General features: G+C 33.1%; 96 protein-coding genes and 3 tRNA genes (2 of these 99 cut by a window edge). 48 read left to right on the top strand and 51 right to left on the bottom strand.

The features are described 5' to 3' along the window. The 4 genes from E9099_RS07560 to E9099_RS07545 form a co-directional block, all read left to right on the top strand. Positions 1-557 carry the final stretch of an efflux RND transporter permease subunit gene (locus E9099_RS07560; RefSeq protein WP_136583061.1) on the top strand. The gene continues 2695 nt to the left of window position 1, outside the view, so only the last 557 of its 3252 coding nucleotides appear in the window; its start codon lies beyond the left edge, outside the window; it ends in the stop codon at positions 555-557. Next, entirely contained in the window at positions 550-1998 is a 1449-nt protein-coding gene (locus tag E9099_RS07555; protein ID WP_136583060.1) for a TolC family protein, read from the top strand. The genes E9099_RS07560 and E9099_RS07555 overlap by 8 nt, the downstream gene beginning before the upstream one ends. Before the next feature lie 72 nt (positions 1999-2070). Beyond that, the gene (locus E9099_RS07550) at positions 2071-2979 is read left to right on the top strand and encodes an ABC transporter ATP-binding protein (RefSeq protein ID WP_136583059.1); all 909 of its coding nucleotides are present in this window, start codon (positions 2071-2073) and stop codon (positions 2977-2979) included. A gap of 44 nt (positions 2980-3023) precedes the next feature. Beyond that, positions 3024-4448 (top strand): SH3 domain-containing protein, encoded by a 1425-nt coding sequence (locus E9099_RS07545; RefSeq protein WP_136583058.1) that lies wholly within the window; start codon positions 3024-3026, stop codon positions 4446-4448. Between the two features lie 27 nt (positions 4449-4475). On the opposite strand, the gene E9099_RS07540 is transcribed toward E9099_RS07545, so the two are convergent. From E9099_RS07540 to E9099_RS19680, 3 genes are read right to left on the bottom strand one after another with little or no spacing between them, the layout of a single operon-like run. Next, positions 4476-4994, bottom strand: coding sequence for a hypothetical protein (locus E9099_RS07540; RefSeq protein ID WP_136583057.1), 519 nt, complete (start codon positions 4992-4994; stop codon positions 4476-4478). Positions 4995-5016: 22 nt separating this feature from the next. Beyond that, positions 5017-7812 carry a hypothetical protein gene (locus E9099_RS07535; RefSeq protein WP_136583056.1) on the bottom strand — a complete coding sequence of 932 codons (2796 nt, stop codon included), beginning with the start codon at positions 7810-7812 and terminating at the stop codon, positions 5017-5019. A 27-nt stretch (positions 7813-7839) separates the two neighbouring features. Further along, positions 7840-9561 carry a WYL domain-containing protein gene (locus E9099_RS19680; RefSeq protein WP_136583055.1) on the bottom strand — a complete coding sequence of 574 codons (1722 nt, stop codon included), beginning with the start codon at positions 9559-9561 and terminating at the stop codon, positions 7840-7842. Positions 9562-9653: 92 nt separating this feature from the next. Between E9099_RS19680 and E9099_RS19170 the strand changes: the two genes are divergently transcribed. The 13 genes from E9099_RS19170 to E9099_RS07470 all read left to right on the top strand — a co-directional run bounded on the left by E9099_RS19170 (position 9654) and on the right by E9099_RS07470 (position 22954). After that, positions 9654-9830 (top strand): hypothetical protein, encoded by a 177-nt coding sequence (locus E9099_RS19170; protein ID WP_168800726.1) that lies wholly within the window; start codon positions 9654-9656, stop codon positions 9828-9830. Between the two features lie 1110 nt (positions 9831-10940). After that, on the top strand, positions 10941-11630 hold the full coding sequence (locus E9099_RS07525) for a hypothetical protein (RefSeq protein ID WP_136583054.1): 690 nt from the start codon (positions 10941-10943) through the stop codon (positions 11628-11630). Next, the gene (locus E9099_RS07520) at positions 11615-13006 is read left to right on the top strand and encodes an RtcB family protein (protein WP_136583053.1); all 1392 of its coding nucleotides are present in this window, start codon (positions 11615-11617) and stop codon (positions 13004-13006) included. Before E9099_RS07525 ends, E9099_RS07520 begins: the two co-directional genes overlap by 16 nt. A 103-nt stretch (positions 13007-13109) precedes the next feature. Then, positions 13110-13664 carry a hypothetical protein gene (locus tag E9099_RS07515; protein ID WP_136583052.1) on the top strand — a complete coding sequence of 185 codons (555 nt, stop codon included), beginning with the start codon at positions 13110-13112 and terminating at the stop codon, positions 13662-13664. Between the two features lie 108 nt (positions 13665-13772). Continuing rightward, entirely contained in the window at positions 13773-14714 is a 942-nt protein-coding gene (locus tag E9099_RS07510) for a C45 family autoproteolytic acyltransferase/hydolase (RefSeq protein ID WP_136583051.1), read from the top strand. A gap of 4 nt (positions 14715-14718) precedes the next feature. Next, entirely contained in the window at positions 14719-15414 is a 696-nt protein-coding gene (prfH, locus tag E9099_RS07505; RefSeq protein WP_136583050.1) for a peptide chain release factor H, read from the top strand. Positions 15415-15418: 4 nt separating this feature from the next. After that, positions 15419-15970, top strand: coding sequence for a hypothetical protein (locus E9099_RS07500; RefSeq protein WP_136583049.1), 552 nt, complete (start codon positions 15419-15421; stop codon positions 15968-15970). 150 nt (positions 15971-16120) lie between these two features. Then, a tRNA-Tyr gene (locus tag E9099_RS07495) sits at positions 16121-16205 on the top strand. A 677-nt stretch (positions 16206-16882) separates the two neighbouring features. Continuing rightward, on the top strand, positions 16883-17983 hold the full coding sequence (locus tag E9099_RS07490; protein ID WP_136583048.1) for a slipin family protein: 1101 nt from the start codon (positions 16883-16885) through the stop codon (positions 17981-17983). Between the two features lie 312 nt (positions 17984-18295). After that, complete coding sequence (locus E9099_RS07485; RefSeq protein WP_136583047.1) at positions 18296-19699, top strand: RtcB family protein; 1404 nt, start codon at positions 18296-18298, stop codon at positions 19697-19699. 66 nt (positions 19700-19765) lie between these two features. Beyond that, a complete protein-coding gene (locus tag E9099_RS07480; RefSeq protein ID WP_136583046.1) occupies positions 19766-21142 on the top strand; it encodes a CCA tRNA nucleotidyltransferase in 1377 nt (458 codons plus the stop codon). 7 nt (positions 21143-21149) lie between these two features. Beyond that, positions 21150-21896 carry a DNA polymerase beta superfamily protein gene (locus tag E9099_RS07475; RefSeq protein ID WP_136583045.1) on the top strand — a complete coding sequence of 249 codons (747 nt, stop codon included), beginning with the start codon at positions 21150-21152 and terminating at the stop codon, positions 21894-21896. Beyond that, positions 21893-22954 carry a DNA polymerase beta superfamily protein gene (locus tag E9099_RS07470; RefSeq protein WP_136583044.1) on the top strand — a complete coding sequence of 354 codons (1062 nt, stop codon included), beginning with the start codon at positions 21893-21895 and terminating at the stop codon, positions 22952-22954. The genes E9099_RS07475 and E9099_RS07470 overlap by 4 nt, the downstream gene beginning before the upstream one ends. A gap of 24 nt (positions 22955-22978) precedes the next feature. Here the strand turns inward: E9099_RS07470 and E9099_RS07465 are convergent, their stop codons facing one another. From E9099_RS07465 to pdxA, 12 genes are all read right to left on the bottom strand, one after another. Continuing rightward, positions 22979-23440, bottom strand: a complete 462-nt coding sequence (locus E9099_RS07465) for a 3-oxoacyl-ACP synthase (RefSeq protein WP_136583043.1) — start codon at positions 23438-23440, stop codon at positions 22979-22981. Beyond that, a complete protein-coding gene (mtgA, locus tag E9099_RS07460; protein ID WP_136583042.1) occupies positions 23433-24116 on the bottom strand; it encodes a monofunctional biosynthetic peptidoglycan transglycosylase in 684 nt (227 codons plus the stop codon). Before mtgA ends, E9099_RS07465 begins: the two co-directional genes overlap by 8 nt. A 4-nt stretch (positions 24117-24120) precedes the next feature. After that, positions 24121-25233 (bottom strand): NAD(P)/FAD-dependent oxidoreductase, encoded by a 1113-nt coding sequence (locus E9099_RS07455; RefSeq protein WP_136583041.1) that lies wholly within the window; start codon positions 25231-25233, stop codon positions 24121-24123. A 22-nt stretch (positions 25234-25255) separates the two neighbouring features. Beyond that, a complete protein-coding gene (locus E9099_RS07450; protein WP_136583040.1) occupies positions 25256-26608 on the bottom strand; it encodes a hypothetical protein in 1353 nt (450 codons plus the stop codon). Between the two features lie 6 nt (positions 26609-26614). After that, a complete protein-coding gene (locus E9099_RS07445) occupies positions 26615-28555 on the bottom strand; it encodes a hypothetical protein (RefSeq protein ID WP_136583039.1) in 1941 nt (646 codons plus the stop codon). A 25-nt stretch (positions 28556-28580) separates the two neighbouring features. After that, the gene (locus tag E9099_RS07440; RefSeq protein WP_136583038.1) at positions 28581-29258 is read right to left on the bottom strand and encodes a hypothetical protein; all 678 of its coding nucleotides are present in this window, start codon (positions 29256-29258) and stop codon (positions 28581-28583) included. 90 nt (positions 29259-29348) lie between these two features. Continuing rightward, a complete protein-coding gene (gene accC / locus E9099_RS07435) occupies positions 29349-30701 on the bottom strand; it encodes an acetyl-CoA carboxylase biotin carboxylase subunit (RefSeq protein WP_136583037.1) in 1353 nt (450 codons plus the stop codon). Between the two features lie 85 nt (positions 30702-30786). Beyond that, entirely contained in the window at positions 30787-31266 is a 480-nt protein-coding gene (gene accB / locus E9099_RS07430) for an acetyl-CoA carboxylase biotin carboxyl carrier protein (RefSeq protein ID WP_136583036.1), read from the bottom strand. Between the two features lie 32 nt (positions 31267-31298). Continuing rightward, the gene (locus tag E9099_RS07425; RefSeq protein WP_136583035.1) at positions 31299-32294 is read right to left on the bottom strand and encodes a beta-ketoacyl-ACP synthase III; all 996 of its coding nucleotides are present in this window, start codon (positions 32292-32294) and stop codon (positions 31299-31301) included. Positions 32295-32468: 174 nt separating this feature from the next. Beyond that, positions 32469-32669 (bottom strand): 50S ribosomal protein L32, encoded by a 201-nt coding sequence (rpmF, locus tag E9099_RS07420; RefSeq protein WP_027879374.1) that lies wholly within the window; start codon positions 32667-32669, stop codon positions 32469-32471. Positions 32670-32678: 9 nt separating this feature from the next. Next, positions 32679-33218, bottom strand: a complete 540-nt coding sequence (locus E9099_RS07415) for a YceD family protein (protein ID WP_136583034.1) — start codon at positions 33216-33218, stop codon at positions 32679-32681. Between the two features lie 72 nt (positions 33219-33290). Then, complete coding sequence (pdxA, locus tag E9099_RS07410; protein ID WP_136583033.1) at positions 33291-34337, bottom strand: 4-hydroxythreonine-4-phosphate dehydrogenase PdxA; 1047 nt, start codon at positions 34335-34337, stop codon at positions 33291-33293. A 66-nt stretch (positions 34338-34403) separates the two neighbouring features. Between pdxA and E9099_RS07405 the strand changes: the two genes are divergently transcribed. Then, complete coding sequence (locus E9099_RS07405; RefSeq protein WP_136583032.1) at positions 34404-34994, top strand: riboflavin synthase; 591 nt, start codon at positions 34404-34406, stop codon at positions 34992-34994. Here E9099_RS07405 and E9099_RS07400 read toward each other — a convergent pair. Continuing rightward, complete coding sequence (locus E9099_RS07400; RefSeq protein ID WP_136583031.1) at positions 34983-35210, bottom strand: PID-CTERM protein-sorting domain-containing protein; 228 nt, start codon at positions 35208-35210, stop codon at positions 34983-34985. The two genes, E9099_RS07405 and E9099_RS07400, sit on opposite strands and share 12 nt — an antisense overlap. A 213-nt stretch (positions 35211-35423) precedes the next feature. After that, the gene (locus E9099_RS07395) at positions 35424-36968 is read right to left on the bottom strand and encodes a hypothetical protein (protein WP_136583030.1); all 1545 of its coding nucleotides are present in this window, start codon (positions 36966-36968) and stop codon (positions 35424-35426) included. A 149-nt stretch (positions 36969-37117) separates the two neighbouring features. Here E9099_RS07395 and E9099_RS07390 point away from each other — a divergent pair, with 149 nt between their 5' ends. From E9099_RS07390 to leuB, 4 genes are read left to right on the top strand one after another with little or no spacing between them, the layout of a single operon-like run. Further along, positions 37118-38293: a 2-isopropylmalate synthase gene (locus E9099_RS07390; protein WP_136583029.1), complete on the top strand. Its 1176-nt coding sequence runs from the start codon at positions 37118-37120 to the stop codon at positions 38291-38293. Between the two features lies 1 nt (position 38294). Continuing rightward, a complete protein-coding gene (gene leuC / locus E9099_RS07385; protein WP_136583028.1) occupies positions 38295-39677 on the top strand; it encodes a 3-isopropylmalate dehydratase large subunit in 1383 nt (460 codons plus the stop codon). 1 nt (position 39678) lies between these two features. After that, positions 39679-40269: a 3-isopropylmalate dehydratase small subunit gene (leuD, locus tag E9099_RS07380; protein ID WP_136583027.1), complete on the top strand. Its 591-nt coding sequence runs from the start codon at positions 39679-39681 to the stop codon at positions 40267-40269. Between the two features lie 11 nt (positions 40270-40280). Then, positions 40281-41399, top strand: a complete 1119-nt coding sequence (gene leuB, locus E9099_RS07375) for a 3-isopropylmalate dehydrogenase (protein WP_136583026.1) — start codon at positions 40281-40283, stop codon at positions 41397-41399. Between the two features lie 118 nt (positions 41400-41517). On the opposite strand, the gene E9099_RS07370 is transcribed toward leuB, so the two are convergent. Genes E9099_RS07370 through E9099_RS07360 form a run of 3 tightly spaced genes read right to left on the bottom strand, consistent with a single transcriptional unit; the run spans position 41518 to position 44145 of the window. Beyond that, entirely contained in the window at positions 41518-42801 is a 1284-nt protein-coding gene (locus tag E9099_RS07370) for an ammonium transporter (RefSeq protein ID WP_136583025.1), read from the bottom strand. Positions 42802-42807: 6 nt separating this feature from the next. Beyond that, entirely contained in the window at positions 42808-43146 is a 339-nt protein-coding gene (locus E9099_RS07365) for a P-II family nitrogen regulator (protein WP_101015721.1), read from the bottom strand. 12 nt (positions 43147-43158) lie between these two features. After that, positions 43159-44145, bottom strand: a complete 987-nt coding sequence (locus tag E9099_RS07360) for an outer membrane beta-barrel protein (RefSeq protein WP_136583024.1) — start codon at positions 44143-44145, stop codon at positions 43159-43161. Between the two features lie 441 nt (positions 44146-44586). Here E9099_RS07360 and gltB point away from each other — a divergent pair, with 441 nt between their 5' ends. Both gltB and E9099_RS07350 read left to right on the top strand, forming a co-directional pair. Then, entirely contained in the window at positions 44587-49083 is a 4497-nt protein-coding gene (gltB, locus tag E9099_RS07355; RefSeq protein ID WP_136583023.1) for a glutamate synthase large subunit, read from the top strand. 3 nt (positions 49084-49086) lie between these two features. After that, positions 49087-50553 (top strand): glutamate synthase subunit beta, encoded by a 1467-nt coding sequence (locus E9099_RS07350; protein WP_136583022.1) that lies wholly within the window; start codon positions 49087-49089, stop codon positions 50551-50553. 200 nt (positions 50554-50753) lie between these two features. On the opposite strand, the gene argH is transcribed toward E9099_RS07350, so the two are convergent. The 18 genes from argH to mce all read right to left on the bottom strand — a co-directional run bounded on the left by argH (position 50754) and on the right by mce (position 71964). Then, entirely contained in the window at positions 50754-52028 is a 1275-nt protein-coding gene (argH, locus tag E9099_RS07345) for an argininosuccinate lyase (RefSeq protein ID WP_136583021.1), read from the bottom strand. A gap of 100 nt (positions 52029-52128) precedes the next feature. Continuing rightward, positions 52129-53190 (bottom strand): M20 family metallo-hydrolase, encoded by a 1062-nt coding sequence (locus E9099_RS07340; RefSeq protein ID WP_136583020.1) that lies wholly within the window; start codon positions 53188-53190, stop codon positions 52129-52131. Next, positions 53187-53963, bottom strand: coding sequence for an acetylglutamate kinase (gene argB / locus E9099_RS07335; protein ID WP_205961029.1), 777 nt, complete (start codon positions 53961-53963; stop codon positions 53187-53189). The genes E9099_RS07340 and argB overlap by 4 nt, the downstream gene beginning before the upstream one ends. 559 nt (positions 53964-54522) lie before the next feature. Then, a complete protein-coding gene (locus E9099_RS07330; protein ID WP_136583019.1) occupies positions 54523-55458 on the bottom strand; it encodes an N-acetylornithine carbamoyltransferase in 936 nt (311 codons plus the stop codon). A 235-nt stretch (positions 55459-55693) separates the two neighbouring features. After that, positions 55694-56824: an aspartate aminotransferase family protein gene (locus E9099_RS07325; RefSeq protein WP_136583018.1), complete on the bottom strand. Its 1131-nt coding sequence runs from the start codon at positions 56822-56824 to the stop codon at positions 55694-55696. Further along, positions 56821-57621, bottom strand: a complete 801-nt coding sequence (gene proC, locus E9099_RS07320; protein WP_136583017.1) for a pyrroline-5-carboxylate reductase — start codon at positions 57619-57621, stop codon at positions 56821-56823. The genes E9099_RS07325 and proC overlap by 4 nt, the downstream gene beginning before the upstream one ends. A 160-nt stretch (positions 57622-57781) precedes the next feature. Continuing rightward, positions 57782-58765 (bottom strand): N-acetyl-gamma-glutamyl-phosphate reductase, encoded by a 984-nt coding sequence (gene argC, locus E9099_RS07315; protein ID WP_136583016.1) that lies wholly within the window; start codon positions 58763-58765, stop codon positions 57782-57784. 85 nt (positions 58766-58850) lie between these two features. Next, complete coding sequence (locus tag E9099_RS07310; protein WP_136585154.1) at positions 58851-60047, bottom strand: argininosuccinate synthase; 1197 nt, start codon at positions 60045-60047, stop codon at positions 58851-58853. 28 nt (positions 60048-60075) lie between these two features. Beyond that, positions 60076-60711 (bottom strand): GNAT family N-acetyltransferase, encoded by a 636-nt coding sequence (locus tag E9099_RS07305; RefSeq protein WP_136583015.1) that lies wholly within the window; start codon positions 60709-60711, stop codon positions 60076-60078. Between the two features lie 431 nt (positions 60712-61142). Next, positions 61143-62735 carry an NADP-dependent glyceraldehyde-3-phosphate dehydrogenase gene (locus E9099_RS07300; RefSeq protein ID WP_136583014.1) on the bottom strand — a complete coding sequence of 531 codons (1593 nt, stop codon included), beginning with the start codon at positions 62733-62735 and terminating at the stop codon, positions 61143-61145. Between the two features lie 166 nt (positions 62736-62901). Next, on the bottom strand, positions 62902-64170 hold the full coding sequence (gene ilvA / locus E9099_RS07295) for a threonine ammonia-lyase IlvA (protein WP_136583013.1): 1269 nt from the start codon (positions 64168-64170) through the stop codon (positions 62902-62904). A gap of 97 nt (positions 64171-64267) precedes the next feature. Beyond that, a complete protein-coding gene (gene ilvC / locus E9099_RS07290; protein WP_136583012.1) occupies positions 64268-65770 on the bottom strand; it encodes a ketol-acid reductoisomerase in 1503 nt (500 codons plus the stop codon). A 20-nt stretch (positions 65771-65790) separates the two neighbouring features. Further along, the gene (gene ilvN / locus E9099_RS07285) at positions 65791-66321 is read right to left on the bottom strand and encodes an acetolactate synthase small subunit (RefSeq protein ID WP_136583011.1); all 531 of its coding nucleotides are present in this window, start codon (positions 66319-66321) and stop codon (positions 65791-65793) included. Between the two features lies 1 nt (position 66322). Next, complete coding sequence (gene ilvB / locus E9099_RS07280; protein ID WP_136583010.1) at positions 66323-68056, bottom strand: biosynthetic-type acetolactate synthase large subunit; 1734 nt, start codon at positions 68054-68056, stop codon at positions 66323-66325. Between the two features lie 94 nt (positions 68057-68150). Then, entirely contained in the window at positions 68151-69827 is a 1677-nt protein-coding gene (gene ilvD / locus E9099_RS07275) for a dihydroxy-acid dehydratase (protein ID WP_136583009.1), read from the bottom strand. 223 nt (positions 69828-70050) lie between these two features. Next, a complete protein-coding gene (locus E9099_RS07270; RefSeq protein WP_136583008.1) occupies positions 70051-71271 on the bottom strand; it encodes an aspartyl protease family protein in 1221 nt (406 codons plus the stop codon). Between the two features lie 158 nt (positions 71272-71429). Next, a tRNA-Ile gene (locus tag E9099_RS07265) sits at positions 71430-71506 on the bottom strand. Positions 71507-71562: 56 nt separating this feature from the next. After that, entirely contained in the window at positions 71563-71964 is a 402-nt protein-coding gene (mce, locus tag E9099_RS07260) for a methylmalonyl-CoA epimerase (protein ID WP_136583007.1), read from the bottom strand. Between the two features lie 83 nt (positions 71965-72047). On the opposite strand from mce, the gene rbfA reads away from it, so the two are divergent. Both rbfA and E9099_RS07250 read left to right on the top strand, forming a co-directional pair. Next, positions 72048-72443: a 30S ribosome-binding factor RbfA gene (rbfA, locus tag E9099_RS07255; RefSeq protein WP_101015739.1), complete on the top strand. Its 396-nt coding sequence runs from the start codon at positions 72048-72050 to the stop codon at positions 72441-72443. Then, positions 72444-73649, top strand: a complete 1206-nt coding sequence (locus E9099_RS07250; RefSeq protein ID WP_136583006.1) for an ABC transporter permease — start codon at positions 72444-72446, stop codon at positions 73647-73649. It begins immediately after the preceding gene. 134 nt (positions 73650-73783) lie between these two features. On the opposite strand, the gene E9099_RS07245 is transcribed toward E9099_RS07250, so the two are convergent. Further along, positions 73784-74287 (bottom strand): CHAP domain-containing protein, encoded by a 504-nt coding sequence (locus tag E9099_RS07245; protein WP_240788970.1) that lies wholly within the window; start codon positions 74285-74287, stop codon positions 73784-73786. 252 nt (positions 74288-74539) lie between these two features. Continuing rightward, entirely contained in the window at positions 74540-75535 is a 996-nt protein-coding gene (dusB, locus tag E9099_RS07240) for a tRNA dihydrouridine synthase DusB (RefSeq protein WP_101020838.1), read from the bottom strand. A 134-nt stretch (positions 75536-75669) separates the two neighbouring features. On the opposite strand from dusB, the gene E9099_RS07235 reads away from it, so the two are divergent. From E9099_RS07235 to E9099_RS07220, 4 genes are all read left to right on the top strand, one after another. Continuing rightward, a complete protein-coding gene (locus tag E9099_RS07235) occupies positions 75670-76203 on the top strand; it encodes a hypothetical protein (RefSeq protein WP_136583004.1) in 534 nt (177 codons plus the stop codon). Positions 76204-76223: 20 nt separating this feature from the next. Continuing rightward, a complete protein-coding gene (locus E9099_RS07230) occupies positions 76224-76973 on the top strand; it encodes a prolipoprotein diacylglyceryl transferase (RefSeq protein ID WP_136583003.1) in 750 nt (249 codons plus the stop codon). A gap of 96 nt (positions 76974-77069) precedes the next feature. Further along, positions 77070-78461: a radical SAM protein gene (locus E9099_RS07225; RefSeq protein WP_136583002.1), complete on the top strand. Its 1392-nt coding sequence runs from the start codon at positions 77070-77072 to the stop codon at positions 78459-78461. A 2-nt stretch (positions 78462-78463) separates the two neighbouring features. Beyond that, the gene (locus E9099_RS07220) at positions 78464-78682 is read left to right on the top strand and encodes a hypothetical protein (RefSeq protein ID WP_136583001.1); all 219 of its coding nucleotides are present in this window, start codon (positions 78464-78466) and stop codon (positions 78680-78682) included. On the opposite strand, the gene E9099_RS07215 is transcribed toward E9099_RS07220, so the two are convergent. Together E9099_RS07215 and E9099_RS07210 are read right to left on the bottom strand one after the other, a co-directional pair. Then, positions 78656-79054, bottom strand: coding sequence for a DUF4345 domain-containing protein (locus E9099_RS07215; protein WP_136583000.1), 399 nt, complete (start codon positions 79052-79054; stop codon positions 78656-78658). The two genes, E9099_RS07220 and E9099_RS07215, sit on opposite strands and share 27 nt — an antisense overlap. Before the next feature lie 158 nt (positions 79055-79212). Further along, positions 79213-81612: a TonB-dependent receptor domain-containing protein gene (locus tag E9099_RS07210; protein ID WP_136582999.1), complete on the bottom strand. Its 2400-nt coding sequence runs from the start codon at positions 81610-81612 to the stop codon at positions 79213-79215. A 158-nt stretch (positions 81613-81770) separates the two neighbouring features. Between E9099_RS07210 and lepA the strand changes: the two genes are divergently transcribed. Both lepA and E9099_RS07200 read left to right on the top strand, forming a co-directional pair. Continuing rightward, positions 81771-83567, top strand: a complete 1797-nt coding sequence (gene lepA / locus E9099_RS07205) for a translation elongation factor 4 (protein WP_136582998.1) — start codon at positions 81771-81773, stop codon at positions 83565-83567. 189 nt (positions 83568-83756) lie between these two features. Beyond that, the gene (locus E9099_RS07200) at positions 83757-86606 is read left to right on the top strand and encodes a T9SS type A sorting domain-containing protein (RefSeq protein WP_136582997.1); all 2850 of its coding nucleotides are present in this window, start codon (positions 83757-83759) and stop codon (positions 86604-86606) included. Between the two features lie 117 nt (positions 86607-86723). On the opposite strand, the gene E9099_RS07195 is transcribed toward E9099_RS07200, so the two are convergent. From E9099_RS07195 to E9099_RS07180, 4 genes are all read right to left on the bottom strand, one after another. After that, a complete protein-coding gene (locus tag E9099_RS07195; protein WP_136582996.1) occupies positions 86724-87491 on the bottom strand; it encodes a LytR/AlgR family response regulator transcription factor in 768 nt (255 codons plus the stop codon). Position 87492: 1 nt separating this feature from the next. Then, positions 87493-88503, bottom strand: a complete 1011-nt coding sequence (locus E9099_RS07190; protein ID WP_136582995.1) for a sensor histidine kinase — start codon at positions 88501-88503, stop codon at positions 87493-87495. 21 nt (positions 88504-88524) lie between these two features. Then, the gene (locus tag E9099_RS07185; protein ID WP_136582994.1) at positions 88525-90894 is read right to left on the bottom strand and encodes an outer membrane beta-barrel protein; all 2370 of its coding nucleotides are present in this window, start codon (positions 90892-90894) and stop codon (positions 88525-88527) included. A gap of 103 nt (positions 90895-90997) precedes the next feature. After that, positions 90998-92842, bottom strand: coding sequence for a cation:proton antiporter (locus tag E9099_RS07180; protein WP_136582993.1), 1845 nt, complete (start codon positions 92840-92842; stop codon positions 90998-91000). A gap of 170 nt (positions 92843-93012) precedes the next feature. Here E9099_RS07180 and E9099_RS07175 point away from each other — a divergent pair, with 170 nt between their 5' ends. The 9 genes from E9099_RS07175 to E9099_RS07135 all read left to right on the top strand — a co-directional run bounded on the left by E9099_RS07175 (position 93013) and on the right by E9099_RS07135 (position 104262). Next, entirely contained in the window at positions 93013-93861 is an 849-nt protein-coding gene (locus E9099_RS07175; protein ID WP_136585153.1) for a universal stress protein, read from the top strand. Beyond that, complete coding sequence (locus E9099_RS07170; protein ID WP_136582992.1) at positions 93858-96044, top strand: SulP family inorganic anion transporter; 2187 nt, start codon at positions 93858-93860, stop codon at positions 96042-96044. Before E9099_RS07175 ends, E9099_RS07170 begins: the two co-directional genes overlap by 4 nt. A gap of 72 nt (positions 96045-96116) precedes the next feature. Beyond that, complete coding sequence (locus E9099_RS07165; RefSeq protein WP_136582991.1) at positions 96117-96977, top strand: MBL fold metallo-hydrolase; 861 nt, start codon at positions 96117-96119, stop codon at positions 96975-96977. 23 nt (positions 96978-97000) lie between these two features. Beyond that, positions 97001-98617 (top strand): S8 family peptidase, encoded by a 1617-nt coding sequence (locus E9099_RS07160; protein ID WP_136582990.1) that lies wholly within the window; start codon positions 97001-97003, stop codon positions 98615-98617. A 65-nt stretch (positions 98618-98682) separates the two neighbouring features. Next, complete coding sequence (locus E9099_RS07155) at positions 98683-100506, top strand: M1 family metallopeptidase (protein WP_136582989.1); 1824 nt, start codon at positions 98683-98685, stop codon at positions 100504-100506. 105 nt (positions 100507-100611) lie between these two features. Continuing rightward, a complete protein-coding gene (locus tag E9099_RS07150; protein WP_136582988.1) occupies positions 100612-101121 on the top strand; it encodes a hypothetical protein in 510 nt (169 codons plus the stop codon). A 146-nt stretch (positions 101122-101267) separates the two neighbouring features. Continuing rightward, positions 101268-101633, top strand: a complete 366-nt coding sequence (rnpA, locus tag E9099_RS07145) for a ribonuclease P protein component (RefSeq protein WP_136582987.1) — start codon at positions 101268-101270, stop codon at positions 101631-101633. Between the two features lie 48 nt (positions 101634-101681). Further along, positions 101682-103316, top strand: coding sequence for a S41 family peptidase (locus E9099_RS07140; protein WP_136582986.1), 1635 nt, complete (start codon positions 101682-101684; stop codon positions 103314-103316). 58 nt (positions 103317-103374) lie between these two features. After that, positions 103375-104262: an OmpA family protein gene (locus E9099_RS07135; protein ID WP_136582985.1), complete on the top strand. Its 888-nt coding sequence runs from the start codon at positions 103375-103377 to the stop codon at positions 104260-104262. A 291-nt stretch (positions 104263-104553) separates the two neighbouring features. Here the strand turns inward: E9099_RS07135 and E9099_RS07130 are convergent, their stop codons facing one another. Genes E9099_RS07130 through rpiB form a run of 3 tightly spaced genes read right to left on the bottom strand, consistent with a single transcriptional unit; the run spans position 104554 to position 106377 of the window. Continuing rightward, complete coding sequence (locus E9099_RS07130; RefSeq protein WP_136582984.1) at positions 104554-105000, bottom strand: GNAT family N-acetyltransferase; 447 nt, start codon at positions 104998-105000, stop codon at positions 104554-104556. 22 nt (positions 105001-105022) lie between these two features. Continuing rightward, entirely contained in the window at positions 105023-105940 is a 918-nt protein-coding gene (locus E9099_RS07125) for a cation diffusion facilitator family transporter (protein WP_136582983.1), read from the bottom strand. A gap of 2 nt (positions 105941-105942) precedes the next feature. Then, complete coding sequence (rpiB, locus tag E9099_RS07120; RefSeq protein WP_136582982.1) at positions 105943-106377, bottom strand: ribose 5-phosphate isomerase B; 435 nt, start codon at positions 106375-106377, stop codon at positions 105943-105945. 701 nt (positions 106378-107078) lie between these two features. Here rpiB and E9099_RS07115 point away from each other — a divergent pair. The 6 genes from E9099_RS07115 (at position 107079) to E9099_RS07090 (ending at position 112217) form a co-directional block, all read left to right on the top strand. Then, positions 107079-109322, top strand: coding sequence for a ribonuclease R family protein (locus E9099_RS07115; protein WP_136582981.1), 2244 nt, complete (start codon positions 107079-107081; stop codon positions 109320-109322). 145 nt (positions 109323-109467) lie between these two features. Continuing rightward, positions 109468-109776 (top strand): YbjQ family protein, encoded by a 309-nt coding sequence (locus E9099_RS07110; protein ID WP_101015766.1) that lies wholly within the window; start codon positions 109468-109470, stop codon positions 109774-109776. Between the two features lie 61 nt (positions 109777-109837). Further along, positions 109838-110515: a head GIN domain-containing protein gene (locus E9099_RS07105; RefSeq protein WP_136582980.1), complete on the top strand. Its 678-nt coding sequence runs from the start codon at positions 109838-109840 to the stop codon at positions 110513-110515. 127 nt (positions 110516-110642) lie between these two features. Further along, a complete protein-coding gene (locus tag E9099_RS07100) occupies positions 110643-111320 on the top strand; it encodes a LysE family translocator (RefSeq protein ID WP_136582979.1) in 678 nt (225 codons plus the stop codon). A 21-nt stretch (positions 111321-111341) separates the two neighbouring features. Next, positions 111342-111857 (top strand): GldL-related protein, encoded by a 516-nt coding sequence (locus E9099_RS07095; RefSeq protein ID WP_136582978.1) that lies wholly within the window; start codon positions 111342-111344, stop codon positions 111855-111857. A gap of 9 nt (positions 111858-111866) precedes the next feature. Next, entirely contained in the window at positions 111867-112217 is a 351-nt protein-coding gene (locus tag E9099_RS07090) for a ribose-5-phosphate isomerase (RefSeq protein WP_136582977.1), read from the top strand. Between the two features lie 620 nt (positions 112218-112837). Here the strand turns inward: E9099_RS07090 and E9099_RS07085 are convergent. Both E9099_RS07085 and folB read right to left on the bottom strand, forming a co-directional pair. Continuing rightward, positions 112838-112908, bottom strand: a tRNA-Cys gene (locus E9099_RS07085). A gap of 50 nt (positions 112909-112958) precedes the next feature. Next, complete coding sequence (gene folB, locus E9099_RS07080; protein ID WP_136582976.1) at positions 112959-113321, bottom strand: dihydroneopterin aldolase; 363 nt, start codon at positions 113319-113321, stop codon at positions 112959-112961. Positions 113322-113477: 156 nt separating this feature from the next. On the opposite strand from folB, the gene E9099_RS07075 reads away from it, so the two are divergent. Next, on the top strand, positions 113478-115343 hold the 5' portion of the coding sequence (locus E9099_RS07075; protein ID WP_136582975.1) for a glutamine--tRNA ligase/YqeY domain fusion protein. Its footprint extends 144 nt past the window's final position; 1866 of the gene's 2010 nt are visible here — the first part of the coding sequence; its start codon is at positions 113478-113480; its stop codon lies beyond the right edge, outside the window.

Below are 115343 nucleotides of genomic sequence, written 5' to 3'. Positions count from 1 at the left end.
TAATTCTATCCCTACCTGTTGGTGTTTTTGGATCGTTTTTCCTATTAAAATCTATGGGATTAGCCAACGATGTATACGCCCAAATTGGTGTTATCATGCTGGTCGGGTTACTTGGTAAAAACGCAGTATTGATTGTAGAATTTGCAGTACAAAAACAACGGGAAGGTGCAACCATACTCGAAGCAGCAATTGAAGGTTCTCGAGCAAGATTTAGACCTATTTTAATGACGTCCTTTGCTTTTATCGCAGGATTAATTCCGTTAATTATAGCAACAGGAGCAGGTGCAATTGCTAATAGAACCATTGGTAGTTCTGCATTAGGAGGAATGCTTATTGGTACACTTGGCGGTGTGTTAATCATTCCTGGTTTATATTACATTTTCGCAAAAATGGCTGAAGGAAAAAGTCTTATTAAAGACGAGTCTCATGAACCATTATCTGAAGAGTTTATAAGAAATCATGAATCCGCTGGTCAACAAACAAAAGAGAATACTGAACAAATAAGTAAACTGAAAAGTCTATTTAAAAAACTAAGTAAAAGAAACAAAGATGAATAATATAAAAAAACATATTAAGATTACAAAGCACTATGCAGTTGGTGTTTTAACATTAGTTTCCTTGTATTCTTGTGTCCCAACTAGAAACGTTAGAGAAGAAAACAAAACGGTTCCTGAGCAGTACGAAAGCCAAACAGCAGACACCACTAACACTGCTAACATAGAATGGAAAAACTTTTTTTCGGATGCTAATTTAGTCGCTTTAATAGACACTGCATTAGTTAACAATCAAGAGTTAAACATGATGCTGCAACAAGTAGATATGGCAAAAAACGAGATACAAGCCAAAAAAGGTGAGTATCTTCCATTTGTTAGTGCTTTTGCTGGCGCTGAAGTTGAGAAAGTAGGAGAATATACTAGAAATGGTGCAGTAGAAAAACATCTAGACATTCGTGAAGGTGAAGAATTTCCAGAACCATTAACTAATTTTTCAGCAGGACTTACAGCTTCTTGGGAACTTGATGTTTGGAAAAAACTGCGAAACGGAAAAAAAGCAGCAGTTTTAGAATATTTAGCTTCAGTTGAAGGTAAGAATTTTATGGTAACACAATTGGTAACCGAAATCGCCAGTTCATATTACGAGCTGATGGCACTAGACAATCAATTGGGAATTATCGAACAAAATTTAGAAATTCAACAACAAGCTTTAAAAATGGTAAAACTTCAAAAAGAAGCCGCCAGATCAACATTGTTAGCCGTAAGACGTTTTGAAGCCGATGTTTATAAAAACCAGAGCAACAAGTTTCTAATTCAACAAAAAATAGTGGAGACAGAAAATTTGATTAATTTCTTAGTTGGTCGTTATCCACAAACCATAACTAGAAGTTCTAACAATTTTATAACCACCACAGTGGATGCTATGTCTTCTGGAATCCCTGCTCAGTTACTAGCTAATCGTCCAGATATTAGACAAGCAGAATACGAGTTGTCTGCTTCAAAATTAAATGTAAGTGTTGCAAAAGCTAATTTTTATCCTTCAATTGGTCTTAAAGCCGGTGTTGGATTAGAAGCTTTTAAGCCTAAATACTTAACAAGCACTCCAGAATCTTTATTATACAATTTAGTTGGAGATGTGGTAGGCCCTTTAATTAATAGAAATGCGATTAAAGCAGAGTATAAAAATGCTAATGACAGACAACTGCAAGCTGTTTTTGAATACGAAAAAACCATTTTAAATGCGTTTATGGAAGTTCAAAATCAACTGTCTAATGTAGATAATCTTAAAAAAAGTTATCAGCTTAAAGAAGACCAAGTACAAGCACTTACAGAATCTATAGAGTTATCTCTTAGATTGTTTAGATCTGCAAGAGCAGAATACACAGAAGTGTTGCTAACACAACGCGAAGCATTAGATTCTAAAATAGAAATTATAGAAACTAAACGCGACCAATTACTAGCTAACGTAAAACTATATCAAGCTTTAGGTGGTGGTTGGAATTAACCCAAACTCTTTTTTTTCAAAATTTAAAAACCGCTCTAATTATTGAGCGGTTTTTTTAGTTATTTTTGTTTTATGCTTGAAGTTAAAAACCTTACCTTTTCTTATAATAAAACACCTGTTTTAAAAGATATTTATTTCACTGCTAATCAGGGTGAAAATGTTGCCATTATTGGCGAAAGTGGCTCAGGAAAAAGCACTTTATTAAATCTTATTTTTGGTGAATCCGACTTAAATCAAGGCCAGATTTTTTGGAAATACGAAGAAATTTTAGGACCAAAATATAATTTAGTTGTTGGTTACGAATTTATGAAATACGTCTCCCAAGAATTTGATTTAATGCCTTTTATAACCGTCGAAGAGAATATAGGCAAACATCTTTCAAACTTTTTTCCAGAAGAAAAAAAAGAACGCACCGCAGAGCTTCTAGAAGTCGTAGAGCTTACAGAGCTTGCTAAATCTAAAGTAAAAACATTAAGTGGTGGACAAAAACAACGTGTCGCATTAGCACGTGCTTTGGCAAAACAGCCAGAAATTATTTTATTGGACGAACCATTTAGTCATATTGACAATTTCCAAAAACAATCGCTTAGACGCAATGTGTATAGATACCTAAAAGACAAAAACATCACCTGTATTGTTGCAACACACGACAGAGAAGATGTTTTAGGTTTTGCAGACAGAATGATTGTTTTGTATGACAATCAAATTGTTGTTAATGATAGCCCAGAAAATTTATTCAAAAATCCTGAAGCACCATTAATAGCCTCGTTTTTTGGTGAGTTTAACATCATTAACGACTCGATAATTTATGCTCATCAATTAAAAATGGTAACACATTCTGAGCTTAAAGCGACTGTAATACACTCCTATTTTAAAGGACACTATTATTTAATTGAAGCTTTATTAAATGATGACATTGTGTTTTTTGAACACCATTCCAAAATCGAAAAGTCAAACACAGTCTTTTTAAACATCAATTAATACTGTCCAAAACAATCACAAACAACACCTACCCAAATATAATTATGAGAATTATTCTTCCTTTGATGCTTATTTTATCTTCAATGTCATTCTCCCAAATCAAATATCAAGTTAAAGCAAGCAATGGCTTAATCATTAGATCACAACCAACTACAAAATCAGAAAAAGTAGGCAAATTAAACTACAAAGACACTGTAATTATTAAACTAAATAACATCAAAAATGCTGACACCATTCCAGACAATAATTACAAAATAGCCGGACATTGGATAAAACTAGATACAGGTTATGTTTTTGACGGTTTTTTAAAAGAAATAAATAGTGGTGGTGACCATAAACTTAAAAATAAATTTTACGGCGACATTAAATCCGTTAGGAACTACAATGTTAGATATCATTATAAAAAATCAAAGGATAGCTTATATAAAGGAAAAACAGATTATGGTCGTAAATCTGTTTTTGACAAACGCGGGAATTGTATTGAAAAATACTCAAGTTATAACAGTAAAGACACCATGACTTTAAACTACCAATATAAGTATGACAAAAACAATAACTTAATATTGGAAAACAATTTTATTGGCGACAAAATCTATTCTACAGAAACCTATACTTACAATAAAAAGGGACAAAAAACAGAAAAAGAAAAGGTAGTTAAAGGTAAACCCTATTACAAATGGATATATACTTATGACAAAAAAGGAAACCAAATAGAAGAGGAAGATTATTATTATGATAGGATGAGAAGCAGACGTTGGGTTTCAACTTATGATGATAATAACAATAAAATAAGCACTAATTATTATAATTATCACCAAGAGCATGATGCAACCTATGATTATACATACGACAATGCTAATAAGCTTTTAAAAGCTACTAAAAAGACGATAAGCACTAACACCGTAGTACCGAATGAAGAATTTATTTTTGAAAAATTCTCAGACTATAATAAAACAACACATAACGACTATAATAAAGACGGGATACTAAAAGAACAAAACATAAAAACTTACAATAATAACGGAATCCTTCTAACCTCCGAAATAGTAGAAAAAAAACATACAAAAAGTGAACTTGAAGCCTTCCTTTCTGGCACTGTACAAAACGACAATAGATCGATAACCACATACAATTTAAACGGTGACTATATCAAGAACGAAACCTTTGTTTTTAAAGATGGTAAAGAACTCTTGACAAATTATAACATCTACAAACCTAATTATATGGAACGTATTTATATTGACCACAACGATAACTCTATTGATAAAACTACTTTTTTTTATGACTACAAAGGCAATAAAATAAAAGAAATAAGCTATTACAGTGATGGCGAAAGAATCTATTCTACTACAACTTATAAATACCTATTTGACGGACGAAACAATTGGATTGAGAAAAGAGAATATGATGATAATATATTAAAAAGAGTATATGTAAGAGAAATCACTTACTGGTCTAAACATCATTAATTGATTTAAAATTCAGAATTAAACTAATTATTTTGTTTTAAAGCGCATTACAATTAGCTCTCCCTCCTTAAAATCAATTAAAATTCGTTTTGAGGGTATTCCATATTCAGCAAGAACAGATGAATAGTCATCTAGATTTAAGTATATCTCTTTTATATTATCATTATCAAAATCTTGAACAACAAATTGTGGATATGGTTGATCTAACATTTCTAAATTTTTAACTTCTTTTGGAAGATAAGGAAAATCAATTTCCAATTTTGGATAATCTATCCACTTACTTTTGGACGAAAGCCAAATTCTCATATGATAATAAGAATGAGCCCCACCATTACTTATAAACTCTATAACATCAGTATATTTATCGTTGTCAATATCCCACAAATCAGCATAGTGATAAGTTAAAATAGTCATTTCTAAGTCCGAATCATACTTGTAAATCGCATATTCTTCATCCGGTATTTTCACAACAGAAATAGAATCTATTTGACTAAAAGCATTTAAATAACTTAATCCAGACAACACTATAAAGATGATTTTTCTCATTGAGTACAAAAATTAGGTTTAATTAAAATCTTTTTTTACTTACTAATTCATCCATTTTATAAACCTCTTTTTTTTCTAACTCATGGTTATCAGAAGCATACGTACTGTAATGCAACCAATCGCCATCTTTTTTATCGTTTACATAATACCCTGTTTCCATTGGGATACCGTATTCATTAAGCCTTTGGTATAGCCCATTTTTTACTAAAACCTCACCTTCTTGGGTATAGTGTTGAATTAATTGTGGCAATCCAAAGGCACCATTATATTCTGTTAATACCATTTTATCTATACTCGCATCATACAGCCAGGTTTGATAAATATCGTAATTATCATAAAAAACATACTTGTTACTCTTTAATACAGTGTCTTCGATTAATTCGACAATAAATAATTCTGAAATATCACCAGAACCTGGTTTATAATCATATCGTTCAAATTTATTATCATAATCCTCATAACGCTGAACACCAAAAGGCTTACTGTTTTTAAATTGCGAATGTTGTTGGAAATACCCCCAATGACTACGTTTTTTTACAATGTTGTAATCTTTATATTTTTTATCTTTTAAATCAATATCTACTTTGTAGGGTAGTCCATTTTTTTCTTCAACAGTATACAATAATGAACCTTTTTTAGTTTTACCCTTACTGGTATAAAAACGACTATCTTCTATAACCGGTTTTTTATCTTTATAGACTATTTCACTTTCCAATTGCCCATTAGGATAATAAAATGATGCTTTCCCTTCTTTATAATAATAATGCTCTCTATGGTCCATCATTTTACCATTTATATAATAAAGCGTTAAGGCTCCTGTTTGTTTTCCTTTATCATAATTCTCTTTTCTAAGTAAGTTTCCATTTGGATAATAATAAGACCATTCGCCCTGCTTTTTCGCATCTAAAACAGCACCTTTTTCCACCAAAGTTTTACCTTTCTCTGTTATAATATACTTTTTTGTCTCCCCTTCTAATCGTCCCTCATTATAATTAAATTCTTGAATTACTTTAACGGGCAGCTTCTCTTTATTAACAACCTGCCAAACACCGGTTAACTTTCCGTTTTCTATTTTCCCATAACATCGACTTAAATAATATAATGCTAAGGGCTCAAATTTACTATTAAAAGATGCTGATAACCTAAAATCATCTTTAGACAAACAATAATAGCCATCTTCAATAATTTTAGATTTGTATAACACATTATTTTCAGCATTTAATTTAATATCACGACTATTTCTATACATATAATCAATACCTTCAAATGTTATTTTGTTATGCTCTGTGAGCGCTGTATTAGATATATAATTATTAAAATGCTTACTGTTTTTATCAGAACTCATATAATCGCTATACGTCGATGATTTTCCTTCTGTAAAAGCCAAAAAATTATTATTATCCCCTATTTGTGTGTTGTTTAAATGAATTTTTCCCACGGTTCCAGACTCGTGATTAAAAAAATAGGAAGAATCTACAGATGTGTTTCTTATTATGCTTGTGTCATAGATATATATTTTAGGATCAACTACCGTAAAAAAATAAGATCTCACTTTATTATCTTCTATATCAGAGTTGGATATATTTACATAACTTGAATTTACATTTCGCATAAATCCATTTTTAAAATAGTTAGATTTTACAGTAACATTATCAAAGGATAAAGAATGATCAATATCCTCACCATAACTCGTGCTATATATAGAATTAAGGGTATTATTATGTATTAAACTATTTGTTATACTGACACTACTATTATCAGTATCATCGTATCTATCCATATACACTAACCCTCCCATGTCTTTACTATTAACAAAGTAACTATTTTGTATAGTAACATTAGATCCATTAATACAATATATGCCATCATTGGAAATTTGATTAAAACGGCTATTATTAAAAAAAACACCATTAGATTCTTTAACCACAGTTGCTGCATTATTAAATGCATTTACTTTAAAATTATTAAAATGAATGGCTTTACTATTTGTTATCCTAACAACGGTATAACTTCCAAAACCTTCACCCCGTTGGACCACGTTAGAGGTATCGCCTTCAATAATTATATTATCAAAAAACAAGTTTTTACAATTGGATATGCTTAGTTGTTCATCATTATACAACCTTTTAATAGTTGTAAATGTTTTAGCGCCCTTAATAATTAAATTATCATAACCATGAAAAACCAAAAAAGGCGTCTCCTTACCTACAGCATACCCTTGCTTATCGGCTACTTTGTTTTCTAAAGATTGAATATATTCATGATATGAATTAAAAATAACTTCTAGATTTTTTTCAGTTTTAAAATAAGTTTCAAAATCTAGTGCTTTCGCAGTGATAGATATGACCCTATTGGAAGCTAAGGCTTTTAAAAATTCTTTTTCATTGGCAACAAAAACAGTATCTCTACTAATCTCAGGATACTCAAATGTATTTTTAAAACTAATGTTTTCATCTAAAATGTAACCTATTTTTTTACTGCCTGTTGCATCAAAAAAACTAATTTGAAGCCATTGCTTAACAGTTTCTGGTTGCGAATAATCATATTTCCCTGAGTATGAAATCAAATTAAATGTATCATTCCTGTTTATTTCTCCAATTTTTTTACCTAACAAAGGCGCTGCATAAACTGTTGCCGCTTTAGGTCCATAATAATACGAATCATTACGTGTTTTATTTAATTCACCTGGCTTAGAAACCTCATCCATACTGACCTCATCAATAAAAACCTCGTTAAGAGTCTTTTCTTTTTCGTCTTTACAAGAAGACATGAGCACGAGAAAAAGCATGTAATATAAAACGTTAATTTGTATCTTCATTTAAATGATAATTTTAGTCAAAAGTAATTATAAATCCTCACGTTCCGCATATTCCAATCCATTAGGTAACTCAATAGACGAAAATTCTAAATGTAAAACACGTCTCCTGCTCTGTATTTTAGATTCTGAAGAGGCATGTAGCAATAATGGCTTTATCAATTGGACACCTCCAGAATTAACTTCACTTACAAAAGGAATCGAATTATTAGAAATCAGTTTAATCTCCTCATCAGTCAACCGCTTATTATGCGATCCAGGAATCACCTTTAAAGCGCCATTTTTTATAGTTGTATCATCCAAATGTATACGCATTGCAAATGTGTTTTTTGAAACAGCTTCCGGAGGGCAAACACTAATCACTCCTTTTTTATTAGTCCATGACTTAAACCCCTCAATTTCTACTTTTTCAGAAACATTTATAGGTACATCTTGATGCCAGTTAACATACCAATTGTCTTTTGGTGATTTATCAAAATAAATAGCTTTAGTTAAAAACATCGTTTTATCAATAGATTGAATTAACCTTTTAAAGCTTTTATTAAATAAAATCGCTTTTAATTCTGGCATCTTAAGCAACACCTCTCTCATCCCAAAACCAGCAACATTATTTTCTTTTATATAAATATCAAATTTGGCTTTCAGTTTTCTAATATCTCTTTTTGTGTACACATGATTTAAAATTCCAAAACCTTTTTGCTCTAATCGTTTTCCAATAGTCCTTAAATTTTTATCACTAATTTCTGTTTCATAAGCATCTACTGCATCATACAAACGCTCTTTTATATTTCGTTTTAAACGCTCTGGTGTTATTACTTTTAAACCTTCTCCAAAACCTAAAATTTCTTTCTCCAATTCAAAATTAAGCTGAACATCTAAAGCGATAGTCACACCATAGTTATCACGACTAATTTCTTTTTGAGAATGATGAAAAGGTTTAGTCAATACATAAGGGGCTTGTTTATGATTTACATATAACAACACCTGCTCAGGCTCCAAATTTGGACTAACCGAAACACCAATAGTATCTTTATAATACGTCTCTGAGTTAAAACTACTATCTAAAACAAAGGGGTTGTCGCTTGTGTTTATAGTAATTATACGATCTAGCGCCAAATTCATTATCCCTTCATTTTTTTGTCGTCTCCCTATAATAAACCAACGGTTTCTAAACTCTTTTAATAAGTATGGATAAAAAACAAACGTGTTTTCTTTACGGGCTTTAAAAGACTGATACGTGATTTCTATAGTTTGTTTTTTAAGAATAAACTGATACAATTTATCCAAAAACTGAAGCCCTTTAAGGTTTTCATTTTTTTCAAAATCTATCAACGATTTCTCATGCGTTTTTTGAGTATACACATGGTTTTCTAATTTTTGAACCATACTTCCTAATTCGCTAAAATGCGAAAAACCTTGGAATTGTTTTAAAAACGACACGGCTTCAGATAATTTACTTAAATCTTGATTAGAAATTGGGCTATTTGTAATACTATAATCCTCAATATCATATTTATAATACTTTCTATTGTAAACCACAATTGGAGCATTATAGCCTAATTTATCACTACGCATCATCTGTAAGTCTAATTGCACTGTACGTTTACTAACATCGACATCTTTACCTTCATATTCAAATAGCGCATCAGAAACAGCTTCAATTAAATCGCTAAGCGTCCATTGCCTAAAGTTATTTTGAAGGCATTTATCTATGGTTTTGTAGCGGATTAATGCGTTTTTATTTACAGCCATGTTATTAAAATTTGAAACTAATTTATACTAAAAAAAGGAGTGCGCAAAAAGATTGAGTATTAAGGACTAATATTTGATAGAAATTAGAAACAATGGAAGCTTTAAAATTAAAAATATTTGATGTTTTAACTGAAAAAATAACCGTTTCGGAATTTGAAAATTGGTTATATTCTTCGGAATATATAAACCAAAAAATCAAAGGTGATTCTTTGTTTTTTAATGTTGTTAACATTAATTACAGAGAAGATAAATCAATAAAAGAGTTATAAGAAATAGCTTCTGAAATTTTTTCAGAAGAAGAATTATTAGTTTTTAGATTATTACGCAATTGTTTAAAAATAGCAAACTCCGAGACTACAGAATATTTTAAAACATATGTTTTAAATATTATTATTGATTTTGACTTTGACAATGATTTAGATGCCTTTTGGGAATTTTATGACATTTATTATTCCTTTGATGGTTATGATTATTGTGAATTTGAAAATATCGATCTTCATAAGACTAATAATAAAACGAAAAAGCTTGCGATTTCAGTAATTGATAAAGTTGCAAACTTTAAAAACATTGAGGATATAGTAAATGTTTTTAAACAGAAAAAAGAAGAAGTTTTAGATAAAAAAACAGTTTTAAAACCAAAATTAAAAAGCCAAAAAACTACGGAAATACATCAAAAAACAACCTTTAAACAAAAATTCCTTGCTTTTTTCAAAAAAATATAATACTTCGTATTATGCAAGCAAATTTTCAAAAAAAATAAAAATAAATTTTGTAAAGTCGAAAAATAATCTAAATATTTGCACTCAGGAAATAGCAATTCCAAACAAATACTAAAAATCAATTATTAACAAAACACGAGGCTATGTATATATTCATATCAAATCAAAATCGTCCAAAAGGTATTCTGCCTTTTATCGTGCTTCGTGAGTATTTTAGTTAATACATCTTTTCAAATTATAAATGAAAAACCCGAAGCAATTTAAAAACTGTTTCGGGTTTTTTATTTCCAGTCCAACCAGTTAACATTTAATTTTATTACTAAAGAAAATAATGTTTTTTTCTTTATGTAAAGAAGAAAAATAAAACATAACCTTAGTTATGGTTTCTTTTTATCCTGAAAGAGAAAGGAAAAAAGGGTGTTTTATAGTGATTAAATTAAGTATTAACTAGTCTAAAGCAAGCCTGCTAAAACATTATCCAAAACAGTAGTAAACACAACCAGAATTACATTTTGCTCGTAGTCGACACGTATCAGAATGTATTTCAAAAAAAACAAATTTAAAAATGAAACACACGTATTCAATTTAAGCACAGATTCCAAATTGGGAGTAATTACAGGAATCATTTAAAACAGACAAAACCAATGAGAAAAATGTCTAATGAAACCAGTAAACATAAAAACAACGCGACAAAAAGAAGTGCGTCGTTTAAGGAAAAGACAAAGTAAAATTAGGACACTAAATCGCGACTTAGGCTATATAGAATTAGATAAACCTATACGTCACGGTTGGTACAAAGAAATTATTATAACAGAAAAAGCAGATAGATACAAAAACAAAGCTGCAATTCTGGAAATTTATGATAAAACCGAAAGGTATTATTGGGGGAGAACAAAAGAAAAAGCTGAGAAAAAATGGCTTGATCAAACCTCAAAACATCTTATTTACAATGACTTTCCAACAATAAGCAAAAAGCAGTTTAATAAATTAAGTTTTAAAGCACAGTGCCTATGTACTGCGTTTCAATTTCGAAACAATTTTAAAAAACTAAAGATTAGATTTTATATACGTCTTCCAAAAGGCGCCTATAGAATTAAACACGCAAGAGCTTATATAACGCATAGAAAACGTATAGACCCTTTACTAGACAGTGAATGGGATCTAATCGCACAACAATTAGAAAAACCGGAATATTATACTATTGCCAAATCCTACTATAAATATAGAGATAACTGGCATTTATCAGAGTATAAACAGAAAAAATTACAAACAAAGAAACATCTAAAAGCGCTAAAAAAGCACAACCTTAAAGATGTTATAAACGACACCATATTATGGGAAAGAAATTAAGCGGAAAAGACTTAATCAAATTAGGCTTTCCAAAAAACAATAGTATTAACGTGACTTTAGGTCAAATTAATCGCTATCAAAAACGCGTAAAGAAAGAACGCATATTAGAAGACGCAAAAAAAGTATTATTACATCCAGAAAATTATAAAGGTGATGGCATTTGGGGAAAAATAGCAGAAAGCCTGCTAGACCCAGTAAACGTAACAAAGCAAAAATTAAACACACATCGTGTGCCCTTTCAAATTTATGGAGAGCATGAGATTGACGACCAAGCAAAATACCAATTGTACGATGCTTTAAAACTACCTATTGCAGTTGCCGGCGCTTTAATGCCCGATGCTCATGTGGGTTATGGCTTACCAATTGGTGGTGTTTTAGCAACAAAAAATGCCGTTATTCCTTATGGAGTAGGTGTAGATATTGGCTGCAGAATGTGTTTAACTATTTATCCAGTAAAAACCTCTTATTTAAAAGGCAAACAACATCAATTGGAGACTATTTTATCCGAACACACAAAGTTTGGAATGTACGAAACGCATAATACAAAACACGATGATCCTATTTTTGAACGTGACGAATTTAAAACCATTCCGTTAGTAAAACGTTTAAAAGACAAAGCCTTTAAGCAATTAGGAACCTCTGGCGGAGGGAATCATTTTGTAGAGTTTGGAGAGGTAAGTATTACAGATGTTAATAACGAATGGGATTTACCTTTAGGAGAATACCTAGGTGTTTTATCACATAGTGGTTCTCGTGGTTTAGGTGCCAACATTGCTAAACACTATACGTATTTAGCAACAAAGCAATGTCCTTTACCAAAACATGTGCAACATTTAGCCTGGCTAGACTTAAATACACACGACGGACAAGAATACTGGTTAGCTATGAATTTAGCTGGAGATTATGCACAAGCATGCCATGACAACATTCATAAACGAATAGCCAAATTATTGGGAGAAAGACCGATTGCCAAAATAGCCAATCATCACAATTTTGCTTGGAAAGAAAACGTGAACGGAGAAGAATGTATAGTCCACAGAAAAGGAGCAACACCAGCTAAAAAGGGAGCGCTAGGTATTATTCCTGGATCTATGACAGCACCAGGGTTTATAGTACGAGGCCTAGGTAATAAAGACAGCTTACAATCGGCATCGCATGGTGCGGGCAGACTATTATCTAGACGACAATGTAAAATGACATTAACACAAAGTGCCGTAAAAAAAGAATTACAAAAACACGACGTCTCTTTAATTGGCGGTGGTATTGACGAAGCTCCAATGGCTTATAAAAACATTGAAACCGTCATGCAAAACCAATTAGAACTAGTGGAAGTCGTTGGCAAGTTTACGCCTAAAATTGTAAGAATGGCAAGGTAATAAACGTTGGGCGTTACCTAAAAAGGTCGGGCTCTCGGCAGTCGCTCTCTGCGAGGAGCTTCAACAAATGCCTCCATCCCTAACGCAAAAAAAACAGAAAACAATGGGACAAAATCATAACATAAAAAGATACGGAGAACAATGGCCAAGCTATAGAATAAATCAAGGTTTGGACATTTTAAATAAATTAAAAACATGGGTTATAATTTCTGGAGGTTGGGCATGGCATTTTATGTCACCAGAAGATCATACAGAATATAAACATGCACACGACCATAAGGATATAGACATTTTTGTAAACCCTAAAAATGTAGCAGAAGTAATGGTAATATTAGCTAAAGATGGTTTCGAAAAAGTCTGGACAAGATACGACCACATGCCAAGTAATGAAAATTTTAGACGCTACGAGAAGTTAGATTGGTTAGATAATGGGAAGCAAGTCAGAGTGACAATAGATTTTTTCGAATCTAGTACTGTTGAAACTATTACGGTAAACGGTTGGACATTAGTCGAACCTAAAACCTTATTAAGCTACTACTCTAATATTCATTCTAGCGATAAATGTTGGGCAGTCAAAGCAGCACTGCAATTAATTGAAAAAGGAAAAAATCCTGTAGGCAGTGCTTTATTATCTAAAAATCCTTTAGAAAAAGTATAGTAAAAATATTAGGGTGTTCCTCTAAAAAGAAACAGACAAGCATGCGCTTTGGTATGACTTAGCGCGTCCGTTTTAAGTTAGAGCATTACTCTCAAAAAAATTGATATAATGGAACGAATAAAAATAAATTTAGATCTAGCCCCTTCAGAAAGATGGAAAAACCTAAAAAAATTTAAAGAACAAATCAACAGTCTTTATAAATACTATTTAGAAGATTTAAGCGACACAGGTATTTTTGAAACCTATATAGAAACATATAAAACAAACTTTATAACCTCATCTTATAGAGATGAAATTAAATCTATTGAGGAATTTTGTGACTTTACAGAAAATCAAATATTAATAACAAACCTCTATTATGATGCTTTGAAGTTTGTATTCGGTTGTACAGCATTTTGTGTTACAAACGCTAAAGAAAGACTACACGCTAGAAATTTAGATTGGTGGACAGAAAATAACATTTTAGGCAAGTATACTAAGATTTTTGATTTTGAAGAAAACGGAAAAACAGTGTATTCTCTTGTTGGTTGGCCAGGTTTTGTAGGCGCGCTTTCAGGCGTAAAAAAAGGCGCATTCTCTATTACGCTAAATGCCGTTTTAAGTAATGAATCGCCACAATTTGCAATTCCAATCACATTTTTAATTAGAGATGTTCTAGAAAAAGCAAAAACATTTAGCCAAGCCGTTAAAATACTATCCGAAACAACAATCGCATCAGACTGTCTATTAATGGTAGTAGGAGCAAATGACAATGAAAATGTGGTAATAGAAAGAACACCAACAACATTTTCGATTCGTAAACCTCTAGATAATAGTTTAATTGTGACTAACGAGTATTTATCATTAACAGATAACAAACTAACACAAGACACCTTGCAATTAACAGCATTTGGGAGACATATTAGAGTCAAACAGTTATTAGACAAAGAGACTCCAAAGGCTACGCAAGACTATTTTAACATCCTATCGGACAGCAAAGTAAAAATGGACATTACAGTACAACAAATGGTACTAAATCCTAAGAGTGGAGAAATCCATTTAAAAATTTAAAAAAATGAAAACTAAAATAATACAAATAACCTCAGGTCGGGGACCAGCAGAATGCTGTTGGGTTGTGGCTCAAGTTCTAAAACATTTTTTAGAAGCTGTAAAGCAGAATGGTATTGATTCTAAAATATTACAAAGAGAAAAAGGCATTGAAAACATGACATTACAATCTGTCACTGTTCAATTAAAAGCAAAAACTCTAGATCAATTTTTAAATCAATGGATTGGCACAATACAGTGGGTAGGTGTTTCAAAGTTTAGACCACAACACAAACGTAAAAATTGGTTTGTCGCTTTAAATGAAATAGAACAGAAGCAACACTTTGAAATTAATGAAAACGATATTTCATATCAAGCCACAAGAAGTTCTGGACCAGGAGGACAACATGTAAACAAAGTGAGCTCGGCTATTAGAGCTATTCACGAACCAACTAAAACACAAGTATTAGTTATGGACAGTCGCTCGCAACATCAAAACAAAAAAATAGCAAAAATACGTTTACAAGAAAAAGTTGCAGAAATACAATTGCAAATGCTAAAATCGAACATTAAAAATCAATGGGAGAACCACTTAAACATAGTACGCGGTAATCCAATACAAGTTTTTAAAGGATCCGATTTTAAAAAAAACACAATTATAAAAACGTATAAAAAACAACGTAATACACTAAAAAGTGAATTGCGAGAACAATTAAACAACTAAAACAATGGACACAAACTTGTTAAACAACTACGTGCTTAAAGCTATAGACGCTTATCCATATGAGTTAGAAGAAACCGTAGAAAATTTAAATTATGCCTTGTCTTACGAAAGCAATAACGCTTATGCCTTATACTTAATGGCGCGTTTGCAAGCAGAGCAATTTGGAGACTACGAAAAAGCCAAGCACTATTATGCGGAAGCGTTAGCTAATAAAATGGATTTTCAGAAAGCATACCCAAGATACATACAAGTATTACTGAATAACGAAGACTTAGAGGAAGCCAAAAAACTAATTGATTTTGCCTTAACCATAAAAGGCATTGACAAAGGTGCTATTTGGGAGAAACAAGCTCAGATTTTTGAAATAAAACAAGAGTACAAAGCAGCAATTAAAACACTAAAAAAAGCAAAACTATTTGGATTTAACAATGACTTTATAAGCTATATAGATTCTGAGATTTTAAGAAATAAAAACAAACTAAAATCTAAGCAGAAGCCATCCAAACTTAAAGCGAAGAAAAAAAAGTGTAGAAAAAAGAAGAAAAAAACAAATTAAATCAAACTACGCAAAAACATTGCGCAATAGACTATAATATTTGCAGTGTAATTAAAAGGAAGTCTTTTGGAATCAGACTTTAAAAGAAGTTGCTCCACCAGACAAGGACGCTGGTGGAGCTTATTAAAAGTTCTTTAAAATATTAAAATTGGAAGTATTGAGCAATTGGTTGGCTCGCGAGACTGTAACTCTCGTTTCTTAATTGAACATGTAGGTTCGAGTCCTACTACTTCCACATCAAGCAGGTCTTGTTACGTGTTTCAGTATAACACTATTGTATAAATCCTTGCGGTTTCGCATCAGGTTTTTATATCCAACTTGACTTGAAGGCTTTCGGTTATTTAGCCAAATAAATAATCTCCTCTATGTACGCAGGTTCGAATCCTGCCTTCATTAAGTTGAAGTAGCTAAGTCCGGTTAAGCAATAGAAACAATCGCAGGTTCGAATCCTGCCAAGATCAAAATGATCTTGTGGTCGAGCGGTCAAAGACAATGGACTCACACTCCATTATTTCACGAAGAAGGTCACTTATAAAAATCGACCACTAAGTGTGTCTCACTTAAAAAGGCAAAAAACAAAGTAAAGGCGAACTCGCTAAAACAACGTGTTGTTGCAGCAGTCCGGAAAACACCTTGAAATACACATGTATTTTTAGATGCCTTAGGTATTCTTTTAAAGACTCATTAGTTAAAAAAAGGTTTGAAAATTATTCAAATTACAATTAACTAATCTTCAATAAAACGCTGCTTAAATCACTTCAAATCAATTGTGCTTCCGTAGTTAAAAGGATGGTTTGCTTTTGCTTTGTTTTAATAAAGGATAGTCATTTCAGCTTGACTGAAATTCTATTATAAATGATTAATAGTTCTGCAATAAAAACAAAAACAACAGAACATTAAAAACAAAATAAGATGAAAAGAGTAAGAATTCATGCAGGAAAAGTAGGTTTAGTATTTAAAAACGGTGATTACAAACGTATTATCACCCAAGGATCACATTGGTTAAAGTTTAATGAACATGTAATAGTTTATAGCTTAGACCTGGCCTTTAATACACCAACAGCATTGGAGATTTTACTTAAAGATCAAACATTAGCAGCTATGTTGCACGTCATTAATGTAGAAGACAATCAAATGGTATTAGTGTATAGTAATAATAACTTTAAAAACGTATTAACAGCAGGACGACACACCTTTTGGAAAGACTTAATCCACTATAAATTTATCACTGTAGATTTAAGCGATATTATTATTCCAGAAACAATAAACAAAGCCTTATACACCAACAATGCTTTGCGTCCATACATTCGTACGTTTGAGGTTGCTGCACATGAAAAAGCAGTTTTAATTATTGATGACACGTTTGACAAAATTTTAGATCATGGTACATACCATTACTGGAGAAACAATCAAACTATTAAAATAGCGAAAGCAGATTTACGTCAATTACAATTAGAAGTTGCAGGTCAAGAGTTATTAACCAAAGACAAAGCCACAGTGCGCATTAATTTTTACGCGCAGTACAAAGTTACAGATATCGAAACGGCTTTATTGCATAACAAAGATTACGAAAAACAATTGTACAGCAACTTGCAATTAGCATTAAGGTCTTTTATCGGAGCCTACACTTTAGACGAGTTGTTAGACCAAAAAGACAACATCGCAAAATCAGTATTAGAAGATGTCCAAACACAAGCACAAAAGTTAGGTGTAACCGTTTTACATGCAGGTTTAAGAGATGTAATTTTACCAGGAGACATGAAAGAAATCATGAACCAAGTCTTAATCGCTCAGAAAAAAGCGCAAGCCAATGTGGTCACAAGACGAGAAGAAACCGCGTCTACACGTAGCTTGTTAAACACTGCAAAATTAATGGAAGACAACAGCATGTTGTTTAAATTAAAAGAAATGGAGTATGTAGAGAAAATTGCTGATAAAATTGGAGAAATTACAGTGGCTGGAAACGGTAACGTAATCGAGCAATTAAAAGATATTTTTTCAGTGAATAAGTAAGCTTATGGCGTATCCCAAACCAAAAAAAAGGTTTGGGTCGCGCTTTCCGCTATATCTTTTTAAAACGTCATTGCGAGGACAAAGTACGTGGCAATCTGCCAAATTCTAGTTCTTAACAATGTTAAGTTTTATATGGTTTTAAAAAGGATGCCGCATCAATCCCTTACGCGATACATATTTACTAACAGTAGCTATTATTCTGAACTTGACTCATAATCAAATAAATACAGTTTTAGAAAACAAAAAACAACTACGCAAAAACATCGCGTATTACACTATCATATTTGTAGTGTCATTAAGAAATTAGAAAACATGAACACAAAAATAACAGGAAACCACTTATTAGAATTAGGTTTCAGACAAGGAAAATGGATGAAAGACGCCATCAAACATATTAACGAAAACAACTTAGAAGACATCGAAATGATGACGTATTTAGAGCAATTTAAATCGCCAGACCCTATCGCATTACATAAAAGTCCAATAGATTTTTCTATAAACATTAAAGCAGAAAACGAAGAAGAAAAAGACAATGTTGCCAAAGTGGTAAACTCCATGCAAACCTTAATGAAAACACCAACATTAGTCGATGGTGCCATCATGCCAGATGCTTGTCCTGCAGGTCCAGACGGAACCATTCCCGTTGGTGGTGTTGCAGTTGCAAAAAACGCGATTCACCCAGGCATGCATAGCGCAGATATTTGCTGCTCTGTCATGTTAACAGATTTTGGTAAAGCAGATCCAAAAGACGTTTTAGATGCCGCACATGCAAATACACATTTTGGTCCAGGTGGAAGAGATAGAGATTCGCAATTTAGATTCCCTAAAGCATTATTAGAAGCTTTTGAAGCTAACTATTTCTTAAACGATGGAAATATGTTGCAAATAGCAAGATCACATTTAGGAACGCAAGGCGATGGTAACCATTTTTTATTTGTTGGTAAATCTAAAAAAACAGGAAACACCATGATGATTACGCACCATGGATCAAGAGGTCCAGGCGCAAGATTATATACAAAAGGTATGAAGGTTGCCGAACGTTTTAGAAAAGAATTATCGCCAGAAACAATGAAACAAAATGCATGGATTCCTTTCGAAACAGAAGAAGGACAGCGTTATTGGGAAGCTTTACAAGTAATAAGAGACTGGACCAAATTAAATCATGAAGTGATTCATAATGCTGTAGCAGAAACGTTAGCTATTACTATTGAAAACAGGTATTGGAACGAGCATAATTTCGTTTTTAAATCGGGTGATTTGTTTTACCACGCCAAAGGTGCAACCCCTTTAGATGCCAAGTTTATGCCTGATATTACAGGACCAAGGTTAATCCCTTTAAACATGGGAGAACCTGTTTTAATTGTTGAAGGTAACACCACAGCAACCAATTTAGGATTTGCACCTCATGGAGCCGGTAGAAATGTAAGTAGAACGCAGCATAGAAAAAGTAAAACAGGAACCACCATGCAAATCTTTAAAGAAGAAACTAAAGGTTTAGATATTAGATTTTTCTCAAAGGAAATTGATATCACCGAGTTGCCAAGTGCCTATAAAAATGCACAAGCCGTAAGAACACAAATGGACGAATTTAATCTTGGTAAAGTCATTGACGAAGTGATGCCTTACGGTTGTATTATGGCTGGAGATTTTCAGAAAAATGCACCGTGGAAAATTAAGAGAGATAAGAAAAGAGCTAGAAATAAAAGCAAACCTTAAAAAGGAAAAAGCGGACCGACTTAGGTTGGTCCGCTTTTTTATATTACAAAAAAGTACATTTATATAATGGAAAATAGAATATTAAAAATGCAATCAGAAGTATTTAAAGATAAAATATTTCAATCATTACTTCAAACAATAGAGGCACAAAAAGGAGTAGCCATGTTAATTGGAGGCGCTGTTATTGATAGTATTCAAGGATCACCTTTAAAAGATATAGATATCGAAGTATACGGTTTGTCTTATACGCAATTAGTGTTTTTAGTTAAAGATTTAGACCTGCCATGTAATTTAGTTGGGAAATCTTTTGGAGTTATCAAAACAACAATCCACAATATAGAAATAGACATTTCTGTTCCTAGAAGAGAAAATAAAATTGGCATTGGACATAAAGGATTTGAAATTGAATTAGATGAAAAAATGACACCCAAGCAAGCAGGCAAAAGAAGAGATCTTACGATAAATAGCATGTACCAAAACTTACATAATGGTCAAATAATTGACCCTTATAACGGATTAAAAGATTTAAAAGCAGGCATTATTCAAGCTACCGATAAAGACACATTTATAGAAGATCCATTACGAGTCCTACGTATTATGCAATTGTTACCAAGAAAAGGGAAACAAGTCGCAAAAGAGACAATGGCTTTGTGTCAATCTATGATAAACACTTTTACCGAGTTACCTAAAGAGCGTGTTTTTGTAGAATGGGAAAAACTATTATTAAAAGCAAACAAACCCTCTGTGGGCTTAGCGTTTTTAAAAGATTCCGGTTGGTTAATTCATTTTCCAGAATTAAAGAACCTTATCAATTGCCCACAAAACCCCGTTTGGCATCCAGAAGGAGACGTATGGATTCATACAAATATGGTTTTAGACAATGCAGCAAAATTAAGACCTTTAATTCCTGAGGATTGGAAACTTGCGTATATGTTTGGTGCTTTATTACATGATGTTGGAAAACCATCAACGACAACATCTGACCTAAAAGCTTATGGTCATGATACAGCAGGAATTAATATTTCTGAACAGTTTTTAAAACGAATGACTGACGATAAAAAATTAATTGAAAAAGTAACAACTATTGTTGGTCTACACATGAGGCCTGCTCAATTATTTAGTTCCAAAGCAAAAGAACCTGCTTGGAAACGATTACATAATAAATGCCGATTAGATATTTTAGGATGGCAAAGCAAAGCAGACTCTGCAGGTAGAACAGGTAAAGATGTTATCTTAGATGCACATGATGCTTCTGAAAAATGTTTTGAGCTATTTGATAAATTTGGAGAAACTAGAATCCAACCTTTAGTCTTAGGACGTGACTTAATTACACTAGGTATACAGCCTTCAGAAAAGTTTAAAACAATTTTAGAAGCCTGTTATGAAAAACAATTAAATGGATATAATAAAGAAGACATTATTAAATCTATAAGATCAAATTAACGACATTATGAAAACGAAAATATTAGAAAAACTTTCTGAAATAGAGAAAGAAAAAGATATAGAAATACTATTTGCAGCGGAGTCCGGAAGTAGAGCTTGGGGTTTTGAATCGCCAGATTCAGATTATGACATAAGGTTTGTATATAAACATAAAAAAGAGTGGTATCTAAATCTTTGGGAACAAAAAGATACCATTCAATTTATGACAGAAGACGACTTAGATGGCTCTGGTTGGGAATTTAAAAAAGCATTAAAGCTGTTAGCAAAGTCTAATGCGTCTTTTTTAGGATGGTTATATTCACCTATAATCTACAAAGCTAATGATGGTTTTCTAGAAGACATTAAAACCTTAGCGAAAGATAATTTTAATCCAGTAGCAGGTTTTTATCACTACCACAGCATGAGTAAAGGTTTCGAAGAGACTTTAGACACTGATAAAATGACGCTTAAAAGCTTTTTCTATGCCATTAGAACAGCATTATGTGCTAATTGGATTTACAAAAATGGAACAATTCCACCAGTATTATTTACAGAATTGTATTCAATAATTGATAAAAAACACCACACTATTTTGAATGATTTAATTCATTTAAAAAGCAAGCATATTGAAAAGAGTACAGAACCTGTTAACAACACTTTAATTAAATTAGTTAGAGCTATTGTGGCAGAAAATAACAGCATAAAAAATGAATTAGCAAACAAAAAATCTAATCCTGAAGAGTTTAATGCATTCTTCTTAAAAACAATACAATGACCATTGAACAACTAAAAAAGTCAGGATCGATAATATTTGAAAGTATTAGTGGTAGTAGAGCTTACGGCTTAGACACTGCCACTTCTGATACTGATATACGAGGTGTATTTATACTACCAAAGGAGCACTATTACTCATTAAATTATATTAGTCAAATCAATAACGAGACTAATGACATAACTTATTACGAGTTAAATAAGTTTTTAGAATTACTCTCCAAAAACAATCCAAATATAATGGAATTATTAAATATGCCTGACCAATGCATACTTTACAAACACCCCATATTTGACACTATTAAAAAAGAACATTTTCTATCAAAACTTTGTAAAAACACATTTGCTAATTATGCTTTTACGCAAATAAAAAAAGCAAGAGGTTTAAATAAGAAAATTGTAAATCCAGTAGCAAAAGAACGAAAATCTGTGGAAGACTTTTGTTATGTTAGAGACGGTAAGCAGTCTGTTTTATTTAATAATTTTGTTAGCAAAAACACTTTAGATTTAAATTCATTTGGCCTAGCAAAGCTTCCTCACATGAAAGATTGCTACAATCTTTTTTATAACAAAAGTTTAAACTATAAAGGTATTGCTAGAGCAAATGCAAACGAGGTGTGTTTGAGTCCTGTTCCAAAGTCAGAACTCCCTATTGCAGTTTTATATTTTAATGTCAATGGGTATTCGACCTATTGTAAAAAGTATAAAGAGTATTGGGATTGGGTAGACAAAAGAAATGAAGAACGCTACAAAAGCAACATCTCTCATAGTAAGAATTATGATGCTAAAAACATGATGCATACGTTTAGGTTACTGCATATGGCACAAGAAATTGGCTTAGACAACAAAATTAATGTTAGACGATCTAATAGAGATTATTTGTTATCAATTAAAAATGCCGAATTTGAATATGACGAATTGGTTGAAAATGCCGAATCCATCAAAGAGAATCTAGATTTAATCTATGAAAAATCTAGCTTAATGGAAAAACCCAATTTCAACTTAGTTAATTCATTAGCATTTCAAATAAGAGACTCTTTTTATAATAACAAAGCAGAGTAACCTTGATTACCCTGCTTTGCTATTTTACAATACTTCAGTAATCACAAACTGTTGCTCTCTAAACACAATGGCATCCCCAATTGTTTTACCTAATATTAATTGTGCTATTGGCGTATTGGCAGCAATAGCATAAAATTTAGAATTATCAACCTCCAATTCTCCAACGCTAATCGCAATATAATAATTAGCCCTTGTTGTATATACAACACTTCCTAAACCAATGGTTTTAGACGTTTTTTCTATACTTATTTTAGCTAATAGCTGATTCACTTTCTGGATCTCAGCCAATTGTTTCCCTGCTTTCTCACGCTCTAGCTGTACCATGGCACGTCCCGTTTCATGCTTATCTCCGGCACTACTTTTTGTTTCAGAGGTTAAAGACTCTTGCAGTTCGTTTATCGTTTTATTAATTGTATCTAGTCTATTTTTAGTAAACCGAACACACTTACTATGCAATACTTGCTTTATATTATCGTCTTTATTCATCCTCCGTTTTATAATTTAAAGTACCGTGAAAATTCATCTGTTTCATTATCCAAATTTTTCTAGACGCTATATAGTTAGTCACAGGGTTTGCTTTATACTTTCTAGGATTAGGCAATATTGCGGCAATTGCAGATGCTTCTAATTTAGATAATTTGGACGCTGGTTTTTTAAACCAAAATTGTGCTGCCGATTCTGCGCCATACACACCATTGCCCATTTCTATACTATTTAAATAAACCTCAATAATGCGTTCTTTAGACCAAATAGATTCGATTAAAAAGGTAAAATAAACCTCTAACCCTTTGCGCAACCAACTCCGTTGTGGCCATAAAAATACATTCTTTGCGGTTTGTTGACTTATAGTACTACCACCCTTTATGCGCTTACCTTTTTTGTTGTCTTCATACGCTTTTTCAATTGCTTTTAAGTCGAAACCATTATGTTTTAAAAAACTCTGATCTTCACTACAAATGACTGCTAATTGTAAATTTTTACTAATATTTTCAACTGGCTCCCAATCATGTTTTAATATTTTAGGACTGTCTTTTTCAAAATATCTTATAACCATCAAAGGAGTAATAGGCACAGGAACCCATTTATATACGACTACCAATGCGACTGTAACAATTACAAACCACAGCATAATTTTGGCAAAAAACCGGACCACTCTCGACATGCTTCTATGTTATAAGATTTGCTAATTCCTCTCCTATCAAACTACCAATAGCAACCCCCATTCCGCCTAACCGTACACCACAAAACACATGATTACTAATTTGTTTTAAAACCGGTTTTTTTTGAGCACCAACGCCCATAATTCCGCTCCAGCGGTGCTCAACCTCAAACGGTATATTTGGCAAAATAGTCGTTTTTAAAAGCGTTTCTAATGTGTTTTGTACTAATGCCGTTTGACTCAACTCAGTGGTTTCTTCCGCTCTAAAATCAAGGTTTCGACCACCACCAAATAAGATTCGGTTATCGATGTTTCGGAAATAATAATACCCTTCATCTAAATGAAAGGTCCCTTTAATATGCAATCCTTTTATCGGTTTAGTAATTAACACTTGCGCCCTTGCCGGTTTTACTTCAGGAATATCTAAAGCAGAAGCAAAGCCATTGGTTGCAATTAATAATTTAGAAGTCGAAAAACTAAACTGACTAGTCTCCACTTTTACAGCATTAGCATCTTCCGAAAAATTAGTAACAGAAACGTTATTTAGTATTTTAATGCCATTTGAGAGCGCTTTTAGCAATAAACCCTCCATCATAAGTCCCGTATCTATTTGTCCCTCAAATTGATTAAAACAATACTGATTTTTAATGTTTTTAAAACCAAACGTATTTTCTTTTAAACTAAACACGTCAGCTTTAAAAATAGGTTTCAATAATGCATTAACAGCGTCTTTTTGCTCTAAACAAGCTTCAAATAAACTTGTGTTATCATTAAACAACTCATAACCGCCCCATTGTTGATAAGCTATCTTTTTATCACCCAAAGTAGTCCTTAATTTTTGCAAACCAGCCCTACGTTTTTTTACTAAGTTTAAAACATCTTCTTCTGAATGCATTTTAAGGTCATCAATAATTTCACTTAAACTCCCAAAACAGGCAAAGCCTGCATTTTTAGTACTTGCCCCTTGCGGTAAGGTTCCTTTTTCTAAAATTAAAATACTCGCTTTTGGAAACCGCTTCTTTAATTGTAACGCGCAATTTAAGCCTACAATGCCACTACCAACAATAGTATAATCTACATTGGTAAGCCATGATTTTATTTCCCAGTAACTTAATGTCATTTTAGTAAGGTACTAAATTTGTTTATTCTTTTGCATTAATAAAAAACTGAGCCAGCGCATTGATCTCTTTATTCTTTAATTGAACGAGACCGTCTATTGCAATGGTTTCATCCAAACTACGCGTTCCATTAACCTCTAAGGTTAAAAGCTTTTCTAAGTATGTATTTAACATAGGGACATAGTTTTGCTCTTGTAATTTTTTAAAATCAATATTTAAAGCCAATACATTTACATTTTCAAGATCTTCAGCCGTAACATCAGCCTTTAAATTTGTACTTGCAAATAGACCATTTTCAGTAGAATCTACTTTTAATTGATATAACGGAAATACCTCTTTATTTAGCCTTCCGTTACTAATTATTGCTTTGTTTTCTAAATACTTATATAGTTTTGAACCATCAGAAGTTACTTGAACATTAATTTCTGGCACTTCTTTTTCTACCGCTGTAAGCGTTTCTACTTTTTCAAAATCGTCATTATATTCATAGGAAATTATAGAGTCTATTTGCATCGTTGATTTTGCAACCTCTAATGCTAAATGTCCTTTATAATATGCATTTAAACTATCTGTATCTATAGTAAAATTATTGTGGTTTAGAGAAATATACTTAAGAGTGGATAATACGTTTAAATCAAGTGTTATACTAGCATCCTTTGAAAAACGAGTGCCTTTAAACGTTTTAGGCACATCTAAAAAGACGGGTAATACCACATTACCGTTTACCACAACTTGACCTGATTCAAAGTCCAAATCGATGGTATTATTTTTAGTCAAGTAATTAATATGGGAATTAGCCCCTTTTATCGCGGACCATTTAGGATCAGAGCTATCTAATGTTTTTCCATCATTCAATAAATCTACAAATACTTGATTAACATCTTCTTTATTAGGATTGTACACTACAACACATTGCTTATCATTAAAAGCAATCTGTATTTTTTCATCCTTGTTGAGACCTACTGTAAATCTTGATTTTACTTCAAACGCTGTAATATGAAATTTACTTTCAATATAATTTTTAAAATCTAAAGTGTCAGAAATTTTCAAGGATGTAAAAAGCGTCTTCTTAGAATATTCTTTAATTGTATATAAAAAAATGTTTGCAGGTATGGATACCCCTTTGCCATTGTCTTTTTCCTCTGTAACCGAATCTTTTTTAGTTTCTTTTTTTAAATAGAACGACGGATTTACAACCGCATTAAGCGCTATAGTCTGTAATATACCGTCGACTCTAACTTTTACAATATGATCTGCATTTTTGTGTATAACATCATGATAAGATACATAATCACGATACATCAAAAAACCTTTAAAAATTAAGAGCAGCACACTAATACTAATGGCTGCTCTTTTAATTATTTTCTTAATTCTCATCAATTATTACTTTGCCAATTTTTCAATAATGTTAAAAATGTATTTTAACGCATTGTCTTCTGTTGCTGGCACACCAATTACCATTTCTGTATTTACTGTATTCCCTTTTATTTTAGATGCTGTAACGTAAGCATCTTCAGAAGTGTTTAAAAACCATTCTAGTTTTCCACTTCTATCAAGTCCCATTTCTTCAATAGGCAACTGTGCTGCTAATTGCTCCGCACTTACAAATAAGGAGTAATTATTACTTAACATCCTTTTTTTATGATCAGAAGATACTTTAGCATCAAATGTTCCTGTTGCAATTTTTCTCATTTCAACTTTAGACGTTCCCAAAAACACAATATTATCTTTAATCATAAAGTGAATAGAAAAAGGACTTCGTGGTGCTTTAAACGTATAAAAACCATTATCAAAAGTTACCATTTCTTTTTTTGTAGTATAGCTAATCACTTTATTAAGAAGACTTGGATCCTCTGTTGATGCCATTAATAAAAAGTCAGGTAATGTTTCTGTTTTTGTTTTCTCTATTTCTACATACTCATAATCATCATTATACTCGTAACTCGTATAAGACACTTCTTGTTTAGAAATCCCTGATAATAAAAATAACATGTCGCCTTGAAGCACTTCAGAGACCGCTTCCTCATCTAGTAACAGTGAGAATAAATCTAATGCTAAAACAGCTTCTTCACCATAATAAGGCATGTTTTTGTATATAGATTTCATTAATTTAGGATACTCATCAAGCATCCCTTTTGTATCCATAGCAGAACTCATGTACCCTATCATTCTGTCCTCATTGACATAATTTAAAAACTTTTTATTAAGTTTTCTTGAGGTCATTTTTTTATAGCTTTTAGCCATATCGTCAGACATAATGTATGTTGAACTTAACATCATTTTATCATTTTCAAGAAACAATTTAGCATTCAAACCATTGTTTGCATACATTGCTCCCAAATCAAACCCTCCTAATTCATTAAAATACATTCTTGAAAATAAATTAGTATACAATTGACCAAAATCATTAATCCATAATGTCGCTTCCGCTTTGTCATCTAGACTTTTTAAATAAGATTTGTTTTTTAAGATACTACGATCAGCAGTTTGAGTTGCTATTTGCTTTGCTTTTAATAAAGACCAACTTTTAGACAAAGCTCTTTTAATTGTGTAATTATCGCTATAGGCGTCATAATAATTATAAGTACTATTGTTTTCGTTATAATCTTCTTCATAATCCTCAGTAGATTCAATAACAGTCTCTTCAATTTCTACTTCTTCATAAACCTCTTCTGTGTCGTCTACAATTGTTTCTTCTGCTTCACCTTCCATAATTTCTGTAGACTCCACAACAGTTTCTTCTACTTCGTAAGCGTCTCCAGCAGACTCTACGACTTCTGTAGCATAGCCCACTTCACTTTGCTCATAACCATCATTTTCTGATTGAAGGCCATGACGTTGCATCACCGTTTCGTCTTGAAAATACATATCATTGACCGTTCCTTCTACTACTATAAAAACAGAATCACTCCAAACAACACCTTCATTTTTATCCTTAAAAGTTCTTAATCCATTTTCATTAATAAATTCATTTCTACCTTCATCGTTAATGAAACTTTCAAACTTATTAACATCCTTTAGAGGCATAATAAAAGCATTATAAGTAATACTATCATTAGTCTGTAAAAAATAATGAGCCGAATTATTCAAATCGAAACCAAAATCTTCGATCGAGTTATTCTCTCTCCCTGATCTAGACAATTCTTTTAAAATTTCATTACCTATAAAAGAACTATTCATCTCTTCTATAGACATTAATTGTAATAAATTACTACCTTTAATAGTTGCAACTATAGAGGCATCACTTGGGATTTTTGACGATGTGTTTTGTGCAACTGCAAATACAGATACGCATAACATCATTGAACATACTAATTTTTTCATGGATTGATTAATTATTAATTAAGGGTTATTTTTTTAATTGAATTTGAGTACTAAAATTTCCTTTTCCATTAATAACATCTAATGCACTAACACGTTGCATCACTGCTTTTTTTGATTTAGAAACTTTAGCCTGTGGGTTGTTTTGAGAATTTACTTCTTTATCGAATCTATAAATTACGGTGTAAGAGGCATCATCAAACACCTTTTTATTCTCTGTTTTTAGTTTACTATATTCTTTTTTAACATCTGCAGAATAAACATATTTTCTTTTAAACGCACCTTTAGTATCATCAAAGAAATAAGATGAAATTACAGTTTTATTTTTTTGATTATTAGAAACCTGATTTGTAATTTTATTGATATTCTCCATTTTATTAAAATCGCATTTTACTGAAAACACAAAATTATCATAATCGGCTGTTTTCCTGATATTAGTAATACCTTCAGCCTTTTTTAATTCTGAAACAACATCTTCTAATCCTTTTTGAATATCTGCTCGAGAAGGCACTTTATACCCATTTATAGAATCTAGCAACATTATAGAGGCTAGTTTAGATTTACTTTGACTTAGATTAAACGTGTACGTCATTGTACCTGTACCATCGCTTTTAAGATCAATCTCTTCAATAATTTCAAAACACGAGGTTATTGTTATACAAATTATAAATAAAAGACAGTATTTAAACAGGTTACGTATTTTCATAATAGCTTTTTTTTGAACATCAAATATACAGAGGTTTTCTTTTATATATAAAAAAACTCCGAAAGAGATTTCGGAGTTTTAAATTATGTTTTATTCTTCTATTTGTTTTTCTATAATAAAATCTTCCATAAATTTAGTGGTATAGTTACCAGCTATATAATCTGGATGATCCATCAATTGTCGATGAAACGGAATTGTTGTTTTGATACCTTCGATAACAAACTCATCTAAAGCACGCTTCATTTTACTAATAGCCTCTTCACGTGTTTGCGCAGTTGTAATTAACTTAGCAATCATTGAATCGTAATTTGGAGGAATACTATAGCCTGCATAAACATGTGTATCTAATCTTACACCATGACCACCTGGAGCATGTAACGTTGTTATTCTTCCTGGTGACGGGCGAAAATCATTAAACGGATCTTCTGCGTTTATACGACATTCTATCGAGTGCAATTGTGGTAAATAATTTTTACCAGAAATTGGCACACCTGCAGCAACTAATATTTGCTCACGGATTAAGTCAAAATCAATCACTTGTTCAGTAATTGGGTGCTCTACTTGGATACGTGTATTCATTTCCATAAAGTAGAAATTTCTATGCTTATCTACTAAAAACTCAACTGTTCCTGCACCTTCGTATTTAATGTATTCTGCTGCTTTTACAGCTGCTTCACCCATTTTTTTACGTAATGCTGTTGTCATAAAAGGAGAAGGCACTTCTTCTGTTAACTTTTGATGACGACGTTGTATAGAACAATCTCTTTCTGATAAATGGCAGGCTTTTCCTGTACTATCTCCAACAATTTGGATTTCGATGTGACGTGGCTCTTCAATAAGTTTTTCCATGTACATGTCATCATTTCCAAAAGCAGCTTTAGATTCTGCACGAGCAGACTCCCAAGCGTTTTGCAAATCTTCTTCCTTCCAAACCGCACGCATTCCTTTACCACCACCACCGGCAGATGCTTTAAGCATTACTGGATAACCGGTTTCTTTAGCAACAATGATACAATCTTCAAAGGTTTCAATTATACCTTCACTTCCTGGAACAACAGGTACACCTGCAGCAATCATTGTTGCCTTAGCGTTAGCCTTATCTCCCATTCTGTTAATCATATCTTCTGAAGCACCAATAAATTTAATTTGGTGTTCTTCACAGATTTTGGAAAACTTAGCATTTTCAGATAAAAATCCATAACCTGGGTGTATCGCGTCAGCATTTGTAATTTCTGCTGCTGCAATAATATTAGACATTTTTAAATAGGACTCACTACTAGCTGCTGGTCCAATACAAACTGCTTCATCAGCAAATTTGACGTGTAAACTTTCAGCATCCGCAGTAGAGTATACTGCAACTGTCTTTATGCCCATTTCTTTACAGGTTCTGATCACACGTAATGCGATCTCTCCTCTATTGGCAATTAATACTTTTTTAAACATCTTTTTTAAATTAGATAATTAGACGATGGGATTATTCGATTTTAGAGCATTTGTTACAAATACTTTAATCTCTAATAATCTAAAATTAAGATGGGTCTACTAAAAATAATGGTTGATCAAACTCTACTGGAGAAGAATCGTCCACTAATATTTTAACGATTTTACCTGATACTTCAGATTCTATTTCGTTAAATAATTTCATAGCTTCGATAATACAAAGTACATCTCCTTCTGCTATAGTCTGTCCTACCTCTACAAACAATGGTTTGTCAGGAGATGGCTTTCTATAAAAAGTACCAATAATTGGAGACTTAACAGTAATATACTTTGAGTTTTCGTCCTCTACGGGAGTTGCTACCTCTGTTGCTACAGGAGCTACAGGTGCAGGTTGCATTGCTTGTTGCATTGGCATTTGACCTTGCATTGGCATATGCTGTACGTACGTCGTTTCTGTATCAGAACCCGTTCTGATTGTGATTTTAACGTCGTCAGTTTCTAATTTAACTTCACTTGCACCAGATTTGGCTACAAATTTAATTAAGTTTTGAATGTCTTTTAAATCCATAATTATAAGTTATTAATTTAGTTTTAGTTAGTTTAAGAGTTGTAGGCCCATTTTAAATAAATAGATCCCCACGTAAATCCACCTCCAAAAGCAGCAAATATCAAATTGTCGCCTTTTTTAAGTTTAGATTCAAAATCATAAAGTAGCAATGGTAATGTTGCAGAAGTTGTATTACCATATCTATGAATATTTTTTAAGACTTTATCGTCTTCTAAATTCATTCGTTTAGCTGTAGCGTCTATAATACGCATATTAGCTTGGTGTGGCACTAACCATGATACATCATCATTAGTTAAGTTATTACGTTGCATTATTTTTTCGCAAACGTCCGCCATATTGGAAACCGCAAATTTAAACACCGTACGTCCATCTTGATGTACAAAGTGTTGTTTGTTGTCTATGGTTTCTTGCGAAGGCGGTGTAATTGATCCACCAGCTTCAATTTTTAAAAATTCTCTTCCAGAACCATCACTTCTTAGATACTCATCTTGCAGACCTAATCCCTCCGTATTAGGTTCCAACAATACTGCACCAGCCCCATCACCAAAAATGATACATGTAGAACGGTCCGTATAATCAATAATAGAGGACATTTTATCCGCTCCTATTAATAACACTTTTTTGTAACGACCTGATTCTATATAGCTTGTTGCCGTAGAGAGTCCATAAAGAAAACTTGAACATGCTGCCTGCAGATCGTATGCAAACGCATTTGTTGCACCTATCTCTGTTGCTGTATACACAGCTGTCGAAGCAACAAGCATGTCAGGTGTTGCTGTTGCAACAATGACTAAGTCAATTTCTTTAGGATCTAGATTTTGTTTTTTAAGCAGATCTTTAGCTGCATTAATGGCAAGGTATGATGTTCCTTCACCTTCTAATTTAAGAATCCTACGCTCTTTAATTCCTGTTCTTGATGTAATCCATTCATCGTTTGTATCTACAAGAGTTTCTAGAACCTTATTAGACAAAACATAGTCTGGTACGTAACCACCAACAGCAGTTATTGCAGCAGAGATTTTGCTCATATTTTAGTTATTTTCGTCAAAAAAAGGTCAAAAACGACCTTAAATGACTTAATTATAATAAAATTAGTCTTTTCAGACCATTTTTATGCAAAGTAAATGCTTTTTAACGTAAAGAAAAACAAATCATAAAAAAAACGCCCACAAGTGAGCGTTTTTCTATATGCATGCATAGTATTATGCTACGTTTTCTTCTACTGAATTGTCAATTAAAACCTGACCTCTGTAGTAAAGTTTTCCTTCACTCCAATGCGCTCTATGGTATAAATGAGCTTCACCAGTTGTTGGGCAAGTTGCAATTTGTGGCGCAGTTGCTTTGTAATGTGTTCTTCTTTTATCTCTTCTTGTTTTCGAGATTTTTCTTTTAGGATGTGCCATTTTATATTATTATTTATCCGTTAATAGTTTTTTTAATGTATTCCAACGAGGATCGGTTTCCTCTTTGTCTTCTTTTTTATCTTTTAGCCTTGGGCTAAGTTCATCTAATTTATCAAGTATATCAGAATCTAATGTTCCGTCTTCAACTCCTGGATGTATGCGCTTACTTGGCAATGCTAATACAACTGACTCATAAATATACTGCTGAATATTAATCTCATACTCGCCGTGAGTAATGATCAATATATCAATATAATCGTCATTATATTCATCTCCAAATTTAACTACCAAATCAAAACTAGTTTCTATTGGCAAGTCAAAAGGCTCATTTGTAACATCACAATTGACGTTTACAGTTCCTGAAATTTCAAAATTTAACTCTAGTAAAGTTGATTTTTTTACAAAAGTTAAATTTACTTTAATATCACATGAGTTAAAATCCTCATACTCAAAGTGATTAAAGAACGTTTGATCTATACTATAATCAAAAAGATGTTTTCCTTCTTTTAAACCTACAAATGGTATTGTAAATTCTTTTAATTGCTTCATTACCACATCTATTTTGAGCCTGCAAATATATAAAAATTTCTTTATTATAAAGACTTATAAACATTTTTTTGTTTATATCTTTCTTTTTGAATATCCCAACGGGTTTTTTGTTAACTCTTGATACTCTTTTCTATTTTTAAAAATCTGTATTCCTGTAAAGATAGCTTCTTTAAAAGATCCTGTATCTGCTATACCTTTTCCAGCAATCTCATAAGCTGTCCCATGATCCGGAGAAGTCCTTACTCTGTTTAATCCCGCTGTATAATTTACACCTTGTCCAAAAGATAATGTTTTAAAAGGTATTAATCCTTGGTCATGATATGAAGCAATTATTGCGTCAAAATTTTTATAATTGTTTGATCCAAAAAAACTGTCTGCTGCATATGGACCAAAAACCAGCTTACCAGAGTCTTTAATTTTTTGAAGTGTTGGTCTTAAAACAGTATCATCTTCCGTTCCAATAACACCATTATCTCCTGTATGCGGATTAATACCCAAAACTGCAATTTTAGGTTTATCAATTTGAAAATCTTGCTTAAGCGAATTATATACTGTATTAATTTTTTCCTCTATCAGTTTAGGAGTGATATGCATTGCAATATCTTTAACAGGCACATGATCTGTCAATAACCCAACCCTAAGACCATCTGCTACCATAAACATAAGACTATTCCCCTCCAACTCTTGGTTAAGATAATCTGTGTGACCAGGAAACTTGAAACTCTCGGACTGTATATTATGTTTATTTATAGGCGCTGTAACCAAAAGATCGATTTCCTGATCTTTTAAAGCTTTTGTCGCTTGTTCTAAAGACTTAATTGCATATTCTCCAATTTTTGGATCTTCTTCCCCAAAATTAATAGCAACGTTTTCTTTCCAACAATTTAAAACATTAACGCGACCAGATAGCGCTTGACTAACGTTTTGTATCCCGTTTAAGTTAATATCTAATTTAAAATGGGTTTTAACAAAACTCATTGTTTTAATAGAAGCAAAAATAATAGGCGTGCAAAAATCAAGCATTCTATTGTCTTCAAAAATCCTTAAAACAATCTCTGCTCCTATACCATTTAAATCTCCTATAGAAATTCCTAGTTTAATATTTTCTTCTTTCTTCATTAATTCTACTAACTATTGTTTGTAAATTTACCAAAGCAAATTTAACTAAATAATACCATTAAGTTTATGTTTACAGGAATAATTGAAACACTGGGTACGGTCAAACAATTATCAACTATAAAAGATAATTTAGATATTACTATAGAAAGCACAATTACTAATCAACTAAAAATAGATCAAAGCGTTTCACATAACGGCGTTTGCTTGACTGTTGTCGAAATAAATGATAACCAATATAAAGTGACAGCCATTAAAGAAACTTTAGACAAAACCAATATTGGAGATTTACAAATAGATGACTTTGTAAACATAGAACGTGCTATGAAACTTGGAGACCGACTAGATGGCCATATCGTACAGGGTCACGTTGATCAAACCGCGACTTGTATTGAAGCTAAAGACACTAATGGAAGTTGGTTATATACTTTTGAATATGACCCAAAACTAAACAACATCACTATAGAGAAAGGCTCTATAACTGTAAACGGAGTCAGCCTTACGGTTGTAAATTCTCAAAAAAACAGCTTTAGTGTTGCTATTATACCCTACACATATGAGCATACTAACTTTAAGCAATTTAAAATTGGGACAAAAATAAATTTAGAATTTGATGTAATTGGAAAATACGTGAAGCGTCTAAACGATTTAAACGTTTGATGCTTTTCTTGAAGACAACAGCTTATAAACACCATATATAATACCAATTATTACCAAAACAATCAACCCACTATCTATTGGAAGACCAGGTGGAGGTATACTACGTGGCCCGCCTGGCGCTGCCGGCATTGGCGGTGTGGTCGATACTTGCGACACACAAACTGTACTTATTAATAAAAATAAGACTAGTACTGATATTATTTTTTTTGTCTTCATTGCTGATTTGAGAGTGTAAATGTATGAAAAAAACTATGCTATCAAAACATTTAAAATCATTTTTTACTAAAAAACTACTATAAACCGCTGTTTTTCACCGTTGAAATACTGCTTTTATTCATTTCAATCATCAACAAAACGCATAAAAACATTATTAATTGTATAGAAAAAACAATTTCAAAAATCTACATCAATTTCTGATAGACTAAAAACCTAAGCATAGAGCGCTAAATACTTATCTCTAACTATTTGTCCCACAGGCTTATTATCAATCTTACTTTCCAACCACGAAATAACATCCAAATATAAAAAAGCACGACGCTCAAAAGGATGATCTTCATACTGTTTCAATACTTCTAACAATTTCTTAAATTCCTTTTTGATATCCTGAGGATAGATATCCTGTAATCCTCTAATAAACTTTATCATCTCTTTTTGAACCTCGTGCAAATCATTCATTTTAATCAAAAACTTATACGTGCTTCGCAACAAAGTTTCTAAATGATAATCTAAACCAGCTTCATAGTGCGCTACTAAATTCAAAACCCTAGAAAAACACAACAAGTCTTCTCGCATAGATAAGTCTTTATTAGAAATTATCTTATCCAAATATCGGATACACTCCTTATTATTACCCGCACCAAAATGCAAACTAGCAAACTTGTAGTAAAAAACCATTTTATGATGCGCATCAATCTTATTACTATACACCGCTAAATCTTTTTCAACTTCTGGAATCAATACCAATCCATCCTCAAAACTTCCGTCTATAAAAAATTGATTTATTTTATGAAAATTCCCATATAAGAACACGAGTGATGCGACATTTTCATCCTTCGGGAAATCAGATCTTTCAACAATCTCATAAAAACCAGAAAGCTTACTAATAAATTTCGGCTTATTCTTTATAAAATATAAGGCTTCCAACAAATAATTATTTCCTTTTAAAAAGAAAACAGGGTTTAAGCTTATCATATTAGGATTTTCATAAAACAAGTCCACCCATTTTAAAGCATATTTATAACAGTTTAAAAAGTCTTGCATCAAAAAGCTATACCACAAATGCGCCTTATAATACCAAAGCTTCTCTCTAAACCCTAAATTAGACAACTCAACTTTTGGAAATCTATCATTAAAATACTTAGTAACAGCAATACTCTCTTCTTCATTTTTTACATAGCCGGTCTTTAAAATAATGCTATATAATTGCAAAGACAAATTTGACAGCTTACTCGCCACCACATTTAACTCGCTTAATTCCTTAGCCTGAATCGTTAATTGATCAGCACGTGTACTAATACTCCTAGTTATATACTGTGATTCGATTATTTTTTCTAGCTCTACAATTTCAAATGCTAGATTTTTCTCTTCATTTAAAACAGCTAACTCTTTAGCTTTATCTAAAATCTTTAAGCTTTGCTTATACAAACCCTTATGGTATAAAATAGAAGCAAAATCCAATTGCTCTCTAATTTGAGAACGAATATTTTGATGAGAAGGGTTTAATTTTAAGCTTATTAAAATCTGTTTATACAAATGCGCTTTTACATTAGCTAACTGTTGTTTTTTAACCACACCCGCTTTAAGAATAGACACCTCATCATACACGCGTGCTTTATCCAGGAGATTAAATAAATTTAAGAATTTAGAATCAGAGTTCACCCCAAGCCGACCTACGTACAATTTAAATTGTCGCTTTTCAGACTTAGTTAAAGACTTAACTAGTAAAAATAAATTATCTTTTTGCCCTTTAGTCATAAACCTAATATTTAATCAAAACACTGATAATCAATGGTTTAGATTTGTTTTTCTTAATTGAACATCGTAACACCTCCAATAACGGTCATCTATAATAGATAACCAAAGTATACATTAGTAATTCAAAAGAAAAATAATTCTCTCTTAAAATGTCAAAAAACACAATTCAAATATTTGATACTACTCTACGTGATGGCGAACAAGTGCCAGGATGTAAGCTAAACACCGAGCAAAAAGTAGTCATAGCTAAGCAATTAGACCTATTAGGTGTCAATGTTATAGAAGCAGGTTTTCCCGTCTCAAGTCCTGGTGACTTTAAATCGGTAGAAGAAATATCTAAAATGGTGAAAAATGCTACTGTTTGCGGTTTAACACGAGCTGTAGAGAATGATATAAAAGTCGCTGCAGAAGCTTTAAAATTTGCGAAACACCCAAGAATCCACACAGGCATAGGAACCTCAGACTCACACATACTCCATAAATTTAAATCCAACAAAGATGATATCATTCAGCGTGCTTATGACGCTGTAAAATACGCTAAATCTTTTGTTGAAGATATAGAATTTTATGCTGAAGATGCTGGACGTACAGATAACGAATATCTAGCAAGAGTTTGCGAAGCTGCAATTAAAGCAGGCGCAACCGTTTTAAACATCCCAGACACAACAGGCTATTGTCTTCCTAGTGAATATGGCGCAAAAATCAAATATTTAAAAGAGAATGTTAAAGGTATTGAAAAAGCCATTTTATCTTGTCATTGTCATAACGATTTAGGACTAGCTACAGCAAACTCTATAGAAGGTGTTATTAATGGTGCAAGACAAATAGAATGTACCATTAACGGAATAGGAGAACGCGCTGGAAACACCGCTTTAGAAGAAGTGGTAATGGTTTTAAAACAACACCCTTACTTAAACTTAGATACTACTATTAAAACAGAAATGCTATATAGCCTTAGTCAATTAGTATCTGATAGCATGGGCATCTACACACAACCAAACAAAGCTATTGTTGGCGCCAACGCCTTTGCACACAGCTCTGGAATACATCAAGATGGTGTCATTAAAAATCGTGAAACATACGAAATCATCAACCCAAAAGATGTAGGAGTAACAGAGTCAGCTATAGTTTTAACCGCAAGAAGTGGTCGTGCCGCCTTAGCTTATAGAGCTAAAAATGTAGGATACGATTTAACAAAACTACAACTAGACGATGTTTATGCTAACTTTTTAAGTTTTGCTGATCAGAAAAAAGAAATTAATGATGGTGACATCCATCAAATAATTGAAACCAGTAACGTTTATCAACAAATAATTTCAGCTTAGAATGGGAAAAACATTATTTGACAAAGTTTGGGATGCACATGTCGTTGATACTATTAAAGACGGACCACAAGTACTTTATATTGACAAACACCTAATACACGAAGTTACGAGTCCACAAGCTTTTAATGAATTAGAACGACGACAGATTCCTGTCTTTCGCCCAGATCAAATTGTAGCCACTGCCGACCATAACACTCCGACTTTAGAGCAACATTTACCAATAAAAGACGAATTATCAAGAAAGCAACTTAAACAACTTTCTGAAAACTGTATAAAAAACAACATAACACTATACGAACTAGGTCATAAATACAATGGAATAGTCCATGTAATGGCTCCCGAATTAGGGATAACCCAACCAGGAATGACCATTGTATGTGGCGATAGTCACACCTCAACGCATGGCGCCTTCGGAACCATTGCTTTTGGTATTGGAACCAGTCAAGTCGCACAGGTTTTTGCCAGCCAATGCCTACTATTAACAAAACCAAAAAGTCTAAGAGTAACCGTTAATGGCACACTAAAAAATGGGGTTTTACCTAAAGACGTCATTTTATACATCATTGCAAAATTAGGGACAAACTCGGGCACAGGCTACTTCTGTGAATACGCCGGAAATGTCTTTGAAGAGATGTCTATGGAAGGCCGAATGACTGTTTGCAATATGAGTATTGAAATGGGCGCTCGAGGCGGAATGATTGCCCCAGACCAAACCACTTTTGACTATGTAAAGGACAAAGAATTCGCACCCAAAGGAGAGGCATTTAACAAAAAAGTAGCCTATTGGAAAACACTACCAACAGATACTGATGCCAGTTTTGACAAAGAATACACCTTTGACGCTGAAGATATTGAACCAATGGTAACTTATGGAACAAACCCAGGAATGGGAATAAAAGTAACCGAAAACATACCAACAACAAATGATGCTTCTTTCGAAAAATCTTTAAAGTACATGAACTTTAAAAAAGGAGAATCTCTAATCAACAAGCCTATTAATTATGTCTTTATTGGTAGCTGTACAAATTCTAGAATTGAAGATTTTAGAGTTGCAGCAAACTATATAAAAGGAAAACAAAAAGCAGACAATGTTACCGCTTGGCTAGTACCAGGAAGTAAACAGGTTGAAGCTCAAATAATAAAAGAAGGGCTTAAAGATGTATTTGACGCAGCTGGTTTTGAATTAAGACAACCAGGCTGCTCCGCTTGCTTAGCTATGAATGATGACAAAATTCCGCAAGGCGAATATTGTGTCTCTACTTCAAATAGAAATTTTGAAGGCAGACAAGGACAGGGTTCCAGAACTATTTTAGCCAGCCCTTTAGTCGCAGCTGCAACAGCTATTGAAGGCAAGATTGTAGACATAACAAAACAATTAAATTAAGATGGAAAAGTTTACAACATTACAATCTCGAGCTATTCCGTTAGCCATAGAAAACATAGATACCGATCAAATTATTCCTGCCCGTTTCTTAAAAGCAACAGACCGGAAAGGGTTTGGTGACAATCTTTTTAAAGATTGGCGCTTTAACAAAGACGACTCTAAAAATGAATCTTTCTCTTTAAACAACACCAACTATTCTGGAAGTATATTAGTTGCTGGGGATAATTTTGGCTGTGGCTCTAGTCGCGAACATGCCGCTTGGGCTTTAAGCGATTACGGATTTAAAGTCATTGTTTCCAGTTTTTTTGCCGACATTTTTAAAGGAAACGCATTAAACAATGGACTATTACCTGTTCAAGTTTCTGCAGAATTTCTAAAAGTACTACTAGACGTCACAACACAAAAACCTGAAACAATACTAGAAGTCAATCTTGAAAATCAAACCATATCAGTCAAAGACACCTCTTTTAAAGAAGCTTTTGATATTGACGCCTACAAAAAAACATGTATGATTAATGGCTATGATGATATTGACTATTTATTAAGTAAAAAAGAAACAATTGCAGCTTTTGAAGCTAAAAAAATATACTAATCAATTATACTATGAAATTAAACATAGCAGTTTTACCTGGTGATGGTATCGGCCCAGAAGTGACCGACCAATCAATAAAAATATTAAAAGCAATTGCTTTAGAATTTGACCATACTTTTTTATTTAAAGAAGCTCCCGTTGGCGCAATCGCAATTGATAAAAAAAACGACCCACTACCAGACAGCACCCTAGACCTATGTAAGTCTAGCGATGCTATCTTATTCGGAGCAATTGGACACCCAAAATACGACAACGACCCTACAGCAAAGGTACGCCCTGAACAAGGCTTACTTAAACTTAGAAAAGAACTTGGCTTATACGCAAACATAAGACCCGTTAAAGCTTATGACATACTATTAGACAAGTCTCCCCTTAAAAAAGAGATTATAGAAGGTACAGACATTAGCATCTATCGCGAATTAACTGGCGGTATTTATTTTGGAAAAAAATACTTAAGTGAAGACGGTGATACAGCTTCAGATTTATGCGAATACTCTAAATATGAAATAGAGCGTATTGCACATTTAGCTTTTAAAAATGCACAAAGCAGAAAGAAAAAAGTAACCCTAGTTGACAAAGCTAATGTTTTAGAGACATCCCGTCTATGGCGAAAAGTTGTTACAGAGTTAGCCAAAGCGTATCCTGATGTAGTATTAGACTTTTTATTTGTAGATAATGCAGCGATGCAAATGATCTTAAACCCAAAGCAATTTGATGTTATTTTAACTGAAAATCTATTTGGAGACGTCATAAGCGATGAAGCTAGCGTTATTGGTGGGTCTATTGGACTATTAGCCTCCGCCTCTATTGGAGACAAATACGCCATGTTCGAACCTATTCACGGCTCTTATCCACAAGCAACAGGTAAAGGCATAGCAAATCCTATAGCCTCTATATTAAGCGCCGCTATGTTACTTGAGCATTTTGAATTATACGATGAAGCCAACCTAATTAAAGAAGGTGTTGAAAAATCTTTAAAACTAGAAATAACAACACCAGACTTAAACACCTCTTATGATAATATCTCTACTTCCAAAGTTGGAGATTTTATTGCCGATTTTATTAGCAACCCAAATGATACGAATATTAATTTTAATAATATTCACTTAGGACAATCTACTATTATTTAACAATTTATTTGTTAGTCTTTAAAGCGCTTGATAACTCAACTTATCAAGCCTTTTTTTTGTTACAAAAAAAACCTCGAAATATAATATCCCGAGGTTTCTTCAACAAAATAACTAAAGTCTAATGTTCGTTTAACCTAAAGTCTGGATAAGCATCCATTCCATGCTCATGTGCATCAAGACCTTCCAACTCTTCTTTTTCAGAAACTCTTATTCCTACTGTTTTCTTCATTATAAAAATAATTAAGAATGAAGAAACAATACATATACCAGCATAAGAAGCAACACCAATAAGTTGACTTACAAATTGCGCTCCGCTAGCTAATTTTCCAAATATTCCAACTGCTAATGTCCCCCAAATACCACACACTAAATGCACAGCAATAGCACCAACAGGATCATCTAATTTTAATTTATCAATTAATGATACTGCAAAAACAATAATAGTTCCAGCAATTGCACCAATTAGTATCGCATCTGTTGGACTCATTTGATCAGCACCTGCTGTTATACCAACAAGACCACCCAAAATACCATTTAAAAACATCGTTAAATCTAAATTCTTATACATAAGAGTAGACGTCAAAGCCGCAACCACACCACCAGCTGCTGCTGCTAAACAGGTTGTAACTAATGTTATTGATGTTAACGATGGGTCTGCAGACAATACCGATCCTCCATTAAACCCAAACCAACCTAACCAAAGGATCAAAACCCCTGCAGTTGCTAAAGGAATATTATGTCCTGGAATAGCCTGTATTTTTCCGTTTTTAAATTTACCTATTCTAGAACCCAGCAAGCAAACAGCAACTAAAGCTGCCCATCCACCAACAGAATGCACTAATGTCGACCCTGCAAAGTCATAAAAAGGCGTTTCTAACGTATCCAAAAATCCACCTCCCCATTTCCAAGATCCAGCTATTGGATACACTAATCCAACATATATAATTACAAATACCATAAATGGTCCAATTTTCATTCGTTCTGCAACTGCCCCAGAAACAATAGTCGCTGCTGTCGCTGCAAACATCCCTTGAAACAAGAAGTCAGTCCAATAAGTATACCCTTCATTATATGACAAATCCAATATTTTTTTTCCTGTTTCAGGATCTATAACCATTGGAGAGTCTAACCCAAAACCTGCAAAACCAAGAATACCATTCCAATCACCTTGAACAACTCCATTGAGCTCCGTAAACACATCTCCTGGATACATTAAATTAAAACCAACAAGACAATACAGTAGTAAGCCCATGGTAATAATAAATATATTTTTAAATAAAATATTTATTGTGTTTTTTTGACGTGTTAAACCAATTTCTAAAAATGCAAATCCTAAATGCATAAAGAAAACTAGTGCCGTACAGATCATCATCCATACATTGTTAATTGTAAATAATTCCATGTCTTATTATTTTAATGTGTTTCCGCCTTTATTTCCTGTGCGTATTCTATAAACTTCATCGATTTGTGAAACAAATATTTTCCCGTCTCCAACCTCTCCTGTAGAACCCGATTCTAAAATGGCTTTTATCGTTACTTCTTCAAAATCATCATTAACAACTATAGATAAATAGCGTCTTTGTATATCACTTGTACTATAAGAAACACCTCTATAAACATGCCCTTCTTTTTCATTACCCAGCCCTGTAACATCCCAATACGAGAAGAAATTTACACCAACCTCATGCAACGCATTTTTAACTGCAGAAAATTTTGATTTTCTGATTATTGCTTCAACTTTTTTCATAATTAATTATCGTTAAAATTTATATATCGCTGCAACCACAAAAGACCCTAGGCTTTTTGTTGCCATCAAGTCTGTATCAATAAACTCATCTTCAGAACTATTGTCTAATCTAAATTCCGGCTTAATAATTAAGTCTTCATCAATAACTAAACTCCCCGTAAGCGTTAACCCAATAACACTAGGGTCATCATCTACAGACTCACTCTGTGTCTGATAATACTCCCCTCTTAATCCTATTGTAAACGTATCACTAAGATCATATTGAGGATACAAATCAACCCCATAAAACCCTTCTCCATCATTATCTGCATACGCTGCATTAACTCCTAAAAAAAACTCATCTGATGCATCAAAACCTCCTGTATAATCGACTTCAAACCCCAATCCAGCAGCATCATATAAAAGATTTAAAAATTGACCATCATATCCTAATTGTGTTCCAACCGCATAACTACCGTCAGGATTAAACTCGGTAACATCTGTTTGATTAAACACACCAACCATCAAGCTAAAATCTTCAGACAATGTAAAATCTGCTTTTATCCCTGTATGAGAAAAAGGCCCATTAGAAAATAAATAAGACGTACTATAGTTAAAGTTTCCTGCTGGCGCAATTACCTCGTAACCTAAAAAAGTATTAAACTTACCTAATGTTAATTTTGTGTTTTCGCTAATATTATAAAAAGCAAACAATTGATTCAATACGGTTGCACTTGCCTCTTCTCCTCTTGGTCCAAAAACCAAATCAGCAACTGCACCGACCCTACCTTTTTCGTAAGACGCAATTATATTCCCCATTCCTAATGAAAATCCCGCAGTATTTGCAAAAGACGTTGTCGGAGCAATTTGATTATCATCATTTGGAGCTGTAAAATTAGTACGATAGTAGGCATCGACACTCCCCTCAAAAGAGAACTTTTTTTCAAGACCATCTGACTCGTCTTGAGCAGATAAACTCATAGAAGCCAAAATAATAGCTAGATTAAATAATTGTTTCATAATACTGCGTTTTTTAGTTATTTTATATCTCAAATCTATATTAAAAACTATTACACCCCTAAAAAAATAGGGTTATCTGATTCATTTTTATTATTATTTTAATCTAAACCCTGTTTTTTATAGGGTATGATAATTTATAAGTGGTTTTATTAACAATCTCATATTACTGAAATTGAATTATTATTAATGAAAATTGATTTTTAATACGTTATGTGTAATATTTTAAACTTTTCGCAAACGTTTTCGTAATAATTTACTGTTTTTAATAGCGTTATTTCATTACACAATCCTCACTATATGCGCTATCTTATTATTTAAAGTACATTTATAAAAGACTATAATCCGAATTCCTAAAAAGTGTTTCGTTCTTTTTACTAATTAAATAATAGCCTGTATCTTACAGATATAATGAAGCTTAAAAAGCTTTAAATTTTACTGATTATGCTAAAAAAACAAGGACTTTATTTGCCAGAATTTGAACACGATAATTGTGGCGCAGGATTTATATGTAGTTTAACCGGAAAACGATCTAACGACATCATACATAAAGCGCTTGAAATACTAGTAAAATTAGAGCATCGTGGCGCCGTTAGTTCTGATGGAGTAACTGGAGATGGCGCAGGTATATTAATTGATATTCCACATAAATTCTTCAAGATTTTCTGTGAGTTTGACTTACCTGAAGCTGGAGAATATGCAGTGAGTAATGTATTTCTTCCTAGAAAAGAAAACCAACGTCAATATTGTATTGATGTTTTTGAAAAAGAAATCCAAAATCAAGGCCTTAAATTAATTGGCTGGAGAGACGTACCAGTTAATAGTAAAGTTTTAGGTGAAATTGCAAAAGTAACAGAACCTTTTGTAAAACAAATTTTTATAGGAAAGGCTAGCGACAAGCAAACAGAAAGAGAATTCAACATAAAATTATACGCTGCACGAAAAATCGCAGAACACACTATATATGATTCTAAATTATCCGAATCAAAATTCTTCTACCTACCAAGTCTATCTACTAAAATCATAATATTTAAAGGCTTATTAATGCCAGAACATATTAATGAATACTATTTAGACTTATTCAACTCGGCTTTAGATACAAGACTAGCATTAGTACACCAACGTTTTTCTACCAACACATTTCCAACTTGGGATTTAGCACAACCGTTTAGATACATCTGTCATAATGGAGAAATAAACACAGTCAGAGGTAATGTCTCACGTATGTTTTCTCGTGAAGAGATCATGGAAAGCCCATTATTTGGAGATGATATCAAAAAGATAATCCCTACTATTTTAAGAGGGAAATCAGATTCTGCAACCCTAGACATGGTTGTTGAATTATTACTAATGACGGGACGCTCGCTTCCAGAAGCGATGATGATGCTAGTCCCTGAAGCTTGGGAAAAAAACCCACACATGTCGGATTCTAAAAAGGCGTTTTACGAATACAACTCCTGCCTAATGGAACCTTGGGACGGACCAGCTTCAATCCCATTTACAGACGGTAATTTTATAGGTGCTGTTTTAGATAGAAATGGATTACGCCCTTCAAGATATACCGTAACAAAACAAGGAAACGTTATTATGTCTTCCGAAACTGGCGTTGTAGACATTGCTCCAGAAAACATAGAATTCCATGGTCGTTTAGAACCAGGAAAAATGTTTTTAGTCAACATGAGTGAAGGTCGCATTGTTAATGATGAAGAAATCAAAGAAGAAATAGCCGCCAAACACCCATACAGACAATGGTTAAATGAAAATTTAATACACCTTAGAGATATTGAAGCTAAAGAAGGACATATTAAATACGATGAAATTGATCTTAAAAAACGAGAAGTCGTTTTTGGTTACACAGAAGAAGATTTAAATACTATTATTCGTCCGATGGCACAATTAGGAAAAGAGCCTATTGGATCCATGGGAAGCGATACACCAATTGCCATTTTATCAGAAAGACCACAGTTAATTTATAACTACTTCAAACAGTTATTTGCTCAAGTTACCAATCCGCCTTTAGATGGTATTAGAGAAGAGTTAATTACAGATATTAGCTTAACACTTGGTAGCGATGTTAATATATTTGACATCAATGCAGAACACTGTAAAAAATTAAAAATTCAGAATCCAGTTATCTCTAAGCACGATTTAGATAAGATTAGAGATTATGACACTAATCCTGATTTTAAAGTCGAATCTATTTCGATGTTATATGAAGTAAATCGTGGATTAAATGAGCTTGAAGTCGCGCTAGAAAACTTAGTCACTAAAGCTTCTAAAGCTATTGATAACGGTGCAAACATCATTATTTTATCAGATAGATTTGTAGACAAAAACCACGCACCAATTCCGGCACTTTTAGCCTGCTCTTACGTCAATCATGCCTTACATAAATTAAAAAAGCGTTCTAGAATTAGTTTAATTATTGAGTCTGCAGAACCTCGTGAGGTACACCATTTTGCTTTATTATTTGGTTATGGTGCAAGTGCTGTAAATCCATACATTGTAAATGAAATTGTTCAACAACAAATCAACAATGCAGATCTTACAGATTTAGAATATTTAGCAGCCATTAAAAACTACAATAAAGCAGTTGGAAAAGGAATTTTAAAGGTGATGAACAAGATTGGGATTTCAACTTTAAATTCTTACCGTGGGTCTCAATTATTTGAATGTATCGGAATTAAAACCTCAACAGTCGAAAAATATTTCCCAAACACACCAACGCGTATTCAAGGTATTGGCTTAAGAGAAATAGAACAAGAAATTGTTAAACGTCACAAAAGGGCTTTTCATAAAAATACAGAACCACAAATTGAAGTTGGTGGAGATTACAGATGGAGACGTGGACAAGAAAAGCACATGTTTAATCCATTAACAGTAGCCAAACTTCAGGAATCAGTAAGAACCAATAAAGCCTCTACATTTAAAGAGTTTTCTGACTTAGTAAACGACCAATCTAAAAGCCTAATGACTATTAGAGGCTTGTTTGAGTTTGATCAATTTGACCCCATTCCACTGGAAGAAGTAGAACCTTGGACAGAAATTGTAAAACGCTTTAAAACAGGAGCCATGTCTTATGGTTCGATTAGTAAAGAAGCACACGAAAACTTAGCGGTTGCCATGAACAGAATTGGAGGAAAATCCAACTCTGGTGAAGGTGGAGAAGACCAAGAACGTTTCTATAAAAGCTCACAAGGCGACTGGAGAAACTCAGCAATCAAGCAGGTAGCCTCAGGGCGTTTTGGAGTGACTTCAAATTACTTAACAAGCGCAAGCGAAATTCAGATAAAAATAGCACAAGGTGCAAAACCAGGTGAAGGCGGACAATTACCTGGACCAAAAGTGAATCCGGAAATTGCAAAAACGAGAAATTCAACGCCTTATGTTGGTTTAATCTCACCACCACCGCATCACGATATTTATTCTATTGAAGATTTATCGCAATTAATTTATGATGTAAAATCAGCAAATAGAGAAGCCAGAATTAATGTAAAACTAGTATCAGAAATTGGTGTTGGTACAGTCGCAGCAGGAGTCGCCAAAGCAAAAGCAGACGTTATATTAATTGCTGGTTTTGATGGAGGGACAGGAGCAACACCTTTAACCTCACAAAAACACACCGGCCTACCTTGGGAACTTGGTGTTGCAGAAGCACAGCAAACCTTAGTGATGAATGACCTTAGAAATCGTGTGGTTTTAGAATGTGACGGACAATTAAAAACAGGTCGCGATGTCGCAATTGCTTGCCTACTTGGCGCAGAAGAATTCGGTTTTGCAACAGCACCTTTAGTAGCTTCAGGATGTATTATGATGCGTGTATGTCATTTAAATACATGCCCAGTCGGTATTGCTACTCAAAACCCTGACTTACGTAAAAAATTTAAAGGAAAACCAGAACACGTCGTTAACTACATGTATTTTGTAGCGCAAGAATTACGTGAGATTATGGCAAAATTAGGATTTAGAACTATTAATGAAATGGTTGGACAATCTCAAAAACTAAACAGAAACAAAGCCATAGACCATTATAAATCTTCAGGAATTGACTTAACACCAATCTTACACAAAGTAGAAGTTGCGGAAGGTGTACAATTATACAACACGTATTGTCAAGACCACAACTTAAATGTGCACTTAGATTTTAAAATCATAAAACAAGCACATCAAGCTTTATTTAGACGACAAAAAACAAATTTAGCCATGCCTATCACAAATATAGATAGAGCAGTTGGCGCTATAATAAGTAACGAAATTTCAAAAATTTATGGTGCAGATGGCTTACCAGAAGACACTATAGACATTGATTTTACAGGTTCTGCAGGACAAAGTTTTGGAGCTTTTGCAACCAAAGGTTTAAAATTCACCGTGCACGGAAATACAAATGATTACTTAGGAAAAGGCTTATCCGGAGCTAAATTAATTATTAAAGTGCCAGAAAAATGCACCATTGTTCCGGAAGACAATATTATTACAGGAAACGTAACGCTGTATGGCGCAACCTCTGGAGAAGTTTATATAAACGGTAAAGCTGGAGAACGTTTTTGTGTTAGAAATTCTGGAGCACAAGCAGTAGTTGAAGGTATTGGGGATCACGGTTGCGAGTATATGACTGGTGGAGTTGCTGTTATTCTTGGGACTGTAGGTCGAAACTTTGGAGCAGGAATGAGCGGAGGAGTTGCTTATGTTTTAGACGAAAAAGGAACCTTTAAACAGAATTGTAATTCCGAAGATTTAAATATCGATCCAATTGAAAACGAAGCTGACACGAATCAGTTAAAACAATTAATCAAAAATCATTTTGAAGCAACAGGAAGCCCGTTAGCGGAACGCATTTTAAAAGACTGGAACAACTACCTTCCTAAGTTTAAAAAAGTATTGCCAGAAGAGTACAGACAAGCCTTAGTGAGATTAGAAAAAGAACAACTAGAATTAGCGTAAATTATGGGAAAGATAACAGGATTTTTAGAGTTTAAGCGTGAAAACGAAAGTTATATAGCGCCAGAAAAACGCATAGAAAATTACAAAGAATTTACGGTTCCGTTACCAGAAGATCATTTGAAAGATCAAGGCGCACGTTGTATGGATTGCGGAATTCCGTTTTGCCATAGTGGTTGTCCGCTTGGGAATTTAATTCCAGATTTTAACGATAAAGTTTACAAAGGAAAATGGAAAGAAGCTGCTGAAATTTTACACAAAACCAACAACTTCCCAGAGTTTACAGGACGTTTATGCCCAGCACCTTGTGAAGAAGCTTGCGTACTTGGTATTAATGAAGACCCAGTAACTATAGAAAATATTGAAAAAAACATAGTAGAAACCGCCTTTCAAGAAGGTTGGATTACCGCACAGCCACCAAAAGTAAGAACCGAAAAAACAGTTGCTGTTATTGGCTCTGGACCAGCGGGATTAGCTGCTGCGCAACAATTAAATCGCGCAGGACACACTGTTACTGTTTTTGAACGTGACGAAAAAGTAGGAGGCTTATTACGTTACGGCATTCCAGATTTTAAAATGGAAAAAACCGTGATTGACAGACGTGTTGCTGTTTTAGAAGAAGAAGGAATTATTTTTAAAACCAATGCACATGTTGGTAAAAACATAGATGCCAACCAACTTAAAGACGACTTTGACGCTGTTGTGTTATGTGGAGGTGCAACCGTAAGACGAAGTATTCCTATACCTGGATCAGACTTAAAAGGCGTAACTCAAGCGATGGATTTCTTAAAACTAAATAATCAATACGTGGATGGTTTAGTAGATTTTAAAGACGTGATTTCTGCTAAAGGAAAAGACATTATCGTAATTGGTGGTGGAGATACAGGAAGTGATTGTATAGGAACGTCTAATCGTCATGGCGCAACCTCTGTGACTAATTTTGAGATTTTAAGCAAACCTTCCGAAGGTCGTCCAGCAAATCAACCTTGGCCTTACTGGCCTATGAAGTTAAAAACAACCTCATCGCACCAAGAAGGAGTCGAGCGTTTTTTTAGCATTTCTACTAAAGCATTTATTGGCGATAAAAAAGGAAACTTAACAGGCTTAAAAACGGTTGAAGTCGAATGGCTTTTTACTCCAGGAGAACGACCACAACTTAAAGAAGTCCCAAATACTGAAAAAGAATGGAAATGCGACATCGCATTATTAGCACTTGGATTTACAGGCGCTGAAAAAACTTTAGCTGATCAGTTTGGTTTAAAAATGGATTTTAGAACCAATATTGAAGCCACAACAAAAGATTACAAAACAAATATCCCTGGCGTTTTTGCAGCTGGAGATATGCGTCGTGGACAATCGCTGATTGTTTGGGCTATTTCTGAAGGAAGACAAGCTGCACATCATATTGACACCTATTTAATGGGAGAATCGTGTTTACCCTTAAAGGATGATAGCGATTTGCCTCGTGTTTAATATATTGAAAGTCGCTTAAGCTAAAAAAGCAAACTACTAAACTCAATTAAGAAGATTGCTTCGCTCCTCGCAATGACACACAACACGTCATTGCGAGGAGGTACGACGAAGTAATCAATTTAACTGAAACAAAACAATAGAAAACAATACTTAAATACAATCAAAAGATTGCTTCGTTCCTCGCAATGACGCAATTAACACTACTCAGGATACTTCCCACGAATCCCATCCAAACACAAATTACCAATACTACCAACATGCGTGTGTTGCTTTGACGTATCTGGTACATAAGTTCCGCTTTCAACTTCGCCTCCAATTTTTTGATACGCTTCTCTAAAAGGCATACCTCCTACAACCAAAGTATTGATATTATCTACCGTAAATAGATATTGATACTTAGCATCATTCAAGTCAATATCTTTTACAATAACTTGCTGAATGGCGTAATTAAAAATATCTAACAAGTCTTTCACATCTTCAATTGCTGCAATAATATTTTCCTTTAATAACTGAAAATCTCTATGATAACCACTCGGTAAATTATTAGTAATCAACACCATTTCGGTATGCAATGCTTGAATCTTATTGGCTTTCCCTCTAATTAATTCAAACACATCAGGATTCTTTTTATGTGGCATAATACTGCTTCCAGTCGTTAACTCATCAGGAAAAGCAATAAAGCCAAAATTCTGACTATTATACACGCAAATATCCATTGCAAAACGCGCCAAAGTATTACACACACTACCTAAAGCTAAAGCGATTGTTCGTTCGCTTTTTCCCCTACTCATTTGTGCTGCAACCACATTGTATTTTAAAGTTGAAAAGTTTAATTCTTTTGTGGTTAATTCTCTATCAATAGGAAACGAACTTCCGTAACCAGCAGCAGAACCTAACGGATTTTGATCTACGGTCTTCAAGGCTGCATTTAACAAGTATACATCATCAATTAAAACCTCAGCATATGCAGAAAACCACAACCCAAATGAAGATGGCATTGCCACTTGTAAATGCGTATAACCAGGAAGCAAAGATTCTTTATGCGTTTCAGCCAAACCTAAAAGGGTATCAAAAAACGTTTTTGTTTTCTGATTGATTTCCTTTAAATTGTCTTTATAATATAACTGAAGCGCCACCAAAACCTGATCGTTTCTAGAACGTGCTGTATGGATTTTCTTCCCGACATCCCCTAAGGTTTTTGTCAGCTCATATTCAATTTTAGAATGTACATCTTCAAAGGACGCTTCAATAACGAAGATTCCGTTTTCTATAGTTTCCGCAATAGCGTGTAAACCATTTTTAAGCTGTTGCAATTCTTCCGAAGAAATAATGCCAATAGACTCCAACATTATTGCATGCGCTAAAGATGCTTGCACATCGTACTTTGCAATATGTAAGTCAATTTCTCTATCGTTTCCAACAGTAAATTGCTCTATTTTTTTATCGATACTTATTCCTTTGTCCCAGAGTTTCATAATTTGATTTTTTATTGTCATTGCGAGGAAGAATGACGAAGCAATCTGTTCCTTAACCATGAGATTGCTTCACTATGTTCGCAATGACGTTTCGCTTTTTCTACAGTACTTTTTCTAATAATTCAATATATATTTTAATCCCTTCTTCAATCTCATTCAAGTAAATAAACTCGTCAGCAGAATGTGATCGCGTGCTATCTCCAGGCCCTAATTTTAAAGACGGACAACTCAACACCGCTTGATCAGATAATGTTGGCGAACCATAAGTGTTTCTACCAATTTCTATTCCTGCAATTACCAATGGATGATCGATTGGAATGGATGACGAATTTAATTTTATACTACGCGGAATAATACTATCACAAGGCGCTTCCTTTTGTAAAATATTGACAATGTCTTGGTTAGAATATTTATCATTTACACGCACATCAACCACCAATTTCACATCCGCAGGAACTGCATTATGCTGCTTTCCTGCGTTGATTTGTGTAACGGTCAACTTTACCTCTCCCAAAGCTTCCGACGTCTTATCAAACGTGTAATTTTTAAACCATTCTAATACCGGAATTGTTTTATAAATAGCATTATCGTGATTTGGATGCGCAGCATGACTTGGCGTTCCTTTTACGATTGCATCAAACACGACTAAGCCTTTTTCGGCAACAGCCAAATTCATTAAAGTCGGCTCTCCAACAATAGCAACATCCACTTTTGGAATGACTGACAACATACTATTTAACCCATTTTCTCCGCTACTTTCCTCTTCTGCGGAAGCGACAATTACCAAATTATAATTTAGGCCTTTTTTATCATAGAAATAAGCAAACGTTGCCAACAAACTCACCAAACAACCTCCAGCATCATTACTACCTAAACCATATAATTTTCCGTCTTCAACAATAGCTTTAAATGGATCTTTAGTGTAACCATTATTGGGTTTTACCGTATCATGATGCGAGTTTAGCAATAGCGTTGGTTTGCTCTCGTCAAAATGCTTATTGGTTGCCCAAACATTATGATTGGTTCTTTTAAAAGGAATATCCTGTTGCGCAAACCATTGCTCAATATGCGCTGCTGTTGGACCTTCTTCCGAAGAAAACGACTGCGTTTCTATCAATTGTTTTAATAAAGCAATTGCTCTTGTTGTTAGTTTTTCTATCATTTTGAAATCGTTGTATGTTTATTATATTTATCGAAAAGCATTTCTGATTTACCAATACAAACTTTTCGAACTTGATTATTTACAGCATGAAAACAGTTATTTAATTTTGGCAACATGCCTTCATAAATAATACCCTTTTCAATTAACGGTTGATAGGTTTTAGTGTTAATGTTTTGGATAATAGAATCGTCATTATTTACATCTTCTAAAACACCATTTTTTTCGAAGCAATAATATAATTCAGTTTTATATTTTGTTGCAAAACCTATTGCTAATTCGGAAGCAATCGTATCTGCATTTGTGTTTAATAATTGTCCGTTTTTATCATGTGTAATGGCGCAAAACACAGGTGTAATCGCATTGTTTAAAAGAATTTCTAACGTTTCAGTATTTACGTGTTTAACATCTCCTGCAAAACCATAATCAATAGGTTTTGATGGTCTTAAATCTGAAACTATCGTGTTACCATCCGCTCCTGAAAAACCAATAGCATTACAATTATTGGCTTGTAATTGTGCGACTATAGTTTTATTGATTTTTCCAGCATATACCATTGTAATAATATCTAAAGTCACTTGATCGGTTACGCGTCTTCCGTCAATCATTTTAACCTCAACTTGCATTTGTTGCGCTAATTTTGTTGCTAATTTCCCACCTCCATGCACTAAAATTTTAGGAGTATCTATAGTCGCGAATGCTTTTAGGAATTGCTGCAAAGCATTATCATCATCAATGATGTTTCCTCCAATTTTTATGATTTTTAGTGTTTTCATACGTATTCTTCTTTTGATGTGATACTGAAATGAATTCAGTATGACGTGACGGATTAACATTAACTTGTTACCTACTTTAAAACCACAGTCGTCAAGCTGAACTTGTTTCAGCTTCTCATTATTAGCTTTTTGTGACACTGAAATGAATTCAGCATGACGTAACGGGGTAACATTAGCTAATTACCTACTTTAAATCTTCAGTCGTCAAGCTGAACTTGTTTCAGCTTCTCATTAGTAGCTTTTTGTGTGATACTGAAATGAATTCAGTATGACGTGGCGTATTGACATAACCTCTTTTCTTATTTATAACCACTTCCGTCAAGCTGAACTTGTTTCAGCTTCTCATTATTAGCTACTCGTGTGATACTCAAATGAATTCAATATGACGTGACGGATTGACCATAACTTGTTTATTTCTTTAAAACCACTTCCGTCAAGTTGAACTTGTTTCAACTCCTCATTATTAGCTTCTTGTGTGATACTGAAATTAATTCAGCATGACGAAGTCATATGTTTCAATTAAAAGATTGCTTCAATCGTTCCTCATTCGCAATGGCGTTTACAATTCTTCCAAAATCTGCTTCAACACAATTTGCGCAGCAAAAGTCCTATTGTTTGCTTGCTGAATAACCACTGATTGCTCGCCATCCAAAACCGCATCTTCCACAACCACGTTACGTCTTACAGGCAAACAATGCATAAATTTTGCATTACCCAACTTCGCTTTTGTCATCATCCAATTCTTGTCTTGACTCAGTACTTTTCCGTAGTTTTTATAATTACTCCAGTTTTTAACATACACAAAATCAGCACCTTTCAAAGCCTCTTCCTGATTGTGATTTATTGGTGTGTTTTTCGTGATTGTTTCGCTTAATTCATAACCTTCAGGATGTGTAATGGTTAAATCTACATCCATATTTTGCATCATTTCTACAAACGAATTGGCAACTGCTTGTGGCAATGCTTTTGGATGTGGTGCCCAAGACAATATTACTTTAGGTTTCGTATTTTTAGATAATTCAGTAATAGTAATTGCATCTGCCAATGCTTGTAAAGGGTGCGCTGTTGCACTCTCCATATTTACAATTGGTACTGTTGCGTATTTTACAAAGCTGTTCATCACAAACTCACTTTCATCCTTTGTCTTATCTGTTAAACTCGGGAATGCTCTCACAGCAATCACATCTCCATATTGCGAAATCACCTGTGCTGCTTCTTTAATATGTTCCGATGTGTTTGCATTCATAATTGTGCCATCTTCAAACTCTAAGCTCCATGCGTCATTAACATTTAAAATCATCACATCCATACCTAGGTTTTTTGCTGCTTTTTCTGTGCTTAATCGCGTACGTAAACTGGAATTAAAAAACAGCATGACCAATGTTTTATGTTTTCCTAAATCTTCGAATTTAAAAGGATTCTTTTTTAGTAAAATCGCGTCCTTTATGGTTTCTTGAAGATTTGATATGTCTTTTATTTTTGTGTAATTTTTCATGTATTTATTATTCCCGTCTTGCTGAATGACTTTAATTCTCACTGCTATGTGATTCTGAAACTAGTTCAGAATGACGTTGCTATTTAACTCTGTTTTCCTAACTTATTAATGCTCAATAAAACTCATATTTTAAAGGAACTCCCCTCAAGTATTCACCGCTCTCGTCAAGCTGAATTCAGTTCAGCTTCCCATTATTATGTGATTCTAAAACTAGTTCAGAATGACGTTGCTCAAGCTAGCCTTGCAACTCACTTTTTAAAGCCTCAAAAAACAAATCGACATGTTCTTTCTTTATCGTTAAAGGCGGAAGAATTCGTAATAAATTAGGATTCTTCGCGCTTCCTGTAAATATCTTATGATCAAAAATTAGTGCCTTACGTAGTTCAGCAATCGGAAAATCAAATTCCAATCCTAACATTAAACCGCGTCCTTTTATGTTTTTAATTGCCGAAATTTCTTTTGCTTTCTCAACAAAATAAGCTGAGATATCTTTAGCATTTTGCATTAAGTTTTCTTCTTCAATCACTTCCAAAACAGTAGAAGACGCCACACATGCCAAGTGATTCCCACCAAAAGTGGTTCCTAACAAACCAAAAGAGGCTTTAATATTTGGATGAATTAAAATCCCACCAATCGGAAACCCATTCCCCATACCTTTGGCAATCGAAATAATATCAGGCGTCACATTATATTTCTGAAATGCAAAGAAATCGCCAGTTCTTCCAAAACCAGATTGCACCTCATCTGCAATAAAACACGTATTGTATTTTTTGCATAATTCATCCAAGCCTTCGTAGAATTCCGCTGTACTTTCATCCAATCCCCCAACACCTTGAATACACTCGATAATTACAGCGCAAACATCATTTTTAGCCAATGCTTTTTCTACACCTTTTAAGTCTCCTAATTCTAGAATTTCAACCTCTTGCTGTGCATTAATTGGCGCGATAATCTTCGCGTTATCGGTTGCCGCTACTGCTGCAGAAGTACGACCATGAAAGCCATTTTTAAAAGCAATTACCTTTTTCTTTCCGTTATGGAAGGATGCTAATTTTAAAGCATTTTCGTTAGCTTCTGCTCCAGAATTACATAAAAACAACTCGTAATCTTTACAACCTGATAATTGCCCTAATTTATCGGCTAATTGCACTTGTAATGGATTTTGAATCGAATTACTATAAAACCCTAATTTAGCAACTTGATCAGAAATGGCAGTCACATATTTTGGATGAGAATGCCCAATAGAAATCACAGCATGTCCACCATATAAATCTAAATATTTGGTGTTATTTTTATCAAAAACAAAGATATCTTCAGCCTTTACTGGTGTGATATCAAATAATGGATACACATTAAATAAACTCATATCTGCTCTTCTTTAATGTTACTAATCTTGTTAAACGAGGCAATCATACCTTGTATTAAAGACGAACTCAACCCTTTGTGCTCCATCTCATTCAAACCTTCAATCGTACACCCTTTTGGAGTCGTTACCCTATCTATTTCCTCTTCCGGATGATTCCCATTGGTAATCAATAAACTTGCAGCACCTTCACTAGTATACATCGCTAATTCTTGCGCTTCTTTAGCATCAAAACCTAACTGAATAGCAGCCTGCGTTGTTGCTCTAATTAGACGCATCCAAAACGCCACACCACTTGCGCAAACCACAGTTGCTGCTTGCATTTGACTTTCCGGAATACTTAAAGAATGTCCTAAGCGGTTAAAAATAGCCTCAGCGATTTTAATGCGTTTTTCGCCTTGCACATTACTGCACAAACACGTCATGGATTTACCAACTGCAATTGCTGTATTTGGCATCGCACGAATGATAAATTTATCGGCACCAACTTGTGCTTCAATTTTAGGAATCAGAAAACCTGTAATGGTCGAAATCAAGACGTGTTTCTCTGTTAATTCTGGCTTAATGTCATTCAATATTTGCTCAAAATGTGCTGGTTGCACCGCAAAAATGATGATATCAGATTGTTTTACAGCTTCGGTATTATCCGTTGTTAAATGCACATTTTTATAACCATCAAATTCTTGAATCTCATCCAAATTCCGTTTGGTTAAATACAAACTAGTAATCGCATTGTTGGTAATCAAACCTTTTGCGATAGACTTTCCTAAGTTTCCTGTTCCTATAATTGCTATTTTCATTTGTTCGATTTTTTTGTTTGGGCGTTACCACAAGGGTCGCGTCTTCCGTTATATCTTTTTTGCCTTGTTCTCGATAAAAATTTGCTCATGCTTCACAAATTCACTCGAACTGACGTCAAAAAAGGATGCCACTTCAACCGCTAACGCAGCTGCAGTACTTTTAAAAATAAGTTGCTTTCAGTTTTAAACCTTCTGTTTCATCAAAACCAAACATTAAGTTCATGTTTTGAACAGCTTGTCCCGAAGCACCTTTTAATAAATTATCAATGATACTTGTCACCAATAATTTGTCTTCATGTTTATGTAAATGAAGAATACACTTATTGGTGTTTATTACTTGTTTTAAGTGAATCTCATCATCCGAAACCACAGTAAAAGCAGTATCTTTATAAAACGCGTTATACAATGCTTTTGCGTCTTCCAAGTTTCCTTTAAACCTAGTGTACATGGTCGCAAAAATTCCTCTTGAAAAATCACCTCGATTTGGCATAAAGTTGATCTCCGAATTAAAATTAGATTGCAACAGTTTCACCGATTGATTAATCTCTCCTAAATGTTGATGCGTAAAAGCCTTATAATGCGAAAAGTTATTATCTCGCCACGTAAAATGTGTGGTTGCTGATAACGATGTCCCTGCGCCTGTCGCTCCTGTAACCGCATTAATATGTACATCGTTTTGCAATACTTCAGCTTTAGCTAAAGGCAATAATGCCAACTGAATCGCAGATGCAAAACACCCTGGATTTGCAATGTAATTCGCTTTTTTAATCGCTTCTTTATTTAATTCCGGTAAACCATAAATAAACGTTTTGCCTTCAAAAATGGCATCTTTAGTTAACCTGAAATCATTACTCAAATCAATAATTTTAGTTTCAGCAGAAAATGAATTTTTCTCTAAAAACCCTTTAGAATTTCCGTGACCTAAACACAAAAACAGCACCTCTACTTCTGAGTTAATTTGACTTGAAAACTCTAAATCTGTACTACCAATTAAATCTTGGTGTACTTTAGATATTTTGTTACCAGCATTTGACGTACTGTAAATAAAATTGATGTTTGCTTTTGGATGATTTAACAACAATCTAATAAGTTCTCCAGCTGTATAACCTGCACCTCCAATGATTCCTATTTCTAATTTTTTCATATCTATTTCCCTAGAAAACGGGAATCTTTTAGTTCAACTGACTTCAGACCTGTTAGGTTTCAAAAACCTAACAGGTCTCATTCAATTAATTATTTACTTGTTGATAAATCTTATTTTGATTACCAACTATTTTGATAAAGCCTTTAGCCTCCTCAGCAGTCCACCCTTTATTTTCTTCGCCATAACTTCCAAACTTTGCATTCATTAAATCATGTTTAGAGCTAATTCCGTCTACGGTAAAATGGTATGGTTTTAAGGTTACAAAAACATCTCCCGACACTTTGCCTTGGCTGCTTTGCAAAAAGGCTTCCATGTCACGCATTACAGGATCTAAATATTGCCCTTCATGCAAATGCATTCCGTAGAAATTTGACATATAATCCTTGTGTTGTAATTGCCATTTGGTCAACGTATGCTTTTCTAATAAATGATGCGCTTTAATAATCACCAAAGCTCCTGCAGCCTCAAAACCAACACGACCTTTAATACCAACTATTGTATCTCCAACGTGAATATCTCTTCCAATAGCATACCCTGACGCCAAGTTGTTTAAGACTTCAATATTTACGTCTGATGCGTTTTCAATTCCGTTTACAGCAACCAATTCGCCTTTTAAAAAGGTTAATGTCACTTTTTCATCCTCTGCATGCTTTAATTGTGAAGGATAAGCACTTTCTGGTAATGGCTTTTCTGATGTTAATGTTTCTTCTCCACCAACACTGGTTCCCCAAAGTCCTTTATTAACAGAATATTTTGCCTTTTCCCAAGAAGCTTCGATACCGTTTTCTTTTAAGTAATCAATTTCTTGTTGTCTGCTTAAACTTCCGTCTCTAATTGGCGTGATGATTTTAATATGTGGCGCTAACGTTTGAAAAATCATATCAAAACGTACTTGATCATTTCCAGCTCCCGTGCTTCCGTGTGCGATATATTCGGCATCAATACTTTTAGCATATTCGATAATTTCGATTGCTTGAATAATACGTTCTGCACTAACAGATAACGGATAGGTATTGTTCTTCAAAACATTTCCGAAGATTAAATACTTAATCACTTTATCATAATACGATGCAATTGCGTCAATATTTTTATAGGTTGACACACCCATTTTATAGGCATTAGCTTCGATAGTTTTAATTTCTTCATCAGAAAAACCACCCGTATTTACGCTTACCGCATGCACATCGTAACCTGCTTTACTTAAACTTACTGCACAATAGGATGTATCTAATCCACCACTATATGCTATGACTAATTTCCCCTTTTTGTCACTCTCTGACATCTTTCCCAAAGAGAAAGCATTATAGGATTTATTCGCTTTTTTCATTCTTTTCTTTTTTTAAGAACATAGATTGCTTAATATTTTTCAATCTGGTCCATACTTTTTTATCATGATTATTTGCTACTGGTTTTATTGCTTCCTTTTTAGAAGGATCATACAACATCCCTGTACACAAGCACATTTTTTGTTCTGTCCTAGTTAAAACATCAAAGTTTTTGCAGGTCTGACAACCATTCCAAAAGGATTGATCGTCTGTTAATTCTGAAAACGTCACTGGTTTATAGCCTAAATCGCTATTCATTTTCATAACCGCTAAACCTGTAGTAATACTAAATACTTTAGCATCCGGAAACTTGGTTCTAGAATGCACAAATATTTTATGTTTGATCTGCTTAGCTAAGCCAATGTTTCTAAAATCTGGATGTACAATTAATCCAGAATTAGCTACAAATTTGCCATGACCCCATTGTTCGATATAACAAAAGCCTGCAAATTTATCGCCCTCTAAAGCAATAACAGCATTACCATTTTCCATTTTAGTAATAACATATTCCGGCTTGCGTTTTGCAATACCTGTCCCTCTAACTTGAGCAGCATCAGCAATAGTGTTACAAATAATATCTGCGTAAATACTATGCGATTTATCAGCAATAACAATTTCCATTGTAATTGAATTTTAAATTAAAAAATGTAATAATTTTTGTTTTTGAAAGCAGAACCGGACTCACCTTAGTTCTATAAATAGAAGTACACCCTAAGGGCGACGACAGAAAATAGGACGTAGGGTTATCCTGTTATTATTTCTAATAACTGTATTTAAAAAAGAAACTATTTGTGTTGGATTGTTCACTGTCTGAAAAAAAAATAAAAACTATTAACTAAAAGCTTGAAGTATGCGTATTAGCGACGTCGTCTGCGTAATAGCAAACTTGTGGGTCTTTCGTTTTTATTTAGTAATGTAAACATGTTGTAAATCTATAAATTAATTTAATACAAACTAGTAAAATATTCAATTAGTCCAATTTTTTATGAAATCTTAATTTTAAAGCCCAATAATTATATAAATCTCATTATTAGGCTTTTCAACTTTAAAAACTATAAAATATAATCTGTACTTACAAAGTTTGATGCTCTAGAATCTAACAATTCTTTTAAAATAGCATTGTTATACTCGTTGTCTTTTGAAGCTACAAACGTCCGTATCGAAAAAGAACGCAAGGCATCATGTACACTTAATGTTGCTACTGCGGAATCTTTACGCCCTGTAAACGGATACACATCTGGCCCACGTTGACAAGAACTGTTTAAATTGACACGACACACTAAATTTACTAACGTATCAATTAAGGGTGCTAGTGTCTTTACATCCTGACCAAACAAACTAACTTGTTGTCCATAATTAGAGGCAGCCATATCATCTAAAGGTTGTTCAATATCTGTAAAAGGAACGACTGGAATTACTGGTCCAAATTGCTCCTCTTGAAATACGCGCATGTCTTTAGACACAGGATACAAAACTGCTGGAAAAATATAATTCTCTGTCGTCTCTCCTCCTTTTGCATTAATAATTTTTGCGCCTTTAGAAGTAGCATCATCTATTAACTCTTGAATATATGCTGGTTTCCCAGGCTCAGGTAATGGCGTTAGTTTAGCTCCATCTTCCCATGGGTTACCAAATTTAAGCGCGTCTACTTTTGCTGAAAAGCGCTTATTGAATTCTTCTACAATATCTTGATGTACATACAGCACTTTTAACGCTGTACATCGCTGCCCATTAAAAGAAGTTGACCCCGCGATACACTCGTCTATCGCCAAATCTAAATCAGCATCTTTTAAAACAATTGCAGGATTTTTTGCTTCTAAACCTAAAACCAAACGTAGTCTATTACTTTTTGGGTGCTGATTTTGTAATGCATTTGCAGAAGTACTATTTCCTATCAAAGCCAATACATCAACTTTTCCAGATTCCATAATTGGAGAAGCCACAGTACGTCCTCTTCCATAAATAATATTAACAACTCCTTTTGGAAAACTAGTTTGAAACGCTTCTAGTAAAGGTGAAATTAATAAAACACCATGTTTTGCTGGTTTAAAAATGGTTGTATTACCCATAATTAAAGCCGGAATCAATAGTGCAAACGTTTCATTTAAAGGATAATTATAAGGCCCTAAACACAATACCACGCCTAAAGGTCCACGACGAATATGAGCATTTACACCTGCATTTTTTTCAAATTTAGCACTATCGCGGTCCATTTGTTTATAATCTTCAATAGTATCATAAATGTATTCAACCGTTCTATCAAATTCTTTTTCCGAATCCGGTAAACTTTTACCAATTTCCCACATTAGTAACTTCACGACTTCGTCACGTTTGGTTTTCATTTGCAACACAAATTTCTCCATACATGCAATACGATCCACTACTTTCATGGTTGGCCATAAACCTTGACCTTTATTATAAGCAACACACGCAGCGTCCAAAGCCTCTAAAGCTTCTTTTTCTCCTAAAGTTGGAATACTTCCTAGTAAAGTAGGCTTATAATCTGCGGTAGAAGAAATTGATGAAAATACCTGTGACGTTTCTCCACTCCAAGGTATTAATTCTCCTCCAACCAAATACGTGTCTTGATTAGTTTGATTTGTAATTTGAAAGGCTTCTGGAATATTTAAAAAAGGTGTTTTCATTTGTGAAATATTAAAATATTATAAAGCTAATTTCAAACAAAAAACCCACGTAACCAATTATAAATAAAAGATTTAGTGAATTATCACGTATTTAAACTTTTAAATATTTATAACTCATTACTAAAACGTTTTAGCAAAAACATAATTCATTTTTAAAACTAAAATATTAGACTAAAAACTGAAATAAATCCGGCTTATCATTTAGATAATCTCCATAAAAATTGTGCCGTTTCATTTTTGTAATCAAGGGCTCTAGGTCGTTTGGAGATTTTAACTCAATTCCAACTACAGCAACATCATTTTCACGATTAGCTTTTTTAGTGTATTCAAAATGAGTAATATCATCTGTATCACCCAAAATATCAACAACAAAATCTCTTAATGCTCCTGAACGTTGCGGAAACTTAACAATAAAATAGTGCTTTAAATCAGCATACAATAGCGCGCGCTCTTTGATTTCGGCAGTCCGTGTAATATCGTTATTACTTCCGCTAATAACACAAACTACATTTTTACCTTTAATTTCTTCTTTAAAATATTCTAAAGCAGATAAACTTAAAACCCCTGCAGGCTCTGCTACAATCGCTTCTTTATTGTATAAATCTAAAATGGTTTGGCAAATCTTACCTTCATCTACAGTAACCACACGATGTAATGTCTCTTTACAAATAGCAAAATTTAAATCACCAACACGCTTGACCGCTGCACCATCGACAAAACTATCGATCTCATCTAACTCGGTGTTTGTATTATTTCTTATTGACGTTAACATGGAAGGTGCCCCTTTTGGCTCCACACCTATAATTTTTGTGTGTGGTGATAATAACTTAAAAACAGACGATAAGCCTGAAGATAAACCACCACCTCCAATAGGCACAAAAACGTAATCTATTGGATGAAACTCCGTTTGATCTATAATCTCTAGACCAACCGTTGCTTGACCTTCAATCACTTTTTTATCATTAAACGGATGAATAAACGCTTTGTTTAAACGTTCGCAATCCTCCATTGCAGCATGATACGCATCATCAAACGTATCGCCCACTAATACTACCTCTATATAATCTTCTCCGAACATTTTAACCTGTTCCACCTTTTGATTTGGTGTTGGAGACGGCATAAAAATAGTCCCTTTTATTTTTAACAATTTACAAGATAACGCCACACCTTGCGCATGGTTTCCTGCACTTGCACATACAATTCCTTTTTCAGCTTCTGCTTCAGTTAAAGACGACATTTTATTATAAGCGCCTCTAATTTTATAGGAACGTACTTGCTGTAAGTCTTCGCGTTTAAACATGATATTTGCTTCAAATTGCTTTGAATATCGCATGTTTGAAATTAAAGGCGTTACGGTAGCAACGCCTCTTAATTTTTCGGCAGCAGCCTCAACAGCTTCTAAAGTGGGCCTGTATGTTGTTTTGGTTTCTTCCATTTTTTGATGAGATCCTGAATCAAGTTCAGGATGACAATATTTTTATGTTATAAATGAAACACTTCGACTGCGCTCAGTGTGACAAGCTAATTAGCTATTATGCTAAAACTGATGCTTCCGTCTTAACATCAGATTTTATAATTTTCATTGCTGTCATTGCAGCTCTTAATCGTTTTCCGACTGCTTCGATTGGATGATTTCTAATCGCATCGTTTACTGCTATTAATTCGATATTATCAACCCCTGTTGTTGCAGAAAATGATTTACCAATTATATCTGTTTCAACCGTTTTCATAAAATCTGTTAATAACGGTTTACAAGCATGGTCAAATAAATAACACCCATATTCTGCTGTATCAGAAATGACTCTGTTCATTTCAAATAATTTTTTTCTAGCAATTGTATTCGCTATTAATGGTAACTCGTGAAGCGACTCGTAATAAGCAGAGTCTTCAATAATTCCCGCACTTACCATAGTTTCGTAAGCCAGTTCTACACCAGACTTTACAAATGCGACTAATAATGTCCCGTGATCAAAATACTCTTGCTCAGAAATATGATCCGGAGTTAATGCTGTTTTCTCAAAAGCAGTTTCGCCAGTTGCAGCTCTCCATTTTAAAAGATTTACGTCATCATTTGCCCAATCTTCCATCATTGTTTCTGAAAAATGACCAGAGATAATATCGTCCATGTGTTTTTCGAATAACGGACGCATGATATCTTTTAATTCTTCAGATAATTGATACGCTTTAATTTTTGCTGGATTAGATAAACGATCCATCATATTTGTAATTCCACCATGTTTTAAGGCTTCCGTAATAGTTTCCCAACCAAACTGAATTAATTTTCCAGCATAACCAGGCTCAATACCTTCTGCAACCATTTTATCGAATGACAAAATTGCTCCTGTTTGAAGTAAACCACATAAAATAGTTTGCTCTCCCATTAAATCACTTTTCACCTCAGCAACAAAAGACGATTCCAACACTCCTGCACGATGACCACCAGTTGCAGCAGCATAGGCTTTTGCTTGCGCCCAACCTTTATTTTCTGGGTCGTTTTCTGGATGCACAGCAATTAATGTTGGCACACCAAAACCACGTTTATACTCTTCTCTAACTTCTGTCCCTGGACACTTTGGAGCAACCATAATTACGGTGATATCCGCTCTTACTTTTGTGCCTTCTTCAACAATATTAAATCCATGAGAATAGCTTAATGTTGCGCCTTTTTTCATTAAAGGCATTACCGCTTTTACCACGTTTGTGTGTTGCTTATCTGGTGTTAAATTCAATACTAAATCTGCAGTAGGAATCAACTCGTCATAAGTCCCAACAGTAAATCCGTTAGAATTAGCGTTTTTAAAAGACTCACGCTGCTCATCAATCGCAACCTGTCTTAATGTATACGAAATATCTAAACCAGAATCTCTCATGTTTAAACCTTGGTTTAAACCTTGTGCACCACAACCAACAATTACAATTTTTTTTCCTTTTAATGCATTTACACCATCTTCAAACTCTGAAGCATCCATGAATCTACATTTACCTAATTGATCTAATTGATTTCTTAATGATAATGTGTTAAAGTAATTTGACATTGTGTTATTTTTTTTGTTGCTTATGCTTGAAAAGCTTCTAGCATTGTTGATATTTTCATTTCTTCTTTAGATACTGCAATACGTCCTGAACGTGTAAATTGCATAATCCCAAAAGCACTTAACTCTCTATGTAATAATTCGATTTCTTCCTTACGTCCTGATTTTTCAATCACAAAAAACTCACGATTTACTGTCACAATTCTTGCGTTACTTTCTTTAATAATATTCTGAATTTGACGCTCATCAAATAACAAAGCTGATCTCATTTTAAAGATGCAAGACTCTTGATAAATAATCTCGTCTTCTGTGTGATAATAAGCCTTAATAACCTCGACTTGCTTTTCTATCTGACCTATAATTTTTTTAATATTATCTTCAGTCATATTTATTACAATCGTAAATCTAGACACACTTTCAATTTCTGACGGCGACGTATTTAAGCTCTCTATATTAATATGTCTTCTTTGGAATATTGCTGAAATTCTATTCAACAACCCTATATTGTTTTCAGTATAAACAGATACTGTATATAATTGTTTTTCTGCGCTCATATTATTCTAGTCTTACTTCTGAAACTGATGCTCCTGTTGGTATCATCGGGAACACTTTACCTTCTTTTTCTACACAAACCTCTAAAAAATAAGGGCCATCTGTGTTTATCATTTTAGCCACAGCGTCCTTTAAGTCTTCACGTTTTGTTACTTTCTCTGCTGGAATAAAATAACCTTTTGCTATAGCAACAAAATCTGGATTTGTCATTTCGGTAGATGCATAGCGCCTATCAAAAAACATCTCTTGCCATTGCCTAACCATACCCAAAAACTCATTATTTAAAACCACGATTTTAACGCCTGCTTTTTGCTGAAAAATGGTACCTAATTCTTGAATAGTCATTTGATAACCACCATCTCCAGAAATAGAAATGACCTCACGATCTGGAGCTGCCATTTTTGCTCCAATTGCAGCAGGCAGACCAAAGCCCATTGTCCCTAAACCACCAGATGTAATGTTACTTCTCGTTTTATTGAAGTTAGCATAACGACAAGCGATCATTTGGTGTTGCCCAACATCTGTTACAATAGCTGCATCACCTTTGGTCTGGATATTAATTTCTTTTAATACCTCAGCCATTGTCAACCCTTCCTTTGTAGGATGTAAATCGTGCTTTATGACTTTTTCATATTCGATAGCATATAAATCCTTGAATTTTTGATGCCATTCTGGATATGTTTTTTCTTCTAAAAGTGGCAATAAGGCGGCTAAACTTTCTTTAGAATCACCTAAAACAGCCACATCTGTTTTTACATTTTTATCTATTTCGGCTGGATCAATATCAAAATGAATCACTTTTGCCTGTTTAGCGTACGTGGATAAACTTCCAGTAACACGATCGTCAAAACGCATACCGATTGCAATTAACACATCGCAGTCGTTAGTTAATACATTTGGCGCATAATTACCATGCATACCAACCATACCAATATTTAAAGGATGAGAAGTTGGAATTGCTCCTGCTCCCAAAATAGTCCAAGAAGAAGGGATTCCTGCTTTTTCGACTACAGCTTTAAATTCGGCTTCAGCCTCACCTAAAATAACACCTTGCCCCCAAACAATCATTGGCTTTTTTGCTGCATTAATTAATTTTGCAGCAGCCTGAACTGAAGTCTGGTCTAATTTTGGAATCGGAATATAACTTCTGACCCCTTTACATTTTTCGTATTTAAAATCGAACTCTTCAAACTGAGCGTCCTTTGTAATATCTATTAAAACAGGTCCTGGACGTCCGCTTCTAGCAATATAAAAGGCTTTAGCCATTGCTTCCGGAATCTGAGAAGCTTTAGTAACCTGGCAATTCCATTTGGTGACCGGCGTAGAAATACCGACGATATCCGTCTCCTGAAACGCATCACTACCCAATAAATGCGAAGCCACTTGACCTGTAATACAGACCATTGGCGTGCTATCTATTTGTGCATCTGCGATACCTGTAATTAAGTTTGTAGCTCCTGGTCCTGACGTTGCTATTGCAACACCAACTTTACCAGAAATACGCGCATAACCTTGTGCCGAATGTGTTGCCCCCTGCTCATGACGTGTTAGTACATGATGAATTTTGTCCTGATACTTATAAAGTTCGTCATAGACAGGCATAATTGCTCCTCCAGGATAACCGTAAAGGATATCAACCCCTTCGGCTAACAAACACCTGATAACCGCTTCGCTACCAGAAATACGCTCTGTAGTTTGCGTTGTGTTTGTTTCTTTTTTTATTGTTTTTGTATCCATATTAATCTTGTTAGGATTATTATATTTTTCTATAGAGAGACTCTTCGACTGCGCTCAGAGTGACATTAACTTTAATAATTATAATTTAGTGATTTTAAAACTCGTCAGTAACACATCCTTTTGATGCAGATGATACAGTTTTAGCATATTTATATAACACCCCTCTTTTAAATTTTAAATCTGGCGCTTTCCATGATTGTCTTCTTTTTTGTAATTCCTCTTCAGACACTTCCAAAACAATACTGTTTGTTTCGGCATCGATAGTAATCATATCGCCATCTTTTACAAAAGCAATAGTCCCACCTTCCTGTGCTTCAGGAGTAATATGTCCAACAACAAAACCATGCGTTCCCCCAGAGAAACGTCCATCTGTAATTAGCGCGACATCTTTACCCAAACCTGCTCCCATAATTGCAGCAGTTGGCTTTAACATTTCTGGCATTCCTGGACCTCCTTTTGGGCCTTCGTATCTTATGACGACCACATCCCCTTTTTCTACTAATCCATCTCTTATGCCATCATTTGCAGCATATTCGCCTTCAAAAACTTTGGCTTTACCAATAAAACTTAAGCCTTCTTTACCTGTAATTTTAGCAACACTTCCCTCCGTTGCCAGATTACCGTAAAGCATTCTTAAATGCCCAGAGATTTTAATAGGTTTCTCGATTGGTCTTATAACATCTTGACCTTCTTTCAAGTCCGCAACATCTAATAAGTTTTCTGCAATTGTTTTTCCTGTAACGGTTAAACAATCCCCATGAATTAAACCTTTCTTTAAAAGGTATTTTAACACTGCTGGAATTCCGCCAACAGCGTGCACATCCTCCATTAAATATTTTCCGCTAGGTTTTAAATCTGCTAAAAATGGTGTGGTATCGCTTATTTTTTGAAAATCTTTTAAAGTGAAATCAATATCTGCAGCTCTTGCAATTGCTAAAAAGTGAAGCACTGCATTTGTAGAACCTCCTAAAATAGTGACTAATCTAACCGCATTTTCAAGAGATTTACGTGTAATAATATCTGATGGCTTAATGTCTTTCTCTAACAACACACGCATCGCTTCTCCCGCTTTTACAGATTCTGTTTTTTTAGCGTCACTTAATGCTGGGTTAGACGAGTTAAAAGGCAAGGTCATCCCTAAAGCCTCAATAGCTGAAGCCATTGTATTTGCGGTGTACATACCACCACAAGCTCCTGCTCCTGGACATGCTTTTTCAACAATGCTTTGGTATTCTGTTTCTTCCATGGTTCCAGCAACCTTGCTTCCCCAAGCTTCAAAAGCAGAAACGACATCTAGTTTTTGTCCGTTATGGCAACCAGAATCTATTGTACCACCATACACTAAAATACTAGGACGATTTAATCTAATCATTGCAATTAATGCACCCGGCATATTCTTATCGCAACCTACTACCGTAATTAAGCCATCATAACTCATGGCTTGTACCACCGTTTCCATAGAATCTGCAATAATATCACGAGATGGTAACGAGTAGCGCATGCCTGGTGTCCCCATAGAGATACCGTCACTAACACCGATAGTATTAAAAATAAGACCAATAATGTCTTCGTTTTTAGTCCCTTGTTTTGTCAATTTTGCCAAATCATTTAAATGCATATTACAAGGATTACCTTCGTAACCTGTGCTTGCAATACCAATGATTGGCTTAAAAAAATCTTCTTTTGTTAATCCAATAGCGTGCAACATAGCTTGAGCAGCGGGCTGCGTTGGATCTTGAGTGACTGTTTTACTGTATTTGTTTAATTCCATTTATGGTCTACTTCTATTTAAATAATAATCTAAAGTAGAGGTTTGACATTTTATGGCTAGTCTGTTTTTAAAACGACGACTAAATTCAGGTTACAAAATATTAATTCAAATAATTGATAATCAGCGTTTTAATACTAAAATATTATGACACCCAAGGTGCTTAATTTTATTTAAATAATTTAAAAAAGTGGATGCTGCTCTTGAAGACAATAAAAGAAAGGAATTAATTGCTTAATAAAACCTTTTTATCTAGCGCTACAGTTAATTGCTTTGTATCTCTTTGGATAACAATTGTTAACTTATCAGGACGATTAGTACTTAGAATCTCACACCATTTTTTATCTGTAACATTAGTAAAATCTAAATCGTTTACACTCAAAATTTTATCATCAATTTTAAGGCCTTTTTCTTCTGCTTCTGAATTTTCAGAAATCGAACTGATAAAAATGGATTCATTTTCAAGTCTAATTCCGTAACCATGACCACTAAATATAACTTGGTCATCTGCTACCTTATTTTCAATAAACCATGCTTTACGATCTTTCCAACTTAAAACCACTCTGTAATTTTTTAAAAACCCTGCACCAATAGTCCTTGATCCAAATTGGCCAAAAGACATCAGGGTACTTGGCGCTTTAAAATCTCCTGTTTTAAAATTATCAACTATTGCTTTATAAGTCGTAGACATTTTAAGATCACCATACACTCCAGCCACAGTACTTCCGCCATTAGATTTTATATATTTAATATCAGGGTTTTCGTCTCTTAACTTTTTAAAATCGTACGAAAAAAGAGAAATACCACCACCATAACCGTAATCTATGATAGTACTATACAATTTTTCGTCACCTAAATAAGCTGTGATTGCAGGTGTCGCGTCGTAACCAATAAAGATTTTAGTGTAAGGCGCAGCCTCTGGAATACTAATCGCGTCAATAGTATTTGTAAATGTAATCTCGTGCTTTACCATATCTATTTCCCAAACAGCATTTCGCATAAAATTAGCACCCAAAAAACCATCTATTCCTGTGCACTTAAAATCTTTTACCGCTTCAATATCAAGCACAGCTGCTCCAGTATCAAAAAAATTAATTCCATTAAAATTTATAGTATCTATTTTAACAAAATTCAAATTTTTAGAGGTATTTCCTAAATCATAAACATCTTCTTTACCTACAATCTCTAAGTTTAATTCTTCCACCATTCTAGGTGAAATTGCAGTAACTGCGCCAGTATCAAATAATAAACGATACTCCTTATCTTTGATTAACACCTTTACAAAAATAGAATTACCGTAAGGCTCATATTTAAATGTGGATTTAAACACTTTATCTTCAATACTACCTTTTTTTAGTAGCTTTTTAATATTCTGAGAAGTGCACAAAAAAGATGATAGAAATACTAGTAATAAAAGAAAAACGGACTTGATATTTTTAAGATACATATGATAACTAGTGTTTAATTCTAATTGAATATTACCTGACGCTTAATTAATTAGAATAATTATTTGGTATGTAAAACAAAACATTAAAAATGAATGGAAGAAACTCTTTAACATATATAAAACAAAAAAACCGATTCAAATTAATGAATCGGTTTTGATGGTGGTCCCACATGGGCTCGAACCATGGACTTTCTGATTATGAGTCAGATACTCTAACCAACTGAGTTATAGGACCCGAAATCGGATTGCAATATTACTACTTATTTTAAAGTCTTGCAAGACTTTTTTAAATTACTTAATCTCTTGACACAACTCTATTAGCACACCGTTGGAAGATTTGGGGTGTAAAAAAGCGACTAACTTATTGTCTGCTCCCTTTTTAGGTGTTTCATTAAGCACAATAAAACCTTCTGATTTTAATCGTAAAATTTCTTTTTTTATATCTGTAACAGCAAAAGCAATATGATGAACCCCTTCACCTTTCTTCTCTAAAAACTTCGCAATTGGACTTTCTGGAGTAGTTGCTTCTAATAATTCGATCTTATTTGGACCTACTTTAAAAAAAGACGTATTGACCCCTTCACTTTCTACAGATTCGACTTTATAATGTGGTATACCAAAAAGCTTCGCAAAAAGTGTATTAGATTCCTCTAAATTTTTAACTGCAATACCTATATGCTCTATCTTTTCCATCTATTATTTATTTTAAGGTACAAAAATTGCTTAATTATGCCTTAAAAGTAATATATTCTTGTAATAACAACTATTTTTGCACCATGGAAGAAAGTCAAAGACAAAAAAAAATAGCTTCGGTTTTACAACGTGATCTAGTAGACATCCTTCAAGGAGCTGCTACACAAGGTGGAATGCGCGGTATAATTATATCTGTATCTAAAGTTAGAGTAACGGCAGATTTAACAGATGCTAAAGTATATTTAAGCATATTTCCTAACGACAAAGCTAAAACGCTTTTAGAAGGGATTAGAGCTAACAAACCAATGATTAGACATGAGTTGGCACAACGTACAAAAAACCAACTCCGCAGAATGCCGGTATTAGAGTTTTACGTCGATGATAGCTTAGAGCATATTGATAAAATTGAAAAGTCTTTAAAAGGGGAAGATAACCCAATCCAAAATCCTGATTTATTAGATAATCGTAAAAAGGGATAATTGAATTTTTCGTTATACATAGCAAAACGCTACATACGTAGTAAAAGCAGCACTAACGCCATTAACTTTATTACAATAATTGCTATTGTAGGTATTGTTTTAGGCGCTGCTTCCTTGTTTATTGTATTGTCAGGTTTTGCTGGTTTGCGCGATTTTACTCTAGAATTCTCTAGCATTATAGATCCTGATTTAAAAGCCGAAACAACTATCGGAAAATCGTTTATATTAAGCGATACTCAGGATAAAAAATTACATGAAATTGATGGTGTAGCTGATTTTTCAAGAATTATTGAAGAGCGCATCATTGCCTCTTCAGATGGTAATAATTATCCTGCTTATATCAAAGGTGTAGACGAGCGCTTCAACAAAATAACAGCGATAGACTCGGTTATTCCCTATGGCAATTGGCTATACCCAAACACGCCTCAAATCGTGGTCGGTTGGGCTATTTCTACACGTTTATCCGTTTTTGTTAATGACTTTAGTAAAATTGTTACGCTCTCTGTACCAAAACCTGGAAAAGGTCAAATCAGCTCTCAGAGTCAAGCCTTAAATCAGGTTAACACAACAAATGTTGGAATCTTTGATCTTAACGAAGAGTTGAATAATAAATATATTTTCGCTTCTATCGAAACCGCTAGGCAGCTTTTAAATTATAAACCCAATCAGATTACCAGTTTAGAGTTTAAATTGACCGAAACTGCAAATGAAGACACCGTTAAATCCAAGATAAAAAGCATTTTAGGCGATACCATAGTCGTTAAAAACAAAGACCAACTTAACGACGCCATTTATAAAATGCTAAACACAGAAAACTTAGCAGTATACCTAATCTTTACACTAGTTTTAATCATTGCTTTATTTAACGTCATAGGCTCCATAGTCATGATGATTCTGGATAAAAAGAAAACACTAAGCACACTTTACAACATAGGTGCTTCATTAAATGATATTAGAAACATCTTTTTTTATCAAGGGGTTTTAATGACCTTTATTGGAGGTTTTTTAGGATTAGTAATTGGCTATATTATTGTGCAATTACAAGCTAGCTTTAGCTTAATTATGATCACTCCAAGTTCTGCATATCCAGTAGCAATTCACTTTGAAAACTTTGTAATTGTTATGATTACGATTTCCATTTTAGGGATTATAGCTTCAAAAATTGCGGCCTCTAGAATTACAAAAGATTTAGTTAAGACTAATTAATTTTGGGCAAGTTGCCTTAACAGGCAAACAGGCTCGCGCAACTCGCTCTCTTCGAGGAGCTCAAACACATTGCTTCATCCTTCTTGCACTTACTATTGTAAATCGTTGCCGCTTTGCTTAACGGCGTTATTTGGTTACTGCTTTCTTAACCATCCTAAAACTCTATCCTTTTTAATAACAAACAATCCATTTTCTTTTTTAAGCTCGAAGACGACTCTAGAAGGACTGAAAGGTCCGGGGTTTTGTTGGATAATCTCTATAGCATTATCTAAAACCTTTGATACTATAGCAACATGTCCATAGTTATTAAATAACGAACTACTAAACACCAGTAAGTCATCGCACTTCGGACGTGTTTTACTATTGTTTTTAAACTGAATTAAATTTCGGTCTCTATTTAATGCGCCATCAATTAAGTCTGGGTTAAAAAAATCCTTGGCGTGTCCATAAGTATTTGGCATTTCATGCTTTAAAGCCTCGTAATAATAACGTTTAACAAACTCTACACATTGGTATTTAAGTCCATAATTGTAGCCCCTTTTAGACAAGTGTCTTCCCGAGTTATTATCTACACCGCCATTATAAAAAACATAGACACCATTTAAACTATCTAGCTTTTGGCCAACGATTTTTGTCATGTTTACATTAACTTTTTTTGACACGAAAAAGCCAACCGCTATAATCAGCATGAGAAAAATAAAAAAAAGAAGCCTTGATTTTAATTTCATTTTAATGTGTTTGTTTATGCTTCGCGAAGTGTGCAAACTCCTCAATTATAAACTAAAGTAAAAATCAACTCTTTTTAAATAAGTATTTATCAATCACTTAATATTCTAACCAATATTCTTTTTGTATCTACTTTAAAACTTAAAATTCTGAGTTTTATCTGACTATTCTGTAAACTGGAAATCTCCAAATAATTCTAAAACCTCATCAAAAGCAGCAAATACATCGACAGAAGCATCGCTAGTTACCATTTTCATGCGGTGTTCTTTAAAATGCGGAATGCCCTTAAAGTAATTGGTGTAATGGCGTCTTGTTTCAAAAACCCCAAGAATTTCACCTTTCCAGTCAATAGACATTTGTAAGTGTCTACGTGCCGCTTCTACGCGCTCTTGCATAGTAATTGGCCTGTAATGCTCTCCAGTTTCAAAAAAATGTTTGACTTGCTTAAAAAACCAAGGATTACCAATAGTAGCACGACCAATCATACAACCATCTAAACCATATTGGTCACGCATTTCCATCGCACGTTCTGGCGTAGTGACATCTCCATTTCCAAATACAGGAATGTTCATACGTGGATTATTTTTAACGGCTGCAATTGGTTTCCAATCGGCATCCCCTTTATACATTTGCGCTCTAGTACGACCATGTATTGCTATGGCTTTACAACCCACATCTTGTAGTCGTTCTGCCACCTCAACAATTCTGATAGAATCATGATCCCAACCTAGTCGTGTTTTTACGGTAATAGGAATATTGGTGCGTTTAACCATTTCGGCAGTTAGTTGCTCCATTAAACAGATATCCTTTAAGATTCCTGCGCCTGCACCTTTACTTACTACTTTTTTAACAGGACACCCAAAATTGATATCAATAATGTCTGGTTTTGACTGGGCAACAATGTCAATAGTTTGTAACATACTATCCAAATTAGCTCCAAAGATTTGGATACCAACAGGACGTTCTTTTTCGTAAATATCTAATTTCATAACGCTTTTTGCCGCATTACGTATTAAACCTTCGCTACTAACAAACTCTGTATAAACCACATCTGCACCTTGCTCTTTACACAACGCTCTAAATGGTGGATCTGACACATCTTCCATTGGTGCTAACAACAATGGGAAGTCTGGAAGTTCTATATTACCTATTTTTACCACAATACAATTTTGATGCAAAATTAGTGTTTTTATATCTAACTACAACAAGTACTAAACATAGCACAGTCGCTGTCTATTTTTAGGCCAACTATTACAATGCATTAAAATTTAGTTACATTTATAAAAAAAATAACATGAAAAAAAACCTACTTCTACTTTTCGTCTCTTCTATGTTACTTTTAAATTGTGATGCAATTGACGAATTAACCAAATTTGATTTAAACTATCAAACTAGTTACTCTATTCCGTCAACAACGTTAATCGATACTCCTTTTAATGTGTTAACTCCGGATGTTACTACAGAGTCAGAATCTTCTTTTGAAAGCAATAACACGCATAAAGATTTAATTGAAAGCATTACATTAAGCAGCCTCAAATTGACTATTGACGCTCCTGAAGATGGCAACTTTAATTTCTTAAAAGAAATACATATTTATATTGAAGCAGAAGGTCTAGACGAATTAGAAATTGCGAACCTTTTTGATTTAGAAAATACGGATGCTACAACTCTAAACTTAAGCACTACAGGACAAGAATTAAAAGAATTTATTAAAAAAGACAGTTATAGTTTACGCATCACCACTGTAACAGATGAAACCATTAGTGAAACTCATGATATAATTATAGACACCAAATTTAGAGTAGATGCTAAGATTTTAGGCTTATAATTTTATATTAACTAGAGATATTGGAAATCCCATTCAACCTTGAGCTTTTTGGCTTTAATGTAAACATCCACCTTGTTTTAGAATATCTCGCATTTTTTATAGCGTATCGTTATTATGTGCTTTTAAGGAAAAGTAATACAGATACTATTAATTCCAACAACCGTTTATCCATTATTTTAGGTGCCGCTTTAGGTGCTTTAATAGGTTCGCGTTTAGTTGGTTTTTTAGAAAATCCTTTAATTGAATTATCCGCAAGTAACCTGATTCGATTATTTAATACTAAAACCATAATGGGTGGTTTATTTGGAGGTTTACTGGGTGTGGAATTAGCAAAGAAAATAATTGGCGAAAAGCAATCTTCTGGAGATCTATTTGTCTTCCCCATAATTTTAGGAATTTTTATTGGTCGCGTGGGCTGTTTTTTATCTGGTATTAACGAGTTTACATACGGCAAGGTGACGTCTTCTATTTTTGGAATGGATTTAGGTGATGGTTTACTCCGCCATCCTACATCACTTTATGAACTGGTCTTTTTAACCTTGTTACTTATAACTTTAAGAGCCATAAATAATAGCTTCCATCTAAAAAACGGGGAGTTGTTTAAGATTTTTATGCTCAGTTATTTTGGTTTTAGGTTTTGTATTGAATTTTTAAAACCAAATGTGTTTTATACTATTGGTTTAAGTAGTATTCAAATATTATGTGTAATTTGTTGGTTGTATTACAGTCAATTTATTGTCAGCCTTTTGTATAGCAGACACCCGCGTTAGCGATAGAAACGGTATCCTTTTTTGAGGTACGAGAAAAAGATTTAGTGGATAGCGCGACCCTTGTGGTAACGCCCAAACAACTTAAAAAAACAGAAAATGCCAGTTAGAAATTACACCTATTACGATTTTACTTTAAGCCTGTGTCCTGAGTGTTTAAAACGTGTGGATGCCAAAATTGTCTTTGAAGGTGATAATGTTTACATGTTAAAGCGTTGTAAGGAACATGGTAATAGTAAGGTATTAATTGCTGACGATATTGAGTATTATAAAAACATACGTAACTACAATAAACCTAGCGAAACGCCCTATACTTTTAATACAAAAACGGATTACGGTTGTCCTTATGATTGTGGTTTATGTCCAGACCATGAGCAGCACAGTTGCTTAACGGTTGTTGAGGTCACGGATCGCTGTAATTTGACTTGTCCGACGTGTTATGCAGGCTCATCGCCGACATACGGTAGACATCGTACTTTAGACGAAGTTAAAGCCATGCTGGACACTATTGTTAGAAATGAAAAGGAACCTGATGTGGTACAAATATCTGGTGGAGAACCAACCATACATCCACAGTTTTGGGAAATTATGGATTACGCCAAAACGTTACCAATTAGACATTTAATGCTGAATACTAATGGGATTAAAATTGCTAAAGATTTCGCTTTCGCTGAAAGATTAAAAACCTACGCTCCAGATTTTGAAATTTATTTACAGTTTGATTCGTTTGAAAACAGTGTGTTGCGGGAGCTTCGCGGTGCAGATTTAAATGATATCCGTAAACAAGCTATCGAAAATCTTAACAAGTTAAACCTATCCACAACTTTAGTGGTTACCTTACAAAAGGGATTGAATGACGGCGAGATTGGTAAAATTATTGACTATGCTTTAAAACAAAAATGTGTTAGAGGTGTGACGTTACAACCAACACAAATTGCGGGACGTTTGGATAATTTTAATCCAGAAACGGATCGGATGACTATTACTGAGGTCCGTCGAAAAATAATGGAACAAACCACTATTTTTAATGCCGATGACTTGCTTCCTGTACCCTGTAATCCAGATGCTTTGGTTATGGGTTATGCACTTAAATTAGGCGATGAAGTCTTTCCGTTAACACGCTATATTAATCCAAACGATTTATTAGATAATAGTAAAAATACTATTATTTACGAGCAAGATGAAGCCTTACAAGGTAAAATGGTGGAGTTGTTTAGCACCGGAAACTCGGTTGAAGTGGCAGAAGAAAACCTTAAATCTATTATGTGTTGCTTACCAAATATTGATGCTCCAGAATTGGGGTATGATAATTTATTTAGAGTGATTATTATGCAGTTTATAGATGCTTATAACTTTGATGTTAGAGCCATTAAAAAATCGTGTGTTCATATTGTGGATAAAGACAATAAAATTATCCCTTTTGAAACCATGAATTTGTTTTATCGCGATGATAAAAAAGCCCGATTAGAAGAACTTAGAAACGAGATGTAATTATGATAACAGTATTAATTGAAGCTACAGGAGGAGGTGGTAGTAGTGCTTACAACGGAATAGCCCTGTTTTTTGCTGCCATTATGTTTGGCCCAGCCATTTTATTAGCTATAATTGGTTTAGCGATACTTAAAAGCAATAAAAAAGCAGCTAAAGTATTATTTATATTAGCTGTTGTTTATGTTATAGTAAGCTTAGGTATCTGTGGAAGTATGATGTAGTATTACCCACAATCCATAAAATCCTAAAAACAACTCTGCAATAGTCCCAAATTTATAGCCAAACGTTGGAACTCCATCTATTGTAAAACTTAGCAATCTTCCAAAACCTAAGCCTAGCATAAAGATCATATTAGTCACCAGTGCCATTTTAAGATAATTGGTTTTAAACACACCTAAAATCCAAAGTACAGAAAACCCCAAATACAAGCCCATAATAGCTTTAAAAAAATTATGCTCGTCTATGGTGGCTAAATGAATATCAAATTGAGCACTTGGATTAAAACCATAAAACAAAGACACCGGAACTACAATACACACAGATATGATTAAGTGTATTTTAGTTATTATCTCTTTATTATTAATCTTCATCATAGCTTATAAGGTAAACATTGATTTTAAGATGGTTTGTTCAGAATAAAAGTCTCTATAAAACAAATTGATAATAATTGTGAAATCTAAGGAGATCCCATTACTCCTACACGAGATTATTTATAGACTTATTTAACAGACTTGTGTATTAGCCAAATCAGTTAATCTCCACTGTTAATTCTACTGCGCTCGCTATGACTTCGATCTTTCTCGTTAGTTTTTAGCGTGCTATTACCAAACTTATAGCTAAATCCTAATTTTACATAACGATTATCTAAATTAGTAAATTGTGAGAAACTTTGATTTAAATAATTTGTAGACGTCTTAAAGTCTGCTTTATTAAATAAATCAGAAGCGATTAAAGATATTGTTCCCTTTTTATTCCAAATGGTTTTAGAAATTGCTAACTCAGAATATAGTAATCCTTTAACTTTTTGAAGTCCTTGCAAATTTTTACCTATATAAGTAAATGAAAGATTTGTTGATAAGCTACTGTCTTCTAAAAAGCTAATACTTGCATCAAATGCGCTTGCACTACTCCATTGATCTATAGTTACATTAAGATTTTCTACCCTTGACTCTTCTTTTGTATAATACATTATCGTTACAAAATAAATAGACAACCTTTTAAATGCTGTAAAATACGTCTCGTAAGCAAAATTTAATTCTGTAGTCTTCCCTATGTTTTCTGGTGTAAACGTTAATATATTAGTCCCATTATCTTGAAGTCCTAACTCTGTAAAATTTCCAGTAGTGGTTACCAAACTAACTTCAAAGGTGTGCATATCATTTAAAATAGTCCCAAAGTCAAAACGATTTGTATACGCGGGCTTTAAATCCGAATTACCAGTAACTATAATATTATCATTTAAAAGAAACTGAAAAGGATTTAATGATTCATAATTCGGTCGTGTTACGCTTCTTTTATATTTAGTATACAAACTTAGTTTATCAGTTGTATTATGAGTTAAAACTACCGTTGGAAACCAGTCTAAATAATTTTGTTTGTTAGTCGCATTAAGAGATACTCCTTTAACATTAGTTTGCTCTGCGCGTAAGCCTCCATTAAAAATAAAATCTCCAAATGTATCTTCATAATCGACATATCCAGCTAACACATATTCATTATAATCAAAAATATTAGAATTAGCTGTATCCATAATTTCTTGATTGTTCACAATATTAAATCGTAATACATCACTATTAGTTTTGACTTTTCCACCTTTAATTCCAAATGTTAACGAAGTGTCATCATCAAAAGGAATATAATAATCCCCTTGCCAGCTTAGAATACTAATATCTTGATTAGAATTAGTTTTTAGAGCTGTATCATAATCAAAAGTATTATCTGCTAAGAAGTAATCACTATAGATATTTTGTACTCGCGAATAATCAAAATTTGTATAACTTGTATTTACAGATAATTTACTATCATCTTTAAATTTATTTACATAATCCGCATCAAACCCTAAATTAGTTTTATTATCAGAAGATAGCGTGTTAGCATTAAAACTGGATAATAAATTGGTGTTTTGATCAGAGATGAGTGTTTTGTTTCTGGTAGAATATTCAAAATAAGGCGTTAATAAAATCGTTGAAGACAAACTAAAGGTACTATTATCATCTATAAAATAATCAAAATTAATATTTCCGTTATGGGTTTCTGTTCTTTTATTTCGGTTGATGTTGGAGGACCATAATTGATCTAAAGCATTATCGTCGTTTAAATAATTTATTTTGTCTTTATTGTCACGATTTATTTTGTCTTTTGAAAAACTATAATTAACAGATAAACTTATTTTATCTGTCTTGTAAAAGTTAGCAATTCCACCTTCATAATTAGGAAAAACACCTTGTTTATATTTACTAAAGACACGCCCTCTGTATCCTATAATCAAATTTTTTCCCATGACAATATTTAAGACCGTCCCACTTGAGGCATCGTATTTAGCTCCTGGCGTAGTAATCACCTCTACAGATTTAATACTGTTTGCTGACGAAGATTCTAGAAGCTGAATAACCTCTTCTCCTGATAAAACAACTCTTTTATCATTAATATAAACCGTGGGAGAGCTAGTTTTTATTTTAATAGCATCCTCTAAAATAACGACGGATGGCGTACTTCGTAAAACGTCTAGCACACTACCCTCTGTTAACACAGTATTTTCCACATTAAACACTAAACGATCGGATAACTTAGTAATTGTTGGTTTTTTTGCCTTAACAATTACTTCAGCAAGCGTTTCAGCAGATGTCTTTAAAGTTGTTACACCAACATTTGTTGTTTTAGTAACCGATATGATTTTGCTGACTGATTCAAAACCTAAATAGGAAAGCTTTAAAGCATAATCTCCAGATTTCAAGTTAGTAATGTTGTACTCACCTTCTTCATTAGTACTTGATCCTGTTATAATTTGGGATTCGTCTGAAGTATACAGTATTACATTGGCATATGCCACGGGCTGCTTGTTATCATCTAAAACTGTTCCAGAAATGGTTAAATCCTGAGCATAGCTAGCTAAAGAGACACAAAAAAGTATTAAAAAATTAAAGCGATTCATTAAGGGCAAGTTAGGAATGCAATATAATAAATGTTACATAACATTTGTTGCGGAAAAAACCACAAATTCATACACATTTGGATAACTAAGAAAAAAGAAAAAAAGCCCGATAATTACTTTATATTTGCAACAACCTTGATTTATAAGGTGATTTGACTATGAAAAACATAAGAAACTTTTGCATTATTGCACATATTGACCACGGAAAAAGTACACTTGCTGACCGTTTACTAGATACTACAGGTTCTGTAACCGCTAGAGAGCAACAAGCACAGTTGCTAGACAGTATGGATTTAGAACGTGAACGCGGTATTACTATTAAATCGCATGCCATCCAAATGGACTATACCTATGAAGGTGAGGACTATATTTTAAACTTAATAGATACGCCTGGTCACGTAGATTTCTCTTATGAAGTATCAAGATCTATTGCTGCCTGTGAAGGTGCTTTACTTATCGTAGATGCTGCTCAAAGTATACAAGCACAAACTATTTCTAACTTATATCTAGCACTAGAGAATGATTTAGAAATTATTCCCGTACTTAACAAAGTAGATTTACCAAGTGCAAATCCAGAAGAAGTTACTGATGATATTGTTGAATTATTAGGATGTGATCCCTCTGAAGTGATTCATGCTAGTGGTAAAACTGGATTTGGTGCAGAAGACATATTAAAAGCTATTATAGAACGTATTCCGGCTCCAAAAGGAGATCCAGATGCGCCATTACAAGCTTTAATATTTGACTCGGTTTACAATACCTTTAGAGGAATTGAAACGTATTTTAGAGTCTTTAATGGTGAAATTAAAAAAGGACAAAAAATTAAATTTGTCGCTACAGATAAAGAATATAATGCAGACGAAGTTGGAACACTTAAACTAACGCAAGTTGCAAAACAAAGTGTTAAAACGGGTGATGTAGGGTACTTAATTACAGGAATTAAAACGGCTAAAGAAGTAAAAGTAGGAGATACAATTACAGATTTTGCAAATCCAACAACTAATATTGTCGAAGGTTTTGAAGATGTTAAACCTATGGTATTTGCTGGTATTTATCCAGTAGACACAGAGGATTATGAAGAGCTTAGAAACAGTATGGAAAAGCTACAACTTAATGATGCTTCTCTTGTTTTTGCACCAGAAAGTTCTGCTGCCTTAGGCTTTGGTTTCCGTTGTGGATTTTTAGGAATGTTACATATGGAAATTATCCAAGAGCGTTTAGAACGTGAGTTTGATATGACTGTAATTACAACTGTACCTAACGTATCATACAACGCCTTTACCAATAAGCACCCAGACATACCATTTATTGTAAATAACCCTTCTGATTTACCTGATCCGTCAACAGTAAATCGTGTAGAAGAGCCTTATATTAAAGCCACCATAATTACTAAATCAGACTTTGTTGGTAACGTTATGAGTTTGTGTATTGAAAAGCGTGGTATGATTATCAACCAATCGTATTTAACACCAGAACGTGTTGAATTAACTTTTGAAATGCCATTAGCCGAAATTGTATTTGATTTTTACGACCGTTTAAAAACGGTATCTAAAGGGTATGCTTCTTTTGATTACCATCCTTTAGGAATGAAAACATCAAAATTAGTACGTTTAGACGTCTTATTAAATGCACAGCCAGTAGATGCACTATCTGCCTTAATACACGCAGATAACGCACATAACATTGGTAAAAAGATGTGTGAGAAGTTAAAAGAACTTATTCCACGTCAACAATTTGATATTCCAATTCAAGCGGCTATTGGAGCAAAAATTATTGCTAGAGAAACTGTAAAAGCATTACGTAAAGATGTTACTGCTAAATGTTATGGTGGAGATATTTCGCGTAAACGTAAATTATTAGAAAAGCAGAAAAAAGGTAAGAAACGTATGCGTCAAGTAGGTAACGTAGAGATACCTCAAGCAGCATTTATGGCTGTTTTAAAGTTGAATGATTAATTATCATTTTAATTTTAAAAAAAAACCTTCATTTTATAAATGAAGGTTTTTTAGTTTATATACCAAATAGACACCTCTTGAAAGTTAACAACCAAAGTATATTTTATATCGATATTTTTACTTATTTTTTTGTTAAAGAAAGATAAATTCGCAATGCATTTAATATAAATCAATAATTAAAACCAACTTATGAGAAAAACACTACTATTTACACTCTTATTCTGCATTACTAAAATATATGCTCAAATAACCCCTTCAAGTTACAATAACCCACCCGATTTGTCAAACACTTTTACCTTTGGTGGTAATGCTATAGAAAACGTTATAGAAATGCAAAAAGATGATTCTGGCAATCTTTATGTGTTAGGTAATTTTTATGGAGAAACAACTATAGGCGTTAATACACTAAGCTCTGTTGGATCACATTCAGACATTTTTCTTGCTAAATTTGACTCTTCTGGTAATATGTTATGGATTACACAATCCAACAGCATTTCATTAGGTAATGTAGACGCATTTCAATTTATAATAAATAACAATACCATTTTTGTTGTGGGTCAATTTAAAGATACTGATATACTATCTGGACAAATACTTAACGGAGCAGGTACAGAATCTAATTATTTTTTAGCTAAATATAGTACCGATGGAACTTTATTAGATCATTCTGTTATAGAAATTAACGATGCATTTATAGATAATAAGGTTACACCTCGTTTAACCATGGATACTAACAATAACTCAATATATGTAGCTTTAATAAATAGAATATATAATTTTAATAGCGACTTAGAATTGACAACTATTTCAAAGGTATTAGACCCTTACACCCATATTTCTGATATCACTTTTTTTAATGATGCCATCTATTTAACCGGAAACTTAAATAGGCAAACGACCATAGACGGTATTACGCTAAATAATACGGGTTATTATTTCTCTTTATTTTACGCTTCTCTAGATCTGAATTTAACAGCAAATTGGGCTTTTGTAAATGAACATGCACAAACATATAGATCAGATTCGGGCTTTGGGAAATTCAACATTAAAGAGAACCAGTTATTCCTTGCTGGAATGTTAAATCAAGCAGGAACATTAAATAATCAAAGCCACAATGAACCAACCTTGGGAGCTTATGTCTTTTTGGCTAATATTAATGAAACGACAGGAAATATCGATTCTTTTAACGCATTAACTCAAGATATTTACTTTATTTCTCATGAGAATTTTGAAAAAATAACATTTTTGTACGATGATAACGTTGGTGCAAAATCTGTAACACTATTAACATCTTTCGGTCAAAAAGTGTTGCATCGCTATATTGAAAATCAAAGTACCCAATATACTTACAGTGCATTAGAAAATAATGATACTCCTCTTTTTAGTTTAAACGATGAAGAAACAGTAGCTTTTGTAAATTCTACTAATTTGCATTTGACTATTAACAAAATCCAGGCAGGCTCAGAGCTTTGGAATAGAGAATTTGTAAGTGAAAATGATACAGGCTCTAAAGTCATGGATATTGTGTCTGATAAAGAAAATTATTATTACGCATTAATTGTAAATGGTAGAAAAACAAATAATAGATTTGGAGTAAATAAATATAATTTAATCAAAGCAGATTTTAATAATATTATTATTTGGTCACTCCCACTTAAAACAAATAATCTATATTTAGACAACCAAGAACAAAAACTATTAAGCTACTCTAATGGAAAAGTTTTTCTGGGAGGAAATTTTAGCAATGACTTAATCATTGATAATCAAACAATAACACCTCAGGTTTATGGCGGTAAAAACCAATTTTTAACTAAATTTTCTTCTGAAGGTATTCTAGAAAACTATTATTCTTTTGATTATTCTAATTCTACTTTTGGAGATGTTACTGTTTTAAACAATGGAAAAGTTGTCATTACAACTGTCAACAATAATTTTGCGAAAGCTATTTTATTAAATTCAGACCTTACTATAAATAATGAAGCATTAATTGAGATAGATCCCAGTTATGGTTCAATTTTTAATCTTAGCACTGCTTCCGGTATCAATAATACAACGTATTTAGTGGGAGAAATATCTGGAAATATAGTAACCTATAACTCCGTTGTTTTTAATAAACCAGAAAGTGATAATACACAAAATGGTAGCAATGTTTTTTTCGAGCTAGACAGCAATTTTAATTTTACCGATGTCTTCAATTTTGGTCATTCTCCAACCTTTTATGGTTCTTGGCCCTCATCAATTGTAAGTGATGGTAACGGAAATAAATACATTAGTGGAACTGCTATTTATTCACAAGACTTCAATTTTAATAATATTACACCTGAGTTTGACTCTAGAGCACCTAACAGAAATTCATATTATGCTAAAATTAACTCTAATAACGATTTTGAATGGGTTAAAACCATAGGAAGTCCGGCTTTTATAACTAACTATTCTAGAATTGATATTGATGAGCAAGGAAACTTGTATGCTTCAGGTCTATTAAAAGATAAACTATTTATAGACGAAACAATAGAATTGGATCTTTCTTACGAAAATGGTAACAACGCGTATATAATAAAATATTCAAGTACTGGAGCGTTAGAATGGGTAAAAACATTTGCTTCTTCTAAAGAAAACTTTCCACATGCAATTGCTGCTAAAAATAATGGCCAGATTGTTATTGGTGGTTATATAAAAGGTGAAACTTATTTTGACCAGTCAAATTCAACGAAAAGTATAAATGTAACTAACGGGTTTTTAACTGTTATAGACACCAATAACACACTAAATATTACCGAAAACAGTTTTAGTAATAGTTTTTCTATTTATCCAAATCCAAGTAACGGTATTATAACATTAGACACATCATTAAACTCAATAAACAAAGAGAAAGTATATGTGCAGGTGTATGATCTTTTAGGTAAAATAGTCTACAGTAAAATACATAATTTAAATATTAATAACCAAATTAATTTAAAAACAGAGGCACTAGGCATGTACATTGTTAAGATTAATGATGGTATTAAAACATATTCAAGCAAGTTAATACTAGATTAGTTTAACTTTTAAAACATTTTATATTTTTTCAAAAATTCCTGCGAATGCAGGAATTTTTGTTTTACAAATGATTATTTGTTTATATAAAAAACTAACCCTTTATTATAATAAACTAAATTACTGTTCCAACCACTTTCTAAACTCCGAAGTTGTCGCTGTACTTGTCATTACTTTTTCTTTTAAGCCAGTCATTTTAATTAGTAGTCTGTTTTTAAAATGATTCTCTAAATTTTCAATGAAGTCTATACTCACAATTTCGCTTCTATTAATTTTAAAAAATTTAGTCGTTTGTAGTTGTTGATAAATAGATCCTAAATTTTGCGAAATGGTATGCCGTTTTCCATTAAAATCTGTCGCAATACAGAAATCTCCAGAAGCTTCAATAGTACTAATATCTACAACATTTAATAACTGAATCCCTTTTGCTTTTTTAATTACAAATCGTTTTTTATAATTATCATGTTCTTCTTTCAACGCCATTTTTAAATCAGTAATCGTTTTCTGATTTAAAGTATTATAATCGCCTTGTTTAAAAAGCGATTGGTATTTTTCTATGGCTTTTTTAAAGTCTGTTTGCGTGTATGGTTTTAAGATATATGCAATCCCATTAGTATTAAATGCTTCAAACAAATACGCGTCGTGCGCAGAGCAAAATATGATTGGTGTATCAATAGATATGTCATTATATAAATCAAAAGAGATCCCATCTAATAACTGGATATCTGATAAAATAAAATCGTATTTATTTTGTGTGAGTAGTACTTTTCCGTCTGCATTGGAGCGCGCCCAATCATGCGGTATGGTTTCCTTAAAATAGTCATTTACAAAAGTGACTAATTTTTGGTATGCTGGAATTTCGTCTTCTAAAATTAAAATTTTCATCATTTTAGTTGTCTTCAATCAAATTAATAATTGGAATAGAAATAGAATATTCCTTATCTGTATTAATTATGATAATGGCTTTATCTGACAGTAATTTATAACGTGCTTTTAAATTTTTTAATCCTGTCCCAAACGATTCGTTTTTAGATATAATGGCAGATTTAGTATTTGTTACTTTAAGCACGTTATCTTCGATTAAAATGGTAGTCCTTATTGCTTGGTCGTTTTGTGGTTTATTATGCTTTACAACGTTTTCTAATAAGGCTTGGATAGCGCCCGTTGGAATAAACTTGTTTGAAATATCGGTAGTTGTTTCGATATTAAAATTATAATCATTTTCAAAACGTGTTTTAATTAAAAATATATAGTTTTCTGCTAACTGAATTTCTTCAAATAACTCCATAACCTCAACATCTTTTGTTTTAATCAGATAGCGATAAATTGAAGACAATCTATTAACGTACTCTTTAGCTTTTGCTGCATTACTATCAATTAAAGCATCTAATGTATTAAGGTTATTAAACAAAAAGTGAGGATCTATTTGAGAACGTAATAATTTAAGTTCGTTTTCTTTTTGTTGCTTTTCAATATTAATAATCTCATTTCTACCTTCATAGAATTTTTTTGTAAAAAGTATTCCTAGTAATAATCCAACATCATTTGCTGAAGTATAAATACCGTTTAAAATAACTCTATCCCATTTTGGGAATTTATCAAATGAATTTCCTCCACTCCAAAACCCTAAGGTGTCTGAAATAGCACCAAAACAAGTTAAAACGACTAACGCTATTACTATAAAAGCAACATACTTTTTTTGAATCAAATATTTAGGAATCAAAATGTACATAAAAATAATAATAACAATAAACGAAGTAATAATTGTTGTAGGAATATCTACAATATACTCAATAAGAGCATTGTCACTATTATTGTAATCTATTATGTTTAAAATTGTAGACACACTGTAAAAAATAATAAGTACAATATAATCTGATTTGTTAAGCTTGCTATTCATAATTTTGAGATCACCAATTTACTAATCATTATCATCAATCCGATCTTGTTCTTCATAATTTATGTTCCGTTTCTTCTTTTTACCAAATTTAGAACCAAAACTATAGGCTAATCTAAGTTGTACATTTTGTCTTGACTCATTACTTTCTACAGCTGCAAGACCGTTACCGTAATCTATATTACCCACAAACCCTCTATTAAGCATTTTGTTAAATCCAAGATTTGCTTTGAGCTTATCATCAAAGAATTTTTTTCCAAAAGAAAAGTCTAAACCTGCAAACCAGTCTACATCAATTTGCCCTTCTAAAGCACCAGTTCCATAATTACCGCTTAATTCAAAATCAATAGCCCAAGGCAGCTCATAACTAGCCTCTAAAAACCAGATAAAATTCCACTTATTTAAATCGACATTATACGTTGAAGATTGGTAGTCTGTGTTAGTTACAATAATACCTGTATAGCCTTCTAAACCTTCAGCAAAATCGACCGGAGCATACAATCTAAAATTCCAATTGGCATTATTCTCTACGTTTACTTCTTGTTGTCTTATTTGTGCTGTTGCATTGTCTTGTGAGATTAATTCAAAAATAACATCGTCCGTTTTACTGTAACCAACTATAAAAAAAGGTTGGCCATCATACGTCAAATTAAACTGGTAGTTATTAGTATAAGATGGCGTTAAATTAGGATTTCCCTCTCCTGCCGAAAAGGGGTCTAAAAACGTAGCAAAAGAATTTAAACTACTATAAGAAGGTCTCTGTATTCTATAACTATAAGATAAACTAGCCCCTAAAACAGCCGTTAATTCTCTACTAACTGACGCACTTGGAAATAGTTTTTTAATGGGTCTTTTTTGAACTTGAGTAACCAAACTACCATTGTTTAAAAATGTAGACGTTCCGTCTGTATTACTATCTTCATAACGCAACCCTCCTGAAAAAGACCATTTACCTTCTGTTGCACTTATTTTTGAGTACAGTGCAAAAATAGTTTCGTCAATTACAAAGCGACTACTTTCATCATCTAATACATCAAAATTACCGTTATTGTCTATTAAAGATTCTAGATCATTATCTGTTTTTACATCTGCATAGCGGGTACCTGCGCTTAATTTTAAGTTATCAGAAAACGTTCTTGAATAGTCAATGCGATACGTTTTAATATTATACGTTCCGTCTTGATTATATCGTCTATCTGTAAAATCGATAGTGCTTCCTGCAACATCAGACAAGGTATTGGTATTCGTATTTATAAAATCAACGTAATTAAAATCTACGACTAATTTATTAGCCTCCCTTTTATACTCGTAATACGGATTGATATTATAATTAGAGCGGTCTCTATCAAAGTAGTTTTCAGAAAATAGAGTTTCAGTCGTATTTATATCAGAAATAATAGTCTCATTACTTATGGTTCTTGTAGAGTTTCGGTTATTAAATCTTCCACCGATTCCAATAGAGTGGTTTTCGTTTAAATAATAATCTAAACTTCCGCTAATGGTTACGTTTTTAGGATCGTTGGGCTCTTTAGTCACTTGATCATACGTTTCAGTACCAACTGTTCTGACCAAAAACAAATCCTCTCGCCATGTTGGTTCTGAATAATTGACACTAGACTGCCAGTTTAATTTGTTTTTATAACTCGCTATAGAAAATCCAGAACCCCATTCCAAGCCTTCGTCCTCTCCTATCCAAGAGGTCACACTACCATGCGTGCCCAATTGGACATTTTTCTTTAAAATAATATTTATAACGGCTCCAGAACCCGAGGCTTCATACTCTGCTCCCGGTTGTTCTATTAATTCTATTTTTGAAATATTGTCTGCCGGAAAATCACTAAGCAATGTTTCCACATCCATATACTCGGTTGTTTTTCCATTAATAAGAATTTTTACGCCTGTTTTCCCTGCAATCGAAATACCGTTATTAGTAACCAAAACACCAGGGATTTTGCGCATCACATCCTGTAAATTGGTATTTATCATTTCTGATTTTTCTAGATCTACTATTAGTTTTTCCGCTGTTTGTCTTATTACTGGGCGTTTACTTTTGACAACAACCTCATCTAATGTTAGATTTTGTTCTTCTAAAATAAAATCAAATGTTTTACTAGATTGAAGCTCAAATTTATCAGATAATTTAGTCTTAAACCCAAGACTAGACACTTCTAAATAATAGGTATCTGACGTGGCATCTTTTAACTGATAAATACCTTCTTTATTAGTCACCACTCCCGTAACAACTGTTTTAGTTGCTTGATTATAAAGTATCACATTGGTAAACTCTAGCGGTTGCCCATTTTGATCAGAAATAGTTCCAGAAATATCGTGTTGTGCAATACTAGTAAAAGCGTAAAAAAGAAAGTATAAAAAACATACTGATTTAAAAGTCATAACTGCTTGATTTTTGATTGATAAGCTAAAGGTATACTTATCAATTAATCATAAAAAACAGTTTGTGCCCAATTGGGATAAAAAAGGGATGAATGGGTATATCTTATACCGTATCTACTTTTTCGACATCTAAAGGTTTTCCTAAATACACTAAATAATAACCTTCTTTTGCGTTTTCGATATTTGTGTTGTAAGATGAAATAATATGCAGTTCGCCTTCATCATCTTTAATGAATAAAGGAATGATATCTCTATCTGCATTTGTGGTTTTTATTAAATCTAACAAATGTTCTTTATCAATAATTTCAATTTCCTGAATACTTGGAAACTTTTTTGTAACCTCTGTTAATCTATTAAAATCATCCTTATGAGAAAATAAACCTTCCTGTGGGTTATTGTTATCATCCAACATTTCGTCAGTCGAGACTAATCTAAAAGCTCCATTTTCTCCAAACTGTTTAGAAAACTTAGTTATCGCATACCTGTTAATTTCATTATTACCTGTAAGCGCCATTAAATACCCGACATCGTTAAGCTCTATATTATCGCTAAGTGTTTCAGAATAAATATTAGTATTAATAGCTTCCAAACCTAACTCTTGCGCTTTATTAATGTTGTTTTGATTACTATCAATTAATACAACATGTCTTCCATGAGATTCTAAATAATGACCAATTAATCGTGAGACTTTAGAGGCACCAACAATTAAAATCCCATTAGATTCTTTTAAGAAAACTCCCACTAATTTAGCAAAAATTCTGGCAGTCGTTGCATTTAAAAGTACCGTTCCTAAAACGATAACAAACACTAAAGGCGTAATGTACTCGGCTCCCGCTATGCCTTTACTCGCTAATTTTAAACCAAAAAGAGAAGCAATACCTGCCGCAACAATACCACGTGGTCCAACCCAACTGATAAATAGTTTTTCGTTAAACTTAAGTTTAGAACCATGCGTGCTTAAAAACACACCAATAGGCCTAATAACCAAAATTATTACAGCAAAAAGGGCTGCTGTTTTCCAATTATAAATTAATAATAACTCGCTATAATTAATATTTGCTGCCAGTAGAATAAACAAAATAGAAATTAATAACACACTCAACGATTCTTTAAAATATAACAAGTCTTTTAAATACGGTGATTTTGAGTTACCCAAAACCATTCCCATAACGACTACCGCAAGTAATCCAGACTCGTGTGCAAATACATCAGACAATACAAAAACACCTAACACAGCTGCTAATGCAAATACATTTAGCAAATAATGTGGTACCCATTTTTTATTAATAATAAAGTTTAAGGCATGTGCAAATGTAAAGCCAAAAGTAGCTCCAAATAGTACAATTTTACCAAACTCGATTAATGCCGTTTTAGTAAACTCGCCTCCAGCATCTACGCTTATAAATTCAAAAACCAATACAGCAACTAAAGCCCCGATAGGATCAATTAAAATCCCTTCCCATTTTAAAACGGTAGAGATATCTTTTTTAAGAGGTATATTTCTTAAAATAGGAGTAATTACAGTGGGTCCCGTAACAATTATTAATCCTGAAAATAGAAATGCAATTTCCCAAGTCAGACCAAAAATATAATGTGCAGCAGCACCAGCGCCAAAAAAGGTTACTAAAGAACCTAACGAAATAAGCTTTGTTATTACGGGTCCTACATTTTTAATTTCACTCATTTTCAAGGTTAATCCACCTTCAAAAAGAATAATACTTATCGCTAAGGAGACAAAATAAAATAAGCTTTCTCCAGGAAACAAGCCCTCTTCGCCATTCCAAATGGGTTCGATCCACTTGGTTCCGTCTTCACTTAAAAACTCGGCAGCAATTGGGCCAACTAATAAACCAATTAATATCAAAGGTAAAATAGCAGGTATTTTTAATTTCCATGCCATCCATTGCGCTAGTATCCCTAAAATGATGATTCCTCCTAATTCTAACATTCAGTTTACGTTTTTTGTGAAAATACTAATTCTTTAATTCTACGTCTATATTTTAACCCAAATTTAGAGTAAAAAGTTGGTTTTTGAATCTTAAGCCTCCTTACCTCTCAATTTTTTTAAACTTAAAAAAAGAGTATCTTACAATTTTTCAAAAAACATTAATAACTCAAGTGTCTTTAAAACCTTTTAAAACTATCGGAATTGGTGTCGCGTTTTCGCCTAACCTAAAAGCAAATCTTTATGAGGCTGCTAGACTATCCCTATTTTTTGAGGCTAAATTGGTTATGGTCCATATTGGAGAGCAGTCTGAAGATAAATTAAAAACTTTAAAAATTATTTTAAATGCTTTTAAAAAAGATAATCTTGAGTACGAAGTGGTTTTTAAATCAGGAAATCCTGTAGATGCCATTTTAAGTACCTCGCAAGAAAAAAACTTTGATCTACTAATTATTGGTGCAGCCAAACGTGAAAACTTTGTAAAATACTACGTCGGCTCTATTGCCAGAAAAATTACTAGACAAGCTAAATGTAGTTTGTTACTGTTAATAAATCCTTCTATTGAAAGGTTACCGTGTCGACATATTGTTGTTAACGGATTGGAAGATCCTAAAACAGAACAAACCATTGCTTCTGCTTTTTATGTGGCTTCCAAATTAAATGCCGAACAGTTGACTATTGTTGAAGAAATTAAGCAAAACGAAATTGATATCAAAGTCGATGATGACAAGTCATTACGACATGCAAACATTATAAAAGCAAAGATTTGTAATCGAGAAAACTCAAGAATTAATCATATAATTGAAGATTTACCAAAAGCACATACGACCAATATTGTTATAAAATCGCAGCCTATTTTTGGGACTCAAGGCTATTCTATTGGTCACTATGCGCAAATTAAAAGAGCAGATTTATTAGTAATGAATGCGCCAACAAAAATGACTTTCTGGGACCGTTTATTCCCACATGATATAGAACATATCTTAACCGAACTTCCAACAGACGTCTTAATTATTCAATGAGTCCAAAACAGAATAACATAAAGGCCTTTTTTAAAGCATTACCTAAAAATATTTTTTCTGGTTTTGTGGTCAGCCTTATTGCTTTACCTTTAGGTTTAGGTCTAGCTATGGCTAGTGATGCACCTCCAATTTCTGGTGTAATTGCTGCTGTAATTGGTGGTATTGTTGTCTCTATTTTAGGAGGTAGTAATGTTACTATTGCTGGTCCGGGAAATGGATTAGTAGGTGTCCTTTTAGGGACTATAGCTACTTTAGGATTAGAAAGCGCTTATGCTGCCATAATCTGTTCTGGTGCTTTACTGTTAGTATTAGGTTTTTTACGCTTAGGTAAATTAGCAGATTTCTTCCCGTCCTCTGCAATACAGGGTATGTTGGCTGCTATTGGACTGATTATTTTAGGGAAACAGTTTCATATTATGCTGGCTCACAGGATAAAACGTGAAGATACTATTGACTATCTTTTTGAAATTCCGTTAACTATAAATGATGCCATTCATTACCAAAATACAGGCTTAATTTATGCTGCTTTAGCTGGAGTTATTAGTTTTCTAATTATGATTTTTTATTCTAAAATTAGAAATAAATACCTACAACTTATTCCGGCACCGATGTGGATTGTTATCCTATCTATTGGCTTTAGTTATTATTTTGAATTAGTAGCGCACGAAGCCAACCCAATCGCGCTTAAGTACATGATTTCGGGTATACCAGAATTTTCAGAAATCGTATCTCAAATTCCAACCGTTAACTTTAGTAAAATAGGCACATTTCCCTTCTGGACAAGTGTTTTAGCACTAACACTTATTGCGAGTATAGAATCTTTATTAAGTATCAAAGCAGTGGATAAATTAGATCCTGAAAAGCGCAGAAGTAATGTTAATCGTGACTTAAAAGCCTTAGGGCTGGCAACTGTAGGAAGTGGATTTCTAGGAGGCCTTAACGTAGTAACTGTTATTGCAAGAAGCTCTGTTAATGTCAATAATGGTGGTAGCAACAGGTCTTCTAACTTTTTTCATGCCTTGTTCTTAGTTATTTTTATTGTATTATTTAGTACGCAATTAACACGTATTCCGTTACCGGCTTTAATGGCTATATTGGTTTATACAGGTTATAAATTAGCCTCTCCAGAAAATATTAAAAAGATTTTCAGAATCGGAAAAGAACAACTAATAATCTTTTTTGTAACACTACTTGTAACGCTTAAAATTGGATTAATCTCTGGTATTTTATCAGGTGTTTTTATCACGTTTATCATTCATATAATAATTAATAAAAACGTGACACTGTTTGCTAAAAACTGGCTAAAACCAAATGTCTTAATGTTTCAAGAAGACACACACTATTATGTCAGTGTCAAACATTTTTGCAGCTTTTTAAACTTCTACAAGCTAAAAGACAAACTAGATGCTATTCCAGAAAACGAGGATGTAATTTTAGACTTTTCATTATGTCAATTTGTAGATCATACCGTCATGGAGAATCTAAATAATTATCAAGAATTGTTTACCAAACGTGGTGGTCATTTTGAAGTGTTAGGATTAGATTTACATGATACCGAATCTGAGCATCCTTTTGCACTGCGTCGCTTATTACCAGTACCAAAACTTATTAAAAACAGCTTAACACGTCGTCAAACGACTATTGAAGAATTGACTACAGATTTTGATTTAAATTATGATTCTAAAAAAGAACGTGATACCTTATTTTTAAATAACTTTTTATTTTTTAGAACGAAGCAAATCAATTACATATACAACCAAATCCATAATAAAGATAACTCCTTAAACCTATTTGATATCGAATTTTCTGAAGGGGAATTTATTGCCAAAGAAGTCGTGCGTAGTACGATGCTTCATATAAAATTAAATAAGGATATTCCTGAATTTACTTTAGACAGAGAAGGTTTTTTAGAAAAAGTATATGCGTTTGCTGGTTTTAAAGATATTCCTATTAAAAATCATACAGATTTCTCTAATCGTTTTTATTTATTAGGTGAGGATACTCATGCTATACAACGCTTTTTTACAAATGAAATTACACACTTTTTTGAAAGCAACCCGTATTATCATATCGAATCTAACGGTAAAGATTTACTAATCTTTGGAAGAGAGCGTCTAGCTAGTATTAAAGAAATTAAAGCGCTTTATGACTTCGGAAAGCGTTTAAAACAAGTGATTTCTTAATAAAACCTTAATATTATAACCCATCTCTTGGTTATTTAGTAATTTGCAGAGCCTTTTTAAATTCAATTTACAATGAAATTACATCCAATACAAGCAGGTCATTTTAAATTAGATGGCGGAGCTATGTTTGGTGTTGTCCCTAAATCTTTATGGACCAGAACCAATCCAGCAGACGCCAATAACATGATAGATATCGCGGCGCGTTGTTTATTAATTGAAGATGGTAATCGTCTGACTTTAATAGATACAGGTATGGGAACCAAGCAAAGCGATAAGTTTTATGGTTATTATAACTTATACGGAGATGACACATTAGAAAAATCTTTAAACACTGCTGGTTTTTCTTCAAATGATGTCACAGATGTCTTTTTGACACACCTTCATTTTGACCATTCAGGTGGTGCTTTTAATTATAATAACGACCGTACAAAATTAGAATCTGCTTTTAAAAATGCACACTTTTGGAGTAATAAAGATCACTGGAAATGGGCAACAGAACCTAATCGTCGCGAAGTCGCTTCGTTTTTAGAAGAAAACATACTTCCAATGGAACAAAGTGGGCGTTTAAAATTTACAGATATTCCGCAGGATGATATTTTGAAGAATTCAGCATTGGGTTTCGATATCTTTTATGCCAATGGACATACAGACAAACAAATGATTCCTATGATAAATTACAATGGAAAAATCATTTGTTTTATGGCAGATTTATTACCAACAGCTGGTCATTTACCTTTACCATTTGTAATGGGATATGACACAAGACCCCTATTAACACTAGATGAGAAAGAAAAATTTCTCAATTTAGCAGCAGATAACAATTATTACTTATTTTTGGAGCATGATGCTCATAATGAGATTATCACTGTACAGCATACTGAAAAAGGGGTCCGACTAAAAGACACTTTTACTTGTAACGATATTTTTAACTAACTAACTAATCAAAATAAATTACAATGAAGATTACCTACAAACCAATTGTATTGTCCGCTTTTGTAGCACTAGTATTATCTAGTTGCGGAGGAAGCTCTCCTATATTATCTACACCAGTAGAAAATATTGATAATACACCAATTAAAGAGTCTCCCTTAACAGAGATTGAAGCTCACAATTGGGGTCATTTAGACTTAGTAAAAGACACTATTCCTGGTATGAGTGTGGATAAGGCTTACGCCGAAATAATTAAAGGTAGAAAAGGAAAACAAATTATAGTTGCTGTTATAGATTCGGGAATAGATATTACACACGAAGATTTAGAAGGGGTTATTTGGACTAACACGAAAGAAATTCCTGGAAATGGAATAGATGATGATTACAATGGCTATATCGATGATATTCATGGTTGGAACTTTTTAGGAGATGCCTATGATGAACAACTAGAAATGACACGTATTGCAGCAACATTAGATACTAGTATTCCAAGATATGCAGAAGCTAATGCAGAACTGGAAGAAGCGTATCAAACGGCTTTAAGTAGTAAACAACGTTATGATCAAATTTATGCAAATGTTAGTAGTGCTAATAAAGAATTAACTGCGCATTTTAAAAAATCTGATTTTACACCTGCAGAGGTTAACGCTCTAACTCCAGCAGAAGGATCAGAATTAGCAACTGCTGTTGCAGCTGCCAAATTTATGTATGCTAACGGAATGACTTCTTTGACTGAAGCTGAAGAACAAATAAAAGACGGTGTAGAGTATTTTGCAGACCAACTTAATGCTAACCTAAATAAAGAATTTAAAGGACGTAAAACAGGAGATAATCCTGATGTTTTTAATGACAAAATAGGTTATGGTAACGCTAACGTTATGCCAACTAAAAAATCGGAAAGTCATGGAACACACGTTGCTGGTATTATTGCTGCAGAACGTAACAATGGTTTAGGTGTTAATGGTGTTGCTAACAATGTAAAAATTATGGCAATTAGAGCGGTACCTAATGGAGATGAATACGATAAAGATATTGCAAAAGCTATTAGATACGCAGTTAATAATGGTGCAAAAGTTATTAATGGTAGTTTTGGTAAAAGCTACTCTATGCACCCAGAATGGGTAAGAGATGCTATTAAATATGCTAGTGATAATGGTGTGATTTTTGTGCATGCTGCTGGTAACGACAGTAAAGATGTAGATACAGAAGCAAACTTTCCTGATGATAATATAAATTATGTAGAGTTATCAAATACTTACATCCGCGTTGGATCTTTGGCGGCTAGTTATGGTACTAAATTGGTATCTAGTTTTTCTAACTACGGTAAAAATAATGTTGATGTATTTGCGCCTGGTTCAGAAGTGTATTCTACAGTTCCAGAAAACGAATACAAATCAATGGGAGGAACAAGTATGGCTTCTCCTGCTGTAGCTGGTGTTTCTGCCTTAGTTTGGTCACAATACCCTAAGCTAACAGCTGCTCAGGTTAAACAAGTTATTTTGGACTCAGGTCTAACCGTTCCAACAAAAGTAATTGTTGGTGGAGATGCTAATAACGTGCAACCATTTGATAATTTAAGTAAATCTGGTAAAATTGTAAATGCTTACAATGCTTTAATTATAGCGTCACAAATTCCTAAATAATAAATCAATAATTAAAAAAGCCTCAACCAATCATGTTGAGGCTTTTTTATTTCAATTTAAATGCAATGAAAAAATTACTTCTTTTATTTACTGTTTTTAGTGTTTTTACAGCGTGTAAATCTACTAAACAAGTCACTTCTGCAACTGGAAGTACAATCGATTCCAAATCTACCTATTGGCAACAACATGTAGATTATAAAATGGATATTGATATGGATGTGAATACCTATCAATATAAAGGAAAACAAACATTAGTGTATACTAATAACTCTCCAGATGTTTTAGACCGTGTGTATTATCATTTATACTTTAATGCCTTTCAACCAGGTAGCGAAATGGATGTACGCTCTCGTACTATTGCTGATCCAGATAAACGTGTTGGAGATCGTATTAGTAAATTAGCACCAAACGAGATTGGTTATATCAAAGTAAACAGTCTAAAACAAAACGGTAAATCTTTAAATCATGACACGGTAGGAACTGTTTTAGAAGTAGATTTAGCTAAACCAATCCAACCAGGAGAAAGTGTAACTTTTACTATGGATTTTGACGCACAAGTACCACAACAAATTAGACGTTCTGGTCGTGATAATGCAGAAGGTGTAGCACTGTCTATGACGCAATGGTATCCTAAATTAGCAGAATATGATTTTGAAGGCTGGCATGCAGATCCATACATTGGACGTGAGTTTCATGGTGTTTGGGGAGATTTTGAAGTTAACTTAACTATTGATAAAAATTACGTTGTTGGAGGTACTGGTTACCAACAAGGAGACGCTACAATAAAAGGAAACAAAAAAACATTACGTTTTAAAGCCCCTAGAGTACATGACTTTACTTGGGCTGCAGATCCTGATTATATACATGATACTATGCAAGTACCAAATGGTCCTATGCTTAATTTTTATTATAAAAAAGATTTACCAGCAGAGAATTTACAATTTTGGAAAGATTTACAACCTAAAACAGTACAACTAATGCAGTATTTTTCTGAAAACGTTGGTCAGTATCCTTACGATCAATATTCAGTTATACAAGGTGGTGATGGTGGTATGGAGTATGCTATGTGTACTTTAATTACAGGTAAACGTAAGTTTGGTAGCTTAGTTGGTGTCACAGCACATGAAATGGCACATACATGGTTTCAGTTTTTACTGGCGTCTAACGAGGCTAAACACGAGTGGATGGACGAAGGTTTTACAAGTTATATTAGCGACTATGCAATGGATGCCATTAATAATACTAACTTAAAAAATCCAGCAGCTAGCGCTTATAATGGTTACTATTATTTGGCAAAATCAGGAAAAGAAAAGCCACAGACAACACACGCCGATCGTTACGAAACTAACATGGCTTATGGTATTACAGCTTACAATAAAGGCTCTGTATTTTTATCTCAATTAGGTTATGTTATCGGAAAAGAAAACTTAAAGAAAACAATTAAAAAGTATTTTGATGATTTTTCTTTTAAACACCCAAGACCATTGGATATTATTCGCACTGCAGAAAAAGTTTCTGGTTTAGAATTAGATTGGTACCTAATGGATTGGACACAGACTACTAATACCATCGACTATGCTATTAGTTCAACAGAAGAGAATAATAGCATTACAACCGTTAATTTAGAACGTAAAGGTTTAATGCCAATGCCTATAGATATAACAGTAGAATATACTGATGGAACTAAAGAACAATTCTACATACCACTACAAATGATGCGTGGAGAAAAGCCAGTAGCAACAACGACTAAGGTATTAAACGATTGGGCTTGGGCGATACCAACCTACAGTTTTAGTATCAGTAAATCAAAAAGTTTGATTAAATCTATTACTATAGATCCAAATCAATTAATGGCAGATATTGATAAAACAAACAATACAATAAACTAATTTTAATTTACACTATAATTTAAAAAGCTACAACCTCAGCAGTTGTAGCTTTTTTATTTTTGAAACAGTTATATTTGAATTAACTTAATTTTTAAAATTCCTTAAATGAAACACATCACAATTGTATTACTCTGTATTATTGCACTTAGTTGTAAAGAAGAAAAGAGAAAAATAGCAACTCCAAAAAATACAAAAACAGAAACGACGACCACCAATCAAAAAAAAATAGAACCGGTTGAAACAGTAGAAAAAAATTCAACTATTGCATTTTTAGACAATATTAAAAGCTTAAAACACGATACCTCCAGTAATCCAATAGCAACATTTAAGACAGAAGCTTCTACCTCTGCTAAAAAAATAATAAGTTTAAATAAAGCCAACATTAATGCTGCTTTAGATAAAGCCAAAAAATTTAAATATGCTGTTATTACAGTAGAAAACCACACCATAGTAAAATTAGATTTACACGATTGTAAACCGTCTGGTTCTTGGAGTGCTTGTATGCCCAAAGCAGAAGGTTACATTAAAAAAGGAGAGCTAATCTATCAAAATGATTATGCTAATAATATTATAGGTTTACCTGGTAGACAAGACTGTCAATTGTATTTATTTTAAAACAGTACAAATTTATAATTTCCTTTAATTTGTATATTCGCATTTAATTAGTGTCGCAAGACACTTACGTCTTTATTTTTGCTAAAAATTACTACTAAAAACTAAGACAAGCGATACTAACAACAGCCCTAATAATCAACATCATAATGCCTTTTACTTATAACAAGCATGAAAAGCTAAAAAGCCAGAAAGCAATTGAGAAATTGTTTGTGGAAGGTCATTCCGTTTCGGCTTATCCTTTACGTTTGGTCTATTCAAAAAGTGAAGACTCGCTAAAAGTTGGTGTATCTGCTAGTAAACGTAATTTTAAAAAGGCGGTGGACCGTATTCGTGTAAAACGACTACTTAGAGAAGGTTACAGGCTTAATAAAAAACTGTTAATAGACCAAAATGTTGGACAATACACGCTAATGATTTTATATATTAGTAAAGAAATGCCAGATTTTGAGACCATTGACAAAAAAATGAAGGTGCTTTTTAATAAGTTCACAGATCAAATTTCTAAACTATAAAGTAATCAAATTGAACCATTTCTTTATACACAGAAAAAAAAATATAGCATGAAAAATAGATTTAAACGACGCCTATTAATTCCAATATTTGCCATTACCATATTATTTACTGGAACTGCCTTTAAAAGTGATTTCTTTGAAATTGCTAAGCAAATAGAAATATTTACGACGCTTTTTAAAGAATTAAATATGAATTATGTTGACGATATTAATCCAGCTGACTTAATGGACCACGCCATTAAAAATATGCTTAACGATTTAGATCCTTACACCAAATTTTATAACGAGCAAGATGTAGAAGCAGAACGTATCCGTCGTACAGGAGATTACACAGGTGTTGGTGCAAGAATTAGAACCTTAGAAGACAAATTAGTGGTCATAGAGCCTTATAAGGATTATCCAGCTGATAAAGCTGGATTAAAAGCGGGTGACGAGATTATTACTGTAGATGGTGTCTCAGTATCCGGTTATGATGGTGATGCCTCAGACCTTTTAAAAGGGACTGCAAACTCTAAGCTAGAAGTCACTTACAAACGTCAAGGAAAAACCAATAACGCCACTGTAACTCGTTCTGAAATAGAAATTGATGCTGTACCCCATTTTTCAATGATTAATGAGGAAACTGGTTATATTGTACTTCAAAAATTTAATGCTAAAGCTTCTGCTCAAACAGGATATGCTTTAAAAGATTTAAAAACGCAAGGGGCTAAACAAATAATATTAGACCTTAGAGGTAATCCTGGTGGCTTATTAAATGAAGCTGTAAACGTAGTTAACTTATTTGTGCCAAAAGGACAATTGGTAGTTACTACCAAGTCCAAAGTAAAAAAATATAATAAAACATATTACACTAAAAAAGAACCTATTGATACAAATATTCCTGTAATTATATTAATTAATGGTCGCAGTGCCTCAGCATCAGAAATTGTTTCTGGTACGCTTCAAGATTTAGACAGAGCTGTTGTTGTAGGTTCTAGAAGTTTTGGAAAAGGTTTAGTACAACGTCCTAAAAAATTAACTTACGGAACACAGCTTAAAGTAACTATTTCTAGATATTATACGCCTTCTGGACGTTGTATCCAAGCCCTTGATTACTGGAATAGAGATGACAACGGAAATGCAGTACGTGTTAAACAAGAAAATTACAATGTCTTTAAAACCAAAAATGGAAGAAAAGTATTTGATGGTGGTGGTGTTTTTCCTGATGAAGCTATAGAGGTTACTAAAAATACAGCGATTACTGATGCCATACTAAACAGTCAAAGTATTTTTGACTTTGCTACTAAATACTATTACAATCATAAAATAGAAGCTATTAATAAATTTAAGTTATCCGATGCAGATTTTAATGCCTTTAAAAGCTATTTAAACACTACTGGTTTTAAGTTTGAAACCGAAACAGAGAAAGCACTTAAAAAAGCATTAGAAGTCTCTAAAACAGAAAATTTAGACGACGATATTAGCAAAGATTATAAAACATTACTTACTAATTTAGATAACTCTAAAGCTAAAGCAGTAGAAGATAATAAAAAGCAATTAATGAATTTATTAACAGACGAAATTGTTAAACGTTATGTCTATAGAGAAGGTTTGTATGAGTACTATAAAAGTAATAATGAAGAAATAAAAACAGCTACCCAAATTTTATCAAACCCTTCAAAATATAACAGATATTTAAACTAAATTCTATATATTTTTTAACCTCTATAATTTTTGGTATATTTAATGCTACTCTCAGGTTATGAAACACTTATTATTTTTACTATTATTTAGTACATCTATGGTTTTTTCGCAAAGCGAATTAACGCATGATGTATATTTTAATACTGATGAATACGATGTTCCGTTAACGGAAGAAAACCGTATTTTACTATTTATTTCAGAATTAGATAGTTTACCAATACAAAAAATATCCATTTACGGTTTTACAGATGATAGAGGTAGTAATGATTACAATCTTGAATTATCTCAAAATAGAGCAAATACTATAAAAGAATTGTTTTCTGGTTACGGAATTGACGAAAATTTAATAACTAACGTCAATGGTAAAGGTGAAATTTTATTAAAGGTTTTAAACGAAAACGAAGTCCATAAAATTAGAGGACTAAATCGTAAAGTAGAAATTATTGTTACCCCTAAATTACCCGAAGTTATCGTTGAGGAACAACCCGAAGAAGTTTCTGAAGTTGTAGAACAAGAAGTAGAAAAGGAAATTTCTATCGGTCCAAAAACAACCGAAGACATTGCTAAAGGCACTATAAAAAAAGGAGATAAAATAACTTTACAAAACATCTATTTTAAAACAAGTTACAGCTATGTAACCTCAGATTCTAAAAAAACATTAGAAAGTTTAGCTAAGCTAATGCTAAAAAACAAACACCTTTATTTTACTATCCAAGGTCACGTGTGTTGTACACAAATGAGTCGGGATGCCATCGATAAAAAAACTAAAAAACGTAATTTATCTGTAGCTAGAGCTAAATTTATCTACGATTACTTAGCTAGAAAAGGTGTAGACAAAAAACGTATGAAATACATGGGTATGCGTCGTAAGTTTCCGCTAGGTGGTGCGCCAGAACTTGATAGACGAGTTGAAATTTTAATTACTTACGTTGGTAAAGCAGAGTAGACTTTAAACCATATATTATGATAATTAGAGTTATAAACAACGATTAACTTAAGTAATCTAAGCAACGGTTTATCATAAGAAACTGCCGCTTATCTAAAATCTTGCATTTAAACCTTGAATAAGTGAAATTAAACAGAGAATTTTTATTTAACCCTAATGGTATTGTATGTTTGCAGTGTAATAACAAATAGTTTAGCTATAGTATAGCAAAGTTATTAACAAGACCTATTTCTAAGTTAGGTTAGTTTGGTTAACCTTCTTATAAAACCGCTTCGTGCCGAAGCGGTTTTTTTATTTTTTATAAATCATACCAATATGCGGGATACCATCTTCAAGATACGCGTCGCCAATTTCTTTAAACCCTAGATTTCCATAAAAACGCTTCAAATAACTCTGTGCAGATATTTTAATTTCAGTTTGATTATAATGTGTTTTTACAGCATCGATAGACGCATTCATAATATCATAACCATACTTATATTGACGTTGTGCTTTATCAACAATGACGCGTCCAATACTTGCTAATTCAAAATAATCTCCTGGCTTAAAGAGTCGTGTGTAAGCCACAACTTTTTTGTTTTTAAAACCAATAACATGTAATGCTTTTTGATCCTTACCGTCAATATCCTGATACACACAGTCTTGCTCGACCACAAAAACTTCGCTTCGTAGTTGCAATACGTCATATAACTCTTGTGTCGTTAATTCGGCAAAGGTTTTTACTTTTACTTCTATCATAACCATTAATTAGTTTGTTCTTTTAATCCTGTACAATGACATCTTTTATATCATCTTTTCCATATTCCGGTTGGATGTTAACATGGTTAATATCAAATTTATTAAGCAATAAATTCTCCACTTCATGTAATATTTTATCAAATTGTGTTAATGTGATATCCTGTTCAAAATCGATATGGGCTTCAAAATGAGTTTCATCTTCATTTAATTGCCATACATGTATATGGTGCACGTTTTTAATTTCCGCGAAAGCGTTAATCTCTTTTACAATTTGATCTATAGGAATCGTCTCTGGTGTAAATAGCATTAACACTTTAGTAGATGCTTTTAATAAATCGAAGCCCATCCAAATTAGATAAATCGCTATAGCTAAGGTTAATGCACTATCAATCCAGTAGACTTGGTAAAATTTCATTAATATACCACCAATCAATACAGCAACACTTGCTAACATGTCTGTTAATAAGTGTAGATAAGCACTACGCATGTTCATATTAGCCTGACTATCTTTTTTTAATAGTAAGACACTAAAGCCATTAGCTAAAATCCCTAAAATAGATAACCATATAACTAAATTACTTTGTATCTCCTGTGGAGCCTGAACGCGTTTAATAGCTTCAATTATTAACAAAATAGCGACTATTATTAAGGTAGCGGCATTTATAAATGCTGCTAAAATTTCGGCACGTTTAAAACCAAACGTCCGTTGTAAAGACGCCTCTTTTTTTGATAATCTATTAGCAATGTAGCTTACAATTAAAGAGAGTACATCACTAAAATTATGTAATGCATCACTTAACAGCGCCAAACTTCCTGATAGTAATCCTCCAATAACCTGAGCTACAGTAATTACTATATTTAAAAGTATAGATATAATAAGGTTACGACCTTTTAAGTCGTTGTGATTATGCGTGTGACTATGTGCATGATCAGGTCCCATTATTAACAGCCCACTGGTATTTTATCCACACGATTTTGATGACGTCCGCCTTCAAATTTAGTCTCTAAAAACGTATCTACCATGGCTACTGCTTGTTGTACGGATGTATATCGCGCTGGTATACATATAATGTTAGCATTATTATGCCGTCTTGTTAACTCTGTAATCTCTTTGGTCCAGCAAACACCAGCTCTTACCTTTTGATGTTTATTAGCAGTCATAGCAACACCATTGGCGCTACCACAAATTAAAATTCCAAAATCAGCTGTATCGTTAGCCACATCGTCTGCAACTGGATGTACAAAATCTGGGTAATCTACACTGTCATTAGCGTCCGTTCCATAGTTATTAACAATGTAACCTTTTGATTCTAAATGTTTAAGGATAACAAATTTATAATCTGTACCTGCGTGGTCATTTCCTATTGATATTTTCATAGTAGTAGTGTGTTGTTTGTTTAATTTTCAAAGTTAATAATTGATTACAACTATTAATAAGTAATAGGTATTAACTTATTGATAAAATTTAATTTCGTCTTTATTTTAAAAATGAACCTGTTACAATCAATTGTTAACTACTCGTGTTTAATTATTAATTACTTGTTAATATCTTCCGATTGTTTTTTAAAACTTTTGTTAGGATTATCCAGATAATTTTCCAAGCAAAAATTGGTTATTAACAACCAAAAAAGTTAGCACTTATTTTTTGGAGACTTATCATTATAAAAAAGACACATACAAACATGAAAAATTAAAATACTTATTAAAAATACATTGTCAACAGTCGTTATTAACAGTTGTTAATAACCTAAGTATTTTGTTTATTATCAAACAGTTTAGAGTATTAATAACTTGTTAATAGAGTCCTTTAGTAAACAAATCAAATCAAAACCTTAAAAAGTTATACCGCTATTAACAAGCAATAATAATCAGTATTTTTTTTTAAAATTTTAAAGAAAGAATAATAGTATATATATAATATGTGGATAACTCTAAAAAAGAGATTTAATAATAGTTTAATATTGATTTAATATTAAAAACGTAGCTTTGTATAAACTTAATAACCAATCTTCTCCTTTTATTAAGATATAAATAACCGAATTTCACTTAACTTAGAGATTCAATAGATTACAAATTAAATGACAAAAAAGAAACACAGGAAACCTTCAAACAATAAGATTTCCAACCTTACAAATACAATTCTTAGTATTTTAAAAAAAGATAGAAATCAAAGCTTTAACTATAAGCAAATTGCTGCCAAATTGGGAGTTAATGATGCTAGTAGTAGAAATCAGATTATCAAACGATTAGCTAAGCTTAAAGCTAATGCTGAAATAGAAGAAGTAGATCGCGGTAAATTTAAAGCGATTGCTAATAACGAATACCATACAGGAATTTTTGATGCTGCACAACGTGGTAACGGTTACGTTATTTGCGATGCTTTTGAGAATGATATATACATAGCCTCTAACAATGTTAATAAAGCATTGAATGGAGATGAAGTAGAATTATACGTTTATAAACGCAGAAAACAAGGGAAGCTTGAAGGTGAGATTACTAATATTATAAAACGTGCTAAAACAGAGTACGTTGGTATTATTCAAATCCATGAAAAGAAAAACTTTGCTTTTGTAGTAGTGGATGGTAATAAAATGAAAACTGACATTTTTGTGCCTATTAATAAAACTTTAAAAGCCGAAGATGGTGATAAAGTGGTAGTTACTATGGAAGAATGGCCAGATAAAGCTGATTCTCCAAACGGTCGCGTGATTAAAGTTTTAGGAAAAGCAGGTGAGCATAATACTGAAATACATTCCATTTTAGCAGAATATGGTTTACCATACGAGTTTCCGGAAGATGTAGAAGCGTATGCTAATAACATTGATTTAAACATCCAGCCAGAAGAAATAGCAAAACGTCGCGACATGCGTAAAGATTTAACCTTTACAATTGATCCGAGAGATGCTAAAGATTTTGATGATGCTTTATCATTTACCGTTTTGGACGATGGTTTATTTGAGATTGGTATCCATATCGCAGATGTATCGCATTATTTAAAAGAAGGTACCGTTTTAGATGACGAAGCCTATGAACGTGCAACGTCTGTGTATTTAGTCGATCGTGTCGTACCAATGTTACCTGAGATTTTATCAAACGGAGCATGTTCTTTGCGTCCACATGAAGAAAAATACACCTTTTCCGCAGTATTTAAAATAAATGATAAAGCCGAAATTAAAGACCAGTGGTTTGGACGCACAGTAACGTACAGTGATGCACGTTTTGCTTATGAAGAAGCCCAGGCCATTATAGAAAATAATGTTGCGTTTAATAAAGCTGAAATTATTTCTAATCCAGAAAAGATTGATACTAGCATTCCTGCAGAAGTGTCTATAACCGATAAAGCTTATAATACAACACCAGAAATTGCACAGGCGGTTTTAAAACTGGACGAACTGGCTAAAAAAATGCGTGGTAAACGTATGCAATCAGGAGCGATTAGTTTTGATAAAGTAGAGGTTAAATTTACTTTAGATGAAGCAGCTAATCCAATAGGCGTACATTTTAAAACAAGTAAAGATGCCAATAAGTTAATAGAAGAATTTATGCTTCTAGCTAACAAAAAAGTATCGGAATTTGTATCAAAAATGACCCCACCAAAAACATTTGTGTACCGTGTGCATGATGAGCCAGATGAAAGTAAACTAGCGTCTTTACAAGGTGTAGCTGCTAGATTTGGTCATAAATTAGATTTTAAAAGTAAAGCAGGTGTTGCAGCCTCTTTAAACCAGTTATTATCTGATGTACAGGGTAAAAAAGAACAAAATTTAGTAGATACTTTAGCCATTAGAACCATGTCTAAAGCAGAGTATACGACCAAAAACATAGGACATTACGGATTAGCATTCGGAGATTACTCTCATTTTACGTCACCAATTAGGCGTTATCCTGATGTGATGGCGCACAGATTGTTACAACGTTATTTAGATGGCGGTACAAGTGCTAATCAAGAGGAATATGAAGAGAAGTGTAAACATTCTAGTAATATGGAATATTTAGCAACTAAAGCAGAACGCGACTCGACTAAATACATGCAGATTCGATTTATGCAAGATCACCAAGATGAAGAATTTGTTGGTGTTATTTCTGGAGCTACAGATTGGGGAATTTATATCGAAATTATCTCAAACAAATGTGAAGGTATGGTGCGAATTAGAGATGTCAAAGGGGATTATTACGAATTTGATCAAGAACAATATGCTATTATTGGTCGTGATACTAAGACAATGTACCAATTAGGAGACGAAGTTATTGTTAAAGTGAAAAATGCAGATTTAGTAAAACGTCATTTAGATTTTGATTTAATAGGAAAATACGAAGGATAACAGTTTTATTAACAATAGTATAATATTAAAAATGTATCATTTACTTAATCGTTTGTGATACATTTTTTTTTAGCTAAAAAGTTAATTTAAGTTATTAACAGTATCTTTTTACTAAATTTAGCTATCAAAACATAAAATAAAAAACATGATTTTAACAACAACAAACTCAATAGAAGGTTTTAAAATATTGGAGTACAAAGGGATAGTTACTGGTGTAAGTGTCAATGTAAGAAAAGCATCGTTTACTTTTAGAATGGATAAGTATTACGATTCTATAAAAACAACTATTGATGAAGCTAAAGAAGACGCTTTTCAAGTATTATCTGATAACGCTAAAAAATTAAATGCTAATGCTGTTGTTGGAATTAATTTGGATTTAGAAACTAACCCAAGTTTAGCAATGACAATGATATCATTAACAGGAACCGCTGTAATTGTGGTTGAGGATAAATAATTGTTAATAAGTGTAACATTCCGTAAAAAGAATGCTCTTTATTAAAACAAAACCTTTTAAGATGAAAAATTTATTACTTGCAGTTTTCTTTTTAAGTACTACTTTTTTAGTAGCACAGAATCCTATAAATAAAAATGTTGGAGATTTTAATGAAGTAAAAATCTTTGATTTAATTAAAGTTAGCCTGGTTAAATCTGACGAGAATAAAGTTATGATTACTGGAGAAAATGCTGATGATGTAGAAATTATTATCAAAAATAACTTGCTTAAAGTGCGTATGAAGATTGATCGTAGCTTTGACGGGACTAAAACATTTGTTGCTATACATTACACGGATATAAGTCTTATTGATGCTAATGAAGGTTCAAAAGTGGTGGGTAACGAGTTGATCACACAAGACAGTATTGAGCTTCGTGCACAAGAAGGGGCATCTATCGTTGTTGGTTTAGATGTCGATAGAGTGACTGTAAGGGCTGTTTCTGGTGGAATTGTAGAAACTAGAGGTAAAGCCATGTCTCAGGATATTACGCTTAATACAGGCGGTATTTACGAGGGGCGCGATTTTGAAACTAAAAATACAAAGGTTAAAGTAAGAGCTGCAGGAGAAGCGGAAGTAAAAGCAAGTAATTCTGTGGATGCACGTATTACTGCCGGTGGAACCATAGATATCTACGGAAACCCTAATACGGTTTCCAAAAAACAAACTTTTGGTGGTAAGATTAGAGTAAGAGATAATTAGTAAAATCTCATCGAGTATAACTTCAAAAAAGCCTCAATGTATATTTGAGGCTTTTTTTATTTGTAGCTATAGTACTATGTGTTAAGTAAATATTTTCTTTACTTTGTAATAAACTCAACTAAAATCAATGTTCGACGATATACTTACAGCTATTCCTTTTGGTATTATACTTTCTTTTACCGTAGGACCTGTTTTTTTCGTATTATTAGAAACTAGTGCTACTAAAGGGGTTAGAAGTGCATTAATCTTTGATGCCGGTGTTATTTTGGCCGATATTTTATTTATTCTTGTTGCTTTTTTTAGTACTGAAAAACTAGTTGGTAAAATAGAAAATGATCCTAATTTTATCATCTTTGGTGGTGTGCTGTTATTCATTTATGGATTAATTTCATTTATAAAAACTTCTAGATCTTTCCGTTCGATTGTCAAAGAATATCATAAAGTTGAAATTCAGAAAGATTACGGTAAACTTTTTATAAAAGGTTTTTTACTCAACTTTATAAACATTGGTGTCTTATTAGGATGGTTAGGATTTATTGTTTTGGCTAGTAAAATTACAACTTCAGAAAACGGAGTTCTAGTGTTTATAACTACTATGATTGTATCGTATTTTGTGACAGACTTAGTTAAAATTGTGGCTGCAAAACGATTAAAAAATAAGTTAACACCTAGATTAATCTTCAAAACTAAAAAGATCATTGCTTTAGTAATTTTAGGATTTGGTATTTTAATATTAGCGCAAGGCTTTTTTCCAGAAGAAAAAGAAAAACTTAAAGAAAGGTTCGAGCAGATTAATCCATTATAAATAGTTTATATTTTAAATACTATGCAACCTAAAATATTTGGATTACTACTTCGTGTTTGTATCTCTGTTTTATTGATGGGGGCTTTGTTTAAAATAATGCATTGGCCTTATGCAACTATAGTAATGCTAGTGTCCATTTCAGGAATTTTATTGTTGTATCCGCTTAGATTTTGGTTTATCAGAGAAAAATCGACTATGGAATACGTTAAATTAGCACTAGTCGTATTGTGGTGTTTAAATTATTTAACAAAGGTATTGCACTTGTATCAATTGCCTCTGTTTTTTAATATTGTATTAGTACTACTGTTTATCTGGTGGTTTATTAACGAAGGCGAAACTGCACTTAATTTTAGAAACATTAAGATTAAAGGTGTTTTAAAAATCTTTTATATGGCTATCGCAATTATCGCTATTGGTTGTATTGTCTTAGGTGCTTTATTTAAAATTCAACATTGGTCTTACAGTAATTTATTATTTGTCATAGGCATGACGATCACTTCAATTTTAGTCACGGTAGATCATTTTGTTAGAGACTAACATAATAACATGGCTAACACACAATATCATATTTATGTCGTCGAGTTATCTAAAAAAGTATTCAGTCAGAATACTAAGTTTAGAGCAGCTAATCCGCAATTTAATGGTGTTTTAGAGTGTTTATATGTTGGTATGACTAGCAAAACACCTAAAGAGCGTTTTTTACAGCACAAAACAGGTTATATTAATAAAAAAGGACATAAACTATCGTCTAACATTGTTGAAAAATATGGTTCTTATCTAAGACCCAGTTTATATAATCACATTGGACCAATTAGTACTAGAGCAGAAGCTTTAAAAATGGAAGAAACCCTAGCTTTAGAGTTAAGAAGACAACGCTATGCCGTTTGGTTTAATTAATTACTAATAGTCATTTCGAGGGACGAAGCAATCTCATACTAACTATTTTTGTATTGCGATAATAAGCGATTAAATTATTTAAAGTTTATAAATTTATAACATCAATAACCGCCACTTATAGCCTTACATTTGAACAAGGAATGTTAAAAACTTTGAGGAAATTTAGTGCAAACTACCTTTTTATATGTTAGATTAATTACAATCTTTGCTGAGGAGCGGAGAGAGTCTCAACTAGGTGTGTAAATAAAAAAAGTCAAGAGTTCGTACCTCTTGACTATTTTTAAACAACTTAATTATTAATTTAATACATACGCAAGCATGGATTATGGAATAATAATAGTAGCAATATCATTTGCCAGATTACTTGTAGCTATTTTTTCTCTTGTAAGGAGAAGAAATTAATTTTTTTAAAAGACGTGCTTTATGTACGTCTTTTATTTTTTGTACACTACAAATGTACAAAATTTAAGTTTTTTGTACCCACAGATTATTAACAATTTTTGTGGATCTTCATTTTAGTATGTTTGTTTAACTAGTTATAATTTAAAATACTACCCCTTTAGATAATATTAAAAACAAGACATAAAAAAAAGCGCTACTTATAAAGTAACGCTTTCTTGAGGTGTCGAGCGGATTCGAACCGCTGTAGATGGTGTTGCAGACCACTGCCTAGCCGCTCGGCCACGACACCCTTAATAGAACAGCAAATATAAAAATAATTACCGTTTTACCCTATTTCTGTTAGTTTTTTCTTTTTTCCGTCAATTCTACGGTAACCATCTGTACGTCACCACCAATCGGAGGATTTATTTTACTTACAGCCACTGTTGCTACAGTAATTAATTTGTCTTCTTTAAAAATACGGTCTAAAATACGCTTAGCAACGTGCTCTAAAAGTGCACTTGGTGTTGCCATTTCTTCAACAACAACTTTGTTTAAAAATACATAATTTACTGTATCTTCTAAGTTATCTGATGCTGTACTTTTTTGTAAGTCTGCTTTTACTTTTAAATTTACTAAGTATTCACTTCCTATAGCAGTTTCTTCTTTTAAACAACCATGATGAGCAGTTACACGTATATTTTCAACTTTAATTATTCCCATTTTCTATAAAATTTTGAGCAAAAATACCTAAAATAGTACCTTACTAAATTTTTAAAGTGCGGTTAAATTCATTTCAACTAAAAAATAACTAATTTTACAGCTTGTAGTTAAATTGATATTAGACCAATAATCTGTTAAAGTAAAGCACAAATACATATGTCTGAAGATAAAAAATCACTTAATTTTTTAGAGCAAATAATTGAAGAAGATTTAAACAATGGTTTAGATCAAAGTAATCTCCGTTTTAGATTTCCACCAGAACCTAATGGCTATTTACATATTGGTCATACTAAAGCGATAGGTATTAGTTTTGGTTTAGGTGAAAAATATAATGCTCCGGTTAACTTACGTTTTGATGATACTAATCCAGCTAAAGAAGAGCAGGAGTATGTAGACGCGATTAAGGAAGATATTTCTTGGCTGGGCTATCAATGGGCAGAAGAGCGTTATTCTTCAGATTATTTTCAAATTTTATTTGATTGGGCAGTGCAATTAATAAAGGATGGTAAAGCGTATGTAGATTCTCAATCTTCAGAAGCTATGGCAGAACAAAAAGGAACGCCAACACAACTAGGTATTGATGGTCCAAATAGAGATAGGTCTGTGGAAGACAATTTAGAGTTATTCATGAAAATGAAAGCTGGAGATTTTGAAGAAGGCTCACATATTTTACGTGCTAAAATAGACATGCAACATCCAAATATGTTAATGCGTGATCCATTAATGTATCGTATTTTAAAGAAAGCACATCACAGAACAGGTAGTGATTGGTGTATTTATCCAATGTACGATTGGACACATGGTGAGAGTGATTATATCGAACAAATTTCGCACAGTTTATGTTCATTGGAGTTTAATCCACACAGAGAGCTTTATGATTGGTTTAAAGAACAAGTTTATGATTATAGTAAAGCAACTTATCCAATGCAACCTAAACAACGTGAGTTTGCACGTTTAAATCTTAGTTATACAATCATGAGTAAGCGTAAGCTACTTAAATTGGTAGAAGAGGGCGTTGTTAACGGATGGGACGATCCACGTATGCCTACAATTTCGGGTCTGCGTCGTCGTGGTTTTACACCAACATCAATCAGAAAATTTGTTGAAACCGTAGGTGTAGCCAAACGTGATAATATTATTGATGTGGCACTTTTAGAGTTTTGTATTCGTGAAGATTTAAACAAAAAAGCACTGCGTGTTATGGCTGTTTTAGACCCTTTAAAAGTTGTTATTACTAATTATCCAGAAGATAAAGAAGAATGGTTTGAAGCAGAAAATAATCAAGAAGATGAGTCTGCAGGGTTTAGAAAAGTACCATTTTCTAGAGACATTTATATTGAAAAAGAAGATTTTAAAGAAGAGGCGAGTAGCAAGTTTTTTAGATTAAAATTAGGAGGAGAAGTACGTCTTAAAAATGCCTACATCATTAAAGCCGATAGTGTTGTTAAAGATGCCGATGGAAACGTTACCGAAGTACATTGTACCTATTCTGAAGATACAGAACGCCGTATTAAAGGAACCTTACATTGGGTAAGTATTAAACATGCGGTTAAAGCTGAGGTTAGAGAATATGATAGATTATTTTTAGACGAAGCACCAGATAGTCATGAGGATAAAGATTTTATGGCGTTTATTAATCCTAAATCTTTAAAAATTATTGAAGCATTTGTGGAGCCTAGTTTATCGGAATCTAAAGTAGGAGAGCAGTTTCAGTTTCAACGTTTAGGATATTTTAATGTGGATAAAGATTCCAAACCGGAAGCTTTAGTCTTTAATAAAACGGTTGGTTTACGTGATAGTTGGGCAAAACAAAAGCCAAAAACAATTACTGAGAATACCCAACAAAAACAACCACAACAAAATAATAGACCGGCAATTGAACAAATCAAATCATATGGTAAAAAGTATGATAGAATGAAGCCAGAACAACAAGATAAGGCTAAAGCCGAAATACAAGCATTAGCAAAAGAAGTAGCTTATCAAGATTTAGAACCATTATTTGGTACGTCTGTTAAAAAGACA

This window comes from Psychroserpens sp. NJDZ02, assembly GCF_004843725.1.
In the GTDB taxonomy this organism is placed as follows: domain Bacteria; phylum Bacteroidota; class Bacteroidia; order Flavobacteriales; family Flavobacteriaceae; genus Olleya.
This window is presented reverse-complemented; position numbering and strand designations above follow the sequence as displayed.

Bases quoted from the DNA above. Each gene is read 5' to 3' on its own strand.
- E9099_RS07200 (WP_136582997.1), top strand. From the start codon at position 83,757: ATGAGAAAAACACTACTATTTACACTCTTATTCTGCATTACTAAAATA.
- lepA (WP_136582998.1), top strand. From the start codon at position 81,771: ATGAAAAACATAAGAAACTTTTGCATTATTGCACATATTGACCACGGA.
- E9099_RS07220 (WP_136583001.1), top strand. From the start codon at position 78,464: ATGATAACAGTATTAATTGAAGCTACAGGAGGAGGTGGTAGTAGTGCT.
- E9099_RS07165 (WP_136582991.1), top strand. From the start codon at position 96,117: ATGAAATTACATCCAATACAAGCAGGTCATTTTAAATTAGATGGCGGA.
- E9099_RS19680 (WP_136583055.1), bottom strand. From the start codon at position 9,561: ATGGCTGTAAATAAAAACGCATTAATCCGCTACAAAACCATAGATAAA.
- accC (WP_136583037.1), bottom strand. From the start codon at position 30,701: ATGTTTAAAAAAGTATTAATTGCCAATAGAGGAGAGATCGCATTACGT.
- E9099_RS07465 (WP_136583043.1), bottom strand. From the start codon at position 23,440: ATGAATAAAGACGATAATATAAAGCAAGTATTGCATAGTAAGTGTGTT.
- argH (WP_136583021.1), bottom strand. From the start codon at position 52,028: ATGAAACTCTGGGACAAAGGAATAAGTATCGATAAAAAAATAGAGCAA.
- E9099_RS07550 (WP_136583059.1), top strand. From the start codon at position 2,071: ATGCTTGAAGTTAAAAACCTTACCTTTTCTTATAATAAAACACCTGTT.
- E9099_RS07155 (WP_136582989.1), top strand. From the start codon at position 98,683: ATGAAAAAATTACTTCTTTTATTTACTGTTTTTAGTGTTTTTACAGCG.
- E9099_RS19170 (WP_168800726.1), top strand. From the start codon at position 9,654: ATGGAAGCTTTAAAATTAAAAATATTTGATGTTTTAACTGAAAAAATA.
- E9099_RS07300 (WP_136583014.1), bottom strand. From the start codon at position 62,735: ATGAAAACACCTTTTTTAAATATTCCAGAAGCCTTTCAAATTACAAAT.
- E9099_RS07110 (WP_101015766.1), top strand. From the start codon at position 109,468: ATGATTTTAACAACAACAAACTCAATAGAAGGTTTTAAAATATTGGAG.
- argC (WP_136583016.1), bottom strand. From the start codon at position 58,765: ATGAAAAAATTAGAAATAGGAATCATTGGAGGTGCAGGTTATACAGCT.
- E9099_RS07160 (WP_136582990.1), top strand. From the start codon at position 97,001: ATGAAGATTACCTACAAACCAATTGTATTGTCCGCTTTTGTAGCACTA.
- ilvC (WP_136583012.1), bottom strand. From the start codon at position 65,770: ATGTCAAATTACTTTAACACATTATCATTAAGAAATCAATTAGATCAA.
- E9099_RS07405 (WP_136583032.1), top strand. From the start codon at position 34,404: ATGTTTACAGGAATAATTGAAACACTGGGTACGGTCAAACAATTATCA.
- E9099_RS07215 (WP_136583000.1), bottom strand. From the start codon at position 79,054: ATGATGAAGATTAATAATAAAGAGATAATAACTAAAATACACTTAATC.
- E9099_RS07415 (WP_136583034.1), bottom strand. From the start codon at position 33,218: ATGAAGCAATTAAAAGAATTTACAATACCATTTGTAGGTTTAAAAGAA.
- E9099_RS07105 (WP_136582980.1), top strand. From the start codon at position 109,838: ATGAAAAATTTATTACTTGCAGTTTTCTTTTTAAGTACTACTTTTTTA.
- E9099_RS07190 (WP_136582995.1), bottom strand. From the start codon at position 88,503: ATGAATAGCAAGCTTAACAAATCAGATTATATTGTACTTATTATTTTT.
- E9099_RS07350 (WP_136583022.1), top strand. From the start codon at position 49,087: ATGGGAAAGATAACAGGATTTTTAGAGTTTAAGCGTGAAAACGAAAGT.
- E9099_RS07235 (WP_136583004.1), top strand. From the start codon at position 75,670: ATGAAAAAAAACCTACTTCTACTTTTCGTCTCTTCTATGTTACTTTTA.
- E9099_RS07090 (WP_136582977.1), top strand. From the start codon at position 111,867: ATGGCTAACACACAATATCATATTTATGTCGTCGAGTTATCTAAAAAA.
- E9099_RS07245 (WP_240788970.1), bottom strand. From the start codon at position 74,287: ATGACAAAAATCGTTGGCCAAAAGCTAGATAGTTTAAATGGTGTCTAT.
- mce (WP_136583007.1), bottom strand. From the start codon at position 71,964: ATGGAAAAGATAGAGCATATAGGTATTGCAGTTAAAAATTTAGAGGAA.
- E9099_RS07390 (WP_136583029.1), top strand. From the start codon at position 37,118: ATGTCAAAAAACACAATTCAAATATTTGATACTACTCTACGTGATGGC.
- E9099_RS07510 (WP_136583051.1), top strand. From the start codon at position 13,773: ATGGAACGAATAAAAATAAATTTAGATCTAGCCCCTTCAGAAAGATGG.
- E9099_RS07400 (WP_136583031.1), bottom strand. From the start codon at position 35,210: ATGAAGACAAAAAAAATAATATCAGTACTAGTCTTATTTTTATTAATA.
- ilvN (WP_136583011.1), bottom strand. From the start codon at position 66,321: ATGAGCGCAGAAAAACAATTATATACAGTATCTGTTTATACTGAAAAC.
- leuC (WP_136583028.1), top strand. From the start codon at position 38,295: ATGGGAAAAACATTATTTGACAAAGTTTGGGATGCACATGTCGTTGAT.
- E9099_RS07545 (WP_136583058.1), top strand. From the start codon at position 3,024: ATGAGAATTATTCTTCCTTTGATGCTTATTTTATCTTCAATGTCATTC.
- E9099_RS07340 (WP_136583020.1), bottom strand. From the start codon at position 53,190: ATGATAGAAAAACTAACAACAAGAGCAATTGCTTTATTAAAACAATTG.
- folB (WP_136582976.1), bottom strand. From the start codon at position 113,321: ATGGGAATAATTAAAGTTGAAAATATACGTGTAACTGCTCATCATGGT.
- ilvA (WP_136583013.1), bottom strand. From the start codon at position 64,170: ATGGAAGAAACCAAAACAACATACAGGCCCACTTTAGAAGCTGTTGAG.
- E9099_RS07440 (WP_136583038.1), bottom strand. From the start codon at position 29,258: ATGAAAATACGTAACCTGTTTAAATACTGTCTTTTATTTATAATTTGT.
- rpmF (WP_027879374.1), bottom strand. From the start codon at position 32,669: ATGGCACATCCTAAAAGAAAAATCTCGAAAACAAGAAGAGATAAAAGA.
- E9099_RS07450 (WP_136583040.1), bottom strand. From the start codon at position 26,608: ATGAGAATTAAGAAAATAATTAAAAGAGCAGCCATTAGTATTAGTGTG.
- proC (WP_136583017.1), bottom strand. From the start codon at position 57,621: ATGAAAATAGCAATTATAGGAACAGGAAACTTAGGAAAGTCTATCGCA.
- leuB (WP_136583026.1), top strand. From the start codon at position 40,281: ATGAAATTAAACATAGCAGTTTTACCTGGTGATGGTATCGGCCCAGAA.
- E9099_RS07365 (WP_101015721.1), bottom strand. From the start codon at position 43,146: ATGAAAAAAGTTGAAGCAATAATCAGAAAATCAAAATTTTCTGCAGTT.
- E9099_RS07500 (WP_136583049.1), top strand. From the start codon at position 15,419: ATGGACACAAACTTGTTAAACAACTACGTGCTTAAAGCTATAGACGCT.
- E9099_RS07270 (WP_136583008.1), bottom strand. From the start codon at position 71,271: ATGTATCTTAAAAATATCAAGTCCGTTTTTCTTTTATTACTAGTATTT.
- E9099_RS07180 (WP_136582993.1), bottom strand. From the start codon at position 92,842: ATGTTAGAATTAGGAGGAATCATCATTTTAGGGATACTAGCGCAATGG.
- E9099_RS07325 (WP_136583018.1), bottom strand. From the start codon at position 56,824: ATGAGTTTATTTAATGTGTATCCATTATTTGATATCACACCAGTAAAG.
- E9099_RS07140 (WP_136582986.1), top strand. From the start codon at position 101,682: ATGAAAAATAGATTTAAACGACGCCTATTAATTCCAATATTTGCCATT.
- rbfA (WP_101015739.1), top strand. From the start codon at position 72,048: ATGGAAGAAAGTCAAAGACAAAAAAAAATAGCTTCGGTTTTACAACGT.
- E9099_RS07520 (WP_136583053.1), top strand. From the start codon at position 11,615: ATGGGAAAGAAATTAAGCGGAAAAGACTTAATCAAATTAGGCTTTCCA.
- E9099_RS07480 (WP_136583046.1), top strand. From the start codon at position 19,766: ATGGAAAATAGAATATTAAAAATGCAATCAGAAGTATTTAAAGATAAA.
- E9099_RS07515 (WP_136583052.1), top strand. From the start codon at position 13,110: ATGGGACAAAATCATAACATAAAAAGATACGGAGAACAATGGCCAAGC.
- prfH (WP_136583050.1), top strand. From the start codon at position 14,719: ATGAAAACTAAAATAATACAAATAACCTCAGGTCGGGGACCAGCAGAA.
- leuD (WP_136583027.1), top strand. From the start codon at position 39,679: ATGGAAAAGTTTACAACATTACAATCTCGAGCTATTCCGTTAGCCATA.
- ilvB (WP_136583010.1), bottom strand. From the start codon at position 68,056: ATGGATACAAAAACAATAAAAAAAGAAACAAACACAACGCAAACTACA.
- E9099_RS07485 (WP_136583047.1), top strand. From the start codon at position 18,296: ATGAACACAAAAATAACAGGAAACCACTTATTAGAATTAGGTTTCAGA.
- E9099_RS07100 (WP_136582979.1), top strand. From the start codon at position 110,643: ATGTTCGACGATATACTTACAGCTATTCCTTTTGGTATTATACTTTCT.
- E9099_RS07425 (WP_136583035.1), bottom strand. From the start codon at position 32,294: ATGAGCAAAATCTCTGCTGCAATAACTGCTGTTGGTGGTTACGTACCA.
- gltB (WP_136583023.1), top strand. From the start codon at position 44,587: ATGCTAAAAAAACAAGGACTTTATTTGCCAGAATTTGAACACGATAAT.
- E9099_RS07185 (WP_136582994.1), bottom strand. From the start codon at position 90,894: ATGACTTTTAAATCAGTATGTTTTTTATACTTTCTTTTTTACGCTTTT.
- accB (WP_136583036.1), bottom strand. From the start codon at position 31,266: ATGGATTTAAAAGACATTCAAAACTTAATTAAATTTGTAGCCAAATCT.
- mtgA (WP_136583042.1), bottom strand. From the start codon at position 24,116: ATGTCGAGAGTGGTCCGGTTTTTTGCCAAAATTATGCTGTGGTTTGTA.
- E9099_RS07150 (WP_136582988.1), top strand. From the start codon at position 100,612: ATGAAACACATCACAATTGTATTACTCTGTATTATTGCACTTAGTTGT.
- pdxA (WP_136583033.1), bottom strand. From the start codon at position 34,337: ATGAAGAAAGAAGAAAATATTAAACTAGGAATTTCTATAGGAGATTTA.
- E9099_RS07535 (WP_136583056.1), bottom strand. From the start codon at position 7,812: ATGAAGATACAAATTAACGTTTTATATTACATGCTTTTTCTCGTGCTC.
- E9099_RS07455 (WP_136583041.1), bottom strand. From the start codon at position 25,233: ATGACATTAAGTTACTGGGAAATAAAATCATGGCTTACCAATGTAGAT.
- rnpA (WP_136582987.1), top strand. From the start codon at position 101,268: ATGCCTTTTACTTATAACAAGCATGAAAAGCTAAAAAGCCAGAAAGCA.
- E9099_RS07395 (WP_136583030.1), bottom strand. From the start codon at position 36,968: ATGACTAAAGGGCAAAAAGATAATTTATTTTTACTAGTTAAGTCTTTA.
- argB (WP_205961029.1), bottom strand. From the start codon at position 53,963: ATGAAAACACTAAAAATCATAAAAATTGGAGGAAACATCATTGATGAT.
- E9099_RS07305 (WP_136583015.1), bottom strand. From the start codon at position 60,711: ATGGAAATTGTTATTGCTGATAAATCGCATAGTATTTACGCAGATATT.
- E9099_RS07195 (WP_136582996.1), bottom strand. From the start codon at position 87,491: ATGATGAAAATTTTAATTTTAGAAGACGAAATTCCAGCATACCAAAAA.
- E9099_RS07125 (WP_136582983.1), bottom strand. From the start codon at position 105,940: ATGGGACCTGATCATGCACATAGTCACACGCATAATCACAACGACTTA.
- E9099_RS07445 (WP_136583039.1), bottom strand. From the start codon at position 28,555: ATGAAAAAATTAGTATGTTCAATGATGTTATGCGTATCTGTATTTGCA.
- E9099_RS07095 (WP_136582978.1), top strand. From the start codon at position 111,342: ATGCAACCTAAAATATTTGGATTACTACTTCGTGTTTGTATCTCTGTT.
- rpiB (WP_136582982.1), bottom strand. From the start codon at position 106,377: ATGAAAATATCAATAGGAAATGACCACGCAGGTACAGATTATAAATTT.
- E9099_RS07360 (WP_136583024.1), bottom strand. From the start codon at position 44,145: ATGAAACAATTATTTAATCTAGCTATTATTTTGGCTTCTATGAGTTTA.
- ilvD (WP_136583009.1), bottom strand. From the start codon at position 69,827: ATGGAATTAAACAAATACAGTAAAACAGTCACTCAAGATCCAACGCAG.
- E9099_RS07225 (WP_136583002.1), top strand. From the start codon at position 77,070: ATGCCAGTTAGAAATTACACCTATTACGATTTTACTTTAAGCCTGTGT.
- E9099_RS07130 (WP_136582984.1), bottom strand. From the start codon at position 105,000: ATGATAGAAGTAAAAGTAAAAACCTTTGCCGAATTAACGACACAAGAG.
- E9099_RS07555 (WP_136583060.1), top strand. From the start codon at position 550: ATGAATAATATAAAAAAACATATTAAGATTACAAAGCACTATGCAGTT.
- E9099_RS07540 (WP_136583057.1), bottom strand. From the start codon at position 4,994: ATGAGAAAAATCATCTTTATAGTGTTGTCTGGATTAAGTTATTTAAAT.
- E9099_RS07135 (WP_136582985.1), top strand. From the start codon at position 103,375: ATGAAACACTTATTATTTTTACTATTATTTAGTACATCTATGGTTTTT.
- E9099_RS07310 (WP_136585154.1), bottom strand. From the start codon at position 60,047: ATGTCAGAGAGTGACAAAAAGGGGAAATTAGTCATAGCATATAGTGGT.
- E9099_RS07170 (WP_136582992.1), top strand. From the start codon at position 93,858: ATGAGTCCAAAACAGAATAACATAAAGGCCTTTTTTAAAGCATTACCT.
- E9099_RS07490 (WP_136583048.1), top strand. From the start codon at position 16,883: ATGAAAAGAGTAAGAATTCATGCAGGAAAAGTAGGTTTAGTATTTAAA.
- E9099_RS07475 (WP_136583045.1), top strand. From the start codon at position 21,150: ATGAAAACGAAAATATTAGAAAAACTTTCTGAAATAGAGAAAGAAAAA.
- E9099_RS07330 (WP_136583019.1), bottom strand. From the start codon at position 55,458: ATGAAAAATTACACAAAAATAAAAGACATATCAAATCTTCAAGAAACC.
- E9099_RS07370 (WP_136583025.1), bottom strand. From the start codon at position 42,801: ATGGAATTATTTACAATTAACAATGTATGGATGATGATCTGTACGGCA.
- E9099_RS07525 (WP_136583054.1), top strand. From the start codon at position 10,941: ATGAAACCAGTAAACATAAAAACAACGCGACAAAAAGAAGTGCGTCGT.
- E9099_RS07470 (WP_136583044.1), top strand. From the start codon at position 21,893: ATGACCATTGAACAACTAAAAAAGTCAGGATCGATAATATTTGAAAGT.
- E9099_RS07115 (WP_136582981.1), top strand. From the start codon at position 107,079: ATGACAAAAAAGAAACACAGGAAACCTTCAAACAATAAGATTTCCAAC.
- E9099_RS07210 (WP_136582999.1), bottom strand. From the start codon at position 81,612: ATGAATCGCTTTAATTTTTTAATACTTTTTTGTGTCTCTTTAGCTAGC.